Below are 115,343 nucleotides of genomic sequence, written 5' to 3'. Positions count from 1 at the left end.
TGTTGGCGCAACTGCTTTGTCATGCGTTCTTCTTTTTGCTGTACGTTGTTTTGAATGTTTTCTTTTTGGATGTGCCATTTTTATATCAGTTTTAGTCGTTATCTATTAAATCTTTCAACTTACTCCACCGTGCATCATATTCTTGTTCGTTTTGTTCTGAATAAGATTCGTTGTCGTCAGTTGATAGATCCTCCTCCGATTCATCAGATCTTTTTGTCGTGTGTTTTCGTAATTGCGTTGTCATTGCTCTGTTGCATTTTCCAGGAGGATGCACATGCTTCATAGGAATAGCCAAAGCTATAAACTCATACAAAAACCATGCAACATTGATTTCTCCTTCGTCTTCAGGCACAATCACAACATCCGAACCTTCTTCAGAAAAAGTTTTGCCAAATTTGACCAATAACTTTTCACGTATTGAGACTGGCTGTTCCATGTCGTCTAAACATCGATCGCAGGGAACAATGGCAATCCCATTTATATCAAACATGAGTTCGTAGCCTGTACTGTTTTTTTTAGCGACAACAACAGCCAGAAGATTACCTTTCCGTACTTCAGCGCTATCTATCTTTGCGAAATAATCATTATTTAAATCGTATTTAAATGTATGACTACCAGCAGTAATTGCTTTTAAAGGAATCGAATATGCTTCAAATTTTCCCACAGTTCATGCAACAATAAAAACCGTGCAAAGGTATATAAAAATCTCTGTACTTTAATCATAGGATTGCGCTTTTTTCTTGAAAGTGTGCCGTTTTAACAGATGTCCTTTGTTATATAGTTGTTTCAAGGCTATTATTTTTGTCTTGTTGTGCGTCCAAATAAAACGTACTCACAAAGCAATAATAATTTTGTTTATAATATCTTGTCGTTTTGTAGAAAGAAGAAATGCCTGGATAACATGATGTAGCTATTAACCATACTTGCCTGAAATAAATTGGTAAAATAATTTTTTCATGATGTTGTACAATTCAGAACCTTTCCTTACCTTTGCAGCCACAATTCATTAAACATTTAACAAAACTTGATTTATTGATATGATTGTAGTTCCTGTAAAAGAAGGCGAGAACATTGAAAAAGCCTTGAAGAAGTTCAAAAGAAAATTTGAAAAAACCGGGGTGGTAAAAGAATTAAGAAGACGCCAAGCCTTCTCTAAGCCTTCTGTAGAGCGTCGTGAAGAATTGATTCATGCGGCTTATGTTCAAAAATTGCAGCAAAATCAGGAATAAAATCATCCTTCCTTTGCGTTTTTAGGTTATCTTTGTAGCAATTCCTTTGCTTCTATGATTAACCGTTTCTTGCAATATTTACGGTATGAGAAAGGATTTTCGTCTCATACCGAGATGTCGTATCGTACAGATTTAATCCAATTTGCCGGTTTCGTATCTCATGACGTTGAAGCCTTTGATCCGTCGACTGTAACTTCGGATGAGATACGCGCATGGATTGTTCTTCTTTTAGAAGAAGGAGATTCCCCCCGTTCTGTAAATCGAAAAGTCTCGACTCTTAAGTCCTTTTATCGATTTTTGAATCATTCATTATTGCTCAACCATAATCCAACTAAAAAGATTGTTTCTCTCAAAACAAAAAAGCCACTTCCCTTGTATTTTAAGGGAAAAGAGATTAATTTTGTCAGTAGCAATATGCTCGAGAAAACTTTTGAGGAAGCAAGAGATAAGTTGATCATTGAAATATTGTATCAAACGGGGGTTCGTTGTTCGGAGCTGATTGGCATTAAAGACTCTGATATTGATTTTGACCGGAAAACTTTACGCGTTCTTGGCAAGCGAAACAAAGAGCGTCTTATCCCATTTGGAGAGACACTGCGAAATGCTATCAGAAAATATATGACTCTTCGAGATGAAGCTATTGATCATCCTGCTGAAAGATTGATCACATTAAAAACTGGAGTTCCGGTTTATTCGAAGCTCATATATAATAAGGTACACAGTGCTTTTTCTGGAGTAAGCACATTGACGCAGCGCAGCCCACATGTGTTAAGGCATACATTTGCTACGACCTTGTTAAATAATGGAGCCGAGCTGAATGCTGTTAAAGAATTATTAGGCCATAGCCACCTGTCAGCTACTGAAATATATACGCACACTACGTTTGATCAAATACAAACCATTTATAAACAAGCCCATCCAAGGGCACAAAAAAGGAGGCACCCATGACTGTTAACATTCAATCCATTAAGTTTGAAGCTACACAAAAACTGCAAGAGCATATTACGAAAAAAGTAACAAAGCTCGAACATTTTTTTGATGATATAATTACATCTGATGTTATTTTGAAAGTGGTAAAGCCTGAAACAATAGCAAATAAAGAAGCATCAGTTCGTATTAATGTGCCAGGACAAGAACTTTTTGCCTCAAAGGTGTGTGATTCTTTTGAAGAAGCGGTTGATACTGCAGTCGAAGCACTTGAAAAACAAATCATGAAATACAAAGAAAAAATTAAACAGTAATTTCCCTGAAGATTAATTTGTTATATAGTGTATTTTTAAATAGTGATTAGTCTAAGATGAGAATAGGGAGCGTGTATTCGTAATTTTTTTTGTAGAAAAGAGAAATAAGATTTTGTACTTCCAAAAAAAAGGCATACATTTGCAAGCCGTTTTAGCAGTGAAAGTTAAAACGGCTTTTAATTGGTATTAACGAGGAATTTACATAGATATATGGCTTTGAATTTTTCAAAAAAACTATGTGAATCTGAATTGCGAAGATTAAAAATATAAAGGGCAGTTACCAGAGTGGCCAAATGGGGCAGACTGTAAATCTGCTGGCGATGCCTTCGGTGGTTCGAATCCATCACTGCCCACGTAAAAATTTATTGCGGGAATAGCTCAGTCGATAGAGCATCAGCCTTCCAAGCTGAGGGTCGCGGGTTTGAGTCCCGTTTCCCGCTCAAAGGCAAAGTAAGTTTGCCGTTTTTTGAAATAAATCAACCTTGTGATGTTAAGGTTGGTGTGAATGAGAAACAGCATTTTGCTGTTGTAGCTCAGCGGTAGAGCACTTCCTTGGTAAGGAAGAGGTCATGGGTTCAAGTCCCATCAACAGCTCAAAGAACGATGAGACCCACATCTATTTATTAATAAAATAATTTTCTGAGTTATGGCAAAAGAACATTTTAACAGGACGAAACCGCACGTTAATATCGGTACCATTGGACACGTTGACCACGGTAAAACGACGTTAACGGCTGCTATTACTACTGTATTAGCAAAAAGAGGACTTTCAGAAGTACGTTCGTTCGATTCTATCGATAACGCACCTGAAGAAAAAGAACGTGGTATTACCATCAATACTGCTCACGTAGAATATGAAACTGCAAATCGTCACTATGCGCACGTTGACTGTCCGGGCCACGCTGACTATGTAAAAAACATGGTTACGGGTGCTGCTCAAATGGATGGTGCAATCATTGTGGTAGCTGCAACAGATGGTCCTATGCCTCAAACGCGTGAACATATTCTTTTGGCTCGTCAGGTAAACGTTCCGAAACTAGTCGTTTTCATGAATAAATGCGACATGGTAGATGACCCAGAAATGCTTGACTTGGTAGAAATGGAAATGCGTGAATTGCTTTCATTCTATGAATTTGACGGTGATAATACTCCTGTTATTCGTGGTTCCGCATTAGGCGCTTTGAATGGCGTTGCACAATGGGAAGATAAAGTGATGGAATTGATGGATGCTGTAGATACATGGATTCCTCTGCCAGCTCGTGAAATTGATAAGCCATTCCTGATGCCGGTAGAAGATGTCTTCTCGATCACTGGTCGTGGTACTGTTGCTACAGGGCGTATTGAAACCGGAATTATTAAAACAAGCGAAGAAGTCCAAATCATAGGCTTAGGAGCTGAAGGGAAGAAATCAGTAGTTACTGGTGTTGAAATGTTCCGCAAAATTTTGGATGAAGGACAAGCTGGTGATAATGTAGGTTTATTGCTCCGAGGTATTGATAAAGATGAAATTAAACGTGGTATGGTAATTTGCCACCCGGGTAAAGTAAAACCGCATACACGCTTTAAAGCTCAAGTATATATCTTGAAAAAAGAAGAAGGTGGTCGCCATACTCCTTTCCACAATAAATATCGTCCTCAATTCTATATCCGTACGTTGGACGTTACTGGTGAAATTACTCTTCCTGAAGGAACTGAGATGGTAATGCCTGGTGATAACTTGACCATTACGGTTGAATTGATCTATCCGGTTGCATGCGACTTAGGTTTACGTTTCGCTATTCGTGAAGGTGGCCGTACAGTTGGTGCTGGACAGATTACTGAACTTCTTGACTAATTAAATCGATCTATTGATCTGATGTATTTATTATTTAGATTGTTAGATTTGATATAAAAATTATTTTGAAGATCCTGACATGAGAATTACTTGTCAGGATCTTCAATCCTAATCAAACAGTATTTCTATATAAACTGTTTATTTTTACGGGTCTAGCTCAGTTGGTAGAGCATCGGTCTCCAAAACCGAGTGTCGTGAGTTCGAATCTTACGACCCGTGCATTTAAAGAAAACTACTTGCTATGAACAAAGTAATTAATTACGTTAAGGAGTCTTACACTGAACTCGTTCATAAAGTAACATGGCCAACATACAAAGAACTTACTAACAGTGCTGTAGTTGTATTAGTTGCTTCCCTAATTATTGCATTGGTAGTATGGCTTATGGATTTAGGGTTCGAGAACATCATGAAGATTATTTACAAACAGATTATTTAAGGAGAACTTATGGCTGAGACTGCACATAAATGGTATGTTCTTCGTGCCATAAGCGGGAAGGAGCATAAAGTGAAAGAGTATATTGATGCAGAAATCAAGAATACAAATCTTGGACAATATGTATCTCAGGTACTCATTCCAACCGAAAAAGTTGTGCAAGTTCGCAACGGAAAACGTATTACCAAGGAGAAGAGCTATTTACCGGGTTATATTTTGGTAGAAGCAAATTTAATTGGTGATATTGCGCATCGATTGCGGCAAATGCCTAATGTTCTCGGGTTCCTCGGTGAACGCAATGATACGCCGACACCTTTACGATCTTCTGAGGTTAATCGTATTTTAGGGGCGATGGATGAATTACAAGAGGCAGGCGAAGAACTTGACCTGATTTATTCAGTTGGTGAGAACGTAAAAGTGATCATTGGACCCTTTACAGGCTTCAGCGGTGTAGTGGAAGAAGTAAATAATGAAAAGAAGAAGCTCAAAGTAATGGTGAAAATCTTTGGGCGAAAGACTCCTTTGGAATTAGGTTTCTTGCAGGTAGAAAAAGAGTGATTGTGGTTACGCATGATTCACTCTGGTATTAATTATTAAATTTCAAAACAATGGCAAAACAAGTTGCAGGACTTATTAAATTGCAGATAAAAGGTGGTGCCGCAAATCCATCACCCCCTGTTGGCCCGGCTTTAGGATCAAAAGGGATCAATATTATGGAGTTTTGTAAGCAATTTAATGCCAGAACTCAAGAAAAGGCAGGAAAGATTTTGCCTGTGGTCATCACCTATTATACTGATAAATCCTATGATTTTGTTGTAAAGACTCCACCGGTTGCTATTCAACTTCTGGAAGCAGCAAAACTTAAAGGAGGTTCAGCGGAACCCAACCGTAAAAAGGTTGCAGAAATAACATGGGAGCAAGTTCAGCAAATCGCTCAGGATAAAATGATCGATTTGAATTGCTTTACAGTTGAGTCTGCAATGAGTATGGTGGCGGGTACTGCACGTAGTATGGGGATTACCATTAAAGGACAACTACCCGGAAATAATTAAAAACTTTCGACATGAGTAAACTAACGAAAAATCAAAAGTTGGCAAATAGCAAAGTTGAAGCCGGGAAATCCTACTCTCTTAAGGAAGCATCTGCTTTGGTAAAGGAGGTTACTTTTACTAAATTTGATGCATCCGTTGACCTCGATGTGCGTTTAGGCGTAGATCCACGAAAAGCCAATCAAATGGTTCGTGGTGTCGTTTCGCTTCCACACGGAACGGGAAAACAAATTAGGGTTCTCGCATTATGTTCACCTGACGCAGAAGCTGACGCTCAAGCTGCAGGAGCAGACTTTGTTGGTTTGGACGAATATATTGAGAAAATCAAAGGCGGATGGACTGATATCGATGTAATTATTACCCAGCCGGCAATTATGGGAAAAATTGGCGCTTTAGGACGTGTATTAGGCCCTCGTGGTTTGATGCCAAATCCTAAAAGTGGCACAGTTACAAACGATATTGCTACAGCTGTGAAGGAAGTAAAACAAGGTAAGATCGATTTCAAGGTTGATAAAAACGGAATTGTTCATGCTTCTATCGGAAAAGTGTCGTTTGATGCTGATAAACTCGCTGATAATGCAAAAGAATTCATTCAAACGCTTATCAAACTGAAACCGGCAACGGCAAAAGGTACCTACTTGAAAAGCATTTATCTTTCAAGTACAATGAGTCTTGGTGTAAAAATTGACCCTAAATCGGTTGAAGAAAACTAAAAAAGTTGTATTATGAAAAAGGAAGATAAAAGCGTTATTATAGAGTCCATTAAATCAACATTGGAATTATATAGTCATTTCTATGTGACTGATAGCGAGGGATTAAATGCGGAAGAAACGAGTAAATTAAGAAAAGCATGCTATAACAAGCAAATTAAATTTTTGGTTGTAAAGAATAAATTGCTTATTAAAGCGCTCGAATCGACTGAAACTGATTTCTCTCCTTTGTTTAGTTCATTAAAAGGTTCGACTGCTTTATTATTGTCGAATACAGGTAATGAACCTGCAAAATTGATTAAGGAATTCAGCAAAACAAGTAAAGTTGAAAAGCCGGTATTGAAAGCCGCTTTTGTAGAACAAAGCTTTTATGTTGGTGCTAATCAATTGGATGCATTGATTAATGTTAAGAGTAAAGACGAACTTATTGCTGATGTTATTGCTTTGTTGCAATCCCCGGCCAAGAACGTTGTATCCGCACTTCAATCAGGAGGCTCCACTCTCCATGGCGTATTGAAAACGCTATCGGAACGATAAAATCAACTTATAAATAAATTGAAACTATTAAAAATAACTCATCATGGCAGATTTGAAAGCATTTGCAGAACAATTGGTTAACTTGACTGTTAAAGAAGTAAACGAATTGGCAGAAATTTTGAAAAACGAATATGGCATTGAACCAGCAGCTGCTGCTGTTGCTGTTGCAGCTCCTGCGGCAGCAGGTCCTGTCGTTGAAGAAAAAACATCATTTGATGTTATCTTGAAAGCTCCAGGCGCAAATAAATTAGCTATTGTAAAATTAGTTAAAGAACTGACAGGTCTTGGACTGAAGGAAGCTAAAGATTTAGTTGATGGTGCTCCGAATCCAGTTAAAGAAGGTGTAACGAAAGATGAAGCTGAAGCTTTGAAAAAGCAATTAACTGACGGCGGCGCTGAAGTTGAAATTAAATAGTATCTCATTGATAACTAACGATTTGGTTTAGAGTCTCATTCAGATGAGATTCTAAACCTTTTTGCGTATTAATGAATATTTGTAGTACACAAGTTGCTACAGTTTAGCAAGATAAGATTAAAAAAGCTTTCCCTTTGGCTGTATATAGATATTACAGTGATGTTATATCGTCTAAAGATAGATGAGATAAAGAGCTAAATAATCTATATTTTCTTGCTATCAGCTTTGCTCGGTAAACGTCTAAATGAGAATTGACTTTCAAGTTCAACCAAACTTTCCTTCCCAATGATTTCCAACAAACCAAACCAAAGAGTTAACTTTGCTTCATTTAAAAGTCCTTTAGATTATCCTGATTTTCTTGAAGTTCAATTGAAATCTTTCCAGGATTTCTTCCAGTTGGACGCTCCTCCCGAAAAACGGAAAAATGAAGGTCTTTTTAGTGTTTTTGCGGAAAATTTTCCTATTTCAGACACACGGAATAATTTCGTACTCGAATTTTTGGATTATTTTATTGATCCTCCTCGTTATACGATTCAAGAGTGTCTTGACAGAGGCCTTACTTACAGCGTTCCGCTGAAAGCAAAATTAAAATTATATTGTACCGACCCGGAACACGAAGATTTCGACACGGTTATTCAAGACGTTTATTTAGGGACAATCCCTTACATGACTGATAAAGGCACATTTGTCATTAATGGAGCTGAACGTGTAGTCGTTTCTCAATTACACCGTTCACCGGGTGTCTTTTTCGGGCAAAGTGTACACACTAACGGTACAAAACTCTATTCTGCACGGATTATTCCATTTAAGGGTGCTTGGATTGAGTTTGCTACTGACATCAATAACGTGATGTATGCGTATATTGATAGAAAAAAGAAATTGCCTGTAACCACCTTATTACGTGCTATCGGTTATGAGGGCGATAAAGATATTCTAGAGATTTTTGACCTGGCTGAAGAAATTAAGGTTAACAAAAGTAGCCTTAAGAAAGTAGTTGGGAGAAAACTGGCAGCACGAGTTCTTAAATCTTGGAATGAAGATTTCGTTGATGAAGATACTGGTGAAGTTGTATCCATCGAACGAAATGAAGTTATCATTGACCGGGAAACAATTTTAGAAAATAAGCATATTGATTCTATTATTGAATCTGGTGCCCAAACTATTTTGTTGCACCGTGAAGAACAGAATCAAAATGATTTCTCGATCATTTATAATACATTACAAAAAGACCCCAGCAACTCAGAAAGAGATGCTGTGTTGTATATTTATCGTCAGTTGAGAAGTGCAGAACCGGCTGATGATGCTTCTGCCCGTGAAGTTATCAATGGCTTATTTTTCTCTGAAAAACGTTATGATTTGGGAGAAGTGGGTCGTTATCGCATCAATCGGAAGTTGAACCTGAACACTGATATGGATGTAAGGGTTCTTACGAAAGAGGACATAATTGAAATTATTAAATATTTAATCGAGTTGATCAATTCAAAAGCAGAAGTGGATGATATTGATCACTTGAGTAACCGTCGGGTGCGTACAGTTGGTGAACAGTTGTATAATCAATTTGGAGTAGCTTTATCACGGATGGCACGCACTATTCGCGAGCGTATGAATGTTCGTGATAATGAAGTGTTTACTCCAACTGACCTGATTAATGCTAAAACTATTTCGTCGGTTATTAATACATTTTTTGGAACAAATGCGTTATCACAGTTTATGGATCAAACTAATCCATTAGCTGAAATAACGCATAAGCGAAGATTATCTGCGTTGGGGCCTGGTGGGCTTTCTCGGGAAAGAGCTGGCTTCGAAGTACGAGATGTACACTATACGCATTACGGACGTTTGTGTCCTATTGAAACACCTGAAGGACCAAATATCGGACTGATCTCTTCTTTGTGCGTTTATGCTAAAATTAATGAGTTGGGATTCATTGTGACACCGTATCGAAAAGTTGAAACTGGTAAGGTAGACATGGATCCAAATGATATTGTATATCTGACAGCTGAAGAAGAAGACGGAAAAATTATTGCGCAAGGGAATGCTCCGCTGAAAGAAGATGGTGCGTTTATTCGATCTAAAGTAAAAGCGCGTAAAGACGCAGACTATCCTGTCGTTTCTCCTGATGATGTGAATTTAATGGATGTGTCTCCAACACAAATTGCTTCTATTGCAGCTTCTTTAATTCCATTTTTGGAACATGATGATGCTAACCGTGCTTTGATGGGTTCGAACATGATGCGGCAGGCTGTTCCTTTATTACGTTGTGAATCTCCTATTGTAGGAACTGGTATAGAAGGTCAAATTATACAGGATTCCCGTTCGCAAGTAACGGCTGAAGGAGAAGGCATTGTTGAGTTTGTTGATGCTCAAAGAATTGTGATCCGATATGATCGTACTGAAGAGGAGGACTTCATTCATTTTGAGGACTCTGTGAAGGAATACCTGATCCCAAAGTTTCAACGTACTAATCAAGAGACAACCATTGACTTGCGTCCAATTATTTCCAAAGGTGAACGAGTTACTAAAGGTCAAATCCTGACCGAAGGTTATGCGACCGAGAAAGGTGAGCTGGCATTAGGGCGTAATTTAAAAGTGGCTTTTATGCCTTGGAAAGGATACAATTTTGAGGATGCTATCGTGCTCAACGAGCGTGTAGTAAGAGAAGATTACTTCACCTCTGTGCACGTATCTGAATATTCTTTGGAAGTCCGCGAGACAAAACGGGGGATGGAAGAATTAACAGCTGATATACCTAATGTTAGTGAAGACGCTACCCGAAATCTTGATGAGACCGGTATTATTCGTATAGGTGCACAAGTAGTGCCAGGAGATATTCTGATTGGTAAAATTACGCCAAAAGGAGAATCAGATCCATCTCCTGAAGAAAAGTTGCTACGTGCTATTTTCGGGGATAAGGCTGGTGATGTGAAAGATGCATCTCTGAAGGCTTCCCCATCTTTACGTGGTGTAGTCATTGGTAAGAGTTTGTTCTCCCGGGCTATGAAAAACCGTAAATCAGGTCTTGCAGAAAAAGCGGTTCTTCCGAAATTAGAAGAAGAATTCGAAAAAGAAGCCTTGCAGCTCAAGAATCGGTTAATTGAAAAATTAGTTGCATTAACACAAGGGAAAACTTCACAGGGAGTAAAAGATTTTTTGGGCAATGATTTAATTCCGAAAGGAAGTAAATTCACTCAGAAAGCAATGAACGAAATTGATTTTACTACTGTTCATGTAAGTCGTTGGACGACAGATAATCATCGGAATGAACTCATTCAATCGTTGATTGTTAACTATCTGAAGAAGTATAAAGAGCTTGATGCACAATTAAAAAGGAAGAAGTTTAATATTACGATCGGTGATGAACTGCCTGCAGGTATTGTACAATTAGCTAAGGTATATATAGCAAAGAAGCGGAAAGTCAGAGTAGGGGATAAGATGGCGGGTCGTCACGGAAATAAAGGGATTGTTTCCCGTATTGTTCGGGAAGAAGATATGCCTTTCTTGGAAGATGGAACTACGGTTGATATAGTATTGAATCCGCTTGGTGTACCTTCTCGTATGAACCTTGGTCAGATTTTTGAAACTGTACTGGGTTGGGCAGGGCAAAATTTGGGTGTGAAATTTGCAACTCCAATTTTTGACGGTGCTACTTTGGACAATCTGAATGAATGGACAATGAAAGCCGGATTGCCCAATTATGGTAAAACATATCTTTATGACGGTGGAACGGGAGAACGTTTTGACCAACCTGCAACTGTAGGGGTTATCTACATGTTGAAGCTTGGCCATATGGTTGAAGATAAAATGCATGCACGATCTATTGGTCCATATTCGCTTATTACACAACAACCATTGGGGGGTAAAGCTCAATTTGGTGGACAGCGTTTTGGAGAAATGGAAGTTTGGGCTTTGGAAGCTTTTGGAGCTGCTCATATTTTACAGGAGATATTGACTGTTAAGTCTGATGACGTTATGGGACGAGCTCGCTCGTATGAATCTATTGTGAAAGGTGAACCAATGCCCACACCAGCACTGCCTGAGTCTTTGAATGTGTTATTGCATGAATTGCAGGGATTGGGACTTAGTGTGAAATTGGAGTAATTCCGTCGTGGGTTGCACGGTTTAAATGACAAAAACCTTCATTCAACGAGATCTGAATTAAATCTTCAAACAAAAAAAGAGTGCTTGCAACAATTTTGAAAGTTGAGCGAGTAATTAAAATTCATATAATATGGCTTTTATCAGAGAAAACAAGATAAAGAGCAATTTCAGTAAAATATCCATCGGGTTGGCTTCTCCTGAAGAAATTTTGGAAATGTCACACGGTGAAGTGTTAAAACCTGAAACGATAAATTACCGTACATACAAACCTGAGCGCGATGGTTTGTTTTGTGAAAGAATTTTTGGCCCGGTACGCGATTATGAATGTCATTGTGGCAAATATAAACGGATTCGTTACAAAGGAATTGTTTGTGATCGATGTGGCGTTGAAGTAACCGAAAAGAAAGTTCGTCGTGAACGTATGGGGCATATTTCATTAGTAGTACCCATTGCTCATATTTGGTACTTCCGTTCATTGCCGAATAAAATAGGATATTTGTTGGGGATGTCAACAAAGAAGTTGGATTCCATTATCTACTACGAGAAATATGTAATTATCCAATCCGGTATTCTTGAAGGAAAAGAAAATATGGAGCAAGGCGAATTGTTGTCAGAAGAAGAGTATCTGGATATTTTGGATACCCTTCCTCGTGAAAATCAACTTTTGCCTGATACTGATCCAACAAAGTTTATTGCTAAAATGGGCGCAGAAGCTATCTATGATTTATTGAAAAACATAGATTTGGATGCCCTTTCTTATGAATTACGACACATTGGAAGCACCACTAACTCGCAACAAAAGAAGACAGAAGCTTTGAAGCGTCTGCAAGTAATTGAATCATTCAGAGCATCACGTCAACGAAATAAACCTGAATGGATGATTCTGAAAGTCCTTCCGGTTATTCCTCCGGAGTTACGTCCTTTGGTACCATTGGATGGGGGACGTTTTGCTACTTCCGATTTAAATGATTTGTATCGTCGCGTTATCATTCGTAATAATCGTTTAAAACGACTGATTGAGATTAAAGCCCCTGAGGTAATTCTTAGAAATGAGAAACGTATGTTACAGGAATCGGTTGATTCATTGTTTGATAATTCGAGAAAGGCAAGTGCCGTTAAAACTGATTCAAATCGTCCTTTGAAATCATTATCAGATAGTTTGAAAGGGAAACAAGGCCGTTTTCGTCAAAACTTATTAGGAAAACGTGTAGACTATTCTGCCCGTTCTGTTATTGTTGTTGGTCCAGAACTTAAAATGCATGAATGTGGCTTGCCCAAAGATATGGCAGCTGAATTATATAAGCCATTTGTTATTAGAAAATTAATTGAGCGTGGTATCGTTAAAACGGTTAAATCAGCTAAGAAGATTATAGACCGGAAGGAACCTGTTGTTTGGGATATTTTGGAATATGTTATGAAAGGACACCCAGTGTTGCTTAACCGTGCTCCGACATTGCACCGTCTGGGGATACAGGCTTTTCAACCCAAAATGATTGAAGGTAAGGCTATTCAATTGCACCCATTAGCATGTACAGCGTTCAATGCCGACTTTGATGGAGACCAGATGGCTGTGCATCTTCCACTTGGTAACGAAGCTATTGCTGAAGCTCAAATGTTAATGTTGGCTTCACATAATATTCTGAATCCTGCTAATGGAGCTCCAATTACTGTCCCTTCCCAAGACATGGTATTAGGTCTATATTATATAACCAAATCACGTCCTGGAGCTAAAGGAGAGAGTATGATTTTTTACAGTACGGAAGAAGTCGAAATTGCCTATAACGAAGGTCGGGTGGCTTTGCATGCACAGATTAAAGTGCGGGAGAAGGACCTGGATGAAAATGGGGAGTTGGTTGAAAAGTTGATTGATACAACTGTTGGTCGGGTTATTTTTAATAAAAGCGTACCCAAAGAAGTTGGTTTTATCAATGAAGTTCTATCAAAGAAATCACTTCGCGATATTATTGGAAACATTATCAAAACCTGTGGTGTTGCCGTGACAGCGAAATTTTTGGATGACATTAAGGATTTAGGTTACCAAATGGCTTTCAGAGGTGGCTTGTCATTCAATTTAGGCGATGTGATTATTCCTGCTGAAAAAGAAGTTTTGGTACAAGAAGGATATGACGAGGTGGAAGAGATCATGAATAATTATAACATGGGTTTTATCACTTATAATGAGCGTTATAATCAAATCATTGATACATGGACCCACGTCAATTCTAAATTGTCCAATATTTTGATGAAACAGTTATCTTCTGATAACCAAGGATTTAATTCTGTGTACATGATGTTGGATTCTGGGGCTCGTGGATCTAAAGAACAGATTCGACAGCTTTCAGGCATGCGTGGTTTGATGGCTAAGCCTCAAAAATCAGGTGCAGAAGGAGGTCAAATTATTGAAAATCCGATTTTGGCAAACTTTAAAGAAGGCCTTTCTGTATTGGAATATTTTATTTCAACTCATGGTGCCCGTAAGGGTTTGGCTGATACAGCTTTAAAAACTGCTGATGCTGGCTATTTGACACGTAGGTTGGTAGATGTTTCTCAGGATGTAATTATTACGGAAGAAGATTGTGGTACATTACGTGGTTTAACTGCAGTTGAATTAAAAAATAACGAAGAAGTTATTGCTTCTCTGTATGAAAGAATATTAGGACGCGTATCATTGCACGACATCCAACATCCGTTGACTGGTGAAATTATTGTCAGGTCTGGTGAAGAAATAACAGAAGATGAAGCGAGAATTATTCAGGATTCGCCTATCGAACGAGTAGAAATTCGATCCGTTTTGACGTGTGAATCAAAAAAAGGTGTTTGTGCAAAATGTTATGGACGTAATTTGGCGACTGGAAAAATGGTTCACAAAGGGGAAGCTGTGGGTGTCATTGCTGCCCAGTCGATTGGAGAACCTGGTACTCAGTTGACATTGCGTACATTCCACGTGGGTGGTATTGCATCAAATATTGCAGCAGAATCCAATATCAAATCACGTTACGATGGTATTGTGGAATTTGAAGAGCTACGGGTTGTTGATGCAGTGGATGAACAAAATAATCCATATCAGGTAATTGTAGGACGTCTTACCGAACTTAGAATTATTGATCCTCGAACTAAGATTGTTTTAACCAATCAACATATTCCGTATGGTTCAAAATTATATGCAAAACAAGGTGATTTGGTTTCTAAAGGGCAATTAATATGTGAATGGGACCCATTCAATGCTGTGATCATTTCAGAAATGGGTGGAAAGCTTGAATTCCAAGATATTATTGAAAATGTAACTTATAAAGTTGAATCTGACGAGGCTACAGGATTACGTGAAAAGGTAATTATTGAATCAAAAGATAAAAACAGAATTCCTACCGTTCACGTTGTCGGTGAAGATGGTTCTATGTTGCGCAACTATAGCTTGCCCGTGGGAGCACACTTAGTGCTCGATGAAGGAGATATGATCAAAGCAGGGCAATTACTTGTTAAAATTCCCCGTGCTGTTGGTAAGGCTGGGGATATCACAGGCGGTCTTCCTCGTGTTACTGAGCTATTTGAGGCTCGTAATCCATCGAATCCAGCTGTGGTCGCTGAAATTGATGGTGAAGTTTCGTTTGGTAAGATTAAACGAGGGAATCGAGAGATTGCTATTACTTCAAAAATGGGAGAAATTAAAAAATATCTTGTTCCACTTTCAAAACAAATCCTTGTACAGGAAAGTGACTATGTACGTGCTGGTACGCCACTTTCCGATGGTGCTATTACACCTGCTGATATCTTGGCAATTAAAGGTCCGACTGCTGTACAAGAATATATTGTTAATGAGGTGCAGGATGTATATCGCTTACAAGGTGTGAAAATTAATGATAAGCATTTTGAAGTAATCGTGCGTCAGATGATGCGCAAAGTTTTGGTAGAAGATCCAGGTGATACACGTTTTCTGGAACAACAAATGGTTGATAAAAATGAATTTTTTGAAGAAAACGATCGCTTGTGGGGTAAAAAGGTAGTTGTGGATCCTGGAGATTCTCAACTATTAAAGTCAGGTCAGATTGTTACTGCTCGTAAGCTGCGTGATGAAAATAGCTCTTTGAAACGTAAAGACTTCAAGCTAGTTGAAGCACGTGATGCAGTTCCTGCAACGTCAAGTCAGGTTCTTCAGGGAATTACCCGTGCTTCATTGCAAACGACAAGCTTTATGTCGGCAGCTTCCTTCCAGGAAACAACCAAAGTTTTAAATGAAGCGGCTATTTCAGGTAAAATTGATAAGCTGGAGGGCCTTAAAGAAAATGTTATTTGCGGCCATTTAATTCCTGCAGGAACAGGTCAGCGTGAATTTGATAAGCTGATCGTTGGATCAACTGATGAATTGGATCGAATTAATGAAGCACGAAAAGCATTGCTACCAGAAGAAGTATAAGTCCAATTATTTGACTAGTCCTAAAAAACCGTTACAGGTTTATTGAACAAAAATACTCTTTTTATCAAACCTTATCAAGGCTAGCCTTGATAAGGTTTTGCTTTTTATAATTTCTAATTTTTATTTCTTTTTGGCAGTGCATCTGTTCAGGTGTTTTCATGTAACACGACCAGTGTGGCCTTTGTGTATTGTAAATATGAACAGCATCTTCTACCAATAATTTCATTGTTTTGATATCTACCAGATAATCCTCCAGAAAAAACTCCTGTTTTAATATCCCATTTACCCTCTCAGCTATCGCATTGGCATAAGGGTCATAATGCTCAGTCATACTTGGTATAATCTTTTTCTTTTTAATGATTATCCGCAAAGCGACCTGTAGAAAAAGAGGCCAGAATTACGGTTGAGTTTGTAATAAAAAGTTCTCAATATATTTGTATAATTCATTGAAATACATTATATTTACAGCGTATTCAACAGTAAAAATACACGCTATGAATCTCTTGAATTTCATTCTAAATTTTCCCGATGAGGAATCCTGTATTGCGCATTTTAAGGCGCAACGGGATCAAATCGGTATTGTTTGTCCAAAATGCGGCAGCACAAAACATATTTGGCTTAAAAACAAGCTACGTTACGAGTGTACGCATTGTCATCATCGCCAGTCCATACGAAGGGGTACAGTATTAGAATTTTCTAAACTCCCTTTTCGTTACTGGTATGTTGCCATGCACCTTTTGACCAGTACCAAAAAATCTTTTTCGGCTTCCGAGTTGCAACGGCAACTGGGACATAAACGCTATCAACCCATTTGGGAAATGCACAAGAAATTGAGCGACATAATGGGTAAACGCGACAATGAATATCAGCTTTCGGGACAAATAGAACTTGACAATGCTTTTATTACCACTCTGATAAGTGATGACTGTAAGCAACAGAACTTAAAACGTGGTGCAGGCAGTCAGAATAAGTCTAAAGTCCTTGTAATGACAGAAAGCATTGTGGTTGAAAATCCAAAACCGGGTAAAAAGCCCAAAAAGATAAACCACATTAAAATGCAGGTAGTGCCTGATTTAAGAGCTGACACTGCCGTTGAAATTGTCAAAGAACAAATTGATTCAAAGGCGGAATTAACCACCGATGATTCAAAAACATTTTTTAAGCTACATCAAGCTGTGGAGTCTCAAAAGGCTCAGGTTATTGAACCAGAAGACCTTCAGAAGATACTTCCATGGGTTCATATCAGTATTGCAAACGTGAAACGTTTACTACTTGATATGCACCACCAGCTTAAAAAAGAGTATTTACAATATTATCTCAATGAGTTCTGCTATAAGTTCAACCGAAGATATTTCGGGGAAAAGATGTTCGATAGATTAGTGTTTGCCGCTGCAAATTACAATACCGATTTCAAATCCAGAATTTATAACAGGTCGCTTTGCGGATAATCATATTCTTTTTCAATACATTTTGATAATCGTTACTGCAATACTGTAATCCTCTATCCGAATGATGGATCAGTTTGTTTTTATATTTTTTTTGTTTAATGGCCATGTTTAATGCTCTCAAAGAACCTTCAGTGGACAAACTATTAGAAACATCATAACCCATGATCTTTTTGGAATATGCATCTGTAACTAATGCCAGATAACAGTTCCTGTCCCTGCCCCCGATATAAGTTATATCCGATACCCAAACCTGTTCGGGATGGGTCAGTTCTATATCTGCCACCAAATTCTTGTGCTTTCTAAAACGATGGTGGGAGTCTGTGGTTATACGATAATTTCTCTTTGGTTTAATCAACATCTGATTAGCCTTTAGTATAGATAGAAACTTGTCACGGCCAACATGTAATTCTATTAATGGTTCATAAAGAAGATAATATAACTTCCTGAATCCTATTCGGGGCATATTTTTCCGTATGGGACGAACCATTGTTAATACTTGCTCTGCCTTGTCCTGTTTCTTCTGTTTTGACCTACAATAACGATAATAAACCTGTCTACTTACCCCGAGCAATCCACAGGTGGAGGTTTTGCTCACTTTGTTTTCTTGGCTGAATCGGTCGACTGTTCGGGTAAAGAGTTTTTTCGGATAGAGATATTGTACTCTTTTTCTGCCATATCAACCATCATGTCAAAGAAAGCTGCTTTCATATCAGATTGCTCTGCCTGTTTTTCTAGAAATGCCTTTTGCTTTTCTAAAACCTTGATCTTTTGTTCTAATTCAAGGATCTTTTGATCTTTACTTTTTGGCATATTACTCGGCGTTTGATTTTCCCAATCAAAGGTACCATATTTTCTGAGCCAACCAACAACTGTGGATCTTCCCTGTATACCATATTTCTTCGTAGCTGATGTGACTGAGATATCTCCTCGTTCTATCTCTGAAATAATCGATAATTTAAAGGACATGCTATAATCCTTTTGAGTGTGCTTTACATACTGATTCTTAATTTCTTCCATTATTTTACGCTTTTTGTGTAACGCTATTTCAGGACGAGACAATTATTCATATTTAAAGGGTTGCCACATTCGTGAGGCAGCCTTTTTTTGTTTTTATCGCTGCTGCATGGAATGTGTTATTACATTGAAAATAGACAATAAAAAACTGCCGGGAATTTTATCCCGGCAGTTTCATGATTAACAAATATAAAAAATAAGAATTGGTAATTGGTTAAGATTGATTACATCATTCCTCCCATTCCTCCCATTCCTCCACCCATAGGAGGCATTGCAGGAGCAGGATTTTCTTCTTTCTTTTCTACAATGACACTTTCTGTAGTTAATAGCATGCCTGCAATAGAAGCTGCATTTTCGAGAGCAATACGGGTTACCTTAGCGGGATCGATAACGCCGGCGGCGTAAAGCGGTTCGAATTCATCAGTACGTGCATTATAGCCGTAGTCATCTTTGTGTTCTTTTACTTTTTGTACAATTACGGCGCCTTCCTTACCTGCATTCAGAACAATTTGTCTCAATGGCTCTTCAATAGCGCGTTTGATGATTTCAATACCAGTTGTTTCATCCGCGTTTTCACCTTTCATGCCTTCCAGCGCAGCGATTGCGCGGATATAAGCAACACCACCACCAGGAACGATTCCTTCTTCAATAGCAGCACGTGTAGCGCTTAATGCATCATCCACGCGATCTTTCTTTTCTTTCATTTCAACTTCTGAAGCCGCGCCGACATACAAGACAGCTACACCACCTGCCAATTTGGCCAGGCGTTCTTGTAATTTTTCACGATCATAGTCGCTTGTGGTAGTTTCAATTTGTGCTTTGATTTGTGCAACCCGAGCATTGATGGCTTCTTTTGTTCCAGCTCCATTGACAATGGTTGTATTGTCCTTGTTTATCGTAACTTTTTCGGCGGTTCCCAGCATATCAATCGTTGTACCGTCAAGTTTCATTCCTTTTTCTTCAGAGATAACTACGCCTCCGGTAAGAATAGCAATATCTTCCAGCATTTCTTTGCGGCGATCTCCAAATCCAGGAGCTTTGACAGCAGCCACTTTTAATGAGCCACGTAAACGGTTTACTACCAACGTGCCAAGAGCTTCCCCGTCGATATCTTCAGAGATGATCAGCAAAGGACGTCCGCTTTGTACGGTAGCTTCTAAGATCGGAAGAATTTCTTTGAGGATAGATATTTTTTTATCATAAATCAAAATGAAAGGTCTTTCTAATTCTGCTTCCATTTTTTCGGTGTTTGTTACAAAATAAGGAGAGATGTAACCACGGTCAAATTGCATCCCTTCTACAACTTCAATGGTTGTTTCGGTGCCTTTGGCTTCCTCAATGGTAATGACTCCTTCTTTCTTTACTTTTTTCATAGCGTCAGCAATCAGTTTCCCAATTGTTGCATCGTTGTTTGCCGAGATACGTGCTACTTGTTCTATCTTGTTAAAATCGTCATTTACCTCTTTTGCCTGAGACTTGATGTTGTCAACTACTTTTTCGACAGCTTTGTCGATACCGCGTTTCAAATCCATTGGATTTGCGCCTGCTGTAACATTTTTCAATCCTACAGAGATAATTGACTGCGCTAATACGGTAGCGGTTGTAGTTCCGTCGCCTGCGTCATCACCGGTTTTTGAAGCTACTTCTTTTACCAACTGAGCACCCATATTTTCAAATGGGTCTGTCAGTTCGATTTCTTTTGCAACTGTGACACCATCTTTTGTGATTTGAGGAGCTCCAAACTTTTTTTCAATAATGACATTTCTTCCCTTTGGCCCTAATGTTACTTTAACGGTATTGGCCAATTCATCTACGCCCTTTTTCAAAAGGTCGCGAGCTTCCATTTCGAACTTAATTTCTTTTGCCATAGTCTTAATTTATTTTATTAATTGATTATAAGCAATTTAAACTTGTTTCTGTTTATAATACTGCTAATACGTCTGATTGGCGCATAATGAGGTATTTTTCGTTATCAATTTCGATTTCGGTACCTGCGTATTTGCCATATAAAACTTCATCACCTACTTTTACTACCATTTCTTCATCTTTTGTACCTTTTCCTACAGCAACTACAGTACCTTTTAATGGTTTTTCTTTGGCTGAATCGGGAATAATAATGCCACTTGCTGTTTTTTCTTCGGCAGCTGCCGGCTGAATTAATACTCTGTCTGCTAATGGTTTGATATTCATAACATCAACTATTTAAAATGGTTAAACATAAAAATCACACGTTCCTTATTATACATTTTCCGTGCCATGGAAGTATGTTGTTGAGGTTGAAAATAATTATAATTATATCTAATGTGTTTGTTTATAGTGTTTTACTTTTATGGTTTGAATCTCTGTTATTAGAATCTTTTTGAATAGACACATTTTCTATAAAATCAAGTGCCAAAATTTCTCTTATATTGTCAATGATCCATTGCGTTGAATGACATTATGACAGATTCTCTCCTTATGCTGCACAAGAATCCAATTTTATAAAAGTCAAATAAGCGCATTGAAGGATTGGTGCTACTAAGTTGTTTTATGAGGAGGGGTTTGCAGAATCTAAAAAGATATCTTATCAGAAAACATAGCTTATAATGGGCTATGAATTCGTAAGTTAACAACAATTTGCTGTCTTTCTTTAAGAAAGGATATTTGCCTGTCTTTGACAGTGATAAAAGGGAGATAATACTTTCTTCGGTTTTTCGAATGAATGTTTCATTGTCTTCGATTCCGTCATGAATCAAAGGATTATTGATGTGAATATAAGGTTGAAGGTGTGTGCGTAATTCATGTCCGAAAAGGGTGTCTTCATGCCCATAAGTTGTTATTGATTCATCAAATCGTATATTATCGAAGACTGATTTCGGGATCAGAAAATTAAATGTTGTAAATGAATTGAATGTCGTTTTCTGTTTTTTTATTGCGTCTTTACCTTCTCTTGTTATTCCATATTTCCAACGTAAACTATGCAAAGCATCTTTTGGTGCTGAGGCATATGTACATCCTCCACATACTATTTGATTAGTATTTAGGTAAGGAATATAGTTTTGAATGAATTGTCCGGAACAGATAGAAGCATCGCAATCGATAAAAAGAAAATGATCATACGAAGCTGCGTCTCCTAAATGATTACGAATGGCCGCACGTCCTATATTGATGTTGTGACAGATAAATTTACAATTTGCTAACTGATTGATCTTTTCGTTTTCTGCATATTTGACAGATGAGCCGTCGTCCATAGCGATAATTTCAAACGTTAGGCCTGCTGCTAAAGCTAATTGTTGCAAAGAATTTACTAAGCTGAAACAATTGTAATTATAAACCGGAATTAGGATGGATAACATAACTTAAAGCTTAATGATCGCTTATCTATGCCTTAGGTATGCTTCAAACCTTGCGAACACATCTTTCACGTAGTTAATAGTTTGTGTGGCATTAATATATCCATTATGGCAAACAGGATCGTTATAATATTGAGGTTGATTCTTCAGTTTTAGGAATGTTTCTACATTACCTACCCAAATATGGGGGTTTTTCCCGAATTTTTTTGCTAATGCCATTGCGTCTAATACGTGGCCTGGCCCTGAATGGTAAGCTGCTAAAATGAATTTAATGCGTTCTAGTTGATTTGGAATAGAATGAAAGACCATGTTAAGCATTTTGATGTATTGAACAGCTGCTTCCACATTTTGAGCCGGATTGAAAATAGCCTGTCCATCAACTCCAAAACGAGCCGCAGTATTTGGCATCATTTGCATAAGCCCTTCCGCTCCGGCCCAAGAAATACAATTCGGGTCGAAACGGGATTCGCTATATGCCTGAGCAGCTAGTAATCGCCAATTCCATCCCAGTTGCTTTGCATAATGTTGAAAAATCCGATCATATGGGGAAATAGCACCTTTGGGAATGCGTATTCCTTTATTAGCAAAAAAGTTATTTTCTGATATGTATTTGTTGTATAAATTTTTATCTATTCCTGAGGCTGTCATTTCCTTATACCATGCGTTTATATGATGTATTAAAGTGGAGTCGGATGATAAAGTTACCCATGATGAACGTTGTGGAAAGCTTACCGTTAAATGGGTATCTAATCCCGAAATGCTATTTTGATTCAGTTCAGCAATTTTGTTTGAAGTCACAGTATATTGAATTTTCCCTTTAGCAACCATTTCAATTAATGAGTCTATACTGGTGGTATCTGGTACTTCTTTGATTTTAAATGTATTTCCCAATTCGTTGTCTAAGTCGTTCAGCCTTTCCGCATAACGTGATCCAGATATGACATAAACCGTTTTTCCTGCTAATTGTGTTACATCACTTAATGCGTTGATACCCATCTGCTGAACCAATACTTGCGTGGATGTTTCTCCTACATTTGTGGAAGCCAGCTGCTTAGAATACTGATATGCCAAATCGACAGGGACAGCAATGAGGTCGCCTTTATTCGCTTTTAACATAGAGATTGCTTCGTCAATGCTTTTAGCAACCACTACATTTAATTTGACACCAAGGGAGTCCGCTAAGTTCTGACATAAATCATAATTATAGCCCATCGGCTGATCCTTGTAAATAAAGTAAGTCGATGAACCGTAAAGCATAATGGCATTTAGTGTATCTCTTCTGATGATTTTTTCAAACGGGTCAGTTGGTTTGTGGTACGTATTTTTGCGTTGACATCCAATGACAAATAAAAGCATTGACATCAGAAGAAAATTAGAAAAATGACCTTTGTGCTGCTTAATAAATGATTTTATGTGCATGTTGTACAATCTTCGTTGGCATTCACGTACTCTCTCTGACTTGAGTCTTAAACGTGTTCAATGCAATGATCTTGAATTACAGGCATTTGGTTTAACCGTAAAAATAATTGTGCTGTGGCTACAACATCTTTTTCGCAATAAGTAGCAATACGTTTTATATTGTGTTCCCCGTAATAAACACTACTGACCTGGCTGCCGTCAATATCGTCTTTGGGTGTCGGAATATCAAATAAAGCGGTTAGAAGATTGAGCGATGTATAATGTTTAAAGTCTCCAAATTTCCACATTTCTAAAGTATCTAGTAATGGGACTTCCCATGGTTTCTTTGCACCTATATTAAGAATTTCAGGCAATGACAGATTGTTGATTAGCATCCTTCTGCAAATATATGGAATATCAAATTCTTTGATATTATGTCCGCATAAGTTGATTTCAGAAGCATTTCCAAAATGGGTAAGGGTAGCAGCAAATTCGATTAAAATATTTTTTTCATCATCGCCATAAAACGATTTGACTCTGAATTTTTCTTCTCCATTTTTATAATAAATAAATCCTACTGAAATGCAGATAATCTTACCAAATTCAGCAAAAATAGCAGCACTTTTCTCAAAGATAGCCTGAGTATGCATATCTTCTGGATATGTTTCAGGCATGCGTTGTTGCAAGGAGGTCGATTTCTTTTCCCATAATGGTACCAGCCTTTCTGGAAGGTCATGATAATCTTTTGCTTGAGAAACTGTTTCGATGTCCAGAAAAAGAATCTTATCTTTTGAAGTTGTTGCCATAATGAAAAGTGTCTAAACGTGAGAATCCAAGGTTGTGTTGTCTAAACTTACCAACTTACTTTGCAGGTTTTCTTGACAAAGGTAGAGTTTAAACTTAAAATCAACAAATGGCTGCTCATTCAAAAGATATTATCTACTTTTGCAGTTCAATTTTTATTCTTTTTCAAGGTGCATATTGGTGAGATTTCTGCACTTGCAGTAGCTTTTTGCTGGACTTTTAGTGCCCTGTTTTTTGAAATGGCAGGAAGCCGTCTCGGGTCGCTGTCTGTTAATGTCATTCGGCTTGTGATGGCGATTCTGCTTTTAGGTATTGCTACATGGATTACCCGTGGACTTTTCTTTCCTGTAGACGCTACACCATATCAATGGTTTTGGCTATCGTTGTCAGGCTTTATCGGATTTTTTTTGGGCGATCTTTGTCTTTTTTATTCCTACACATTAATTGGATCCCGAATGGCACAGTTAGTGATGACGCTTGCTCCACCGATCACTGCTTTTATCGGATTCGTGTTTTTGGGAGAGCGGTTATCGTTGCTGAAAACAGCCGGTATTTTCGTTACGGTTACAGGTATTTTTATGGCAATGCTGGGGAAAAAATCCGGGGAAAAGCTTAATTTTAATGTCCCTTTGAAAGGATTTTTATTTGCTTTGGGAGGTGCAATCGGTCAGGGATTAGGCTTGGTAATCAGTAAGAAAGGGATTGGTAATTATGATGCAATGGCTGCTACGCAGATTCGAGCACTGACAGGTGGTTTTGCTTTTATTATTTTAGTGACCGTTCTACGTCGTTGGGGGAATTTGCGGTTTGCATTTAAGGACCGCCGAGGTTTAAGCGCTGTATTTGTTGGTTCTTTTTTTGGCCCTTTTGTTGGTGTTGCTCTTTCGCTGTATGCTATCCAACACACCTCAGCTGGTGTTGCAGCAACATTAATTGGGCTAGTGCCAATTTTCATCATTGTTCCTTCTGCTATAATGTTTAAACAGCGCATTACTCTTTTTCAAGTTATAGGTGCATTTGTAAGTGTTGGTGGCTGTGTGTTGCTGTTTTTAGACTAAGCATCTTTTCGAATTTATGCAGGAATCCTTTACCATATTGTGTGATGTCCGATATTTCCCGGAACAGGCCTTTCGTTTGGCTACAGAATGGTCTAAGGCCTTCAACAAACCAATATCTTTGCTTTCGTTGGTTTCGGATGAGCAGGAACGGTCTGGGGTAGAATCTGTGCATCGGAAATGGAAACAAGAAAAGGAAGATGTCTTCCTGACATATTGTAAAACAGGGAGCTTACCTTTCTTATCCTTAATTTTGAATGAATTGGATGTTGCCATATTGATCATCCCTTTAGCTAAACAAACAAGGTTTTATCGTGTGATGCCTTTGTTGTCGGCTTGTCGTGATTTACGAATGCCTTATGTTTTTATCAAAGAGGGATTCTCTTTAATTGCTTGTAGGAGATGGCTGATTCCTGTTGGTTTTTTGCCCGAAGAAAAAGAGAAAGGAGTAATTGCTTCTTCATTTGGGCGTTTCTATCCTTCGTCTTTTGATATTTTATTGGCTAATGATTATGGTCCTCGTGCTGCTCGCAATGCAGAAGCTATTCAAACTCTTCTAACGAAGTTTTCCATTCCTTATCGTTTATCTAAAGGTCGGAAGGATAGTTTTGGCATTCAGCAAGAAGCTGTAATGCGTGCTTCGCAAGGTGAAGCAGATATAGTTGTACTAACTGCTTCACGGGAATATGGATTGGATGACTTATTATTTGGACCACCGGAACGTAAGATGATTGTCAATAGCCGAGTGCCTTTGCTGATACTGAATCCACGTGATGATTTGTATGTATTATGCGGGTAGGAGTAAGGTTTATTTTGTCAATTAGTTTATAGATGCCATATATTCCTCTCTTATTTGCTGAACTGGTTTCAATATAGTTTCGACCTTAGAGTCTTGTACCTGATCATCCATGTTGATGCAGCAAATGCCCGTAAGGAATGGGTTCTTAGAATCGGTTACTAATTTTCTGATTGTTTGCTCGATCATATCATTTGATTGACTATTGATGCTCACAGGGTCAAGCCTGATGTTCAAGAAGGTATTTGGCAGGGCTTCCCTTAAAAGTTTCACATCACCTCCCCATCCGACATCAAGAAAATCAAGATGTGGAATTTTTTTAAATAAATTAGCATACCTATGAGGATCAGGGCCGCAATAGTGAATGCCAAAAGGCCTTTGTCTTTTACTCCATTCGATATCAATAGGCAAGAGAAACTCTTCGTATTGGTCGTTGGCAATCATTGTGTGTGTGCATTCTGAGTGTAGAAAAACAGGCTTTTTGAATTTTCCAACCATCCTGTTTACCGATATTGATGACGTTCCTGTCTTTTTTTGGATGTCAACCACAAAGAGTTCGATAACAGAAGCCAGATTTGCAAAATAGGATTTGACATCATCTGGTTGCATAAAAAAATCGGTAAAAATCTCCTGCCCCCTCACATCCAAAGCTAAATTAAGAACACCTCCCCAATTAACATCTCCACTTAAATAGCCATGTTTCTTCTTTAATGCATCACATAGGTCTTGAAACTTTTTTAAAACTTTGCTATGCATTACATCACTTTGATCTATGGTCAAACTATCCTTGTTAAGTGGCATGACTGTCGGAGATGCATCTTCCGAATATTTCACTTTGCAACCTAACATTTCGGAGAGCATAAATCCTGCTGCGTTGTGTACAGCTCCTACTTCAGGGCGTAAGATATCATGGTCTTTCCCCATACCATAGTTCCCGAATTTCTCATAAAGGAGTTTTTCCATGGTTTGTTCACTTTCTACTCTTTTTGATGGATGGAAAAAGAAGTCTTCGTCGAAAGTAATTCCGGCATTTTTGTGCCACCATGAAGGATGATATACAATTTCAACAGGTAAAATTGTTTCAATAAATTCTGATTTTGTCATGTTAGGAGTTTCTTGTTAAGCTGTTGATATGCAATTTTTTGTAAAATAATAATTTGAGCTTGAATCGCGGAATTTTTTTCTTTATTTTCCATATAGATAGTTGAGAACAATTGCCAAGTGGTCGCCTGCATCAGATAAACAATTTTCTAACAAAGCTCGATATTTGTAATCGTAATAGAATGGATTTTTTACGTCAGAAACCGAATTGTAGACGATCTGTGCTGCTTCGTAAGTTTGCCATGCCCAGTCCAATACCATGGACTGTTGAAAAACAGGTAAAGCAAACTTCTGAGTTCTGAACAGATAATCGGCATATTCACGGTAGCTGAGTTGTTGCATATCGATCAGTCCACTATCCCAAAGAGAATGTAGATTTGTCTCTCGTCCCATCCATCTGATCTTAATCATATTGCCGCCTTTGTCTTCAGGATGTCCTATATGTAGCGGTTGATGCATGTCGCCCACCAGATGAATTAATAGTTTCAAATCCATAGCATTGTTTGGGTGTGATTTTAATTCTTTGATCAAACGTAAAACCTGGTAAACTACTTGGCCATCGTCTTTGGTAAGAGCTTGTTTGTCGAACTCTTCCCGTGTTAATCCGGAAGGAATATCTTTGTAATGCCACACGGCGGTATAAGCAAGGGTACTGTCTGATTTTATAAAGTCTCCCCAATTAGCTACCATAGCAATACTTGTATTATCCAGCACTTTATTGATGCGATTTTTAGCTTTTTGACTGATATTCATTTCGGCCAGTTTTCCGATAACCCGGTGCCCAGTCATGCCCCAAGCGAAAGTCATTTGAGGAATAATCAATCCTATGATACAAAGTAGCAATAGAGGTGTTTTCTTCTTATTCATAACAATAAAATTTTATATTTAAAACTTGCCTGTTGGGCTGCAAAAATAGCTATTTTTACAGTGGAATAAGATAGCCTTAATAAGGGATTAGTTAAAAAAGAATAATCGCTGTAATCTTTTTCCAGCGAATTCGTCATTTATTATGTACATGGATTTGAAACAGTTTGAAATAAAAATCCTACCGCTAAAAAATAAAATTTATCGTTTAGCAAAAGCACTGCTGGGCAATGCTACGAACGCAGAAGATGCAGTGCAGGATGTTTATTTGAAATTGTGGGCACAAAGGGAGCAAATTGAAAAAGCGGATAATATTCAGGCTTTTTGTCTGCAAGTAGCGAGAAATTATTGTCTGGATAGATTAAGAATATTGCGCAGGGTTGATTTTGATGAACTTACTGATATTAGTTTTTCTACAGATCGCTCTCCGTATGAACAGGTAGAGCAGCAAGATTTAGCTGAGAGAATAAAAAAGTTAATGGCATTTTTGCCTGAACAGCAGCGGACGGTAATTCATTTACGTGATGTTGATGATTTAGAATTTGAAGAAATAACCCGAATAACAGGGATGTCCGAGAATGCCATTAAAGTCAATCTGTCGAGAGCAAGACAAAAAATTAGAGAGTTATTAAACAAAGAAAATATATGAACAACGTAGAAACACTTTTGCAAAAATATTTTGATGCAGAAACTTCTTTGGAAGAAGAAGCGTTGTTGAGAAATTATTTTCTCTCAAATCATATTTCATCATCACTGGAAAAGTATCGTTATCTGTTTGTTAGTCTTAGCGATCAAAGAAATGAAGAAATACCTGATAGTGAGTTTGATAAACATGTGATAGCAGCACTATCACATAGGCATCGTCATTCATTCGCATATCATTTTATGTTGTGGAGCAGTGCTGCAGTTGTGGCTTTCTTTATTGCTACAGGAACAATTTATTATGTTCAACGTCAGAATAATTATATGATTGTTAATGGCCAGCGGATTAATGATCCGGAAAAGGCGTTGATGATGGCAGCGGCAAAGCTACATTTAGTAACAGGAAAATTTAATACAAGCCTTTATCAGGTCGAACAATTCGGCCGGTTAGGTAAACATTTGAGTATTGTTTCATTGTTTCAAAAACATGATACGCTGAACGAAGATGATACGATAACATTTAACCAAACGACTATAAGAAAGAATGAAAACTAAATTGATTTTTCTTTTGATATTTTTTGCTGCTATTTCTGCCAGTGGTCAAACTGTTGAAAAACTGATTGATAGGTATGCGAACAATAAAAATTGCGAATATGTTTCTATTCAAAAAGGATTGTTTAATCTTACACAGTGGCTTGGCGCAAATGATATTGATCAGGAAACAAAAGAAGTATTGTCCCGCATCAAGAGTATGAAAATTCTGACAATAAATTTAACTCCGCGGGCAGAAATGCGTAAAACTTTTCAGTTGACACTGGATAATATATTAAAACACGGTAACTTTGAGAAAATGATGGTAACGAAAAACAAAGAAGATCATTCCATCGTTTATGGATCGACGAGTGCCGATGATAATTCTGAACTTATTATTGAATCTCAAAATGAAGAGCAATTGAGTCTTATCCTTATGAAAGGAAATTTATCTCATGCTGATTTAGAGAAAATAGCGAAATAACAGACAGCGCTTTTACAACTTGATTTTTTTCATCTTTTTTTACCTGAAATTGATTACTTTTGCCGGTGTTTGTGAAAATACCGGCAAATCATTTTTTAAGCATCCTGTTATTCAAAAGTATGTCATATGAACATTGTGATTATTAAATATAATGCGGGAAATATTCGATCCGTACTGTTTGCATTAGAACGGCTTGGGTATAATGCAGAGGTAACCGATGATCCAGCGTTGATTCGCAAAGCTGATAAAGTTATTTTTCCGGGTGTTGGAGAGGCTTCTACTGCAATGAATTATTTGCAAAAGCATGATTTGGATCACGTCATTCGATCATTAAAACAACCTGTGCTAGGGATTTGCCTTGGTATGCAGTTGCTCTGTCGTTTCTCTGAAGAAAATCAAACTAACTGTTTAGGCATTATCGATCAACCAATTAAACGATTCCCTTCTTTGGGTATGAAGATTCCGCAGATTGGGTGGAATGATATCTATGGGTTGAAGGGGCCTATTTTTCAACAAGTTCCTGAGCATAGTTATGTGTATTTTGTACATGGCTTTTATGCTCCTTTAAGCGAATACACAATTGCTTCAGCAAATTATATGGTTTCGTATAGTGCTGCTTTGCAACAAGATAATTTTTTTGCTGTGCAGTTTCATCCAGAGAAATCCGGTGTAGTTGGAGAACAAATTCTGACTAATTTTTTGCAGCTATAATTCAATGATTAAATTCCTGCGTGCAGTCTGAGATTGCTTATTTGCTTATTCCAAAGTAAAGTAGCATCATTTATTTCGTCTGGAGTTGCAAAGTCAATAATAATCAATGCAGTTTGAGGAACTAATTCGTCCACAGCAAGCCTGAACTCAAAATAGGTGTGCTCAGCGTCGTCTTGCCATCTGAAACGAATTGAGGATCCATTATGCAATTGAATCATTTCTGCTGTTTGGCTGTAATCACCCCACGTGAAAGTAAAAATACGACCTTGGGTTTCTACTTTGTCAGCAAACCATTCCGACAATCCTGCAGCTGTACTTATATTATTCCATAAAACATTAATTGAAATGTTGGAAAATACGTATTCTAACTGAATCTTTTCTTTTTTCATAGCAACCTATATAAGAACACGCTACCATGGATACTTGACAGTAAGTTTATGGGTTACGTGGATTGTTTTGTACTATTGGATTGTAGAATAATTCTTTAGATAAAAAATTGATAGTATAGCGCATTGCTTCGTCAAACCAGGGATGAAAAAGCCAGTAGGTATGCGGTGTGTTTGGAATCTCGTGCACTTCGCTGTAAATTCCATATTGGTTGAGTTTGGCAATCAAAGCATTCCGTCCGGCATGCATACGAGCTAGGCTGCTGTTTATAAAAAGGAAAGGTGCGCTATGTGGGTTGACATGGGTGAGAGCTGAGGCTTGTAGATAGGGGGCCGGATTTATTTTCATCGAAACACCAAACCAGCGGGTAGCACATGATAATTTGCCTGGTTGATCTTTCCCTTCTTTTGATCCATGTCCTATGAATGTTAAGATTCCGTCCATGTCGACGACAGCATTGACGTGTACTGAACAACGTTTATATGCATTTGTTTCAAAAGTTGGGTAAGCCGTATTCAGACTGCCAACTAAAGCCGCTAATTGTCCACCGGCAGAAGATCCAAGAATAGCGACTTTATTTGGGTCAAAATGATATTGTTTCGCATAAGCCCTTATCCAACGTAGGGCTGTTTCAACGTCTTTGATGGCAGCAGGATATTTTGCTTCCGGAGACATTCGGTATTCTGCACAGACGGTGGCAAAACCATGTCTCGCTAATTCATAGGCGATAGGTCTATCCATTTGATAGGTTCCAGAACACCACCCACCTGCATGGATGATTAATACAACAGGCTGTTTTGTCCCATGAATGATTTTAGGTTGTGCTACATCAAGATGGAGATATCGTTCTCCATAATGAGTGTATGTTATATGATTATGAATTAGTAAATTCCTCGTATCTCCATCTTCAACTATTGAAATGAATGGATAGATTTTATGGTTTTGCTCCCATTCATGCGCTACCGTGTATGAACTGTCAATGGGAATAATCCCATTCTTTTGAGGCTTTTGAGCCAAAAGCAGGCTGAAAAAAAGTAGATTGCCAACAATAGCAAACATTATTTTTTTTGATAGCATCATTGTGGTCTCAAATTATAAGTATCAACATATTATTTGCAATGATACGCTTTTTTTTCAAATAATGGAACATATACTCCCTTTTGATTGCATTTTATCTTGCGGTGATTTTCTAAAAATAACTGAAAGCCAAAACTATCAATCGTTTTCTGGCTTGTAATGCCTATCTTTGTAAGAAATTTCATACTTTCTAAACAGCAATAATATGATAATTGAAGAAAACAAAATGGTTTCAGTTACTTACGATTTATTTGTCGGAGGTAATGACGAAGAACCGGAATTAATGGAACAAGCCACAGCTCAAAATCCTTTGACTTTCTGCTTTGGAATTGGGATGATGCTTCCCGAATTTGAAAACAATTTGCGGGGGCTCAAACAAAGTGACACTTTTCAGTTTAGCATTGACAGTAAAAATGCATATGGAGAGTATGACGACGAAAACGTTGTCGCTCTTCCTCGTTCTATATTTGAAGTTAATGGTGAATTAGATTCAGATACTATCTTTGAAGGTAACGTTGTTCCCTTAATGGATAGTGATGGGAACCGACTAAATGCTCAGATTGTTGAAATTGCTGATTCTACTATTACGGTTGATTTTAATCATCCTTTAGCTGGCGAAACATTGCACTTCAAAGGTTCTGTATTAGAAGTGCGCGAAGCTACTGACGAGGATTTGGCTGCTTTCCAAGGTGGTTGCAGTTGTGGTAGCGACGGTTGTAGCTGTGGTGTTGATGAAGAAGATGGCTGTGGCTGCGGTAGTGGTGGCTGTGGTTGCCATTCTTAAAAAAATAAATGCGAAAAGGGATGTGTATCAAATACCATCTCTTTTCATTTTTTATCCCTTGCTATGTCAAATACTTTTGGAAATATCTTTTGCCTGACTACATTTGGAGAATCGCATGGTATTGCCATTGGGGGTGTCATTGATGGTTGCCCTGCTGGTATTACTGTTGATACGTCGTTTGTACAACAGGAATTAAATCGTCGTCGCCCAGGACAATCGGCTATCGTTACTCCCCGGCAGGAAGCAGATGAAGTCGAGTTTCTATCAGGTATTTTTGAAGGTAAAACTACAGGGACTCCTATCGGTTTTATAATTCGTAATTCAGATCAACATTCTTCTGATTACGAGAATCTCAGAACGACGTATCGCCCATCTCATGCTGATTATACATATCAAACCAAATATGGTATTCGTGATTATCGTGGTGGTGGACGAAGTTCGGCTCGTGAAACAGCAGTACGTATTGTAGGCGGAGCCATTGCAAAATTAGCATTGCAATCTTTGAATGTGCAAATTACAGCATTTACCTCTCAGATAGGACATATTCGACTCACAGAACCTTATCAGGCGTATGATTTCTCATTAATCGAAACAAATCCAGTGCGTTGTCCTGATCCGAATGCTGCTGAACAAATGGAAAACTTGATTCGTGATGTTCGTAAAACAGGAGATACAATTGGTGGCATTATTACATGTGTTGCCCGTAATGTACCTACTGGGTGGGGAGAGCCTATTTATAACAAGTTGCATGCTGCATTGGGAAATGCTATGTTATCCATTAATGCAGTGAAAGGTTTTGACTATGGCAATGGATTTGAGGGCGTTAGTTTGCGTGGATCCGAATCGAATGATGAATTTGTGATGCGTGAAGGAGAGGTAGTTACCATGACGAATCATTCGGGAGGCATTCAAGGTGGTATTTCAAACGGGCAGGATATTTATTTTCGAACTGTTTTTAAGCCGGTGGCTACGTTATTACAGAATCAACATACTATCAATTCTTTAGGAGAAGAGACAATAATTAAAGCCCGCGGAAGGCATGATCCATGTGTCTTGCCCAGGGCAGTCCCTATTGTTGAGGCGATGACGGCCATGACGTTGTTTGATTTCTATTTATTGGCTAAAGCATCTTCCCCAATGTAATTTGCGTTATCTTCCCACAGTTCAGCTATAGCTGCTAGGGAAGAAAAAATAAAATCAGGAACTGGTTTTTGCCAACCTGGTTTTTCTTTTTTGATGAGAACGGTAGTCATTCCTAATCGATTGCCGAATTCAATATCTGAGCGAGAATCTCCAACCATCATGCTTTGAGAGAAATCAATTTCAGGGAAATGCTTTTTTGCTTCAAATGCCATTCCGCTATTAGGTTTCCGATTAGGATGATTATCGTCTAAATGGATACAGTAATAAATACCATCAATTTTTCCACCGGCGTCTTCAACTTGCTTTTGTAGATAAGCATGTACTTCTTGCACAGCTGATTCATGCATTTTGCCTTTGCTTACTCCACGTTGATTAGTGACAATAACGATACGTGAAAAGTGTTTTGACAATTTGACCAATGCCTCAAGCGCTCTGGGTAGAAACACAAATTCGTCCAATGCTTTTACATAATCATTGGGACGGTGCACATTAATGACACCGTCTCGGTCTAAAAAAAGGAAATGTTTGGTTTTCAACCGCGATATATTGGGGTTCATATGATTTTTTCGCAAATATACTGATAATAAATTGGTTAAAAATATTAATGCGTTTCATTTTTATCTCTGATTTTGTCCAACAACCGATTTAGCTCTTTTGCTTCTTCTTCAGTCAGGTTTTTCAATAACGAATCACTATGCTTCTCACAATCATCCATTTTATCAAGTAAATCCTTCCCTTTTTGTGTGATAGAAATTTCTTTTTGTCTTCTGTCGGAGTTGTTTTCAACCCGGTCTACCAGTTGTTGCGCATACAAGCGATCGATGATTCGACTCATATCTGATTTTTTATCCAACATTCTGTTCCGCAAAAAGTCAATTGAACGAGGTATTCCGCCATAGCCTCGCAGCAGCCTGAGCACATTGTACTGCTGTGAGGTTAGACTGTGTTTACGGAGATAACTCAAAAATTCAAAATGAATTTCATTGGTGGTATAAATCAAATTTATCATCCCTTTGTGGTATTCATTTCGAAAGTGTCCATCTATTTCATCTTCAATGCGCATGATACACACACAAAATTTTGGTTGTTATTATTTCTCAATCTTAAACAATTGAGGCGATTTCTTTAAATCCACGCCGTGGACGCCGTGGATAAAGAGCTTTGCTGCTATCAAAATATCCCAGGGCAATTGTCATTACAACGGTTTCTTCTGGTTGTAATTGAAATACCTGTTTGATTCCATCAAAATCTATTCCACTCATGGGATGTGAATCTACTCCAAACTCTTTGGCGGCTACCATAATGGACATAGCCAACAATCCGGCATTACTTTCTGCAAATTTCAGTTTGCGATCTTCGCTTGACCCGTATAAAAAAGCGGCTGCCTGTTTTGCGCCGGCAACTATTTCGGGGCTGCCTACCGTTTGAAGCATCTCTTCCCAAACTGGATTTGATTCATCCCACCCATTTTTGTTTCCAACAATAATCATATTTATAGCTGCTTCTGTTACTTTTGGCTGATTGTTTGATAGGGTTTTCAATGTTTCTTTGGCTTCTTTTGACTCTACAACTATGATGCGCCACGGTTGCAAATTGAATGCAGAAGGAGCAAGAACCGCCAGATTGATTATTTCTTCTAATGTGGTTTTTGATAGGGTTTTATTTGTATCAAAGTAATTGACTGAACGTCTGTTTTGCAATAAAGTCTTAGTTTCCATAAAAGTATTATTTGAATTTGTTTGATGCAAAGATACGTTTGAACATTATATGTTTCAACATATATGGGCTTAAATAATAGATTTATCAAAATTTTTCACATTAGTTGATATTTCGGCTCTTGTGCAATTGTTTAATTATTAATTATATATGATTTTTTCTCCGTTCGACATGAGGTTTAAAACAGTCCTGTGATATTTCCTTCATCATCAAAGTTTATGTTTTCGGCAGCTGGAATAGCAGGTAAACCGGGCATTCGCATGATGGTTCCTGCAATAGGAATGACAAAGCCAGCACCTGACGCAATTTCAATTTCTCTGATATTCAGAGTAAACCCTTCAGGCCGTCCACGTAAATCAGGATTATCAGATAGGGAATTTTGAGTTTTTGCCATACATACTGCCAAGTAATTCATCCCTAATTTATTGATCAGTTCAATATCTTTATGAGCCTTGAGCGAGTATTCAACTGCCTTAGCTCCATAAAGCTGGATAGCAATTGCCGAAATTTTTTGCTCAATAGTCCATTCCAGATTATAGAGAGGGTTAAAACACGAGGGGCAGTGGGTAACAGCCTCTAATACTTTTTCAGCCAGATCAATAGCTCCTTCTCCTCCTTTCTCCCATGCCTCATTGATAGCCATCTTCACATTAAGAGATGTACATTTTACCTTGACAACTTCAATTTCCTCATCACTATCCGTGGCAAAACGATTGAGTGCCACCACAGGATTGAAGCCAAACAGTTTCATGTTTTCAATATGTTTCTCAAGATTAGCCAAGCCCTGTTCGACTGCTTGAGGGTTAGGGATAGAAAAGCCGCTTTTGTTGATGCCTCCATGATATTTTAATGCACGGATTGTTGCAACTATCACAACGGCATTGGGTTTTAAATTGCCATATTGACTTTTGATATCAAAAAATTTTTCAGCTCCAAGGTCGGATGCAAAACCGGCTTCTGTGACCACAAGATCGCTTAAAGAAAGCCCCATTTTGGTAGCTATTAAGCTATTGGTTCCCTGAGCAATGTTGGCAAATGGTCCTCCATGGATAATAGCAGGTGTATTTTCAGTAGTTTGTACCAAATTTGGCTTGATGGCATCTTTGAGTAAAACAGCCATTGCACCTTCTGCTTTCAGATCACGGGCAAAAACAGGATCACCGTCAAATGTTTGTCCAATATAAATGTTTCCTAGCATTTTACGCAGATGATGCATGTCTTTGGCTAAGCAAAGAATAGCCATTACTTCGCTTGCAGCCGTGATGTTGAATCCTGTTTCGCGTGGAATTCCATTAGCGATTCCTCCAAGTCCGATAACTGTGTTGCGCAACGAGCGATCATTCATATCCATTACCCGTTTCCAGTTAATTGTACGTGGATCTATGTTAAGTCCTCTTTTTTTATTTTGTAAAGTGTTGTCAATGAGAGCGGCCAAAAGATTATTTGCTTTTTCGACAGCAGACAAATCTCCCGTAAAATGAAGATTGATATCTTCCATTGGAATGACTTGCGCAAATCCTCCTCCTGCAGCGCCGCCTTTCACACCAAATACAGGTCCCAACGACGGTTCTCTAAGCACTACTGTCGCTTGCTTTCCGATTTTATTTAGCCCCATTGCCAGACTGATGGATGTTGTTGTTTTTCCTTCTCCTGCGGGCGTTGGTGTAATTGCTGTTACCAGAATGAGTTTAGCGTTTCTGACCTTATTCTCATCAATAAGATGCAAAGGTAATTTAGCTTTGTATTTTCCATAAAACTCAAGATCATCTGCCTGTATATTAAGCTGTTTTGCAATCTCCTGAATAGGCTGCATTTTGGCTGCCCTGGCAATTTCAATATCACTTTTCATATCTGGAAATTTTGGATAGATATTAGATTACTACGTTTGTTATCAATGTATAAAAAAAGAAGCATCTACTTGTATTTGTAAATGCTCCCTGCAAAGATAAATCATTTTAGTTCCTGAGAAAAATTATACCGGGATGTAGCGAACAAAAGCCTCAATAGCTTCATATGCAGCAAGGCCTAATTGGTTATAAAGTTCTGCGGTGGCTTTGTTACGTGCTTCCGAACGTTGCCAAAAGAGGCGGTCGTCGTTGCCTAAGAAAGGAGCGCTTTCCATTTGAGACTGATGTTTCAATATGGCATTGCGCTTGTAGCGCAGTTCTTCAGGACTGATGGGAACTGCCATTTCGATATGGTCGATTTCCCATTCCATCCATGCCCCTCGATACATCCATACTCGGCAATCCTTGAACCACTCTTCATGTTTCAGATCATCAATAGCTGCTAAAACAGCGTCCAAACAAACTTTGTGCGTTCCGTGTGGATCCGCTAAATCTCCTGCTACGTAAATTTGATGAGGATGCAGATCATTCAGCAGCTGTTTTACGATGAGAACGTCTTTTTCTGAAATAGGATTCTTTTTAATAGATCCAGTCTCGTAAAAAGGTAAGTTGAGAAAATGGACATTTTTTGAGGCTACACCAACGTAACGACAAGCTGCTTTTGCTTCGCCTCGCCGGATCAATCCTTTCATGGCCAATACCTTTTGTGGATCGTCTTTGCTGTTTGATATACCGTTTACTACATAGCTTGCTAATGTTTCGTACGTTTTTTGCAAATGCTCATTTTGCGGGTCAAACATATCTTTAAAGCCTTTGACAAAAGCTAAAAATCTGACGACCTCTTCATCGTTAACAGCAATATTGCCTGAAGTCTGGTAAGCGACATGCACTTCATGATGCTGATCTACAAGCCGTTTTAATGTTCCACCCATTGAAATTACGTCATCGTCAGGGTGTGGGCTGAAAACCAGGACTTTTTTCGGAAATGGCAATGCTCGTTCTGGACGATGTGTGTCATCTGCGTTTGGTTTTCCACCGGGCCATCCGGTAATAGTATGTTGTAAATCATTGAATATTTTTATGTTAGCATTATATGCTGAGCCGAACATAGTCAATAACTCACTTAGTCCATGCTCGTTATAATCTTTATCAGTGAGCTTCAGAATGGGTTTATCCACTTTTTGGCATAGCCAGACAATAGCTCTCCGGATTAGTTTGTCATCCCAAGCACACGAAGAGACAAGCCAGGGTTTACTAATCCGGGTCAGATCACCTGCTGCATGGATATCAATAATATAGGAAGCATTTTGGTGCAATTGGAGAAAAGATGCAGGACAAGCGGGTGAGGCGAGCTCTTCAATAGCAGTTTTCAAAATTTCAGCTTTATCTTCTCCCCATGACAGCAAAAAGATTTGCTTAGCATTCAGAATATTTTCAATTCCGAGACTGATAGCGCTTACCGGGACTTGGTCTGTGATACCTAAATGGAGGGAAGCTTCTTTCCGCGAATCACTATTCAGCATAATAAGTCGCGTGTGTGAAGCTGGTTGTGACCCTGGCTCGTTGAATCCAATATTACCACCACGGCCGATACCCAATAGCTGTACATCAATTCCTCCCAATTTTTCTATATGTTCTTCGAACTCTTTGCAATGTCTCATCACATTGGTGCGATCAATGGTAGCATCTGGTGATAAAATATTTTGCGGGTCAATATCAATATGATCAAGCAGCATTTCTTTTATACGTGCCAGAAAGCTTGCCTTCATGGGATGTGCTAACGGATAATATTCGTATAAGTTAACTACTGCTACTCGTTTGAAACTTAATTGTTCTTCTTTGTGCATGCGGACAAGCTCAGCATAGAGCTCCATTGCAGCTCGTCCTCCTGTAAGTCCTAGAACAAAAAGCTTTCCTTCACTGTTTTTTTTGCGAATCTGCTGGGCTATGTCTAAAGCAACTTTATTAGAACCTTCCGTTGCAGTTTCAAAAATTTCAACGGGAACTTTCTCAAATCTGGTTAATGCAGCTAATTCAAAAGCATCACCGGGTTTATAAAATTTTTCAGGAATTCGATCTAACGTGATTTGTGAACTGAGGTCTTTTCGCATAGTAGAATATTTGAATCGATTAATATGAGTGCAAAATTAAAACAAATCCTCCGGTAATTGTAACTTTTACCGAAGGATTTACTCTTATTTTAGCGGATAAAATTAAATATTTTATCAAATGACTCCTTGTGCAATCATTGCTTTGGCAACTTTCATAAATCCGGCAATATTTGCCCCCTTCATGTAATTAATGTATCCATCCGGTTGACGTCCATATTCCACACATTGCTGATGGATACTTGCCATAATCTGATGCAATTTTGCATCTACTTCGTCGGCAGGCCAACCCAGGTGCATCGCATTTTGAGACATTTCCAATCCCGATGTTGCCACGCCACCTGCGTTAACAGCTTTCCCAGGTCCATAAAGAATCTTGTTTTCAACGAATAAATCAATGGCTTCAGGAGTACAGCCCATATTGGAGATTTCTCCGATACATTTTACGCCGTTCTTGATAAGCATTTTGGCATCGCTACCATCCAATTCGTTTTGTGTGGCACATGGCAATGCGATATCGGCTTTGACTTCCCAGGGACGCTTGCCTGCAATAAATACAGAACCCTTAAATTGCTTTGCATAAGGCTCCACAATATCTTCGCATGTTGCGCGAAGTTCAAGAAGATAGTCTATTTTTTCTCCAGAAATGCCTTGAGAATCGTATATGTATCCATCTGGGCCCGAAATGGTAATGACTTTTGCTCCTAGCTGGGTAGCCTTTAAAGCCGCCCCCCAGGCAACATTGCCAAACCCGGAAATAGCAATGGTTTTTCCTTCAATTGTGTCTCCACTGGTTTCGAGCATTTGCTTTACAAAATAAAGGCCTCCAAATCCTGTTGCTTCCGGACGCATCAATGATCCTCCGAATTCAAGCCCTTTACCTGTCAGAACACCGGTACAATTTCGCGTAAGTTTTTTGTACATACCATTCAGATATCCGATCTCTCTGGCCCCGACACCAATATCGCCAGCAGGGACATCCATGTCCGGCCCAATGTGCTTCCATAGTTCCAACATGAATGCTTGACTAAAGCGCATTACTTCTGCATCCGATTTGCCTCTTGGGTTGAAATCTGAACCACCTTTCGCTCCGCCCATCGGGAGGGTAGTTAATGCATTTTTGAAGATTTGTTCAAATCCCAGAAACTTTAAAATAGATAAGTTTACAGAAGGGTGGAAACGAAGCCCGCCTTTGTAAGGCCCGATCGCATTGTTGAATTGGATGCGATACCCAATGTTTACCTGCACGTCACCACGATCGTCAATCCAAGGTACCTTGAATGTGAAAATACGATCCGGTTCCACTAAACGTTCGGCAATTTTTGCCTTTTCAAACTCCGGGTGTTGGTTATACACCTCTTCAATGCTTAGCAATACTTCGCGTACCGCTTGTAAATATTCCGACTCGCCGGGATGTTTTGCCTCAAGCGAATTTAGCAGTTTTTCGATATCCATAAAATAAGATTTTTTCTGCAATGTTACGCTCTTTTACGTGCAAATCCAAACAAATTTGCAGGTTTTCGCAAGAAATTGGATTAAATATGCCAAATAAAAATTATATTGATTTAAATCATTGAGACTTTGTGCTGGAAGGGGGACAAGACACAAAGCAAGAATTTTCTAACAAAATGATTTTTCTTGCAACTTGAAAGCGGGGGGTGAAGTAAAAACGACAAAGCGAGATGCGAAGGTTATTTCGCTTTACAAAATGATTTGGAGCTTAAATAGTTTATGTAAGCAATAATAAGAGAGTTCCGGCGATTACACCAAGCAAACAAATGGCTTTGATGAGGATATTTTTCTCCCGAAACAAGATTGCTCCGAGCGAAAAAGAGACAACTACACCGGATCTGCGAACAACTGTTAACAACGAAATCATAGAATTGGGATCAGAAAGGGCAAAGAAATAGAGAAAATCAGCTAATGTTACAAAAAGGGAGATTCCGAGTATGGATTTTTTCCATTTGAAAGGGGTTGTTTCTTTTCGTTTGGGATACCAAAGCACAAGAAGAATAACGCCCATGATGATAACCTGATAAATAACATAGTAAGTCTGTACGGCAACACGATTGAAATGTTGCATCAGAAATTTATCATACAGTCCGCTGGCTGAGCCTAAAAGTGAAGCCAGGATGCTAAACCAAATCCATTTGTTATGCAGAAAATGAAAGTTTTCTTTTTTTCCTACCAGAGAAAAAAGATAGAAAGAAATCAATGTAATGGCAACACCAGCCCATTGAATCAAGGATAAATGTTCTGAGAAAAGTACGATTGCTCCCATTAGGGTCCAAAGTGGACGCGTGGCTTCAATGGGAGTTATTACCGTTATTGGTAAATGCTTAAAACTAAAATATCCGAATATCCAGGATGCCAGCACTAGCATCGATTTAAGAAAAATAAAAAAATGAGTTCTTCCGTCAATGGGAGGCACATAAAACAAAGTATGTTTCATCTCATTTGGATAGAAATGCGAAAGAATGGGTAGCGGAAGCAAAAGCAGGCTGGAAAACAATGTTGCAGCAAACAAAACAGGAATAACAGCGTTGTTTTGTAATGCCAGCTTTTTTGAAATATCATACAATCCTAATAATATCGCAGAAAATAATCCAAAGAGAAGCCACATATAAAGTCAGAAGTTATTTAAAAGAAAAACTGCCTTGTCGTTCCACAAGGCAGTTTGCATATGATTGAAACTATTATTTAGTGATTGCTTGCGCAACTGCAACTGCAACTGCAACTGTTGCTCCCACCATCGGGTTGTTGCCCATTCCAAGGAATCCCATCATTTCTACGTGAGCCGGTACAGATGAAGATCCTGCGAACTGAGCATCAGAGTGCATGCGTCCCATTGTGTCGGTCATACCGTAGGAAGCAGGCCCGGCAGCCATATTGTCCGGGTGCAGAGTACGTCCTGTTCCACCACCTGATGCAACCGAGAAATAGCGTTTGCCTTGTTCAACACATTCTTTTTTATAGGTGCCGGCGACTGGATGTTGAAAACGGGTAGGATTTGTAGAATTTCCTGTAATTGAAACATCTACACCTTCTTTGTGCATAATGGCAACCCCTTCGCGTACGTCATCTGCTCCGTAGCATTTTACAAAAGAACGAAGTCCTGTAGAATAAGATTTTTCCATTACTATGTTCAGAGCTCCTGTTGCATAATCAAACTGGGTTTGTACGTATGTAAACCCGTTAATACGGGAAATGATTTGAGCAGCATCTTTTCCTAATCCGTTCAAAATTACGCGTAAAGGTTGTTTCCGTACTTTGTTGGCCATTTCAGCAATTTTGATAGCTCCTTCGGCAGCAGCGAATGATTCGTGCCCAGCCAGAAAAGCAAAACATTGTGTTTCTTCGCGCAATAACATTGCTGCCAAATTACCATGACCGATACCTACCTTGCGGTCGTCAGCAACGGATCCTGGAATACAAAATGATTGCAGTCCAACTCCGATTACTTCAGCTACATCGGCAGCAGTGTTGCATCCTTGTTTGATAGCAAGGGCCGCTCCAACAACATAAGCCCATTTTGCATTTTCGAACGCAATGGGTTGAGTTTCTTCACAGATTTTATAAGGATCTATGCCTTTTGCATCGCAAATAGCTTTTGCTTCTTCGATGTCTTTTATTCCATATTTTGTCAGTGTTGCGTTGATTTGCGCAATACGACGTTCATAACTTTCAAATGATACCATAATTGGATGTTTTTTGCTTGTTCAACTGAACAAAGGTTGAATATTGTTGAAATTAATTTGTACTAAGAATATAAGCTGTTGTTTTACAGTATTATTCTTGACGAGGATCAATGTATTTAGCCGCTTCTTTGAAACGTCCATAAGAACCCTTTGCTTTTTCCAAAGCTTCGTTGGCATTGATTCCTTTTTTGACCATATCCATAAATTTGCCCATGTGTACAAATTCATATCCAATGATGGTGCCTTCTTCGTCCAATCCTAACCGTGTGCAATATCCTTCTGCCATTTCGAGATACCTTGCGCCTTTTGCCAATGTACCATACATTGTTCCGATCTGGCTTCTCAAACCTTTCCCCAAATCTTCAAGACCAGCTCCGATGGGCAGTCCGCCTTCGGAAAATGCTGATTGTGAACGACCATAGGCAATTTGCAAAAATAGTTCGCGCATGGCGGTATTGATAGCATCGCAAACGAGGTCGGTGTTGAGGGCTTCCAGAATGGTTTTTCCCGGCAGAATTTCAGATGCCATTGCAGCCGAGTGAGTCATCCCCGAACAACCGATGGTTTCTACCAAAGCTTCCTGAATTACACCGTCTTTTACGTTCAAGGTGAGTTTGCAAGCCCCTTGTTGTGGTGCACACCAACCTACTCCGTGAGTTAAACCTGAAATGTCTTTGATTTCTTTTGCTTTTACCCATTTCCCTTCTTGTGGAATGGGGGCTGGACCGTGGTTGGCTCCTTTTTTTACAACACACATGTGTTCAACTTCGTGCGAATAAATCATTTCTTTTTGTTTTAGATTGTTGAATATCAATTATTAATTAGGATTGTAAGCAGATTACAAAGATACAAAATTCATTTTATCCGGCAATTTTTCCCTGTTTTAAGATGTCAAAGTTTGCCAATAAAAAACAACTATCCGGTTGAGATAGTTGTTTTTGTAGAATTTATAGCCAAAAGTAGGGGCGTATTAGCGATGTTCCGGACGAAGCAAATCGTTTGCTGTTTTTACTGGACTGAATGTTGCCAAAGGAACATCTACGAAGATTGTGTTCCAATTGCTCATTGCGCCGTTCCACAATCCAGGTAATTCCAATGCTTTGAGCACTTTCCCGTTTTTGGTTTTTTGCGCGATGAACCCTGTCTTGGGATCAATAAAGGTTCTTAGATCAAATTTTTTCCCTTTATAATTTCGGACAGCACATACCAAGTCTACCGGATTGAAATGAGTTGCTTGCTGTAAGAGGGCTGCTTGCTCTGGTTTGGAAGTGTCTATTTGCGAGCTTTCAAGTATTTGTAGAGAGACGCTCCCATCGTGTTCTTTTGCAAAATAAGGGCCTCCTCCTGGTTCACCTTCGTTGGCTACCATGCCACAAACCCGAATAGGTCGGTTGAATGTGTTGTGTAAAAACTTGATTAATTCAGGTGTGTTGTCCTGTTGCAAAATCGGATGTTGAACATTAAGCTGCAACTTGCAGAATTGTTTCATTGCTTCCAATTTTTCCAATGTCAATCCATGAGGATGATCCAGTTCGTTCAGGTATGTGAAGATTTGTCGTTTGGTTTCTACCAGAATTCCTCCGAGTAATCGTTTGTAGGTTATCGTTGGCTTTCTGAGTTTGTCTGTTGTGACATTATCAATATTTTTGATGAAAATAATATCGGCATCAATGGCATTGAGATTTTCGATAAGTGCACCGTGACCTCCGGGACGGAAAACAAGCAATCCTGTTTCGTCGCGGAAAGGTTCGTTATTCATATCAGCGGCAATGGTATCTGTCAACGATTTTTGTTGAGAAAAAGAAATTTTATATTTCACATTCATCAATTCTTCATAGTACTTGATATGTCCCTCAAGATGATTTTTAAATAAGTTTTCGTGAGCTGACGAAATTGTAAAATGAAGTTGCACTTCGTGTCCTGAATTTGCTGCATAGTAAGCGCTTTCGACCAGATGCTCCTGTAGCGGAGTTCGTGTTTCGGCTGAATAATGATGAAACAACAAAAGAGCTTTAGGAAGATTCCCGTAATTCATTCCCTCGGCATTTAGTAACAGATTGATAATGGGCTTACATTGCTGTTGCTTGATTAATTCGGGAATAAAACTACCTGTATGTTGAAAACAAATGGCATTCAGATGTTCATAAAATGCAAAATCCTGGATATGTTGGAAAAACTGGACGACATGAGGTTGCGTCGGAACATGCTCTTTCCCGTTTAAAAAGGAATATAGTTCACTGAACATTCGGGTGGCTGCTCCTGAGGCAGGAACAAATTTGACTATTTGCTTATTTAAGTTTTGATATTCTTCCCAAGTTTTGATATATGGGTCTATGTCATGCCCTTCCACTTTCATGATTCCGTCGCCAATGGTGGCTGCTTTTGCAATATCCAGGGGTGGAAACCCGTTGGCAAAAGATTGTAATTGTTTTTCAACTTGCTCCGAAGTGATTCCTTTGATTTTCAGTTGTTGTAGGTCTGACTTTGTGAATGTGCTCATAATAAAACGATTATCGTGGTTGATTGTTTGTCTTGAACTCCATATGGTTGGGAGATGAAGCAATTTGCGTCAAAGACTTATTTAATTCAAAAAAACATAAGGAGCTCTTATTGTCCGTAAATAATTAAATATCTTTGCAAAGCAAAATAAAAGCATTGCTTACGAATGCGCTTGCAAGATACCTCTTTTTTCCAAAATGCCAAAATACAAAATGGACTTCTAATGTTTAATAGAAAATTAACCGTTTATACATCTGGTACCTTTGACATGTTTCATGTCAATCATTTACGGATGATTAATTATGCACGCGGACTGGCTGATATTTTAATTGTGGGTGTTAGTACTGATGAATTGGTAGCTTCTTATAAGGCGACACCGCCTGTCATTCCTTTCACGGAGCGCATGCAAATTATTGAAGCGCTTAAGGCTCCCGATATTGTTATTCCTCAGCATACACTGGATCACACCGAGATTGTGCATAAATTGAATATCGATGCATTTGTGGTTGGTGATGATTGGTTTGGAAAATACGATTATTTGAAAGAGCTTGGCGTGGAGGTCTTTTATTTTCCTTATGGGAATGGCGTGTCTTCATCTTCGTTGAAAAAAACGATTTATGATAGCTACGAACAGCACTTGCTGGTTGAACGTCAAAATAAACCAGAAGTAGTTAAACATGAGTAGATCTGCATTAATTATTGGTGGAACTAAAGGAATCGGGAAGTCGTTATCCGAAAGATTATTGCAAGAGAATTATCTTGTTGTAGCTACATACGCTTCTGATTGTCAGGCTGCAGATGCGGTTTGTTCTGCATTTGCAACATCATATCCTAATCATTTCTTTGTCTTGCAGGCTGATAGTAGTTCTCTGGATAGTATTGACGTGATTGCTTCTTTTCTGGAACAACATCGGTTGATGCCCGAAGTTGTTGTATTCAATGCCGGAATGACCGACCGATCTTCGTTTCTTGAAATAAAGATTGATAACTGGCAGAAAATCTTTATGGTAAATATTCATTTTCCAACTTTTTTATTGCAGAAAATTTTTCCTGTGATGAAACGGGGAGGAAATGTTATTTTTACCGGATCGTTAATGGGAATCCATCCACATTCTCTTTCATTGGGCTATGGGGTGACCAAAGCAGCAGTGCATGCATTAGTGAAAAATCTGGTCAAGTTTCTGGAAGAAAGAGAAATTCGGGTTAATGCCGTGGCACCTGGTTTTGTTGACACAGAATGGCAAAAAAATAAACCAGCAGACATAAGGCAAAATATCACACGAAAAATGACAGCCGGAAGATTTTGCGAACCAGATGAACTGATAGACGTTTATATGTTGTTGATTCAGAATCGCTACATGAATGGAGAAATCATAGTGTGCGATGGTGGCTATGGGTTTCGCTGAGGTGTATCTCTTTGTCAAAATTCCCTTTTTTGATGCGTTTGAAATTCCTTTTGAACGGAAAACTCTCCATTTCTGCATGAATAAACAATGGTGCTGTATGAATTTTTGCCTAAATTTGCCAACAAATTTTGCAACTTAAAAAAGTTGGTATAAATTCCTTTAATTGAATGGGAACCAGAACATCCATATCATTTGAATCCTCTTTAAAGTCTTTGGATACTGAAAATTGGCTTGATCGAAAATTTTATCGGCCTATCGGCTTTCAGGTCGCAATGTCTTTAAAATCTACATCGGTTACTCCTAACATGATTACCATTTTCTCTATTTTTGTGGGGGTAGCTGCGGGAATATTATTTTACCCGGTTAATTTTGGATGGAACCTGCTGGGAGTTGTTTTGCTGGTGTTGGCTAATATTTTGGATTGCGTAGATGGACAATTAGCGCGGATTACCGGCATCAAGTCAAAAATAGGACGGGTGTTGGATGGACTATGCGGGGAAATTTGGTTTTTGACTATTTATATAGTCTTGAGTTTACGACTGATGAATCAGTTCCATTGGGGCAGTTGGGTGTTTTTCATTGCTTTGGCCTCGGGGGCATCTCATTTTATGCAAGCTTCCATTTTGGATTACTATAAAACATTACATCTCTATATGCTTAAAGGTGGGGTAAACAGTGAGTTTGAGACATCTCAAACTATTCTTATGCGTACCCGATCTTTTTCATGGAAGGGAAAACCAGCTCACCGACTGATATATACCCTTTATTATGTGTATACTTTGAATCAGGAAAAGCGTACGCCGCATTTGCAATCTTATCTGACCTATTTGAGAACGAACAATCCAAATGGAATTCCGGAAAAAGAGATAGAACGATTCAGGGAGAAAAGTCTGAAAATGATGCCGCTTCTTGATCTTTTTACCTTTAATGCACGTAGCATAGTGCTGTTTTGCGCTGTGTTACTAAATGTTGGATGGTTATACTTCTTTTGTGAGATCGTTGTACTGAACCCGCTATTGCTGGTTGCTGTCAGTCGTTATGAAAGAATGATTATTGATTGATCTATAGTTTGAACAGCATGAAGAAACGACATCCCAATCTTGCTCGTAATTTGTTTTTTATTATTGGTCTTATCGCTTTGGCTGTGATGGCTTGGGCTATTGGATTTAATACCATCATTTTGCATATTCGGAAAACCGGTTGGTGGTTTTTCGCTATCATTGGCATGTGGTTGCCTATCTACCTCATCAATACTACAGCTTTTAATACCATTATACGGGATGACAAACCGGAAAACCGCAAAGTGCCCTTTTTGCATGTATTGAAAATTACATTGAGTGGATTCGCTTTGAAATCGGCGACTCCGTTGGGATTCTTCGGGGGAGATCCATATAAAGTTATGGAATTCAAATCATTACTAGGGGTTGAAAAAGCTACATCATCTGTGGTACTGTATACCATGACACATATTTCGGCGCATTGCATTTTTTGGTTGCTTTCTATTCTGGTTGCTGCTTTATTTTTGCCAATGCATATGATGGATAAGATTTTTCTCCTGGTCTTTTTTGTCATTTTTATTGTAATCCTTTTTTTTCTGTGGCGTGGGTATCGCAAGGGGATGGCATTGCAGTTCTTTCAATGGGTTTCCCGCGTCCCGTTTTTGAAAAAGTGGGGGGTACCTTTTCTGGAAAAGAATCAGCATCAGCTACAAGATATTGACAAACAAATTTCCTTTTTGTATGGTTCCCGACGTCGGGCATTTTTTAAAGCTTTGAGTCTGGAGTTATTAGCGCGCATTGGAAATTCATTGGAAGTATTTGTAATACTTTGCCCTTTGAGTTTATCTATTTCTGTGATTCAATCTGTTGTGATATATTCCTTTATGAGTTTGTTTTCCAATATTCTTTTCTTTTCTCCAATGCAGATCGGGACACGTGAAGGTGGGTTTATGTTGGCGTTCAAAGCGCTTGGATTTCATGCTGGTTTGGGTATATATGTGAGTCTGGTGATGCGTGTTCGTGAACTTATCTGGATTGGAATTGGTATCTTACTGATGAAGGTAAATCCACATAAGCCTTCTCGGCAGATGCCCCCGGAAACGTTGTAAGAAAATGATATTGGTTTAAGAGGTTGTGTATGAAGCGAACGGTAATTGATATAGATTATTTGGAGAAGGCATCTCCACTTTTTAATGGTAAATGGGGGCATGGTTTGGCTCGTTTTTTAATGCATTTTCTGGCTATTGATAAAGTAAACTGGGCCTATGGGAGATCTTGTGATCATTCAGGAGCTACATTTACGTCCGGATTATTGAAAGATTTTGGGGTAGATTACCGAGTAGGGAATGCAGAACGGCTGCAACAATTACCTCAGGGGGCATTTATCACCGTCTCTAACCATCCCTATGGTGCGCTAGATGGCATCATGATTATTGATTTGATAGCAAGTAGCCGTCCGGATTATAAAGTCATGGTTAATCAGATACTTACTCTGATTGAGGCTATGAATGATAACTTTATTTCCGTGAAACCGCGTATTGGGAATAATCCGCTGAATCCTTCCGCAAGCTTTAATGGGGTGAAAGAAACCTTGTTGCGGTTGAAAGAAGGACATCCTGTTGGATTTTTCCCTGCAGGAGGAGTTTCGTTTTTTAGTCTTAAAAAGTTTCATGCTATTGATCGTGAATGGCAGGAAAGCATTTTAAAACTGATTCAGAAAGCAGAGGTTCCTGTCGTACCTGTTCGTTTTTTTGATGGTAATTCTCCGTTTTTTTATTTCTTGGGTCTGATTAACTGGCGTGTCCGCACGTTACGCATGGCGCATGAAATGTTCAACAAGAAAAACAAACATCCGCGCATCGGGATAGGGGAGATTGTGGCTCCGGAACAATTGGCGCAGTTCGACGATATCCGTTCGATGGGGGCATTTTTACGCCAACAGGTGTATGGTATGCCAAAACCTGCTATTTATCTGGATAAAAATGCGTTTCTGAATCGTTCAACCGAATAGCTGAATATTCATTATCTGGAAGTTAAAGAAGAATAGCTTAGTTTGTTATTCGTCGATTTTCGAGACAAAGGAAGCAGGCACGGTAGTCAGGGCGGCTCCAAACTGATCGAGACGAATCATTACTTTATGTTTTCCCTTGATATCAACTAATTCTCCAATCACACCTGCCAAAGGCCCCTTGGTAATTTTTACGGTTTCGCCTGGCTCAAAGTTTTCCATACTAAATTCGACAAGCTCGTCTGCATATTCCACCATCATGCGGAAGCGTTCCATCTGGCTGTCCGGAATGGCGACAGGCTTGCCGTCCTTGCGGACAAACGCAATAGCGCCATATATTTTGGTTACTTTTGCAAAATCAGCAGTAGGTATATGCACGAATATATACCCGTGAATGACTGGAACAATAACTTCCTTAATACGATCGCTCCATCGACGTTTTACGGTCTGTAAAGCAAGATAATGTTCTATGTCCGCTTCTGTAAAACGTTCGCTCACTTTTTTTTCAGCTCTGGGTGCCGTATATACGGCATACCAGCGGGGTTCATCTATCTTTGTGGCCATAGGTGTTTTCTGCAGTTGCATGATATAACTCCAATTTTTTCGGGGAGTTATAGCTGTTTATTAAAATCAAACTTACTAACATCTGAAACGCGACCTGTATTGTTGAAGAGTAGCGCACGTTTGTTATTGTTATTCCTGAAAATAGACTCGTTTTACACGTCTTGACACATTGGTCAGTATTTCATATGAGATGGTTCCTATGGATGCGGCAACCTCAGCAAGAGGCAACTGATCTCCGAAGATAAGAGCCGAATCTCCTTCGTGGACATCCAATCCAGTGACGTCAATCATGGTAACATCCATACACACGGTACCCACCACCGGAGCTGTCTTTCCATTGATCCATACTTTGCCGACTCCATTGCCAAAGCGTCTGTCATACCCGTCGGCATATCCAATAGGAAGCACTGCAATGACACTATCACGTGTAAGGACTCCACGGCGACTATATCCTACTGTTTCTCCCGCTTTTACATGACGAACCTGTAGAACTGTTGTTTTCAGAGTACATACATTTTCGATTTCGGGAGAATTTATGGCGCTGATTCCATAATGCCCGATGCCAAGCCTTACCATATCGAATTGATATTCAGAAAAACGTTCGATACCCGCTGAGTTCAGGATGTGTTTCAGGACAGGATAACCACACGCCTGTTCGATTTGCTCTGCACATTTGGAGAAAACCGCTGCCTGTTGATGGGTGAAATCGTCAAAACGTGTTTCGTCAGCACCGGCCAAATGTGAAAATACTGATTGCACATGCACATGATCGTTGCTTGACAATAGGGACAACAGTTCGGAAAGATCTGTTTCTCCAAAGCCAAGGCGATGCATACCACTATCTATTTTTACATGGATAGGGTAGTGTGTGATTCCCTGGCGTGAAGCGCTTCGGATAAAAAGATTCAATAGGTTGAGGCTATAAATTTCCGGTTCCAGTTGGTATTCGAATAACAAGTTGAAACTATTGGCTTCGGGATTCATCACCATGATCGGGATGGTAATCCCTTCACGGCGTAGTTCTACCCCTTCATCTGCTACAGCTACAGCCAGATAGTTACAATGTTGTTGTTGTAGGGTACGCGCCACCTCCACAGCTCCACTGCCGTAGGCAAAAGCCTTCACCATGCTGACGATGCGTGTCTCCGGGCGTAGTTTCGACCGGAAATAGTTGAAATTGTGTACCAAAGCTCCTAAATTGACCTCAAGTATAGTTTGATGGGCTACACTTTCAAGTTGTTCGGAGAGAAATTCAAAATGAAACTTTCGTGAACCTTTCAGGAGGATCACTTCGTTTTTCCATTTCTTCCATGTTTCGGACTGGAGAAATTCTTCTGTTGTTTCATAAAAAGAGCTTGTGGTAGTGTCAAATCGGGAGGCGTGTTGTGAAATTTCGTCACCAATGCCAATGAACCGTTGTATATTACTATCTTTTACCAGTTGTGCAATGCGGGTGTATAAGATTTCACTTTTTTCGCCGCTTTGTAGAATATCCGACAAAATGAGTGTTCTGTCCATCTGTTTATCTTTGGCCTGCCGGCGTAAGAAGTCCAAGGCAATGCTCAACGAATTGATGTCGGCATTGTAGCTGTCATTGATCACGAGGCATCCATTGCGTCCTTCCTTTACTTCGAGGCGCATAGCAACCGGTTCCAGTTTGTTCATTCGTCCTGTCAATATGGCGGGTACAATTCTTTTTCCTCCCATTATTTCTTCGAGCAGAATCCATGTTGCCAGGCAGTGCATACTGTTTTCCACGGAAGCATCATCAATAAACGGGATTGTGTATTGATAAGCTTGATCGTTGTGTATACAGCGGATGGAGGTGCTTTTGCCTGCTTTCTCAATGTTTTGGATTTGCAGATCGGCTGATTCGCTGTATCCCCATGTGAAACGATGACAGGAGAGTCCTGATTCTTCAATGCATTGTTCCACCAGCTTCTGATCTTTACAGGAAATAAGCCATTCGCTATTAGTAAACAGTTGCAGTTTTTCCTGACATTTTTCAATCAGCGAATTGAAATTTTCCTGATGAGCTTGTCCGATATTAGTCAATATGCCTATGGTGGGACGAATGATATGTTCGAGACGTTCTATTTCGCCTTTTTGGGAAATGCCGGCTTCAAACAACGCCAATGTATGTTGTTCGTTGAGTTGCCATACCGACAATGGGACTCCGATCTGGGAGTTATAGCTTCTGGGGGAGCGCACCGTGTTGTAATCGATATGCAGGAGTTGCGACAGCCATTCCTTGACAATGGTTTTCCCGTTGCTTCCGGTAATGCCTACCACTGGCAATGCAAAATGGTTACGATGGAAAGCCGCCAATTGCTGCAAAGCTACCAGTGTGTCAGGAACAGTCAGAAAATTAGCCTCTTTTAGTGCCGAAAATTCCGGTAGAAAATCACTGACAACAAAATTACGCACGCCACGATGGTAGAGATCGCGGACATAACGGTGCCCGTCATTGCTGGACGAACGCAAGGCAAAGAAAAGAGTTTCGTCGGTGTAAACCAGTGAGCGGCTGTCAGTCAACAACCTTGTAATAAGTGTATCATGACGTACTAACGGTGTGCCGCCAAGGATTTGTGCAATATGAAAAAATGAGTAATCCATAACAATAAATAAAAAACAGTCTGATTCAACGGATAGCGCACGGACGAAGTCCAAACAAAGCCGTCCCGATACGCACCATCGTACTTCCTTCCTCGATGGCAAGCGTGTAATCGCCTGTCATGCCCATAGACAACGTATTGAAATTGTTTTCTTCTACGAAATACATTTGCCTGATTTCGTCAAACAAAGTTTTTAGCGAACGAAATTCCTGCCGTATCACCGATTGATCTTCCGTGTAGGTAGCCATACCCATTAATCCGATGATCCTGAGATATTGCAATGAGCGGAATTGTTCCGATTGAAAAAACTGCTGGGCTTCGTCGATAGAGAATCCAAATTTTGTCTCTTCACGGGCAATGTGTACCTGTATCAAACCGTTGACAGGGCGCTGCTGTTTGAAAGCTTCTTTCTCAATAGCATCCATCAGATGCGTGGAGTCAATGCTTTGAATGAGCGTGACAAGGGGCAGCACGGTTTTGATCTTATTGCTTTGCAGGTGGCCTATAAAGTGCCATTCGATATCTTTCGGGAGTTCAGCCTGTTTTTGAACCAGTTCCTGTACGCGACTTTCCCCGAATGTTCTTATACCCGCTTCGTAGGCTTCAAGAATAGCGCTTTCAGGGTGGAATTTAGAGATTCCAACGAGCATAACATCTACCGGAATAGTGGCTTGCAGAGCGTGATAATTTTCAGCAATAGACATATTGACTATTCATTAAAAAGGTTATTCCTGCTCAATACTCGTTGCTGCATCCGGTTGAGGTACATAAGGATAAACATCCATGATAGGCGTTTCGGCAATAGAGACCACTTCCCAGTCGGAGAGGGTGGCACTTAGTTTTTCTATCAACAGGGCCAGGGCATCTTTCAGGTTTTCGGCCTGAACCATCATTGTCGATGCTGTCTTTTTTTCAACCCCCTTTTCTTCGTCCAGCGAGATGAAATTGACCTTGCTCCGGTACCATTTGTCGCCACTCGGATTGTCAAAGAGCTCAGCGATGCGTGCTCTGCGGATATTGCTCACCGTGAATTCTCCGCTAACGAATGGAGTTATCTCTTTAATGATTCGTGCTTCGGCTTCGGTAAACGAGAGCGCATCTACCAAATAGGGTTCCGTCACTTTTTTGGGGAGACCATCTTCTCCTGTCTTTTCGTATCTTACTTTACATTCAAACCAGTTGTGCATGAGATAGCTATTTTTTTCAATGAATTAATTTACATTAAACCTGGGCAGTAGAATTTTTGACCACCTTCAATAAACCTTGCTACAAAGGTATATTTTTATTGAGACATTTTCAATGGACAGTTGACAATGAAAGAAAATCTGCAGATGGCAACTGCAAAGTAGGCAGTAGATTAAAGCTTTCTTTTTCACATTGTGTAAAAAACATATATCTTTGCAGGTAGATACAAAACTTGCTTTATCATGTATTGCCATGCGATTAAATAATCATATTATAAGCTTTCTGAAACAGATATTCGGAGAAAAGGCTCCGGACGCAAGGCTTTTTTTGTTTGGATCGCGTACGCAGGATCAAGCCCTGGGAGGCGACATTGATCTGATGATATTGACTTCAAAACCAATTGATAAGAAAATATTTAGAGACATCCGTATTGCTTTTTATAAGCAGTATGGATGGCAAAAAATTGATTTTGTGAATTTTACTCATAACGATGCATCTGTATTCCGCCAATTGATAGAACCTAATGCTATTGAATTATGAAGCCAGCTCAGGAAGATTTATTGATCGAATTACTCCAAACAGAATGGCAATTTTTGAATACGTCGATTGAAACGTTACTGCTTTCTGTAGAAAAATGTAAAGCGATCGGATTAAAACCGGCTTTTTCATTTGAAGAACAGGAATCGTTTGACTCCCTGACTTCCAAGTTTAACAGGACATCGGATCTGTTTACCCAAAAGATACTGCGAACGAGCTGGATGCTATTGCATGAATCATTCGTTCCTTTTATCGACATGATGAATATGTGTGAAAAAATGCACCTTATCCATTCTGCCGACCAGATGATAACCATCCGGGATATGCGTAACCAGATTGCTCATGAATATCTTCCCAAAGGGCTTCATGATCTTGTGCCGGAAGTGATTGAAATGACGGAAAAATTGGTTGAGAATATAGAGGCCAGCAAATTATTCTTCACCGAAAGGCGTTGGATTGACACCTGTGAATGGTCGAACCATTGAGTAGCAGAATAAAAAAGTAGCAGAAGCTAAGGGGGTAAGGAGAGAAGCTTGAGTGGCTACAGACCCAGGGCAAAGTGGTTTGCCGTGTTTCGTGCTTCACGTTTATAGAGTACAAAAAACTCCACCCGATACTCGCAATATCATGTGGGTGGAGTTTCATCAGAAGGGCATTGAAGCCTGGTTCAGGGCATTAAAGTTGCAGCGCACTGATGTATTGACTGGTGGAGGTAGCTTTGCCATCCAACCGCATCGTAAAGGCCCAGCAATGCACTTCGATGCCCGTCCACACAACCGGAAGCTGAATATCAACGGCACCCTCCGACCGTTTGGAAACCTCTTCAGCCATATGCCATATTTTCGAATCAGGGTTGGTGAAAACAAACTTTACCTGATCTGCCGGATCAATCCCCAGAAATGGAGTTGTGTCCCATGTGGCATTCACTTTAGTATCCCCCGTGGTTGTCACGGTAATCTTTTCCAACTTGGGTAATGATCCCCTTGCAATAACCAGATTTTCGTAATTGACCGAAAAATCGGGATAATCACCACTGACGGCATTGTTCACAGCACCCCATCCGGCTTTACGCAACTCTTCCTTTGTTTTGCAAGCCACATAGGTTTGTTTGAACATCAGTTTCATCAGGCTCAGCTCTGTATTCACAAAACTGAACCGATTTCTTTGCCTCATCTGATTTTCTGTTTTGGGATCACTTGGTGCTCGATATTCACGCATAGTTGTGTTACCCTTTTTGTCGACAGCACCCACGGTGTTGCCGAACTTTCCTGAGATTTCGCCATAGGCGAAAGAATTAACTTTCGACATAATTTAAATTGTTAAATGTTTATATTGCCGTTTTCGCGGCGTTATTTTATTTTGTTTATCGACCCCAACCCGATCCCTGTCGATGTTTTGTTAAGGTTGGGCAAAGGGAGCCTTGAAGGTAGGTTGAAGCTACATTGATGACTCATCGGCGATTCGTCGAAGAAGTGTCGAAGAATATCGAACAAACATCGAACCTACATTAATGGTCAGTCGAGGCCTCCTGCTCTTTTTATCGAAACATGGTCGGATGAATGCCTCTTTTTATCGAACCTATGTCGAACCTGTAGGGGTGATTTACCGAACCTTCTTCGATGGCTGTTGGGGTGGCTGTCGGGCTGTGTTGCTTCTTCCCTTTGGCTTCAGGGCGGCGCGCGGGCATGGGAATGATCATTATGGTGTGCATATTCACATTGTACAACCCGGCGTGTTGGCTCTGGCAGCGGTTGTCCTCTGGGAGGCGGATGCCTGTCTGCGATATAAAATAAGCGATTAAGATGTGTCATGTATTATATGGTGTTTGTATAATTAACAAAATATTCAAACTTTGTTTTGTGAAATAATAAATACAAATTCCGTGCCATGTAATTAATATTATAAAATAAATATGGCCTTTTAAGCTAATTGTTATGTAAATGACGAGGTAGTGGGCTTAATAATGTTTTTAAATGTTGATATTAGGTGTAATATTCAATATCGTTACTATTGTTAATTCGTTGATATTAAGTTAAATATAGAATAAGGTCAAAATTCATATTGATATCCGCTTTTTGTTGTTTACATCAGGAATCTGTGTCATTAAATCTGATTGTGTGTCAGGACGGATGTTGTTTTTTGGGAGAAAATGGAATGTAACCCTGACACAATGGCATTGGTATTTTGTCAGGTTTTGTATGACATGATGGCAGGAAAAAGACAAACAGTGAGCCAAAAGATAACTGCGGTTGAAAATGTAAGGTGTAAAGGTTAATGAGAGCAACAAACAACAAAGTTCACTCGTTGGTCAGCTTTTATAAAACCACTCAGTCAGGACAGAAGAACAGAACAAACGAAGAAGAAAACAGGATCAGAAAGGGTTATAACCGAACTCATCCTGACTTTTTATTTTTCAATTCCAGCCTCCCGAAAAAAATGAGGCTTAGTGTTGCAAAATGAATAAAGATTATCTCATTTTACAACCCAACTCTTCAAATTGAGAGCCTCCCTGTTTCCTCTTGGTTTTTGAATGTCATTGTAGCAATTATACCTGGTCTCTATTGTATCGTCGCCCTTTGTTGAATATTTTTAGCATATCATCTATCAGACCTCTTTCTAAATCCCTCTCCGGAGTAGAGGGACTTTTGCTGATTTTCAATTATATCTTTGAGTATTTTTATAACGCACATCCTGTTCTCAAATTTCCCTTTCTTTGGGAGGGGGCATCCACAGGCCGGGAGAGGCCAATAAGCTGGAATACGATAAAAGTATCATTGCCGATAAAGGTTAAGGCATATACATCAGCCGGGATCCGAGAGTCTTTTTTTAGCTTACCGGATGATTGTTTTATCTACTACGAATCCCGGATGTATCCTAATTGTTTCCATTTTAGTTGAATCATTCATTCACCTTTTCCAGGCTCCAATGAACCCGTTTGCTTTAGGTTGTTGATATTTAAACCCTTATTTTTGAAACATCTGGCCCTTAGTAGCAATAGATCATATAAAGATCAGGCAAACCTTATTCCCTTATTATGAAACATGCCAGTAAACTATTCATATCCGAGGAGAGGTTAATAGTGGAATGTGAGTCCTTTACGCCTTTTTAAAAACGAATTCTTATCGTATCTAATAAGGGAATAAGGGCAATTACCAGGGGGGTGGTGGTTTTCCTACTAAGGGTTAGACTACGTCCAAAATAAGGTTTCGAAATAGTTACCTGATCCGGATTGTCATACGTGGGATTCGAGTTGCATATGACAACTTTTAAAAACATAAACGTATGAAACAGAACATTGTCCCTAAAATAGCCGTTTATCTCTGAAAGTATTATTGTATCTTTGTTCCGCAGCATATTGTGTTGGTTTTTTTTTGTACGACATAAAATTGTTGCAAGTCAGTGGCTTTGTCAAAACATTATTCTGCTTTTTATTGCATATCAGCAAGTTTTTCTACTTGTGAAAGTTGAATCATTAAATTCTCTGTGTTTATCTTTTATAAAGCTTCATCTGTTTTGTCTGGTTATTATTCATTGAACTTTCGCATGTCATACAATGCCTGTCAATAAGTAATTATTACAATATAATGATTGATTATTAAGAATATATAACAAACTACCTTGCATGGGGCTTCTGCCCCTTCAATCCCGACCTGCTTTTTGTCTTGAAACAAAAAGTAGGCAAAAAATTAACTTCGTTGAAAGCACTATGTTCGGCAGAACCAAAATGGGATTTTGTCTCTGCCCTCGCTGAAACGTGCTTTTCAAGACTATGTCCGCTTCGCTCAAAAAACTGACGTTCGTCGACTCAAATCGTCCAAACTCACTCCTTCGTCGCTCAAACAGGACGATTTTTAGCTGCCGCCTCACTTGCTTTTTGGCTCACCGGACAAGGTCGTTCCCTATGTATCAAAGAAAGATCGTATCGTTAGTACGATATAGAGCTTGCGAAAGTTGAATTATTCACCTTTTGGAGGTGTTTGAGTTTATGGTAATCTGCGTTATATCATAAAAAATATTGAATATGAAATTATTGCGTTAAATGTTATTTGTTCCTTTCGTCCTTATGCCTAAGTCCTCTCCAACCTCTATTCTCCTTTGGAGACTTTCTCCAGAGGGAAAGAAAAAGGGAAAATAGTTTTTGAGGGAGAAGTACAACAGGTGTTGGTAAAGAGTATATAACATACTTACAATACACAGTATAAAAACAGGGTAAACGTGCGCAAATTGAGGTTGCAATTTATTCTACTGCCGGATAGGAGGGTATCTCTGTTTTTCTTGCATATCTGTATTTTTTAAATATTAGATTGATTTGATTATCTGTTTGTTATCTCTTGTGTTGACGTGAAATATTTATTTTGTGTGCAATAATATTACGAATGAATGATAAATAAGTAAAATGCAAAGCGATTTAAAGAGAGATGATGCTCGACTAAACCAAAATTTCTGTAATTTTGCAGTCAAAATAAGTTGACTGCTTAAGGTATGTTTGAAACGATGCACATCATAGCTGCTTTTTTAATCAGCGCTGTTCTGGTGTATATATCCATTCCGGTTATCGTGAAGATATCGGCTATGAAGAAGCTCGTTGATAAACCGAATGAGCGAAAGGTGAATGATGTCCCCATCCCCAATCTGGGAGGAGTGGCCCTGTTTTTAGGTATTACCATCGGTACCCTGTTGTCTATTGATAAAATAGAGGTGGCTGATTTCAGGTATATTTTTGCCTCCATGACACTCTTGTTTTTTCTGGGGATCAAAGATGATATCCTGGTTTTGTCTGCTACCACCAAGTTTGTTACCCAGTTTTTTGCTACAGGAATTCTGATTGTTTTGGGAGGTATCCGCCTCACCAGTTTGCATGGTATTTTCGGGATTGAAGAGATTGGCTATGTGGAAAGTGTGGTGCTGAGTTTTCTTGTGATTATTGGCATCATCAATGCGATGAACCTGATTGATGGCATTGACGGACTGGCAGGAGGATTGAGCCTGATGATCACCTCCATTTTCGGCGTATTCTTTATCGGTTACGGGCAGACTGCTTATGCTATTTTGGCTTTTGCCGCTGCCGGTAGTGTGATGCCTTTTCTCTATTTCAATCTGTTCGGGAAAACGAATAAAATTTTTATGGGCGATACGGGGTCGTTGATTCTTGGATTGCTCATCTCGGTGATGGTGATCCGGTATAACGAATTCGCCATTGGTACGGGACATGGCGCTGCTTCACCGGCTATCTCATTGTCTATTCTGATGTTTCCTGTTCTGGATGTTTTCCGGGTGATGCTGGTGAGGATAAGGCATCGCAAATCTCCCTTCAAACCAGATAAAAACCATATCCATCATAAATGTTTGGATTTAAAATTTTCTCATCTTGCCTCAAGCCTAATCCTTATTTTGTTTAACTTTGCAGTGGTAGTGCTGATTTTTTTATTACGAGCGCTTAATATCCATATTTTGTTGGCCTTGTTGTTGGTTTTGTATCTCCTGTTCTACTTTGTGTTAGTGTTGTTACAGAACAGAAAAACGAAAGAAGCACCCTTGCCACTTCATAGAGAGGGTTAAAATGTTGGTATACGTTTTTCGGATGTTTTGCGTTATACGTATAGGAACATGTCTGATATAGAATGAAAAGTGAACCATTGTCATTTAGGTGTGGGTTTTGAGGAATGATAATGGCTTACTGTTGGTTCGTTGCTCCAGTTGGGAGTGACGAGCTTTGTTGTGGAAAAAAGATAAATTCAGTTGGCAGTTGACAAGGAAAATCTGCAGTTAAAGAAGATACGAAGGTAAGGAAGTTATAACCTCAGTCCTTCAATCTGCCCGAGAGGTAGTAGCCATCTGTCCGGAGCCAGAAATTACAGAAGATGAATCGTTTTGCATTTGATTTTTTGCCCGATGCGGTTAACCCAGTTTGAAATCAATACGATCGTAACCCTTGCTCAAAGACATTTTTCTGAAAGCGTCAGGGTTTATTTGTTTGGTTCGCGTGTGGATGATCAACTCAAAGGAGGAGATATCGACCTGATGATTCAACATCCTGACGAATCGCAACTGACAATAAGAAAAAAAATCCTTTATTTGGTTGATCTGAAACGTATATTGGGCGATCGTAAAATCGATGTTGTTTTTGATAATGGGTTAACACGATCTAAACAGTCATTCTATAAATCTATACAACAGCACTCCCTTCTGCTATCCGAATCATGATTCTTTACGAGAAAGATGACAAACTGAAAGAAGCCTACCGAGTAAGTAAGCTGCATTTGGAGCGTATGATGTCTGCTTATTCCAAAATTGCACCCTGCTTCCCCCTTACTATTGAAAGGTACGATACTATGGAGCCGGACTTGCTGGCTTATTTCGACCAGTTTGTGTATCGCTTCTCGAAATTACAGGATAGCATGGGTGGAAAACTTTTTAAGGCTATTCTTGAAAACCTGGGAGAGGAGACGCGTAATGTTCCATTTATCGATCTGTTGAATAAACTGGAGGCATTAACTATCCTCGATAATGCAACTGATTGGTTGATTTTGCGGGATATCCGAAATATAATAGCGCATGAATATCCGTTTCATCAACAGGAAGTGATAGAGGGATTAAATCAAATTCATGTGAACTATAGCACGTTGCTTCATATCTGGTCAACAGTTGAATCATATTTATTCAAAAAGTTTAGCTATGTAATGAAGGAAATGGATTCAATGGATAGTTGACAATTGACAGTGAAAATCTGTAAGTTGCAGGAAGAGGAGAAGAGGAAAACCTCAAAGTAGTTTAGTAGCAATCCAATAACTGAATGACAGAGTAACAGAATAACTGATAAAGCAACAGGAAGTGAAAGAAGATACAGGAAGATGAGAAGTTAAAGAAGTCGGAAGCAACAAGCATTTAATTATCACATTTTCTATCATCCCGTGAATGTGGCATATGATTTTTTATTTATTTATAAAAATATGAAAGGTGTAATTTTTACAGGTAAGCTGTTGTCAACACGGTTTATTATTTTGGTGGCAGGCATTTTGTTCGCTTGCGCCATGCAGGCTCAATCGCTGAGTATGTTGAAGAATGTGGATGTTAGCAGCCTTAGCGATCAACAGATCAGCGCTATTCAACAGAAGATGCAATCGGAAGGGGTTTCGATGAATCAACTGGATCAATATGCTGCTTCCCAGGGTATTTCCCAAAATCAGGTTGATCAGTTCAAGGCCAGGGTTGTGAAATACAACAGCACCCGATATGGAGTGAAAATTCGTAAACCTAATCCAGCGGATACGGCTTCTTTATTTTTAAATCGTGCGGCAGATACCGATTCTGTACGACCTCTTCAGATATTCGGCGCTTCTATTTTTAAAAATGTCAACCTGAGTTTTGAACCCAATCTACGGCTGGCAACTCCCCTGGATTATGTTCTAGGTCCCGATGACCAGTTGTTGATTGATATCTACGGGGTGTCGGAGGTGAACTATAAGTTAAGCATCAGCCCTGACGGTACCATTATGATCCCCAATGTAGGTATTGTTAATGTGAACGGACTAACCATCGCTGAAGCACGAAAATTGATTAAAGCACGGCTAGCAACGGTGTATAAAGGAATTACCACTGGCAATACCTTTGTAAATATCACATTAGGGGATATCCGTAGCATCACGGTTTTTGTCACCGGCGAAGTGACTTATCCCGGTTCTTATACTGTGCCATCGCTCGCTACGGTTTATAATGCATTGTATCAGTCGGGTGGACCGAAAGCGAGTGGTTCGTTCCGCGATATTCAACTGATCCGGGATAATAAAGTGATTGCCACTATCGACCTGTATGACTTTCTGGTGTATGGGAAGCAAAATAACCTGCGGTTGCAGGATCAGGACGTCATTAAAGTATTACCCTATAAAAACCGTGTGACACTGACAGGAGAAGTGAAGCATCCTGCTATATTCGAGATGCGGAAAGGGGAAACCTTACAGGAGCTGATTGATTTTGCAGGAGGGTTTACGGAAAATGCTTACAGGCAAACGATTACTGTATATCGCAATACCCTGAAAGAGAAAGAGGTGATTGATGTGGATCATGCAAATTTTGCTACGTTTCTGACCCAACCGGGCGATCAATATACTGTAGGCAAGTTGTTAAACCGTTTTGAAAACCGTGTGCAGATATCGGGAGCTGTCTATCGTCCAGGCGTATATGCCCTCACTCCGGGTATGCGGGTGAAAGACCTCATTCTGAAAGCCGATGGTTTACGGGAAGATGCCTTTGTGAATAGCGCCGTTATTTTCCGGAAGAATGCATTACAGCTTCCGGAGATGACATCGTTCACCCCAAAGGCGGCGATGAACGACTCGGATAATGTGTTGTTGCAACGGGATGACAGTGTTTATATTGCTTCGGTACTGACCATGAAGGAGCGCGATTCTGTGGATGTTTCGGGTGAAGTGATTACCCCGGGCACCTATGCCTATGCCCCCGGGATGACGCTGAAAGACCTGATCCTCCTGTCTAATGGATTTAAACCCATGGCCAATCTGGCAGAGATCGTGGTGTATCGACGTGTAACCGATGTGAAGACGCTGAATGCTAATGTGATTAAAGCCCTTTCCTTTAAAGTGAAGATGGATCATGCGCTGGATTATGGAGCGGCGGCCACATTCCTGCTTAAGCGGGATGACCATGTGGTGGTGCATGCCATTTTCGGTGCGGAGGATATGCGACAGGTGAAAGTGGAAGGTGAAGTTGAAGCCCCGGGTAATTACATCCTGCTTTCGAAAAACCAACGCATCTCCGACCTTGTGCGGCAGGCGGGAGGGCTTACTACTTATGCCTATGCAGCAGGGGCGATGTTGATTCGTAACCCGGCGGCTGTAAAAGACGGCACACGGAAATGGCTGGAACAGGTGACGCAAAAAACCATCGAAAAACAACAACGGGAGATCAGGGATTCCCTGAATCCCAATCCGCCTAAGGATCTACTTCAGGAACCGAGCCGGGTTTCGATTGATTTAACTAAGATATTGACGCATCCTGGCTCATCAGAGGATCTTGTATTGGAGGAGGGGGATGTGTTGTCTATTCCCAGACGCCCGGAAACAGTGATTGTCTCGGGTGAAGTGTTGATGCCCTCCATGATCCGTTATGAGAAAGGGAAATCGTTGCAATATTACATCAAACATGCCGGTGGATTTTCTGATAATGCATTTGATCGGAAGACCTATGTGATTTATTCCAACGGTTCTGTGGATGCTACTTCCAGCTTTCTGGGAATCAAGGCTTATCCATCTATTACCCCCGGTGCACATATTGTTGTGCCAACAAAACCGATGAAAAAGGGTATGTCTTTAGGAGAACTACTAACGCTTTCAACATCGCTTTCTACCTTAGCTGTGGTGCTAGTAACGTTATTTAAAAAGTGAGAAGCCTGGGTTTTAATTCTGTCTGAAAGAAGTTAAAGAAGATGCATTCAATTGATAATGAGAATCAGAAGCTAAAGAAGAGCCATCAGCGTTGTCAACAGATTCCTATCTTTTGAAACTTAATCTGCTGTTTGTTGTTTCTCTTTATATCTTATTCTGTCCTCAAGCCGGACAGGCTTTTCCTTTTTTGCTGCAGCAAAAAAAAGGAAACAAAAAATGCCGCCGCTCTGCCTGTTGTAGCTAAAAAATCATTCCGCTACACTAAAACAAAAAAACTCGCTTTGCTCAAACCGTTTTTGTTTTAACGCTTCGCTTCATGATTTTTCTTAACGCACAACAGCCAATGCGGATAAAACCTACACATTGGCAGTAAAGTAGACGAAATTAAATGACAGAATAACTGATAAAACAGCACGAAGTTAGAGAAGATACAGGAGGTTAGGGAAGTTAGAACCCTCAATCCTTCAGTCCCTCGGTCCTTCAATCTAAGGAGGCATAGTCCCAAAGTCGTAATAACTGATTCAATTTTATTAACTTACTGGTGTTTTGTTGTTCAGGAATAAAAGATAAAAATGGAAAAATTGCAACAAGAATTACTGCAAAGAGCCAAATTTATTTTGCTTTCTGTCGATCCTAATGGAAAAATAATTTTGTTTGGATCGCATGCCCGTGGTGATGCCCGCATTGATTCGGACTGGGATTTGCTTATTTTATTGGATAAACAGCATATAGAATCTTCCGATTTTGACCGTATTGCATATCCAATTTATGAAACCGGATGGATAGCCGGAGAACAATTCAGTCCGAAAATGTACACCTTTCAAGAATGGAAACTACGAAGTTTTACTCCTTTTTATAAAAACGTAGAAAAAGACGGAATTGAATTATGAGTTTAAGTCGCGAAGAAAGGGATGCTATTATCTATTACCGAATTCAAAAAGCCAAAGAAACATTGAAAGAGGCATCTGGAATTGCTAAATTAGGATATTGGAATGCTGTTGTGAATCGGTTATATTATGCTTGTTATTATATGACAAGCGCCTTGTTGTTGTATCATGGCTATTCGGCTCAGACGCATTCCGGAGTCATTCGCCTTTTTGGTTTGAATTTTGTAGCTACAGGTATTGTACCTAAAGAACAATCTAAATTTTATTCCAAGCTTTTTGAATTGCGACAAGCAGGCGATTATGATGATCTTTACAGATTGACTTCAGATGAAGTAAGTCCATTAATTGAATTAGCTTATCAATATGTTGAAGTGCTCGAGGCTTTAATTGTTCCTACGGTAATTAGAAATTAAATGACTGAATAACTGATTCAATTGGCAATGGACAGTTGACAATTGACAATGAAGATCAGAAGATGTCAAACGAAAAGTAGTTTAGTAGTTGGTAGAAAGTAGATAGTAGAAATCTGAGAATCTGATGGTAAGAAGATATAGAAGATCTAACCCTACCCCCTGCGGGTACTTCCCTTCATCAGAAGGGCAGAACAATCTGCCAGAGCAAGCTGAGGCTACCATGGTTACCAAAACATGATGTTCAAGTGCTGTCCCCAAAGTGAATAACGGAATAACGGAATGACTGATAAAACAACAGGAAGTTAGAGAAGCTACAACCTTCAATCCTTCGATCCTTCAATCCTTTCGGGGACGAGCGGAGCGGGTGGGGTTGGAGGACTCAAATAACTGAATGACAGAGTAACATAATGATTGAATAGAATGAAGTTAAAGAAGAACCATCAGCGTTGTCAACAGATTCCTGTCTTTTGATACTTAACCTGCTGTTTGTTGTTTCTCTTTATATCTTATTCTGTCCTCAAGCCGGACAGGCTTTTCCTTTTTTGCTGCAGCAAAAAAAAGGAAACAAAAAATGCCGCCGCTCTGCCTGTTGTAGCTAAAAAATCATTCCGCTACACTAAAACAAAAAAAACTCGCTTTGCTCAAACAGTTTTTGTTTTAACGCTTCGCTTCATGATTTTTCTTAACGCACAACAGCCAATGCGGATAAAACCTACACATTGGCAGTAAAGTAGACGAAATTAAATGACAGCATAACTGATAAAACAGCACGAAGTTAAAGAAGATACAGGAAGTTAGGGAAGTTAGAACTCTCAATCCTTCGATCCCTCGATCCTTCAATCTTTTCCGGGACGAGCGGAGCGGGTGGGGTTGGAAATCAAATAATTGAATGACAGAGTAACATAATGATTGAATAGAATGAAGCTAAAGAAGAGCCATCAGCGTTGTCAACAGATTCCTGTCTTTTGATACTTAACCTGCTGTTTGTTGTTTCTCTTTATATCTTATTCTGTCCTCAAGCCGGACAGGCTTTTCCTTTTTTGCTGCAGCAAAAAAAAGGAAACAAAAAATGCCGCCGCTCTGCCTGTTGTAGTTAAAAAATCATTCCGCTACACTAAAACAAAAAAACTCGCTTTGCTCAAACAGTTTTTGTTTTAACGCTTCGCTTCATGATTTTTCTTAACGCACAACAGCCAATGCGGATAAAACCTACACATTGGCAGTAAAGTAGACGAAATTAAATGACTGAATAACTGATAAAACAGCACGAAGTTAAAGAAGATACAGGAAGTTAGGGAAGTTAGAATCCTCAATCCCTCGATCCTTCAATCTTTTCGGGGATGAGCGAAGCGGGTTGGGTTGGATGACTCAAATAACCGAATAACCGAATAACTGATTCAATCTCTTATGACAATTGACAATGAAAATCAAAATACAGTGGTTAGCGGTTATTCAGATAGCAATAAGAATGTAGTGTAGTGTGTATATGATTAGTTACGGTGGTGCTTTTCTGTAATTATTCCAAATTTGTGATGGCATATTTCTGGTGTAATGCGTATTTTGTGATGGTATATTTCTGTAAAACCATTATCTTTGCTGTAAATTAGAATCTGTATGTCACAACGTAATAACTTGTATTTTTCGCGCGATATTGACCTCCATTTAAAAACATGGAAAGAGGATATACATCATAAGCCTTTGTTGTTACGCGGTGCTCGACAAGTTGGGAAATCATCTGCCGTGCGGCATTTAGGTGAAACATTCGAGTATTTTTTGGAAGTAAATTTTGAACGAAATCCTGATATTAAGCAGTTGTTTAGTGTCTCACTAAACCCCAAAGTCTAAGGTCTAAAAAGTCTAAAGAAAATAGCAAAAGGCAACAGATTTACATTAGATATTAGATTCACCTTAAACTTTAGACGTTTTACCTGTCATTAGGTACTTTATAGAGTTTGTGAAAGTTGAATTAACTAATCAATTAATTAAACATGACCAAAGAAACAGCTATCAAGTTATTTAATGATCAAAAAATTCGTACGTATTGGGATGAAGAAGGAGAAAAGTGGTATTTTTCAATAGTTGACGTTGTTGGAATTCTAACAGATCAACCCCACTTTCAAGGATCCCGAAATTATTGGAAAGTATTGAAAAGCCGACTTCTTAAAGAGGGGAATGAAACGGTTACAAATTGTAACCGGTTGAAATTGTTAGCTGAAGATGGGAAGATGCGATTCACAGATGTGGCTGATACAGAGCAATTATTTCGTCTTATTCAATCTATTCCATCCCCGAAAGCGGAACCTTTTAAGCTTTGGTTGGCACAAGTTGCCCGTGAACGAATAGATGAAATTGAAGATCCTGAAATTGGAATTGATAGATTAATGGAAACCTATTTACGCAAGGGTTATTCTACTGCCTGGATTAATCAAAGACTCAAGAGTATTGAAATACGTAAAGATCTGACCGACGAATGGGATAACAGAGGAGTACAAAAAGGACAAGAATATGCCATTCTTACTGATGAGATTTCAAAAGCATGGAGTGGGTTTACTACCAAACAATATAAAGCCTTTAAGAATCTGAAGAAGGAAAATTTACGGGATCACATGACTAATTTAGAGTTGGTTTTGAATATGCTTGCTGAAGCAACAACCACAGAGATATCAAAAGAGAAGAATCCTGAAACCTTTGAAGACAGTCGTAAAATTGCCAAGCAAGGAGGAATGATAGCTGGCAATACACGTAAAGAAATTGAAGCAAAAACAGGGAAGAAAATAGTTTCAAGATTGAATGCAAAGCAGTTAGAATTTCGAAAGAAAAAAGAACTTGAATAATCAACAAGTGCTGATTTGAAGATATGGTAATTTGAAAATGAATTACCTAATTTACCTATTCAGTTTTACTATTTATTCAACTTTCGCAAGCTCCAATTAACCCGATTGCTTTAGGTTGTTGAGATTTAAACCTTATTTTGTAAGTAGCTGAACCTTAGTAGCAATAGATCATATGAAGATCAGGCAACCCTTATTCCCTTATTACATGAAACAAGCAGTAAATTTTCACATCCAAAATATGATAATGTTAGGATGTGAATCCTTTACACCCTCCTCCAAACAAATTATTATCGTATGGAATAAGGAAATAAGGTTAATTCCCAGTGTGGTTATTGGTTTTCCTACTAAGGGTTAAGCTACATCCAAAATAAGGTTCTGAAATGGTTACCTGATCCAAATTATCAGATATGGAATTCAAATTTCATACGGCAACTTTTAAAAACATAAACAAGGAGACTAAACATTGTTCCTATTGCTTTTTCACTTGAAGTAAAAAAGCTATTTTTCTCTGAAAGTATTATTGTATCTTTGTGTCGCAACATATTTTTTGGATTTTGTTTGACAACATAAAGTTACTGATATTCAGTGATTTTACCAAATGTATATGCTGCTTTTTTCTTATATATCAGCAAGTTATTTTACTTGCGAAAGTTGAACTATTTACCGTTTTGTTTGCAGTTGAAATGGCTTGGCTTATTTCCGTATTGCTGATCGGTTTATATCATTAAATCTAACGAGCATAGTTCACATACACGCATTATATTACGGGATTACGGGGCGGAGGTATCGAAGATCGATAGGCAAAGGCAAAAAAAGCAGCAGTCTAAAGACAAACGACAAACTGCGGTTGAAAGTTTAAGGTGTAACGTTTATAGGGAAATAACAACAGCGGGCGATCTGAATAATTGAATGACTGAATTACTGAATAACTGATTCAATTGACAATGGACAGTTGACAATTGACAATGAAGATCAGAAGATGTCAAACGAAAAGTAGTTTAGTAGTTGGTAGAAAGTAGATAGTAGAAATCTGAGAATCTGATGGTAAGAAGATATAGAAGATCTAACCCTACCCCCTGCGGGTACTTCCCTTCATCAGAAGGGCAGAGTAATCTGCCAGAGCAAGCTAATGCTACCATGGTTGCCGGAAGATAATGCTCAAGTGCTGTCCCCTTTGGTTAAAGGGGACGAGCGGAGCGGGTGGGGTTGGAAAGTGAACGGAATAGCAGAGTAACATAATGATTGAATAGAATGAAGCTAAAGAAGAGCCATCAGCGTTGTCAACAGATTCCTATCTTTTGATACTTAACCTGCTGTTTGTTGTTTCTCTTTATATCTTATTCTGTCCTCAAGCCGGACAGGCTTTTCCTTTTTTGCTGCAGCAAAAAAAAGGAAACAAAAAATGCCGCCGCTCTGCCTGTTGTAGCTAAAAAATCATTCTGCTACGCTAAAACAAAAAAACTCGCTTTGCTCAAACCGTTTTTGTTTTAACGTTTCGCTTCATGATTTTTCTTAACGCACAACAGCCAATGCGAAAACCTACACATTGGCAGTAAAGTAGACGAAATTAAATAACTGAATAACTGATAAAACAACAAGAGGTTAGAGAAGCTATGGCTATCAATTTGTCATCTACTAAAACTACTGATAGCTATCATATAATTTATATACATATTTATCCATCAGTATATGGGGCCGGAAAAAACAAATGACGAAATATCGTTACAAGAAATTCTTTTTCATCTGGGAGAGATTAAAAAGCTTATTTTACAAAAAAAGAAATGGGTGGTTGGAATGGGTTTGGCAGGGGCAGTAATTGGCCTTATTGCTTCTTTCCTGATTAAACCGACATACACGGCTACCCTTTCTTTTGCTATACAGGATGATCAATCCAGTAGCATGTCAAATATTTCGAGTTTGGCCAGCCAATTTGGTTTTTCATTAGGTGGAGGAACCAGTGGCGCTTTCGGAGGAGATAACTTGTATGCACTTTTTATGTCACACCGGCTTATTGAGAATACCTTGTTACAGCCGGTTCAGATTGATGGAAAGGCAACCAATCTGTTAAACCTCTATATAGACACCTATCATTTGCGGGAAGGATGGGCAAAAAGCAAAAATCCAACGATGCGTAATATGCAGTTCCCGGTGAATCAGCAGCAAAGTACCTTTACCCGTGCACAGGATAGTATTTTAGAGGCGATATATACTACCATTATCAAAAAGCCGATGTTGACGGCTCAAAGCCGAGATAAGAAATTAAGCATTGGGGATATTACCTTCGTTTCCCAAAATGAATTGTTATCGCAGTTGTTTGTAGAGAATCTGATTCAAGTTACTACAAATTTTTACGTAGCCACAAAAACCAAAGTAGCCCGACAGAATTATGAAACATTACTCCATCAGGCGGATTCGGTCGAGGCTGTGTATGATAACGCTGTTGCTTCAAGAGCAGCCTTGGCGGATAATGCTCCTAATATGGTAAAACAGATAGGTGGTGTAAGCCTGATTAGAAAGTCAACCGATATGCAAATTGCTGCAGCCACCTTAATAGAGATGAAGAAGAATCTGGAAGTACTGAAATTAAGCATTGATCAGGATACGCCTTTGGTGCAGGTGATCGATTCGCCTACTTTACCTTTGCAGAAACATAAATTAGGGAAAGCGAAAGGGATTGTTTTGGGAGGATTGATTGGTGGCTTTGTGATTGTAATGTTTCTTGTGCTTGTCTATTTTTATCGAAAGCTAAAAGAGAACCTATTATATCCTGACCATCATTCAAAAGCATAATTTTGCTTGGGCATACCGTAATTTATCTATATCAATCATACGCCTCTTATAATATTATGGAATTCATAAATTGTTGATATTGATTTATATATCGTTTAAAATTGTTTATACATGAAAGTCGTCATTTTAGCCGGAGGGTTGGGAACCCGTTTGAGTGAAGAGACCGATTTGAAGCCAAAACCTATGGTGGAAATCGGAGGCAAGCCTATTCTGTGGCATATCATGAAAATTTATTCAGCATATGGCTTTAATGAGTTTATTGTTTGTTGTGGCTATAAAGGATATATCATTAAGGAGTATTTTGCCAATTATTTTTTGCATCAGGCGGATGTTACCATCGATCTTGGTAATAACGATATTCAAATTCATGATTCCCATGCAGAACCGTGGAAAATCACATTAGTTGATACAGGATTGAATACCATGACCGGGGGACGTATTCAGCGGGTGGAAAAATATATTGGTAATGAAACCTTCATGTTGACGTATGGGGATGGCGTAAGCAATGTAGATCTTCATCAATTGGTAGATTTTCACAAACAAAATGGCAAATTGGTAACACTTACCGCTGTACAGCCTTCGGGTAAATTCGGGGCAGTAGAACTTAATGCAGAAAATATGATTACCGCTTTTCAGGAAAAACCCAGAGGCGATGGCGCATGGATTAATGGTGGTTTTTTTGTACTAGAACCTCAGATTTTCCAATACATTACGGAAGGAGATCAAACCATTTGGGAACGCACTCCTTTGGAAACCATTGCCCGAGATAACCAACTGGCAGGATACCGGCATACCGGTTTTTGGAGACCTATGGATACATTACGGGATAAAATAGAGTTGGAGGCAATGTGGAATTCCGAACATTGCGAATGGAAAATTTGGTGAGTGTATTTACGAATTTTACCAATTTCACGAATTAAGACGAATTACACGAATTATGTTTGGAGATTTTTATAAAGGGAAACGGGTATTGATTACCGGACATACAGGGTTTAAAGGTTCATGGCTTTCCTTGTTGCTTCATAAGCTGGGTGCATCTGTATCTGGTTATGCCCTTGAACCGCCTACTTTTCCCAGTTTATATGAAGAAGCACATATTGATGAACTTGTTACTTCTTTTATTGGGGACATACGCGATTATAATAGATTATTGTTAACCTTGCAGCAGGTAAAGCCCGAGATTGTGATCCACATGGCTGCCCAGCCATTGGTAAGGGAATCTTATAAGAATCCGATGGAAACCTACGAAGTGAACGTGATGGGGACAGTGCATTTGTTGGAAGCCATCCGGCACACCACCAGAATAAAAGCAGTTGTCAATGTTACAACTGACAAATGTTATGACAATAAGGAATGGCTTTGGGGATATCGTGAAAATGAACCCTTAGGGGGATATGATCCCTATTCGAACAGTAAGGCCTGCTCTGAATTAGTGACATCGGCTTTTCGCAATTCTTTTTTCAACTCTCAGACCTATGCTGAACATGGTGTGGCTATTGCCTCGGCCCGTGCCGGAAATGTGATTGGAGGAGGCGACTGGGCAGAAGACCGGTTGATTCCCGATTTTATCCGGGCTATTACACAAGGTGAAGAGGTGAAGATACGAAGCCCGTATGCAATTCGACCCTGGCAACATGTATTGGAGCCTCTGGCAGGATACCTGATGCTGGCGGAACGTCTTTATCAAGATGGAGCGCCATTTGCCGAAGCATGGAATTTTGGGCCTGATGATAAAGATGCAAAAAATGTCGAATGGATCGTAAAACGTATTTGTGCCTTGTGGGGCAATGATGCTTCGTATGCTATTGATAATCATCCACAGCCCCATGAAGCTACCTATTTGAAACTGGATTGCTCGAAAGCTAAAGCCAGATTAGGCTGGGAACCTCTTTGGAATATTGAAACCACCCTAAAATCGATTGTCGATTGGAATAAAGCCTTTTTGTCCAATGAAGATGTGAGAATAATTACTGAGAAACAAATAGAACAATATATAGATTTGAAAATTTGAAGATGAGATAATTCAATGCTTGTTGTTCATAGTTCTTTTAACGACCACAATTTCCTTCATTTCTTGATGTTTATTGTTTTGTTAATTTAACATTAAGATTTCAGGGCTACGCCCCTTGTAATGTAATTTGCTATTTCGTGCTACTAAGATTTCAGGACTACGTCCCTTTAGATTGAAGGACTGAAGAAAGAATTGAGTAAAAGGAATCTGTTATGGGAATTTTGGATCGAAAGATTGAAGGTTATAACATCCTTAACTTCAGAACTTCTCTTCTTCAAATTTTTATTGCCAACTGTCAATCGCATTCAATTGCTTTATTTTCGATTGTTTATTATTCAGTTTTTCAGTCAAAATCTCAAATAGCAATAAAGATAAAACAGAATCACTACGTGTAACATTGTATAAAAACAGAATCATATGCAAGCAATCAAAAGAATTATTCCAAGAAAGGAATTTAAGCAATATAATATACCTGACAGTTTCGGGGTACAAGCCGAAATGATTATATTGCCCACAAATATAGGTGAAACAGGGACTGAAACGTCATCATACGACCTTATGAAAATACAGGAACAAAGTGGTATGACACAAATGTTGAACGAACCGGAGGAGGATATTTGGAATGAATTATAAAGGAAAGATTTTTAAAGTGCCGTTTCCATACACTGATTTATCTTCTAGCAAGAAAAGGCCGGTTTTGGCGCTTAGTGAACCCAATGAATATGGAGATATCCGTTTTGCTTTTATCACAACAAAAAATTACCCAAGTAGAAATCAGATCATCTTAAAACAAACTGATTTTAAATCTATTCCTCTTCCCGTTGCTTCTTATCTTCAATTGGATAAAATTGTTCTTCTCAGTAAAGATATTATTCTAAAAGAGTTGGCAGAACTGAATGCTTCGGCAATGTTTAAGTTACTGCGCCGAATAGTAATCAATGAAACCGAAATATACCACCATACCCGTTTTCAGCCGATGGAATTTATTCCGGGTAAATCGAAGGTTAATTATGCCGGTCGCGTATTCGATGAACAGGAAGTGACGAATGCTGTCGATGCGTCATTGGATTTCTGGCTCACCGAAGGACGGTTTTCTGAAGCTTTTGCTGAAAAGATTGCTGAATTTTTAGGTGTTGAACATGTTTTGCTCACCAATTCAGGCTCTTCCGCCAATCTTCTTGCATTCTCCGCGCTGACTTCCGAAAAACTGGGGGACAGACGACTTAAACCCGGGGATGAAGTGATATCTGTTGCTGCAGGATTTCCGGCTACAATTACCCCTATCATTCAAAATGGTTTGATTCCTGTTTTTGTTGATGTGGATATTCCTACTTACAATATCGACGTAAAAATGATTGAAAAAGCGATATCTCCTAAGACACGTTGTATTTTTCTTGCTCATACCTTGGGGAATCCTTTCCATCTGGATGTTATTATGGACTTAGCGGAAAAATATCATTTGTGGGTAATTGAAGATAATTGCGATGCTTTCGGTAGCAGATACAAAGGAAAATATACAGGTACTTTCGGCCATATTTCAACAATATCTTTTTATCCTGCTCATCATATCACGACAGGGGAAGGTGGCGCTATATGTACCAATGATCCCCAGTTAGCCAGATTAATACGCGCTTTTCGTGATTGGGGTCGTGACTGCTACTGTACCGGAGGAGAGAACAATACCTGTGGCAAGCGATTTACCCAGCAATTTGGAAAGCTTCCTGTAGGTTATGATCATAAGTATGTTTATTCGGAAATAGGTTATAATTTGAAAATGACCGATATTCAGGCGGCTATTGGAAGCGCACAAATGGATAAATTACCGGCATTCTGTGAAAGCAGAAAGGCTAATTTTCACGAATGGACACGAATTTTCACGAAATACTCCGATTATTTTCTTTTACCTGAAGCTACAGAAAATGCTGATCCGGCCTGGTTTGCCTTTATTGTTACGTTAAAAGACAATGTGCCTTTTACCCGCGATGAATTAACCCGTTATTTGAATAGTAACTTAATCGAAACCCGAAATTTATTTGCAGGAAACATTACCAAACAGCCCGGTTATGTAAACAAAAACTGGCGCATTGCGGATCATTTGGACAAGACGGATTATATCATGAATAATACATTCTTTTTAGGAACTTATCCGGGGTTGACAAAGGAGATGTTTGATTATGCAGAGGAAATCCTTGAATCTTTTTTAAAAGGGTACGCAGAGTAGCGCAGAGTTATTCACAGAGTCTCTCAGAGTTTTAAATCACCGTGTAACTCTGTGTTCCCTCCGTGAAACTCTGTGTAATATTAAAAGAAAGTATGGAGATTAATGAAATAACAAGGTTAATTCTTGAAGCAGCCTATAAAGTCCATTCTGAACTTGGGCCTGGTTTGTTAGAATCTTCCTATCAAGCATGTTTGGCTTACGAAATTCGTAAAAGGGGACTTCATGTTGAAACAGAGGTTGCATTACCTTTGGTTTATGAAGAAATCAAATTAGAGTGCGGATACCGAATAGATATGTTGGTTGAGAATAAAGTTATTATTGAGTTGAAAGTTGTTGAAGCACTAAATGATGTTCATCTTGCCCAGATTCTGACTTACCTTAAATTTTCTCATATAAATACTGGTTTACTGATCAATTTCAATGTAAAAAGTCTGAAAGCGGGTATTCGTCGGGTTGTCCGATAATTGATTCCGAGAAACTCTGTGTTTCCTCTGTAAAACTCAATGTAACAAAAAAACAATATGTTATCAAAGAAGTATAAATCCCAAGTTAAATCAATCATTAATCCCTTTAGCGGGATATATACGCTGGAATTTGAATCTCTAGATCGTCTTTATAAGTATTCCCCGGGACAGTTCCTACACCTTGCCATTGACGAAGCGTACGATGGCACCGGACAATGGCCGGAATCCCGTTGTTTTTCCATGCAGAGTAATCCCGATGAAGCGACTATTAAAATAACCTATGCGGTTAAAGGCAGGTTTACTCAACTCATGGAATCTACCCTGAAAGAGGGTTCATTTGTGTGGCTAAAACTTCCCTACGGCGAGCTGTTTACCCAACCCCATAATAAAACAAATACCGTATTTATTGCAGGAGGAACCGGTATCACTCCTTTTTTATCACTTTTTACGCATCAATCTTTTAATGAGTATATTAATCCGAAGATTTATCTGGGATTTCGTTTGAAAGCTTTTAATATTTACGAGGGTGAATTGGCCCGTTCGTGCAATTCGTCTCAATTCGTGAAGTCGTATTACGAAGATAAAGACGGGGTTCTTAATATACAAAGCATTGCAGATGAAAATAGCTTAGAATCAAACTATTTTGTCTCCGGTCCACCTCCCATGATTAAAGCGTTCAAACAAACATTAATTTCCAAAGGAGTTTCGGCTGGGAATGTGCTGACCGATGACTGGGAATAACAAATAAAACGGCTATGAAAAATACTATTATTCAGGAAGACATTGAACAAATTTGTCAAGAAAACCTAGATTGGACAAAATTATCGAATAAAAATATTCTTATTTCTGGTGCAAATGGCATGCTCCCCTCATATTGGATTGAAGTCTTTTTATTTCTTATCAAGCAAAAAATAATATTCAATACCCATATTTTTGCAATTGTAAGGAATGAAGAAAAGGCAAATATTCGATTCGAGGATTATTTGAAAGAGAGTTTTTTTAGTCTTATAGTTCAAGATATTTGTGACCCGATTAATATAACAAATAAAATTGACATCATAATTCATGCTGCAAGCCAAGCGAGCCCCAAATACTATGGAATAGATCCTGTAGGAACAATAAATCCTAATGTCATAGGAACAACTAATCTTTTAAAACTAGCAAAAGAACAACAAACAGAAATGTTCATTTTTTTTAGCTCTGCTGAGGTTTATGGAAATAAAAACACAAGTAATGCAATTGACGAAACAGACTTTGGTTATCTTGATCCAATGAATGTTAGGTCATGTTATGCTGAAAGCAAAAGATTGGGAGAAACCATATGTGTTTCGTGGTATAAACAATTTAATGTCCCAGTAAAAATAATTAGACCATTTCACACTTATGGACCAGGGATGAGTCCCAATGATGGTAGAGTTTTTGCAGACTTTGTGTTTAATATTCTCAACAATCAAGACATTATAATGAAAAGCGATGGATGTGCTCAAAGAGCGTATTGCTATATAAAAGATGCTGTTTTAGGTTATTTCTATGTTTTGTTAAATGGGTCTATTGGTGAAGCTTATAATGTGGGTAATCCCTCAGAAGAGTATAGTGTTAAAGATCTAGCAAAAATTTTAATTGATCTCTTCCCCGAAAAATCACTTTCGTTAAAGATGGATAAACAATTTACATCTCCAGGATACATACCATCTAATATTAATCGGATTCTTCCTAATATAAATAAAATTAAAAATATTGGTTGGGCTCCAAAAGTTGATATAAAAACAGGGTTTTATAGAACAATTGTAAGTTATAATGAAAATTAAAGAACGAATTGATGATCATCCTCAAAAAACTGAGGACTTTGCCAAGAGTATTCGCAAATTAACTCTGCAAATGGTTTTTAATGCAAAGGCATCTCATATTGGTGGGGCTTTATCCATGGTTGATATTTTAGCTGTATTATACAATGAAATACTCTCGTTAGACCCATCAAATCCTTCTAATCCTGCGAGGGATCGTTTTTTATTATCTAAAGGTCATGCTTGCACCAGTTTATACGCAACTTTAGCCTTAAAGCAATTTTTTCCTATTGAAGATTTGAATACATACAGTAAAAATGATAGTATTTATTTGTCTCATACAAGTCACTATGTTTCTGGCATTGAGATTTCAGCAGGAAGTTTAGGACATGCATTACCTGTTAGTTGTGGACTTGCGCTTGCGGCAAAAAGGAAACATGAATTGTGGCAAGTATATTGTTTAATTAGTGATGGTGAACTAGACGAAGGATCTAATTGGGAGTCTATTTTGTTTGCTCCTCAACATAAGCTTGATAATTTAAATGTAATAGTGGATTACAACAAAATTCAAAGCTTGGGTAATACGAATGACGTTATTGCATTAGAACCGTTACAATTAAAATTTAAGGCTTTTAATTGGGATGTTATTGAAATTGATGGGCATAACCATGCTGAAATTTTTAATGCTTTTACAAGAGAAAAAATAGAAGGGGTACCCAGAGTTATAATAGCCAATACTATTAAAGGGAAAGGTATTTCCTTTATGGAGAATAATCTATTATGGCACTATAAATCACCATCAGAAGAACAATATAATGAAGCAATAAAAGAACTGGAGATACGATGAGAACAGCATTTATTAATCAATTAATAGAAGAAGCTACGCATAACGAAAAAATATTTTTGTTAGTGGGTGATTTGGGCTTTAGTGTAATTGAACCTTTTGCAGAAAGGTTTCCTGAAAGGTATCTGAATGTTGGTATAGCAGAACAAAATATGGCTGGAATTGCCGCTGGGCTTGCAATGGAAGGATATTGTGTATTCATATATTCGATTGGAAATTTCCCTACTTTGCGCTGTATGGAACAAATAAGATACGATATTTGTTATCATAATCTTAATGTTAAAATTGTGGCTGTGGGAGGTGGATATGCTTATGGCCCTTTAGGGACTTCCCATCATGCCACTGAAGAAATAGGAATGTTACGCACAATTCCTAATTTGGTTGTATGCGCTCCAGGAGATCCCTTTGAAGCAAAAGCCATTACAACATTTTGTTGTAATTACCAAGGTCCATGCTATATAAGAATTGGTAAAGCAGGAGAGCCATTAGTGCATAAAGGCCCAATAGAACATCTTCAATTAGGCGAAATTCTAAAGATACAAGAAGGAGAAAATAAAGTTGCGGTTCTATCTACGGGTGCTATGTTGAAGTACGTAGTCGATTTTGTTAAAGATAATAATATAAAAGCATCTGTTTATAGTTTCCCTTTTGCAAAACCCATTGATATAGAAGTATTAGCTGCAATATGTAAAACCCATCAAAAAATTATTACGATAGAAGAGCATCAAAAAGCAGCCGGTTTTGGTTCCGTTGTTTTAGAGAGTATTAATGATTTAATAGAGGCAGGTAGTTTATCAACCTTTCCTTTTATAAAGAGAATTGGAATTCAAGATTGTTTTGCTTCAGTAGCTGGATCACAAGGCTATTTACGGCAACAAGCCGGGCTTGAGTTGCATATAGAAGATTTTAAGTGTATTAATTGTTAGTAAGCTTTATATTTTGTGGAAGGGCTAAGAAAAATAAAATACTTTATATCATCCAAAATTGGCATTGATAAAGCTATCGGATTTACAATAGGCGGTAATTTAATTCAGGCTGCGGGAAGCATTGTTTCGCTTTCTCTTATAGCTTTATTTTTAACAAAAGAGGAACAAGGTTTTTATTATACTTTTGGTAGCATTCTAGCTATTCAGGTATTTTTCCAACTGGGATTTGATACTATTATTACTCAATATGCTGCTCATGAAACAGCACATATTTCGACATTCAATATATCGCAAAATGAAACAGAACAAAAAGCCCAATCCAGGCTCTCCAGTTTATTGCATTTTTGTATTCGATGGTTTTCAACTTTAAGTATCGGCTTATTTGTGGTCTTAATGATCGCCGGTTATCTATTTTTTAGCAAATATAGCCATAACTCAAATGTTGAATGGAAGTACCCATGGATCATTTTGGTTTTTAATACATGTCTGGCATTTATTGTAATTCCTATTTTTTCCTTTATTCAAGGATTAGGAAAAGTAAAAGAGATGGCTAAATTAAGATTGATCCAGCAGTCTGTTAATCTAATTGTTTTATGGATATTGTTGTATTTTGGAGGGCATTTGTATTCCGCACCTGTAGCCGGAACTGTATCTTTATTGATAGCTTTGGTCCTATTAGCTTTTTCTGAATTTAGAATTACACTATTACGTATTTGGAAACTGTTAGGAAGATGGCACATCAATTATAAACAAGAAATTTTTCCGTATCAATGGAAAATTGCCGTTAGTTGGATCAGTGGGTATTTTATTTTCCAGTTATTTAATCCGGTTTTGTTTGCAACTTCGGGAGCTATCGTTGCAGGACAAATGGGGATGACTATGGCAGTTTTTAATGGGCTATCAGGACTTACTATGAGCTGGATTACAACTAAAGTGCCAACATTTTCCAAATTGTTTGCAAAGCGTGACTTTAAGTTTGCAGATAATTTATTTAACAAAACATTTAAACAGGTTTTATCGCTTAATTTTTTAGGCGTACTGGCATTGATCAGTATTATAGTATTGCTTCGTTATTTTAAGTTTTCTATTGGGAGCCGTTTTTTGCCCGTGCATTTGGTTGTTATTCTTGGAATTGGCATTTTTGTCAATCAAATGGTGTTTTCGTGGGCTACTTATTTACGTTGCCACAAGAAAGAACCTTATTTGATTACTTCCGTTGTTACCGGCATATTGGCGGCAGCTTCAACCCTTATCTTAGGTAGAAAATTTGGTGTTAATGGTTTGGTAATTGGTTATGTGACAATTATTTGTTTGATGAAAATATGGGAATATAGAATATTTATTCACAGTAAAAAAATATGGCATGGATAACGAAGTACTACTGACAATTGCTATTCCAACTTATAATAGAAAAGAATTTCTCATTAATAATGTAACTCATCTTTTGCCACAATTGAATGAAAAAGTAAAATTATTGATTATTGATAATCATTCTGATGAAATAATGCAAGATGTACTATATGAAACAATTCCTGATATAAAAAAAATAAATATAGAATTTATTCGCAATAGAATAAACATAGGAGGAGATGCAAATATCGTAAGGTGTTTTGAATATTGCACTAGTCCTTATTTATGGATTTTAGGAGATGATGATATTCCTATTTTAGATGCTGTAAATAAGATATTTAATCATATTATTTTATATCCAGAAGTGATGTTTTTTAATTTTTCTTCAGAAATATATTTTAGAAACAAGTCTTTTAGATCAAAAGGTCTTACTGGTTTTGTTGATGGCATTGATGATTATTCTAATCTACTTTTTATTTCTTGTAATGTGTACAAAGTTCCTGAGGTTATAATTAATTTGAGATTTGCTTATCATTATATATATTCATGCGCATCTCAAATAGTTATTATATTACAATCATTAGATGAGAGAAGTGAAACATATTTTTCAGCAGAGCAAATTGTAAATTGGGGAAAACCCTCACCAGATCGGCAATGGTCTCATGTTCTTCAGTCACTTGGTTATTATTCAATAATTGAATTACCATCAATAGTCAAACACGGATTAAGCAAAAAACTTGCATTAAAAATGAAAATGTACAGTCCATCTGTAAAACAAATGTTTCGTTTGATTGCAACACTGTCTGATGGTCCTTCATATAACACTTTGACATCAATATATCTTTTTGATCAGATTATGTTCCGAAGATTTTATTTTCATCCTTTTTATATTCGAATTTTAAGATATCCATTTCGTTTTCTACTCTTATTTCCTTTTGCGATTCTTTATTTTTATCGATATGTTACTTATTTTTTCACAAGAAGAGAATATAGATGTATTAAAGATGTGTATTTAGATGATTAATATTACTATGAAAATTCTTTGGATTAACAGCGTTCCTTCTTTGAAGTCATCTTGACTTTTTCTGTTTAGTAATTTTCTTAAGTAATATCACGATAAAAGCGACAAGGTTAAAGCTTTGCCAACTGGAACAAGTAACATCAAATCTGTTTAATAGAGATCTGAAACTATCCATCCATGCATTGGTTCTTTCTATGCAATAGCGTTGCTGATAGAGCAATTCATCGAAAAATATATCATCCGTATGTGCTGCGATATGCCATTTAATAGCGATGTTGGGTATTATTTCATGGGAAGAACAGAATTATCTGAACTCCGCAGAGTCAAAACCTGCATTGGCATTAAGCAAAAGGCCATCAACTCTTATATCGGAGTTATTCAGCGAATCAATAATGTCGGTAAAACGTTCTTTAATTTGATGTAAATCATTGTGATTCCCTTCTATTGGGTCTGATATGGCCAATGGGATCCCTTGTCTGTCTGTAAGATAAAGAGCATTGATAGTCTTCCTTTTCTTCCGACCCTGATAAGCAACCTGTTCTTCTCCACGTAATGCGGGGGTATGGCTGCCATCCAAATCAACACTGGACATGTCCAATGAGGCTCTGTATTTATTCAATAAACCACACCAGATTTGTTGTAACACTCCTGATTTACACCATGTGCGAAAATAACCGAAAACAGTCTTATAATGCAATACGACATTAGAAAATAAATTTTTAACTGGCAGTATATGCCATTGACAACCTGTTTTTAATTTGTACAATATGCAGTTAACAATCTCGGCCATATCACATTTAGTTTTGAACCCTCTCTTGGGTACAGGGATGAATGGCACTATTTCTTTATTTATTGTATCTTTGTCGGGTACTAAGTACATGGAGAAGAGTGGTGTTTTATGGTTTTGCTTTTCATAAAACGGTTCTTCCTTTTTTTAGTATTTAAAGCTTGTAAAAGTCAAGACGAATTCATAATATATTTATCAATGTCGTTTAATTAAGAATACCCATCTTAGAGTCTGACAGGAAATGAATTACCTCAAAGAAAAAGTTGTTTGTATTTTGTAGTGTGAGAATTTCTTCGTATTTTTAAACCATATATTAATGGGGGTAACCCAAGTACTAATCAAAAAGCGGATTACCGTGGAAATGTATCTAAAAACATAGTGTATGAACTTGATAACGAAGAGTTTAGGGGACGCTCACGAGGTGTCCTTAAAAAAGTATTTACACGAGATAGAGTACTGACATTCAAAAATTTAATTGTATTGATCATAACATTTAAGTCATCCATACAACGAGAATTAGACGGTTTTTTCAAAGCGGTTAATCAATCGGATTTTAATATTCGAGCCGTAACAAAAGGTGCTTTTTCGACAGCTCGTTCCAAATTGGATCCATGGGCTTTTGAACGACTGAATGAAGTTGCTGTGAATACTTTTTATGATGAAGCGCCCTATTATTTATGGGAAGAGCATCGGGTGTTAGCTGTCGATGGAACGCGTTTGGTGCTGCCGAATCACCCAAGTGTGGTAGAGGAATTTGGGGTGCATGAATTTGGTCCCAAAGCAGATAGCCCACGTTCATTGGCTTTGGGATCGGTGCTGTATGATGTTTTGAACAAGGTTACTATTGAAGGGCAATTAGCACCTTATTCAAGCAGCGAAAACAGTTTATTAATGAAGCATTTATCCAAAGTCAAAAAAGGAGATTTATTGCTACTTGATCGGGGCTATCCAAGTTTCTGGTTGTTGTTTTTACTTCAGGCCGAGGGGATTGAATTTTGTGTTCGCTTGAAAGAGGATTGGTGGTTAAAGGTAAAAGATTTTACCGAAAGTGAAGAAAAAGAAAGGATCGTAACTTTTACCTTGCCAAAAAAAGACAGAAAGAAGTTGGCTGAATATCCCCACATGCAAGATACAACGATCACCTGCCGTTTAGTAAAAATAGGTTTGCCGGATGGAAGCAAAGAGATATTGTGTACCTCTTTGATAGATGCAGAAAAATATAAATACGAAGATTTTGATGAATTGTATCATCTTCGCTGGGGAGTAGAAGAAGCATATAAGTTGCTAAAAAGCAGAATAGAATTAGAAGATTTCTCAGGTAAAACAGCCATAGCGGTAAGGCAAGATTTTCATGCAAAAATCTTTTTAATGAGTCTTTGTGCTATTTACGCGCATCCCATTGACGAAAAAGTAAGAGAAGAATACAAGGCTGATGAACAAAGAAAATACAATCAACAGATTAATCAAACAAATGCTTTATCAATGACTCAAAATATTCTGATACCACTACTGCTTAAACAACAATTTGAAAAAGCAATGCAGGCATTCGATTCAGTGGTTGAAAAAACCAGAGAAGTCATCCGTCCGGGACGTAGTAACGAACGAAAGAAAAAGCCCAAAAAACTTTACTCCATGAATTACAAAAGATTATAGCTTCACCTTAATTAAACGACATTGATATATTTATTGCAAACGAGCCATTAAAGGGAAATAGAATAGTCGAAGTCACTGAATATAAGACAAAAAAAGACTGGGCTAAATTTGCAAAACGAATTGTAGGTGAGATGTATCCCATGCAAAAAAGATAAAACTGGTAATGGACAACTTCAAAACGTACGATGCTTCTGTATTCTATGAGGAGTTTGAATCGGAAGAGGCAAAAAGGATATGGGATCGATTTGAGTTTGTTTTTATACCCAAACATGGCAGAGATAGAATTACATGTACTAAACGGACAATGTTGAATCGTCATATTGCTACAATTGAGAAAGTAAAAAATGAAGTTGAAGCATGGCAAGAATATCGAAATAATAAAAATGCTAAAATCAATTGGCAATTTACAAATAAAGATGCGTGGGTGAAACTAAAAAGACTTTATCCGTCATTTATAAACTAGCATAACAATAGTTAATAATTCTATGAAAATTCTTTGGTTAAGTGGAAATCCTTCTTTGTACTCCCAACATCGGGTAGGTTATAATAATGGAGGGTGGATTGGTGCTTTAGAGTCAATTGTTACTCAACGAAGTGATATTGAATTGGCTATTGCTTTCTTTTATAATGATGATTGCTTCAGGGTTAAAATCAATAATACAACATATTACCCAATAAATTTATATGACTCTAAGTTAAAAAAAATTAAACATCATCTATTGTATGAGTTCTATGATAATATTGAAACTAAGTGGATCCAAAAAATACTTGTTGATTTTAATCCAGATATTATTCATGTCTGGGGTACTGAAATAAGTTTTGGATTAATTGGAAAATACACTGATATTCCAGTTGTAATTCATTTACAAGGAATCCTTAATCCTTATCTGAATACTTTCTTCGGTTCCGGTTCTAGATATAGTTTTATTAATCAAAATGGCAGTGGAATTACAAAAATAATAAAAAATATACAAATATTGCGATGGTGGAAACATAATTCAAAACGAGAAATTGATATTCTTCAAAACTGCAAATTCATTATTGGTCGAACACTCTGGGATAAGAGTGTCTCGAAATTGTTAGCACCTGATTCTTTTTATTTCTATTGCAGTGAAGTCCTTAGGCAACCTTTTTATAATACAAGTGATTGGCAACCTCATGTTCATAAAAAAATTATTATTTCTTCTGTTTTATCTGAAGCATCCTATAAAGGTTTGGATTTAGTACTTAAAAGTGCTAATATATTGATGAAATATACGAAACTTGAATTTGAATGGAATATTTTTGGTGTAAATGACTGTTTTTTTGCTGAGAAACAAACGGGGTTAAAAGCAAAAAATATTCATGTGATTTTGAAAGGAATTGTCACTGCTGAAGCACTAATTTCTGAATTATATGATTCAGATCTTTTTGTACATACATCTTATATTGAGAATAGCCCTAATAGTATTTGTGAGGCTCAAATGATTGGTATCCCCATAATAGCAACAAATGTTGGTGGTGTTTCTAGTCTAATTGAGGATAATTTGTCCGGTATTTTGGTCCCCGCAAACGATCCTTATTATATGGCTACACAGATAATAAGAATTGCGTGCGATCATGAATTATCAATGAAAATGGGTGCTAACGAACGAAAAATAGCAAAAAGCAGGCATAATCCAGCTTCTATTCTAAAAGATTTAATTGTGGTATACGATTCTGTGTTAAACTTAAAATAATGTTCTACTACGATGGATGTTGATATTGTTATAGTTGTGGGTCCAAATCATTGTGTGATCGTAAAAAAGGTAATTTACTACATTAATTTATATATTAAACACGATAAAATATATGTAATAACAAAATCGCACCAAATGCATCATTTTTCACATAAATTTTGCTCTATCAATAATGTTATTGTTCTTGATGAAGATAAATTAGTTCCAGGTCTTACTTTTGGAGAAATAAAAAAAATGATCGAAAATCATTTGAACCCTCCTTATAATATTGGTTGGTATTTTCAACAGTTTATGAAATTAGGCTTTGCATTAACACCTTACCCCAAAGAAAATTATTTAGTCTGGGATGCTGATACGATTCCAGTGAATTTTATTAGATTTAAGGATGAATCAAGTCTTTTTTTTACTAAAACATCTGAGTATCATAAACCATACTTTGACACTATTTATCATATTCTTGGTTTGGAGAAAACAAATGATTATTCTTTTATTGCAGAGCATATGATCTTTAATGTGCCAATTGTAAAGAGTATGATTTCTGATATAGAGAGATTCAATGTATTAGGGGAAGTTTGGTATGAGAAAATAATCAATGCAGTTGATAAAGATCAGCCTAATGGGTTTTCTGAGTTTGAGACTTACGGAACATATGTGCTTAATTATTATCCGCTTATTTATAAGATTCAGTCCTTAAAGACGTATCGTCATGCAGGACTTGTGTATCATCGTTTAATCACATTTAAAAAGATCAATATTTTATCAAATTTAGGGTATCATACCCTTTCATTTGAAGAGCATGATTCGCCTTCTTTCCCAAAATCTATTATATGGTTATGCTTGCGTGTTTATACTAGATTGTTAAATAAAATATATAAGTTGTTGTTTGTTTAGATTTGTTTGATGACTTATTCTATATATGAACTAAATATATCAGTAGTGCATTTGTAATTTAAAACTGGAAAAGTTGTCCATTTCGGATAAAATCCGTATATTTATTTGGTTACCCATCTGATAAATACATGAACAACTTTATAACAAAGTACGAGAAAATTCCGAGATAGTAAAGCAATTTGAGCCAAAAAGAAATTTTCTGAATCAAATTCGTTGTCCACGCTTATGCGACATGAAATCAATTTCAATGGATTTGACGGCAGAATATTTAGGTATTAATTCTGAAAATAAGCTATTTAGAATTATTCCTGAATCACTGGGAGATTGAACGTAGTATTTATAATAGTCGTAGACGAATGCTGTTTTTTGTAAAAAGAACGTATCCGCAAAGCAATAGCGAAAAAGTTGACTGGCTCAGAAATCTGTTTTATCATTGATAACATACCTTTGGAAATTTGTAAGTCAAGTTGATCTTCACGAACTACGGTTTGTAAAGAAGATATCTTAACAAGCTCTTTTATATGTTGAGAAAAACGATAAAATGTATTGAGACTCTGTTTTCACAGCTTTGCGATCAATTTATGAACGGTGACAATTACGCTAAATCCTTTGATGGTTATAAAAACGGAATACTGTCGAATATCACCGTTTTGACTATTATTTAAATGATAACATTAGTGTTCACTAAAAAATCGAAAAATATCTTTGAAAATATTGAAAATTAGATAGTTGCAGCGATTTCTGGGTGCGACGATTTCAATTTATCTTTGTATTGATATTCACAGGATACACGAGTGAAAAGCATTATCCGAAGCCCTTACGAAGGATTGTCTTCTATGACGAAGAACAAGACCGAGGGTTCACCTTCCTAACCAATGCTTTAAGTCTTGATGCTTTGCAAGTTGTACTTCTTTACAAGAACAGATGGCAGATTGAGTTGTTTTTCAAATGGCTGAAGCAGCATCTCAATATCCAAAAGTTTTGGGGCGTAACTGAAAATGCTGTCCGAATCCAGATATACTCAGCAATTACCGCTTACTGCCTTGTGGCAATAATGCATCATGGCTTGAAGCGGGAATGCTCCATCTACGAAATGCTTCAGATTCTCGACATGTCACTAACGGACAAAACCAATATAAATGATTTGCTCAACAAATCTAACTTCAACAATTTCAATGAACGATGCGGTTCAAGTGAACCAAGTTTATTTGCTTTTTAATATTTATACAGTGCTGTTTTTTTAGTGGACACTAGTGAAGTGATAAACAAATTATTAAATCGTAATATGAATCTAATCAAGTCCCTCGTGATCTAAATGCACTAGGGTACTACTAATGTATATATGGATCATTGATATTTATGTTCGTCGCTCAACAATTGGGGGACAATGACGAGACATAAATAGATATAATTTGGAACTACTAAATTACAATAATGGATGATCATTTATTTTCTGTTCAATGAACATTAGATATTATTTATATGTCTAAAACAAGTGATTTCTTACATTCGAGATATCTGCAAATATTCTCTCTTTCATGTATTTTAATAGAAACTTGTGGCATCAGGTTTTTTCAAGGGTTGGGCTCTTTGTTGCTTTGTTTAGTAATTGTATTTAATTTAAGATATGTAAAAAAAATAAGAATATATGGTTTGTTGTTATTTGCAGGCTTAATAATAATTTTTTCTATACTTCAATATTCTAAAAATGGTTCTGTAGAATCAACATTAAATACTGTATTAATCATGGTAGCTTCTTATATGTTCTCATTATCATATATAGGGCAACCTCAGCAGATGTTAATCGATTTATACGTTACACTGCGCTTGTTTATAATACATGCTTTTATTTCGATCTTTGTGTTTATAATTTTACATCCATTAATTCGCCCCTTCTTATTAAATGGAATGCCTTATGTAACTATATATTATCTATTTTATTATTTTATTCCCAATGATGGGTTTCCTAGGATTACTGGCTTATTCTGGGAGCCTGGTACATTGCAATTTCTTGCAAATGTATTTTTATTTATTAGTATTTACAATGGGAAAAAATTAAAGCACTTAATGTGGATCGTAGTTGTAGTGGTTTTTACTATATCATCAACTGGCTTTGTATTGCTGATGATTAATGCTTTGTTTTTTATGAATATAAATAGAAAAATGGCTAGAATGAATTATAGTATTGTTTTTATAAGTATTATAGTGATGTTTTTTATGCCAGTTCTATCCAATGCGATTTATTCTAAATTGACAACTAATTTATCTGGTTTGATACGGTTTTCTAATACATATGTAGAATTTAAATTACTTATGCTACATCCTTTAGTTGGGGTGGATTTTAATGTACATTCACTTATAGATAACATAGAATTTAATAATATTGAAGAAGCCTTTTGGGGTGCTAATTCTCCGTTTTTGCCATACAAATATGGCTCAATACCTGGAGGTTTAACTAATGGTTTTTTAGGGCTATTACTTAATTGGGGATTATTTATTGGAATTTATATATACTATTTATTTTATAAATCTAAATTTTTTCCTTCATCGAAGTATGCTTCTTATTTCTTGCTTTTGGTTATTGTTGCAAACATGAGCGAAGGATTGACAGATACCGCATTCTTTTATATTTTTGTAATTTCTACTTTAGTATTTGGCAAAAGAAATATTAAAATATATAATAAGAAACCTTTAGTTGATGATAATTATTGTGTAAAATGACAATACGTAAAACAAACCTAATATGGAGAATGTTTTAGTTTCAATAATAACCATAGTGTATAATGGTGAAATGTTTATTGAAAAAACAATTAACAGTGTACTTGAACAAACTTATAAGAATATAGAATATATAATTATAGATGGAGGTTCTACTGATTCAACAGTTGAAATCATTAAAAAATATCAAGATAGATTGGCCTATTGGGTATCGGAAAAAGATAATGGAATTTCAGATGCATTTAATAAAGGTATTCGATTAGCTAAAGGTAAAGTTATTGGGTTGGTCAATTCAGACGATTGGTATGAGACTGATGCTATTGAAAAAATCATAAATAATTACGTAAATTCCAATACCATTATTTGCGGAAATGTCAAATTGTGGAATAATTCAACTCATTATAAAATAAAAAGTAGCACTCTTGATAATATTAAATTACAAATGACTATTTGGCATCCAGGTATGTTTTGTCCAAAAGAAATTTATCATAAAATAGGGTTATATGATGAAAATATAAGAGTACTTATGGATTATGACTTCATTTTAAGATGTTATTTATCAGGTGTGAATTTTAAAATGTCTAATGTGTTAATTTCAAATATGCGTTTCGGAGGCATAAGTAATCATTTAATTTCAGAATCCCTACATGAGGCTTTTATTATAAAGAATAATTATTTTGGAAAGAAATTTATGCATAAAATAGAATATCTACTGTGTAATGTATATTATCATTTTGTTGTATATGTTAAAATGTTGATTTATGGGATTGGACGCGAAAATTGATATTGTATTAGCCTCATTTAATGGAGAACAATATATAAGAGAACAATTATATTCTATTTTTAACCAAACATACACCAATTGGCAAATTATTATTAGAGATGATGGATCAACCGACAATACGATTAAAATTATAAATGAGTTTATTAAGCAGAATCCCTATAAAATTTTACTTCTTAAAGACAAGAAGGGTCATTTAGGATCAACATTCTCATTTTCTGCACTTCTTGAAAGTTCTACTAGTGATTATATTATGTTTTGTGATCAAGACGATGTTTGGTTGCCTGATAAGATCTATATTACCTATAAAGAAATGAGAACAATGGAGATACAATATCCTACTGTTCCATTGTTAGTTTATACAGATTTAAAAGAGGTAGATCAAAATTTACACTTAATCTCTGAGTCATTTGTAAATACACATCGCTTATTTTCAATACGATCACCAAATTATTATGAAATGTTAGCGCTAAGTGTAGTTGCCGGTTGTACTATGATGGTAAATAAAATAGCTAAAGAATACATACTACCAATGCCCTTGTTTCTGACGCATGATCATTGGATAGCAACAAATATAGCCTATTACGGGAAATGTCAATTTGTCAATAGTGCAACTATCTTATATCGTCAGCATAGTAATAATAGTATCGGCTCTAAGCATGTTGATGCTAAGTATATGCTGAAGAGATTTTTAAAGATTGTGTATTTGATGCCATTTCTTAAAAAAGAATTAAATGCCTATAGATTTAAGATAAATGTATTTGTATATATGTATTACAAAATAAAACTAAATATGTTGAGATTGTTTAATTGTATTGCGAATTATTAATGCTGTATTTATAGTAAAATGGCAACTATTTTATTTTCGGATAATCATTTGTGGGCGTTATATCATTTTAGGGGAGGGGTAATTAAAAATTTATTGAATCAAGGATATAAGGTTGTCGTTGTGGCTCCAGAGACTAATGATCTTGAAGATAATTCTATCCAGGGAGTGGAATTTATTCCCATCAAATTAAATAGAACTACTACTAGTATTTATGTAAATATTCAATATTTTATATCCCTGTGTAAAATATACCATAGAATTAAGCCAGACGTGATTTTTCATTACACGATAAAACCTATTTTATTTGGTAATCTAGCAGCAAAATTAAATCACATATTTTCTGTTTCGATATTTGCAGGGTTGAGTAACATCCTTACTGAAGACTCGCTTATTAATAAAATAATGAGGCTAGTGCTAAAATATGCACTTCGTTTTTCTGTTAAAACAGTTTTTTTAAATGAAGATGATAGACGCTTTTTAATTTCAAAACAAGTTGTTCCAGAGAAGAAATCTGTTCTATATGAAAGTGGAGAAGGCCTAGATACAGATTTTTATAAACCAAATTCAGACAAAAATCAAAATAATCATCTTGTCTTTTTAATGATTTCACGTCTTTTATATCAAAAGGGTTATTCAGAGTATGTGGAGGCGGCAAGAATGGTTAAGATTAAATTCCCTTCTGCAGAATTTATTTTATGTGGTGAAATAGATAATGGCCATCCATCTGCGGTACCCAAAGATGTAGTTATGAATGACCATAATTGCGGAGTAATTATTTATGAAGGTCGTATTACTAATGTTCTTGAAAAAATGCAGTCAAGTGATTGTTTTGTTTTGCCATCATATTATAATGAAGGTATGAATAGATCGCTTATGGAAGCTTTGTCAATAGGTGTTCCTATTATTACTACAGATAATAAAGGTTGTAGAGAAATGGTTATTGATGGTGAAACTGGTTTTTTGGTAAAACAAAAGTGCGTTGGCTCTTTGGTCGATGCAATGATGAAAATTTGTAAAATGTCTCAATCTGAGAGAGAGGAGATGGGGATTAAGGGCCGTCAACTTGCGATTAACGTTTATGATGAAAAGCATGTGTTTGTTTGCTATAATACAATTATTGATTTTATATTATGTACAAAATAGATATGACACAAAAATGTTGTTGTCTATGTGAAGATAAAAAAATATGAAAATAGCCATTCTGGGGACAAGAGGAATACCAAATAATTATGGGGGCTTTGAACAATTTGCTGATATATTATCGCAAGGTCTGGTACAAAAAGGGCATGAAGTCACTGTATATTGTTCTGGATCCCATTTATATAAAAGCCACCTGTATAATGGAGTACAACTAATACATAAATATGATCCTGAAAATAGAATTGGAACCATAGGTCAATTTATTTATGATTTTTTATGCATATTAGATGCGCGTAAAAGAGATTTTGATTTTGTATATATGCTTGGATATGGAAGTAGCTCTATTTGGCAAGGAATATTCTGCAAAAGCAAGCCCTTTGTTATAACAAATATGGATGGACTAGAGTGGAAACGCAATAAATATTCTAAGAAAGTGAAATTGTTTCTTAGATTTGCAGAAAAGCTTGCTGTAAGAAATAGTAGTTATTTAATTGCTGATTCTAAAGGGATACAAACATATTTAAAAAATACATATAATGTTAAATCTACCTATCTACCCTACGGTAGTTTTATTTTTATAGATGCAAATCAAGATGAGATAAAAACTTTTGATGTCCAAGTTTATGAATATGATATGTTAGTTGCACGTTTTGAACCGGAAAATAATATTGAAATGATATTACAAGCTTATGTGCAATCTATAACTCATAGACAACTTCTTCTTGTGGGTAATTACAAACATAATAAATTTGGGCTACGCATGTTTAACCAATATAATAATGTAGATAAACGTATCCGTTTTATTGGAGCTATTTACGATCAAAGAACCCTGAATAACTTGAGATATTTCTCCAATCTCTATTTTCACGGTCACTCCGTAGGTGGAACTAACCCTTCATTACTCGAAGCGATGGGGTCATCAGCCCTCATCTGTTATCATGATAATGAATTTAACAGAGCGATTGTTAATGAAGATGGATTTGCTTTTTCTGATTCCAAAACTTTAACAAATATCATTAATAATACCATGAAAACTCAGCTTCAGCATTATATTGAACATAATCTACACAAAATAGCTAATATTTATAGTTGGAAGAATATCATTGATCAATATGAATATTTTTTTAAAGGAATAAAAGATCAATCTTAAGTCCAGATCCTAGAGTAAATTGATAATATTAATAATTGAGATGTGCAGATGCGTTGGTTCGCTTATAAGATTTGATACTTGTTTAGTTTAATCAATGTGAGTATGAATGAGTGTAGCCTTCCAAGATATTATCTACAAAATCATAATGATATCTCATTGTTTGGCCTTTATTATATGACAATGAAGATCGGTCTCGGCAAAGTGGTATTACTTTTCTGTTTTTCTGAACCAATCCAATATACCGTTTTGCTTTAGTGTAAGATTACAGCCCCAGTTGTTGCCCGTCAGCGCTCCTCTATCAAATGCAGCCGCAGCAGACACGGAAAATCCTTTGAGTTGGTGAGGGGTATAATTGACTTCGAGCATGCCGGAAAAGCCCTGTTGTGGATTGATAAAAGGAGTGCTCATTGTGCCAAATCCTTCCCGGTAGGTAGCCAGTAGCCGGTCAGACCAATCATTGGATAAATAGCCCATGAGGCCGATATGGTAGGCCCGTACGCGGTTATCCTCGAATGTCAAATTTCCGTCTTGGTTGTAAATAGGGGATGTAACTATAGGTGAGCCTATCGCCCGTCCATAGTTGGACCAACCGATATAAAAACTGTGATTATAATAATTATCATCGCCATAGGTCCAATATTTTAGATTGGTTTTGTAATTATAATCTGCCGGACGAAACATAATCGGTCCGCTTTGGTTGGTAGATTGGTAATATTCCACTACTACTCCACTAATCAACTTCTTCCCGACAGCATCATATTCTATTCCCCACAGGCCATCCAGCCCGTTTAGCTTCCAAAGTCCGGAAGAATCTTCGAAATAATTGTCCAGATAGGCATGAAGCTGGCCCTTATTCCCCATATCGTAGGTTAACCTGCCCTGCCAATCGCCTACATAATTGCCATAAAACCATGCCTGATCTACACCAGGCGCTGATTTATCTCCCTTAAATGGGATCATTACCATGAGGAAGTGTTTCAGATCCGCAGCATTATGAAAATTTGAAACTATTTGTCCATTGGCATAGGTAATCTGATTCCCCCCAAACTCCACATCTACCTCCCCCAAAGCGGTAAAGCTCCAGGGAGACTTTCCCTTAAACTGTAACGCCACCATTTTACGATGTAAAAAACCATTCACCGAGACAAATTCGTTTTGGGTATGGGCAGGTTGTAGTTGGTATCCGTTGTCCACCAACCAGCCATAGGAGATCTCCGCTTTGGCTTTTAACCAGGGCATACGATGAAACACAGTGATGAAATCGGGGATAACAAATGCCACTTCCGGCAAAGGACGAGCGTTGCCAGACCACAAGGTACCTCCTCCACAGCTACTCAGCAGCCGGTTTTGAAGTCCGTCATTCCGGATCTGGCTGCCGATATGGAGCGCTACATGGTGGTATTGCAAGTTGACGTAGAATTGTTCCGGGAAAAGGATGGCTGAGGTGTGGGTGGTTTTTACCAGATCGACTCCGTATTGATAGGAGAAACGCTTCACCGTATCGCTTTTTTGAAAGATACCGGCGCGAAGATATGCGCTGTTGGGTTGCATATCGGGAATGCCGTCTTTGTTGGTGATCAGCCAGAAGGGAGCATACCCGCCGGATCCCACGTTGGTGGAAAACTCAGTGTTATAGGTTATATGTTGTGTCTGGGCTGTTGTGTTGCAGAAGGCTGCAAAAACAATTAATGCGGGGATAAGGCGATGTATCTTCATACTGAATAGGGGTCAATTAGGTTGCCTGTGACTTTGAATACGTGAAGGCTTTGCTTTATAGCGTAATATGAAAATGTGTTATTCGGGTACCGAATACCGGTACAAAGATACGTTTTTTCAGGTAAACTAGCTGAAAGGTTATGGGAAGATTGGATAGAGCCAAGAATCAAGAACCAAGAGCAAGAATCAAGAATCAAGAATTTTTAAATGTCTAAAGAGAATTACGGTTGAAAGTTTAAGGTGAAGTCATCTTGACTTTTTCTGTTTAGTAATTTTCTTAAGTAGTATCACGATAAAAGCGATAAGGTTAAAGCTTTGCCAACTGGAGCAAGTAACATCAAATCTGTTCAATAGAGATCTGAAACTATCCATCCATGCATTGGTTCTTTCTATGCAATAGCGTTGCTGATAGAGCAATTCATCGAAGAATATATCATCCGTATGTGCTGCGTTACGCCAGTTAATAGCGATGTTGGGTATTATTTCATGGGAAGAACAGAATTCTCTGAACTCCGCAGAGTCAAAACCTGCATCGGCATTAAGAAAAAGACCATCAACTCTTATATCGGAGTTATTCAGCGAATCAATAATGTCGGTAAAACGTTCTTTAATTTGATGTAAATCATTGTGATTCCCTTCTATCGGGTCTGATATGGCCAATGGGATACCTTGTCTGTCTGTAAGATAAAGAGCATTGGTAGTCTTCCTTTTCTTCCGACCCTGATAAGCAACCTGTTCTCCTCCACGTAATGCGGGGGTATGGCTGCCATCCAAATCAACACTGGACATGTCCAATGAGGCTCTGTATTTATTCAATAAACCAAACCAGATTTGTTGTAACACTCCTGATTTACACCATGTACGAAAATAACCGAAAACAGTCTTATAATGCAATACGACATTAGAAAATAAACTTTTAACGGGCAACATATGCCATTGACAACCTGTTTTTAATTTGTACAATATGCAGTTAACAATCTCGGCGATATCACACTTTGTCCTGAACCCTCTCTTGGGTACAGGGATGAATGGCACTATTTCTTTATTTATTGTATCTTTGTCGAGTACTAAGTACATGGGGAAGAGTGGTGTTTTATAGTTTTGCTTTTCATAAAACGGCTCTTCCCTTTTTTTAGTATTTAAAGCTTGTAAAAGTCAAGACGAATTCGGTGTAAAGTTTATAGAGAAACAACAAACAGCAGTTGAAAGTTTAAGGGGTAAAGTTGAAAGTAAACAAGCTGTCCATGCCTGAATATCGTTGACATAAGGCTTTATCTGACAGTCGGGCAAATTTTCAGTAATTCGGTTATTCAGTTATTCACTTTTCAACCCCTCCGCTCCGCTCGTCCCCGGAAAGATTGAAGGATCGAGGGATTGAGGGTTCTAACTTCCCTAACTTCCTGTATCTTCTTTAACTTCGTGCTGTTTTATCAGTTATTCTGTTGCTCTGTCATTCAGTTATTTGAGTCCTCCAACCCCACCCGCTCCGCTCGTCCCCTTTAACCAAAGGGGACAACACTTGAGCACGATCTTTCGGCAACCATGGTAGCATTAGCTTGTTTGACAGATTAATTCTGCCCTTCTGATGAAGGGGAAATGACTGTCAGCACTATGATTCATATGATGACCTGATTCCATTGCATTGATATCACGATGCTCTGCATCTTCCTGACGATATCGTATCATCCGTTTGCTACAAATAGTAAGCGGTTCCACCGCAAGGTGATGTTGTTCGGTAACTTCTTTTCTTCCTGTAACTTCCCGTAATTTCTTAACTTCCAGATTGTCATCGTCCATTGGATTCCTTATTCTGCAAGTGAATCTACAAATTCTCCGCATCTCAAAATCTTCCTGCTATTGGTTTGATTGAATAGTAAATGCTCAAAATCTTTTTGCTTCTTTTTTAAATCAACCGTTTCCAGTAGTTTGGCTGTGGCTTGTTTGAACTCTTGCAAATTGTGCACTCCACAGCGCTTTGAAAGGAAATCTTAGTCTGGTTTGGTCTGCGCCAGTAAAAACATCAAGTCATAAAAATCACGTCCTTTAGAATGCTTACCCACGTCTCGTTCTTCTTTGCTCCATGCCGCGTCTCAAAACACAACAAATCTGACAATAAATGCCACTCATTACCAAATCTGCTATACTCTGTTCTTATCCAACAGGAAGGCTTAGACCAAAAATAACAAATATTTTGCGCCGTTTACTTGGCAGCCATAGTCCTCAATGTCGCCAAAGTCAACTCAAATTCAAGTTAAATTGTCCCGTTTATTACGTAACAAACGGGACAAATAATGCTAACTATAAAATCTAAATCTAACATCATACAATATTTTGGATGCGATAATATCCGAAAATAAGTAATAATTGCAGCCAATTTATTTTTTGGTATGTATACTCTGTATTGAACATACAACGTTTTTGTGATGAAAGCTTTAGTTCGTATACCATTTCTTTATTATCCATAGTTTATCTGATTTTTTGAAAATGCCTATATTCTGGCTGCAATTATATCCGAGAAGTGATTATATTTGCAACCAGAATATCTTAAATTAGCAAAATGAATACAGCTTCAAGTATAAAAGATTGGATAAATCAACTTCAGCAAAATGGCAAACTATATTTTTCTGTAGAGCAGGTTGCCGAAGCTTTTCCCGGGCTTCAGTCAACAGGTATTCGTAGTGCACTCTCCCGACTATCAGCAAAAAACAATATAGTATCGGTTTGGAAAGGATTTTATGTGATTGTTCCTGTTTCATATACATCCAAAGGTATACTACCTCCGGTTATGTATATCGATCACCTGATGAAACATGTTCAACGTCCTTATTATGTAGGCTTACTCAATGCCGCTGCTTTTTATGGAGCAGCATTGCAACAACCTCAAATATTTTCGGTAGTGATTCAACACCCTACTTTACGCGACAATAAAAAAAAGAATGTTCGCCTGCAGTTTGTTGCTCGACGTAACTTTCCCACAGACGATTTACTCGAAATGCGTAAAACACAAACTGGATATGTCCGTATTTCATCAGCATTACTTACTGCGGCAGATATCATTCAGTATGAAAAAGAAATTGGGGGACTTAACAGAGCATGTACTGTCTTGAATGATCTTACTGAGTCACTTGATTTCACAAAAACTCCGGATAGTTTTTTCGATATTGTGAGCACTGCAACAATTCAACGTTTGGGATACTTGTTGGAAAATGTAGTTGAATCGACAGATTTAGCCAATCAACTTTATGAAAAAGCGATTCAGGCGAACTGTAACTTTCAACTGGTTCCACTCAAAACTGGTAAAACTGCAGAACAAAAAAATCAGGATAAAAAATGGAAAATCATTATCAATACTGATATTGAAATTGACGGATAATGCATTCAAATAAAAACCACCTTACTGGAAAAAATATAACAAATTATGCTAACCCATGCAAAAAATCATGGAAGACAACATACAACAAAGATCAATGTGAACATGCATAAGTGATTGTCATTGCATAAATTATTCATTGAACTTTTGCATGTCATACAACACCTGTCAATAAGTAATTATTACAATATCATGATTGATTATCAAGAACATATAACAAACTACCTTGCAAGGGGCTTCCGCCCCTTCAACCCCGACCTGCTTTTTGTCTTGAAACAAAAAGTAGGCAAAAAATTAACTTCGTTGAAAGCACTATGTTCGGCAGAACCAAAATGGGATTTTGTCTCTGCCCTCGCTGAAACGTGCTTTTCAAGACTATGTCCGCTTCGCTCAAAAAACGGGCGTTCGTCGACTCAAATCGTCCAAACTCACTCCTTCGTCGCTCAAACAGGACGATTTTTAGCCGCCGCCTCACTTGCTTTTTGGCTCACCGGACAAGGTCGTTCCCCATGCACCAACGTAATCTCTTTTCATTAAACACCTTATAGAGCTTGCGAAAGTTGAATTATTAATACCGGCGGATCCCGAACTGCTTACGGTGTAAAATATACCCGGCATTCCCGTTGATGGCGAACATGAAGTTTTTTGTCCAAAGTTCTTTCTTATCCCTCTCTTGATATAGACGGCTTTGACACTGCTATTCAAAAGAGCCAAGAACCAAGAGTCAAGAACCAAGACAATCTGCTATGGAAATTTTAGATTAACCAGATTGCCGATTTCCCGGTTCTTCCTGTAACTTCCTACTGTTTTATCAGTTATTCTGTTATTCCGTCACTCAGTCATTCTGTTATTCAGTAATTTGATTGCTACTATCTACTGAATAGTTATCTTCTCATCTTCCTGTATCTTCTTTAACTTCCAGATTTTCATTGTCAACTGTCCATTGTCCATTGTCAATTGATGTCCATGCCTGAATATCGTTGACCGTTTTGTTACCTATTTTTTTCATCTATACTTTCAGAACAAAATGATGATAATGCAACTATTGTTGATAATGGGCAATAACTTTTAGCGAAGCGTCAAGAAAGTTATTCTCGTTATCAACAATTTGACTCCTTAGAGTCAGTGTTTACATGTTCAGTATAATTAGCCATACAAAAATATTCATTTTCGAACTGCTTTGGACTTTTTCGTTGTAACTTACTATGCGGTTTTTGGGTATTGTAAAGAAACACACTTCGGTCAACCTCTATCTGTAATTGTTCGAAAGAATTGATAACTCTATGAATTAGATAGTTGTTTTTAATAATGCCGTTAATGCGTTCAGCTTTTCCATTCTCCCAGGGATATTGACACATACTGTTTCTGATTTTGTATTTTTCAGTCAGTTTCAGGAAATCTTTATCATAATACTGCCCACCTCCGTCAGAATGAAAAATAAGCGCATGAATACATATATTCAAATCCATGCAGGATTTGATTGCTTTTTGTAAAGCAGGCAAAGTAGTTTGTTCGGTCTTTAATCGTTGTGAAATGGCATGACCCACAATTACTCTGGAGAAAGCGTCCATGATAAAGGTTATGTAATAAAACTTTCCGTTGAGATCAAAGTAAGTAATATCACTTTGCCAAACCTGATTGGGTTTATTAATAACCAATCCGATCAGCAGATTATCAAACCGGATTACACCCGAACTATCGGTGGTTTTTCGCAAGTTATGTGTGCGCTCCACCATTAAGCCGGATTCCTTACAAAGTATTTCAAAACGATCCCTGCCCATATCAATGGGAGCTATTTTGAAATACATATCGCGTAATCCCATCGTAGGATGATCCTCACGGACACGATATACTAACATTAGAATTTGTTCTTCAATAGAGCGTTCTTGCAGGTATCTGTCCATGCGCTGATGAAAAGCCTGTTTGCTTACTCCGATACTTTGATAGAGTTTGTTTAAGCTGTAAGCCATCACTTTCCGGTTTGCCCAGAAGTACTGGATGGTGTGGAAAAGAATTTTTTTTTAATATCCACTCCATAGGTTTCTTCTGCTAACTCTATCATCTTATCCTGAAAATCAATGAGTATTTGCTTTTGACCAATGATGCGTTCAAGTTCAGATATCCGTTTCTTGAGTTCAATAAGTTGACGGGTGTCACTCTGGGTTTCGACAATCATACGTTCTCCTTTGTCCTTTTTCATGCTGCCAAATTTATCTATCCAAAGATAGACATTTTTATAAGCAACCTGATACTGAGAACAAATCTCTGATACTTTGGTTTGTCCCGTTTCAATTTCCCGAACTTTTTGAATCTTGAAATTGTCACTGAATTTACGCCGACGACGTTCGGCTGTACTCATTTTTAATTGATCTGGTCGTGCCATGTTGTTTCACTTTTTAGTTGTTTTTGTTACTCTAAAGTGGTCAACTTATTTCAGGCATGGACAGAATCGGTTATTCTGTTATTTCCCGTATTTTATATTCCAGTTCATTTAACGATACTACATCCATTTCGGGTTTCATCTGCCAGCCTTTTTCTATTGGAGATACGATAAACACATGCCGTGGGGCTATGTCTGCAATTGCATGGTAGTTTCCCCTGGAGAGAACAGGGGCATAGCTTGATTTGCATTCTATGGCTAAAACAATTCCTTTGACAGTTACAACGAAGTCTATTTCAGCGCCATTACTGGTTCGATAAAAGTTAAATATCGCATCCGGAAATAACCCTTTCAGATTGGATAAGACAATTTGCTCCCAGATAGCGCCCAGTGATGGATGACCCGCAATCTCTTCAAAACTTCGCAAGTTAAGCAAAGCAGCCGTAATGCCTGTGTCAGCAACGTAGACTTTAGAAGCTTTTACCAAGCGTTTCCCTGTATTGGAGATGTAGGCAGGCACAACTTCCACCATAAAGGTACTTTCCAGTAAGTCGATATAATTTTTCACAGTTACCGACGAAACTCCCAGTGATTTGGCCAGGGTAGAGTAGTCTACCGTTTGCCCGTTGACGTGGGCCAGCATTTGCCAGAGACGTCTCATGGCAGATGGAGTAACCCCTCTCCAAAACAGCAAATCCCTTTCCAGAAAGGTAGAGATAAAGTTTTCGCGCCATTCAAACGATGCATCAGGATTTATGGCAAGAATGCTCCGGGGAAAGGCCCCCATTGAGAAATAGGTTTCAAAGTTGACGGTTCCGTGTAATTCTTTCCATAGGAAAGGAGTGAGTCGCTTATAACTTATTCTGCCGGCAAGTGATTCAGCGCTCTGTTGCAATAGATCCCGGGAAGCTGATCCAAGTAACAAAAACGAGCCGTTCGTTCCCCATTCATCCACAAGGCTTCGTATCAATGGGAATAGCATGGGTTGCCGTTGCACTTCGTCAATGCATATCAGTTTCCCTTTTTGGGTGGATAGAAACCATTCTGCATCATTCAGTTTTTGCAAATCAGATGGCCGTTCCATATCTAAATAGATGCTGTTGGGCTGGCTTGTGAGGATGTGCCTGACTAATGTGGATTTTCCACATTGCCTTGGCCCGATTAGCGCTACCACTGGATTGTTGTTTAGTGATGTAAGGATATTGTTCTCTATTTCCCTGGGAATATACATAGGTGAGGAATGTTTGTTTTATCATGCAAATATAAATATAAAATTTGAAATTGCATGGATGAAAATGTGAATAACAGGAAGGAAGTTTGCTACAAATAGTAAGCGGTTCCACCGCAAGGTGATGTTGTTCGGTAACTTCTTTTCTTCCTGTATCTTCTTTAACTTCCTGCTGTTTTGTTATTGATTCTTGGAGCTTCGCCCCAAACCCTACTTCCTTTCTTGTCTTGATACCAGAAAGGAAGCAAAGAACTTAACTTCGTTGAAAGCACTACGCTCGGCAGAGACAAAATATCATTTTGTCTCTACTCTCACTAAAACGTGCTTTTCAAGACTCTGCCCGCTTCGCTCAAAAAACGGGCGCTCGCAAACGGGAATCGTCCAAACTTGTTTCCTCCTTCGTCGGAAACTTCAAACAAGGACGATTCTTTCCGTTTCCTTGCTTGTTTTTTGGCTCACCGGCCAATGTCCTTCCAAATCTGTTTACGGCGCTTCTTCATGTTATTATTATGTTTGTTAGTTTACAGAAGAGAGGAAATGAAGTGTTGCGTAAAATAGACAAGAGTCCATTTACCATTTACTATTAACCGCTGTATTCTGATTTTCATTGTCAATTGTCAACTGTCAACTGTCCATTGATTTGGAGCTTTGCCCCAAACCCTACTTCCTTTCTTGTCTTGATACCAGAAAGGAAGCAAAGAACTTAACTTCGTTGAAAGCACTACGCTCGGCAGAGACAAAATATCATTTTGTCTCTACTCTCACTAAAACGTGCTTTTCAAGACTCTGCCCGCTTCGCTCAAAAAACGGGCGCTCGCAAACGGGAATCGTCCAAACTTGTTTCCTCCTTCGTCGGAAACTTCAAACAAGGACGATTCTTTCCGTTTCCTTGCTTGTTTTTTGGCTCACCGGCCAATGTCCTTCCAAATCTGTTTACGGTACATCTTTATGTTATTGTGTTATTTGTTTACAGGTTATTCAGTTTTGCGAAGATGTCAGAGCTAACGCTCCTTTTGTTCTGTTGCATACATTTTTCTACGAAGATGACAGGACTATGTCCCTGGAAATTGAAGGTTTGAAGAACATACGGTGCTTTTTCCTGTTATTGAGTTCGTTAGCTTATAGGACAAAGGGACTGAAGAGTTGAGTAAAATAGCCAATAGCCAAGAACCAGGAATCAAGAGCCAAGCAATCTGAGCTAATGTGGTGATGAGATCTGAATAAAAAATGGCAAGGCATGGACAGAAAGAACTACAAAGGAGAATTATGTGTATATTTGTCAATTATAATAGATAAATTTGTTGTTTATCCGAAAAATATCCATTATGATAGATGAAATATTAAAAGCCAGACCCTTTATTCCTCGTCCGATCTATACCGAACGGATAAAACCGTTTATTGATAAAGCAATTATAAAAGTGATCTCCGGACAGCGCAGAGTGGGGAAAAGTTATATCCTTTTTCAATTAATAGAGGATATTAAACAGGCAGATGCATTATCTAATATAATATATATCAATAAAGAGCTAAATCCATACGAACATATTACGGATGATGACATCCTGTATCATTTTGTAAAGGATCATTTGAAGGATGGCGTTAAAAACTATCTCTTTGTGGATGAGATACAAGAGATTGCACATTTTGAGAAAGCGTTGCGGAGTTTGCTTGCCGAAAATTGTTGTGATCTGTTTTGTAGCGGGAGCAATGCCAACATGCTTTCGGGGGAATTGGCCACTTTTTTAGCCGGAAGATATATTGAATTTACCGTTCATTCGTTGGGGTATGATGAGTTTTTGAATTTCTTCCAATTGGATAGTTCGACGGAAAATCTGAATAAATATCTTACGGTTGGCGGGATGCCGTTTTTGAAAGTGATAGGATTAGACGATACCTCCGCGTTTGAGTATTTGCGTAATGTGTACTCCACTATTTTGTTGAAAGATGTTGTGGCTCGTGAAGGAATCCGTAATATCACATTTTTGGAAAACTTGGTGGAGTTTCTTGCTGACAATGTTGGCAATCTGTTTTCGGCTAATAACATAGCAAAGTATTTGAAATTGCAACGTACTTCTGTTACCACACAAGCCGTGTTGAATTATTTGAAGCCGCTTGCTGCTGCATTTTTTGTTTATAAAGTGCCACGTTATGATATTGCAGGATTAAGAGTATTTGAAGTGGGAGAGAAATATTATTTTGAAGACATAGGCCTTCGAAATAGTATTCGTGGATTTAACAGAAGAAAAGATATCAATAAAGTGATGGAAAACGCTGTTTACCTTCACTTAATTCGTTTAGGATATAAAGTGTATGTAGGACGATTTGAATCAACGGAAGTCGATTTTGTGGCGGAAAAAGAAGGGAAATTCATTTATGTTCAGGTGGCATACATGCTTACTGATGAAAGCACGGTGAACCGGGAATTTGGAAATTTGTTAAAAATTGAGGATAACTATCGTAAATATGTGGTAACAATGGATGAATATAGTGCAGGAAGTAATTATAACGGCATTGAACAAATGCACTTAAAAGATTTTCTTTTGACCAAACTGTGAAGATTTTGGCATGGAAGGATTGAGTAAAAGAACCAAGAGTCAAGAGTCAGCAGATTTCTTGGCTTTTTTATTCTGTCCCTCAGTCCATCAATCCTTTGGCTCTTTGAAAATTCCGGGGATAGGATGTTAAAATCATTCTTTTGTTTCTAAAATGCACTATATTTGCAGCATAATAGAAACGAAATGACTTTTCTGGAATTCAAAGATAAAATGTTCGATTTAGCATGCTTCAGTATCTATCAGATATATGCATGGCAGCCTGATTTTGACCGCAATAATCTTACCCGGTGGTCTAAGAAGGGGTATATCATCCGATTAAGACAGGGATATTTTGCTTTTTCAGAATATAAGAACAAGCCGGATTATTCCCTTTATTTTGCCAACCGCATTTACCGACCCTCTTATATCAGCCTGCATACGGCATTGGCATTTTATGGAATGATTCCTGAGGCAGTAGTGCAAATCACGAGCGTAACGTCCCTAAAGACAACCTCATTTCATAATGACTTTGGAGAATACGCTTATCATAATGTCAAAGAAAACCTGATCTTTGGATACGAGTTAAAGCCAATGAAGGGAACTAACGCTATACCGTTTGCCACACCCGAAAAGGCATTGCTTGACTTACTGTACCTCTATCCGTTCTACAACAACAAACAGGAATTGAAAGAGTTACGCTTGGATGGGAGTTTCTTGCATGATAATTTAAATAAGGATTTACTGGCTGATTATTGCGTCCGGTTTCAAAGCAAGGCACTCGACCATCGGGCCAGGTTACTTTTTAAAACCTACCATTTATGATACCCATTGAACAGATAAGAAATTATTTCCCGGATCAACTCCGTAAAAATTCGATTTTCGACAAACATATATTAAAAGAGTATTTACAGTTGATGATGCTGGATTACCTTTCTTCTACACCCTATATCCGGAAGATAGTTTTTATCGGTGGAACAAATCTCCGTTTAGTAAAAGGAATAGACCGATTCTCCGAAGGCCTGGACTTTGATTGCACAGATCTTTCGCAAGATGAATTTATTGAAATGACAAACGAAATAATCCGGTTTTTAAAACGTTCCGGATTACGGGTAGAAACAAAAGACAAAGACAATCCCAGACTGACAGCTTTTAGGCGTAATATCTATTTCCCGGAGCTGTTGTTTGCTTTGGAATTAAGCGGACATAAGGAAGAACGTTTTTTTGTAAAGGTCGAAAGCCAGGGTCAGGGAGTCGCTTATCCACCAGTGATCACGAATATCAAAGGCTGCGGATTCTTTTTCCCTTTCCCGGTTCCCTCCGACGGAGTATTGTGCAGCATGAAGATAGCTGCCATGTTAGCCCGTTCTAAAGGACGTGATTTTTATGACGTGATGTTTTTACTGGCGCAAACCAAACCAGACTATAGTTTTCTTTCAAAACGTTGTGGGGTGCACAATTTGCAAGAGTTCAAACAAGCAACAGCCAAACTACTGGAAACGGTTGATTTAAAAAAGAAGCAAAAAGATTTTGAGCATTTGCTATTCAATAAAACCAATAGCGGGAAGATTTTGAGGTGTGGAGAATTTGTAGATTCACTTACAGAGTAAGGAATCCAATTGACAATGAAAATTTGAAGATAACTATTCAGTAGATAGTAGTGAGTAGATGGTAGTGTAGTAGGAAATCTGAATAACTGAATGACGGAGTAACAGAATAACCGATAAAACAGTAGGAAGTTAAGGAAGGTCAGAAGTTAAGGAAGTTGCATGAAGAAAAGAAGATAACAACCTCAAAGTAGTGTAGTAGCTGGTGGACGGTAGTATAGTAGGAATCTGAACAGTATGAAATTAAATAAGTTACGGAAGTTAGAACCCTCAATCACTCAATCCTTCGATCCTTCAATCTGCTTATATACTGTCCAGTATCGACTAACATAAGTAATACGTGTACTTAGATGGATGTCTCTGTAATTATAGTGAATTACAATACGAAAGAACTGGTTATGCCATGTATTCGTTCGATCGTGACATATACCTGCGATATAGCGTATGAGATTATTGTGGTAGATAATCACTCGGAGGATGATTCTTTAGAAGCTATAAGAACTGAATTTCCCCAGGTGAAGTTGATTGAAAACGATACGAATGTAGGGTTTGGTGCGGCAAATAATATGGGAATGAAGGTCGCAAGCGGGACTTATCTGTTGTTGCTGAATTCGGATACCCTGATCCAAAACAATGCCATCAAACTATTCTATGATTTTTATACGCATTATGCAGAGGGAAATATTGGTGCACTGGGAACTATTTTACGGGATAAAAATGACAATATTGTTCATTCTTCGGGAAGATATCCTTCCATGTGGAGAACGATTCATGACGTTTTGTCGGGTTATGTGGAACGAGGATATTTAATCCGGAAACGGGGGCAGGAGATGTACTGTTATGATGCTTCAACGCCATTTTACATGGTAGATTACATTACGGGTGCTGACCTGTTTGTAAAGGCATCGGTCATGGAGCAATTCAATGGTTTTGATCCTGCTTTTTTTATGTATTTTGAAGATGCTGATTTACAATACAGAATGGGCAAGCCAAGTGGCGGATACCAGAGAATTATTATGAAAGAGCCCAAAATAGTTCATTTAGAAGGCAGGAGCGATGAAAGACCGGATTTTTCAACTGCAAGGCGTATGCAGCATGAGACGAGTATGTTTTACTATTTTCGCAAGCATTCGAAATATTGGAACTACCTATTATTTCGTATTCTCTATTTTGTTATCAGAATACCGATTGTGTTTGATTCCCGGTTGCATACGAAGGAAAAACGAGTATATCTTCAATTTTTACAATCCCGGCTTAAGGTATGAGGTTGATTTGTTTTTGAGCGGAATAGAACGTTATGTCACATTTCGCTTTAGGAGCTACAAAAAAATCAATATGCGTTCGGTAAACAGACCGAAACATTGTAGCTTTGTATTTTATGAGTAAAACGGATTTATATTAAATTTCACCCCTTTTGACCATAGAGAACTGTGACTGAAAAACAACCTGCCATTGTATATTTTGGAAGCAACGCGTATCAAACCCATAAGCGCGGGGTCGAAAACGTCATTGAAATGCAATCGCAGTCGTATAGTTTTCAGCGCATCTATTATATCCATTGGGGAGAGAGCACAACCGCATACAAAGGTGGACGCCACTATATCTGCCTATCGCTTAAGAATGACTGGTTTTGGCCGGTGCGACTGAATGCAATCCTTTTCAAAATTAAACAAAAGCAGAAGCATCTGATTATTCATTCACATAATGCCCTGCTTTCGGCTTTTTTAATCTATAGAACCGGTATTTTATCGGTGCATGACGCTCTTTATTATTTGGATAAGAGCAAACATAAACGTGGGAGGTTGATTTTTTATCTGCTCGAAAAGCTGCTCTATTATCGGTGTGGCCGGGTTCATTTTGTTTCACGGTTTGCTATGGAGCAATCGTTGTTTGGCAGACGAACCAATTATAGTATTATCCCCAATACTTCCCATTATGAACCGATGAGTAACAATGGTCGGAGCTGGGCAGATGATATTGTAAAAAAGGATGATTTTATCCTGATTGTACGAAGTATAGAAGAGCGGGCGGGCATTGATCTGCTGATCAAGCTGGCAGAGTTTTCCCAAGTTGATGGGCGTACATTTGTCGTAGCCGGGAAAGGTCCTTTACTGGAATATTATCAGGAGCAAATTACCCAAAAAGGACTGCAAAATATCCGGATGTTAGGATATGTGGATGATCAGCTTTTGTTGGCGTTATATGCACAATGTGCTTTAGTGATGGTTACAGCAACCTACGGGGAAGGTTTTGGAATGCCTATTATAGAAGGGTATCTGTTCAATAAACCTGTGATTGCTTCGAATTGTTGTGCGATTCCCGAGATTATTATTTCAAACGATTTTTTGTTTGACAATCGGGTTGAAGCTATGGATTGTGCTATCCGGTTTGCCTTGACAAATCGGGACAACTATGATTTTAGGGGTTATTATGAACATCGGTTCTCTAACGAATTAATGATGGAAGCGTATAAATTGTTGTATAACAGAGCTTTGAAATGACGGTTTATTATATTACCATTTTTGTCCTGTTTCTCTTTGCCCTGTTGGATATCAATTATGAGTTATCGGACAGAACATGGCGGTGGATGAAATATGCGATGTTTTTGATGTTGGTGCTGCAGGTCGGACTTCGATGGGAGACCGGAACTGACTGGAATACCTATCTGGATCACTTCAATTCCATTACCGACTGGAGTTCCGTGTCGCCGTTGCAAAATGGGATGGAGATCGGGTATGATGTTTTTATTTATCTCATGAAGATGATCTCCACCAGTTATTCGCTTTTTTTACTGGTACATGCCATCATTTTCTATCTGCTTATTTTTAAAAGTTTTGAGCGTTATGCTCCTTATTTCTATATTTCCCTGTTGATGTTTTATACCCTTTCAATGGGGATGTTGGGCTCAAACCGCCAGCTTATTGCTCTTGCCATCTGTTTTTGTGCTTTGCGGTATGTTGTTGAAGCCAAACCCTGGATCTTCTTTTTGCTGGTTGCGGTTGCTGCCAGTTTTCATACTTCTGCCATTATGTTTGGCGTGTTTTATTTCATGAACCGTCAAATCCGTGTGTATTATATCGTATTGATTTTAGCGATTGCCTTTGTGATTGGGGAGAGTCAGGTTCCTTTGATGCTCTTTTCTAAAGCAGGAAGCTTATTGGGAGGGAATGCGGCAAGCCATATCAATCAATATCTGAACGATTTGAATGATAATGTGCGACAGAATCAATTATCTATTACAGGCTTGTTGAAAAGAATCGTGTTTGTTGCTTTCTTTCTTTACCAAAGAGAAAAACTCAAGGATGAATTGCCCTATTATACGCTATTATTGAACGGTTATATTCTGGGCCTGGTAATTTACTTTCTGTTTGCGAATACATTGTTGGTGATGATCAGCCGGGGAAGTTTTTATTTTAATATGATGGAACCCTTGTTGCTTTCGTCGCAACTTTTATTATTTAAAGGTAAAGAGAACAGAACTATTGTCGCGTGTGTCCTTTTGGTTTTTGCTGTGTTGTTTTTATACCAAAGCATTGCTTCGTTTCCTGATCTGTTTGATCCTTACAAAGGATTATTTCTCAATACAACCTATTTCAGAACGATGTATTAAAGGATGATAATATTGTTAACGCAATTATGAAGATCTATTTAGATAACATTATTTTTTCCATTCAAAAAGCGGGCGGCATTTCTATTCGCTGGAAAGAGTTGTTGTCGAGTATAAGCCGATCGGAATTGCAACAAGCTGTGTATTATATTCAGTATAAAAACAGTAGCGCCAATATTTACGATCAGGAAATAAAGAGGATGATGCCTTCAGATCATATGATCCAGAGGAAGCATTATTACTTTTCGAGGTTATTTTCATTACACCTACCTGAGCAAGAAGATAAATTTATTTTTTATTCGAGCTATTACAGGGTGTCATCGAATCGGAATGCGATCAATGTGCTCACTTTTCATGACTGCATTCAGGAGTTTTATATGAAGGGTTTGCAGAATAAGGTGGCCATTTTTATGAAAAGGCGTGCTGTTAAAAAAGCGGATCATATTATCTGCAATTCATATACTACAAAGCGCGATTTAATGGCTGTGTATAACTATCCTGAACAACAGATATCGGTTATTTACAGCGGTGTGAGTCCTTGCTTCTTCCCAATGGATTCTACTATTCGTCCCAACTCTTTATTGTTTGTCGGAAGCCGGGCAGCATATAAACGGTTTGATTTTGTGATAGCATTGTTGAAACATAACCCAGGTTGGAGATTAACGGTTGTGGGAGGAGGCGATTTTTCGAAGCGGGAATTGGCTTTAATGACCGAGGTAAGGAATAGGGTGGAACATTTGCAAGGGATCACCGAGAGTCGATTGAATGAATTGTATAATGCTGCAACGTGTCTGATACATCCATCCCAATACGAAGGGTTTGGAGTACCGGTGGTGGAAGCCATGCGTGCCGGATGTCCTGTGGTTGCTTTTGCGTGTCCCGCTGTAAAAGAGATTGCAGGAGAGGGAGCCTTGTTGTTTGATCGATATGATGTTCACGTATGTTCTCAGTTGATAGATTCATTGCAGAATGTAGAAATCAGAAAAAAGCTACAGAAAAAAGCTTTTATCGTTGCCCAAAAGTATTCGTGGGAGAAGGTAGGCTGTGAAACTGTTCAATTGTTGCAGAATATTTAAAATCAATTATTTGTGGAAAATAAGCTATGAATAGTTGCTTTTTTTGTCGGTCAATATGCAATAAGATTAAAAATTCTCCGTTATATATAAATTGTTTGTCTATCTTTAATGATTGAAAGATTCTTCCCGGGATTTTCGATTTTGATGAATATGGCAAAGTCGTAGATCAGTGTTTAACATAATAAAAAGCATAGATGCGGATTTCCATTATTACTGTAGCTTATAATAGTTCTGATACCATACGGGAAGCAATAGAATCAATATTAGCACAAACTTTTTCAGATATTGAATATATCATTATCGACGGTCAATCGCGGGATAATACAGTAGCAATTATTAAAGAATATGCCTGTCGATTGGGGAATCGAATGCGTTGGATCAGTGAACCGGATAGCGGTATATATGACGCACTGAATAAAGGCATCCGCATGGCAACGGGAGACATCGTGGGGTTTCTTCATTCGGATGACGTCTTTTCTTCAGTTAATGTATTATCCCGTATTCATCATGTTTTTGAAACGTACCACGCCGATGTGGTTTATGGGGATCTGGTATATGTAAAGCATTCAAACCTTACTAAAGCCATTCGTTATTGGGAAAGCAAGGAATTTACGGATGCATTACTTCAAAGAGGATGGATGCCACCTCATCCAACTGTCTTTGTGCGAAGGGAAGTTTATCAGCATAATGGGTTGTATGATCCCAAGCTACAGATATCTGCTGATTATGATTTTTTATTGCGTATCTTTAAGAATGAAAAATTACGGATGGTGTATTTATCCACTCTTATCGTAAAGATGAGAAGTGGTGGCATTAGTAATCGTAACCTACCGAATATAGTACAGAAGATGCGGGAAGACTACCAAAGTTTGCAACGAAATCAAATTTTTTGTCCCATGCTTGCTTTGTTTCTGAAAAATGTGACAAAACTTCGGCAATTTATTATCAGGAAAAATATTTGATGTCTGGAGAAAAATTGAGATTCGCGGATGAAGTTGTACAGCTTTAATACATAAATGGCAAGATAATTTTTCGGTTTCGGGGGTAGTTGGGGAAATGTAGCAAATACCACTCATGATGATTTCGGGCACGGGGGATAAGATTGGCCCATGTCCATATCATAAAGGTAAATGCTGGCAAATTCCAGGCCATGAGAGCAAAGCCTGTCCATTCGATGATTTCACCCAGCAGATTGGGCGACGAAACAAAATCAAATAACCACCCCTGGGGAATTTTATATTCGGTTTCGCCGGGTTTCCGTAAATGAATGAGTATATTGTCGGCTTTCCAATTGATGAAAATTCCTGTCAGGAAGAGTATTATGCCTATAAGGAAGTGAGGCGTTCCTAACCATGTCGCATTATAATGTTGTACCGGAGCCAATGACGCCAGATAATATCCGTTTAATCCTGCATTAATTATGTTGAAAAAGATTGCGCTTAGCATAATGATTACCGGCATTTTCCTTGGTGTTTTTCGGATGCGGAAAGGATAAATCAGGCTACGATTGATGTAATGGATAATCCAAAGAGCAAACAGTAACCAAACAAAGGGTTGCATAGAGTTAGATCCTGCCAAAAGGAAGTAAACCATCACGAATAAAGATGGAAATTCCATTACAACCCAAGCCAGTTTGTTGTTGACAGTCCAGCCCCACTTGTCTGTAGTGTGCCTTCCGAAAGGAGCCGTGACATAAAACAGGGTGATATGTACAATCACAGCCATGGCAATCCAAATAAAGGCGATGATCCGGAGTGTTTCTAATGTCATGATGTTCGTTTGATGATGCAAATATCTGATTTTTTGTCCTTTTTTGCAATAATAATCTGAGATACAATATCATTTTTCCCTTTTTGGTTTATTTTTGTAAGTCAAAATGGATGATTAAATGATCGAACACAAAAGAGATGTTTCATAAAGTGCTTTGAAAAAATGGTTTATGTTATTGTGAAACATGATATCGATCTGATCTTTTGAAAATAAATGCCAAACAGATGAATATTATTGATTTGTTGGAACAACTTGAAACAACTTTACACAAAGAATGGAAACAAGATGATTCTCCTGAGATGTCTGACGTGTCGCAGGAGAATGCATCGGATGAACCGAAAGCGAGAAAGAAATATTCATTCCGTTCGGTGATGTCATTGCTTTTCTCGTTTGTGATTGATGCCATTAAAATCCCATTCCTTTGGACAGCGCGTTTTTTGAAACAGGAATTAATTCACGCGATCAAAAAAGATTTGCAAAACATGGCTTTAATAGGGCTTCTGCTGATTATCCTGTTGATCTTCTTTGCCGTGCTCTGGTTTTCTGTATCGGTATTGATTGGAGTGTTTTTCTATGAAAAAGGGAATGCTCTGTTGCTTTCTGTTCTTTATGTCGTTATATTCCAATTATTCAGCATGATGGCGGTGGGTCTTTCCATTTATTTCATTGCCAAGAAAAGACATGCTGCTTCCATGATTCATAAAATCTCGCAGGCTGCCAGAAGGGCTTCCGCGAAGTAATCCTAACAATAAAAAATCGTATAGAACGTTGCGCATGAATTCAATATTATTAACCAGGCAAATGTGTATTGCATGAAGCCTAAAAAATGGAAAGGATAACGATTATGGTAATTTTTTATGTAGTTGTAGCAGCTATTGTTGTGTTTTTCTGGGGAGTGCGTATTGTACGGCCCACACATCGCGGTTTAATTGAACGGTTGGGAAAATACCACCGGTTTGCCAAACCGGGTTTTCATTGGATAATCCCAATTATTGAAAAAATGTATGCGGTGAACATTACGGAGCAAATGGTGAATGCCGATCCACAGGAAATTATTACGAACGATAATTTGAATGCCAGTGTGGATGCACAAGTCTATTTCAAGGTAAAAGAAGACGAAGAGAGCGTGAAAGGGTCACTTTATAATGTAAATAACTACAAGTGGCAGATTGTGAACCTTGCCCGGACAACGCTTCGTAACATTATTGGGACGCTGACCCTGAAGTCTGCCAACAGCGAACGGGGAAAGATCAATGCCGAGTTGCATCGGACTTTGTTGCTTGAAACACAGACATGGGGCATTCAAATTGTGCGCACGGAGTTGAAAGAGATAGATCCGCCGCGCGATGTACAGGAAACGATGAATAAAGTTGTAAAGGCTGAAAACGAAAAGATTGCTGCTATTGACTTTGCGTCTGCACGCGAAACGGCTGCCGATGGTGAAAAACGAGCTAAGATTAAAGAAGCCGAAGGTTACAAGCAATCACAAATCCTGCATGCCGAGGGTGAAGCCGAGGCTATTCGACTGGTCAACGAAGCTGCTGATAAATACTTTATAGGCAATGCTCAATTGCTGAAGAAACTGGATACGTTGCAGGCTTCACTGGAAAATAATGCAAAAATTGTTATTCCAACCGGCACAGAGCTGGTGAATATTATTGGAGAAATGGCTGGTATTGTGCCACTTGACCATAACAAGAAAAAACAAGCATAGAAGGAATCTTGCAATATGAAAAGAAGGAAGAACCACTCAAGTCATTGAAAGTGGTTCTTTTTTTATGCAAAAACTTGAAAATGAGAGAAGATGATAAAACAGCAAGAAGTTAGAGAAAATACGGGAAGAGGAGAAGTTAAAGAAGATACAGGAAGACGCATTCAATTGACAATGAGAATCAGCATACAGCAATTAATTTTCAACTTTACACCTTTCACCTTCAACCCGTTGTTTGTTGTTCAACCTTCGACTCTTGGTTCTTGGTGATTCCGATAAAAAATGCTGCTTTCGGTTGGCATCCGAAATTAAAAATTATATCTTTGAAAAAGTTTTGCATGCTTTTGCATGTGTATCTTGAAAAAAATGACCTTGGCGAACTCATTATATAATTAACAACTAACTCATCGGATGACTTTAAGTCATCCGATGAGTGCAATTAAAGATAAATTATAAACGAATGAAAGAGCTCATTACCAAAACTATTGATCTGCAACATGGCGATCCAGAGGTTAAGAGGCGAGAAATTCTGGATTATTTTGAAAAAACCTGGGCTATTGACGAAAAGCTGTACACTCAGTTGAAATCGGATGAGGTGTTTTATCATCGTGGCGACCCGCTTCGGCACGTACTTCTTTTTTATCTGGGGCATACTGCTGTATTTTATATCAATAAACTGATTTTGGCTAAGATTATTGATCAGCGAATTAACCGCGACTTTGAATCCATGTTTGCCATTGGAGTGGACGAGATGAGTTGGGACGATTTGAATGAAAAACATTATAACTGGCCTCCTGTGGAGGAAGTTCGCGCGTATAGGGAGAAAGCGAAAGAAGTGGTTTTGGAGGTAATCCGTAGCATGCCTGTGGCATTGCCCACCAATTGGGAAAATCCTTTGTGGATTATCCTGATGGGCATTGAACATGAACGTATTCACCTGGAAACATCATCAGTACTGATTCGTCAGTTGCCACTGGATGAAGTGGCGTCCGGCTTGTTTGGGAAAATTTGTCAGGAATGGGGTG

At 38.1% G+C, this 115,343-nt stretch carries 109 protein-coding genes, 4 tRNA genes and 1 pseudogene (2 of these 114 cut by a window edge); 76 read left to right on the top strand and 38 right to left on the bottom strand.

Annotated features, from left to right (window positions below; translation table 11 throughout):
* On the bottom strand, positions 1–78 hold the beginning of the coding sequence (rpmF, locus tag FHX64_RS07025; RefSeq protein WP_183413067.1) for a 50S ribosomal protein L32. It extends 108 nt beyond the left edge of the window; 78 of the gene's 186 nt are visible here — the first part of the coding sequence; the start codon lies at positions 76–78; its stop codon lies beyond the left edge, outside the window.
* Positions 79–91: 13 nt separating this feature from the next.
* Positions 92–664 carry a YceD family protein gene (locus FHX64_RS07020; RefSeq protein WP_183413066.1) on the bottom strand — a complete coding sequence of 191 codons (573 nt, stop codon included), beginning with the start codon at positions 662–664 and terminating at the stop codon, positions 92–94.
* Positions 665–1,037: 373 nt separating this feature from the next.
* Between FHX64_RS07020 and rpsU the strand changes: the two genes are divergently transcribed.
* From rpsU to rpoC, 16 genes are all read left to right on the top strand, one after another.
* Positions 1,038–1,229, top strand: a complete 192-nt coding sequence (rpsU, locus tag FHX64_RS07015; RefSeq protein WP_183413065.1) for a 30S ribosomal protein S21 — start codon at positions 1,038–1,040, stop codon at positions 1,227–1,229.
* 54 nt (positions 1,230–1,283) lie between these two features.
* The gene (locus tag FHX64_RS07010; RefSeq protein ID WP_183413064.1) at positions 1,284–2,177 is read left to right on the top strand and encodes a tyrosine-type recombinase/integrase; all 894 of its coding nucleotides are present in this window, start codon (positions 1,284–1,286) and stop codon (positions 2,175–2,177) included.
* On the top strand, positions 2,174–2,470 hold the full coding sequence (hpf, locus tag FHX64_RS07005) for a ribosome hibernation-promoting factor, HPF/YfiA family (protein ID WP_183413063.1): 297 nt from the start codon (positions 2,174–2,176) through the stop codon (positions 2,468–2,470). Before FHX64_RS07010 ends, hpf begins: the two co-directional genes overlap by 4 nt.
* A 271-nt stretch (positions 2,471–2,741) precedes the next feature.
* A tRNA-Tyr gene (locus FHX64_RS07000) sits at positions 2,742–2,823 on the top strand.
* A gap of 14 nt (positions 2,824–2,837) precedes the next feature.
* Positions 2,838–2,910, top strand: a tRNA-Gly gene (locus FHX64_RS06995).
* An 82-nt stretch (positions 2,911–2,992) separates the two neighbouring features.
* Positions 2,993–3,064: transfer RNA gene (locus tag FHX64_RS06990), tRNA-Thr, on the top strand.
* A gap of 52 nt (positions 3,065–3,116) precedes the next feature.
* The gene (gene tuf / locus FHX64_RS06985; RefSeq protein ID WP_183413062.1) at positions 3,117–4,304 is read left to right on the top strand and encodes an elongation factor Tu; all 1,188 of its coding nucleotides are present in this window, start codon (positions 3,117–3,119) and stop codon (positions 4,302–4,304) included.
* Between the two features lie 146 nt (positions 4,305–4,450).
* Positions 4,451–4,523: transfer RNA gene (locus FHX64_RS06980), tRNA-Trp, on the top strand.
* Positions 4,524–4,545: 22 nt separating this feature from the next.
* Positions 4,546–4,740, top strand: coding sequence for a preprotein translocase subunit SecE (gene secE, locus FHX64_RS06975; protein WP_183413061.1), 195 nt, complete (start codon positions 4,546–4,548; stop codon positions 4,738–4,740).
* Between the two features lie 9 nt (positions 4,741–4,749).
* Positions 4,750–5,295 carry a transcription termination/antitermination protein NusG gene (nusG, locus tag FHX64_RS06970; RefSeq protein ID WP_183413060.1) on the top strand — a complete coding sequence of 182 codons (546 nt, stop codon included), beginning with the start codon at positions 4,750–4,752 and terminating at the stop codon, positions 5,293–5,295.
* A 50-nt stretch (positions 5,296–5,345) separates the two neighbouring features.
* Positions 5,346–5,789: a 50S ribosomal protein L11 gene (gene rplK / locus FHX64_RS06965; protein WP_183413059.1), complete on the top strand. Its 444-nt coding sequence runs from the start codon at positions 5,346–5,348 to the stop codon at positions 5,787–5,789.
* 11 nt (positions 5,790–5,800) lie between these two features.
* Entirely contained in the window at positions 5,801–6,499 is a 699-nt protein-coding gene (gene rplA / locus FHX64_RS06960; protein ID WP_183413058.1) for a 50S ribosomal protein L1, read from the top strand.
* Between the two features lie 12 nt (positions 6,500–6,511).
* Positions 6,512–7,033, top strand: a complete 522-nt coding sequence (gene rplJ, locus FHX64_RS06955) for a 50S ribosomal protein L10 (RefSeq protein WP_183413057.1) — start codon at positions 6,512–6,514, stop codon at positions 7,031–7,033.
* A 43-nt stretch (positions 7,034–7,076) separates the two neighbouring features.
* Entirely contained in the window at positions 7,077–7,448 is a 372-nt protein-coding gene (rplL, locus tag FHX64_RS06950) for a 50S ribosomal protein L7/L12 (protein WP_183413056.1), read from the top strand.
* Between the two features lie 285 nt (positions 7,449–7,733).
* Positions 7,734–11,546: a DNA-directed RNA polymerase subunit beta gene (rpoB, locus tag FHX64_RS06945; protein WP_183413055.1), complete on the top strand. Its 3,813-nt coding sequence runs from the start codon at positions 7,734–7,736 to the stop codon at positions 11,544–11,546.
* 130 nt (positions 11,547–11,676) lie between these two features.
* The gene (gene rpoC / locus FHX64_RS06940) at positions 11,677–15,957 is read left to right on the top strand and encodes a DNA-directed RNA polymerase subunit beta' (protein WP_183413054.1); all 4,281 of its coding nucleotides are present in this window, start codon (positions 11,677–11,679) and stop codon (positions 15,955–15,957) included.
* 64 nt (positions 15,958–16,021) lie between these two features.
* Here the strand turns inward: rpoC and FHX64_RS06935 are convergent, their stop codons facing one another.
* Positions 16,022–16,327 (bottom strand): integrase core domain-containing protein, encoded by a 306-nt coding sequence (locus tag FHX64_RS06935; RefSeq protein ID WP_343053493.1) that lies wholly within the window; start codon positions 16,325–16,327, stop codon positions 16,022–16,024.
* A 124-nt stretch (positions 16,328–16,451) separates the two neighbouring features.
* Here FHX64_RS06935 and FHX64_RS06930 point away from each other — a divergent pair, with 124 nt between their 5' ends.
* Positions 16,452–17,405: an IS1595 family transposase gene (locus FHX64_RS06930; RefSeq protein ID WP_183411871.1), complete on the top strand. Its 954-nt coding sequence runs from the start codon at positions 16,452–16,454 to the stop codon at positions 17,403–17,405.
* Here FHX64_RS06930 and FHX64_RS06925 read toward each other — a convergent pair.
* The 7 genes from FHX64_RS06925 to FHX64_RS06895 all read right to left on the bottom strand — a co-directional run bounded on the left by FHX64_RS06925 (position 17,368) and on the right by FHX64_RS06895 (position 23,955).
* A complete protein-coding gene (locus FHX64_RS06925; RefSeq protein WP_183413053.1) occupies positions 17,368–18,000 on the bottom strand; it encodes an IS3 family transposase in 633 nt (210 codons plus the stop codon). The two genes, FHX64_RS06930 and FHX64_RS06925, sit on opposite strands and share 38 nt — an antisense overlap.
* Positions 17,997–18,422, bottom strand: a complete 426-nt coding sequence (locus FHX64_RS06920; RefSeq protein WP_221202156.1) for a hypothetical protein — start codon at positions 18,420–18,422, stop codon at positions 17,997–17,999. Before FHX64_RS06920 ends, FHX64_RS06925 begins: the two co-directional genes overlap by 4 nt.
* Positions 18,423–18,643: 221 nt before the next feature.
* Entirely contained in the window at positions 18,644–20,287 is a 1,644-nt protein-coding gene (gene groL / locus FHX64_RS06915) for a chaperonin GroEL (RefSeq protein WP_183413052.1), read from the bottom strand.
* Positions 20,288–20,339: 52 nt separating this feature from the next.
* Positions 20,340–20,609, bottom strand: coding sequence for a co-chaperone GroES (locus FHX64_RS06910; protein ID WP_183413051.1), 270 nt, complete (start codon positions 20,607–20,609; stop codon positions 20,340–20,342).
* 221 nt (positions 20,610–20,830) lie between these two features.
* Positions 20,831–21,754: a glycosyltransferase family 2 protein gene (locus FHX64_RS06905; RefSeq protein ID WP_183413050.1), complete on the bottom strand. Its 924-nt coding sequence runs from the start codon at positions 21,752–21,754 to the stop codon at positions 20,831–20,833.
* 21 nt (positions 21,755–21,775) lie between these two features.
* A complete protein-coding gene (locus FHX64_RS06900; protein ID WP_183413049.1) occupies positions 21,776–23,113 on the bottom strand; it encodes an MltF family protein in 1,338 nt (445 codons plus the stop codon).
* Between the two features lie 104 nt (positions 23,114–23,217).
* The gene (locus FHX64_RS06895; protein WP_183413048.1) at positions 23,218–23,955 is read right to left on the bottom strand and encodes a 3'-5' exonuclease; all 738 of its coding nucleotides are present in this window, start codon (positions 23,953–23,955) and stop codon (positions 23,218–23,220) included.
* 72 nt (positions 23,956–24,027) lie between these two features.
* On the opposite strand from FHX64_RS06895, the gene FHX64_RS06890 reads away from it, so the two are divergent.
* Both FHX64_RS06890 and FHX64_RS06885 read left to right on the top strand, forming a co-directional pair.
* A complete protein-coding gene (locus FHX64_RS06890) occupies positions 24,028–25,011 on the top strand; it encodes a DMT family transporter (protein ID WP_246392329.1) in 984 nt (327 codons plus the stop codon).
* A gap of 16 nt (positions 25,012–25,027) precedes the next feature.
* Complete coding sequence (locus tag FHX64_RS06885) at positions 25,028–25,807, top strand: universal stress protein (RefSeq protein ID WP_183413047.1); 780 nt, start codon at positions 25,028–25,030, stop codon at positions 25,805–25,807.
* Positions 25,808–25,828: 21 nt separating this feature from the next.
* On the opposite strand, the gene FHX64_RS06880 is transcribed toward FHX64_RS06885, so the two are convergent.
* Both FHX64_RS06880 and FHX64_RS06875 read right to left on the bottom strand, forming a co-directional pair.
* Positions 25,829–26,908 (bottom strand): hypothetical protein, encoded by a 1,080-nt coding sequence (locus FHX64_RS06880; protein ID WP_183413046.1) that lies wholly within the window; start codon positions 26,906–26,908, stop codon positions 25,829–25,831.
* Positions 26,909–26,989: 81 nt separating this feature from the next.
* On the bottom strand, positions 26,990–27,772 hold the full coding sequence (locus FHX64_RS06875; RefSeq protein ID WP_183413045.1) for a S1/P1 nuclease: 783 nt from the start codon (positions 27,770–27,772) through the stop codon (positions 26,990–26,992).
* A gap of 148 nt (positions 27,773–27,920) precedes the next feature.
* Here FHX64_RS06875 and FHX64_RS06870 point away from each other — a divergent pair, with 148 nt between their 5' ends.
* The 4 genes from FHX64_RS06870 (at position 27,921) to hisH (ending at position 30,137) form a co-directional block, all read left to right on the top strand.
* Complete coding sequence (locus tag FHX64_RS06870) at positions 27,921–28,418, top strand: RNA polymerase sigma factor (RefSeq protein ID WP_183413044.1); 498 nt, start codon at positions 27,921–27,923, stop codon at positions 28,416–28,418.
* Positions 28,415–28,966, top strand: a complete 552-nt coding sequence (locus FHX64_RS06865) for a hypothetical protein (RefSeq protein WP_183413043.1) — start codon at positions 28,415–28,417, stop codon at positions 28,964–28,966. Before FHX64_RS06870 ends, FHX64_RS06865 begins: the two co-directional genes overlap by 4 nt.
* Positions 28,956–29,426: a DUF4252 domain-containing protein gene (locus tag FHX64_RS06860; protein ID WP_183413042.1), complete on the top strand. Its 471-nt coding sequence runs from the start codon at positions 28,956–28,958 to the stop codon at positions 29,424–29,426. Before FHX64_RS06865 ends, FHX64_RS06860 begins: the two co-directional genes overlap by 11 nt.
* 126 nt (positions 29,427–29,552) lie before the next feature.
* The gene (hisH, locus tag FHX64_RS06855) at positions 29,553–30,137 is read left to right on the top strand and encodes an imidazole glycerol phosphate synthase subunit HisH (RefSeq protein WP_183413041.1); all 585 of its coding nucleotides are present in this window, start codon (positions 29,553–29,555) and stop codon (positions 30,135–30,137) included.
* Between the two features lie 8 nt (positions 30,138–30,145).
* Here hisH and FHX64_RS06850 read toward each other — a convergent pair whose 3' ends face one another.
* Both FHX64_RS06850 and FHX64_RS06845 read right to left on the bottom strand, forming a co-directional pair.
* Positions 30,146–30,526 (bottom strand): START-like domain-containing protein, encoded by a 381-nt coding sequence (locus tag FHX64_RS06850; protein WP_183413040.1) that lies wholly within the window; start codon positions 30,524–30,526, stop codon positions 30,146–30,148.
* 46 nt (positions 30,527–30,572) lie between these two features.
* Positions 30,573–31,604 (bottom strand): alpha/beta hydrolase, encoded by a 1,032-nt coding sequence (locus FHX64_RS06845; RefSeq protein ID WP_183413039.1) that lies wholly within the window; start codon positions 31,602–31,604, stop codon positions 30,573–30,575.
* Positions 31,605–31,806: 202 nt separating this feature from the next.
* Between FHX64_RS06845 and FHX64_RS06840 the strand changes: the two genes are divergently transcribed.
* The gene (locus FHX64_RS06840; protein WP_183413038.1) at positions 31,807–32,385 is read left to right on the top strand and encodes an FKBP-type peptidyl-prolyl cis-trans isomerase; all 579 of its coding nucleotides are present in this window, start codon (positions 31,807–31,809) and stop codon (positions 32,383–32,385) included.
* 63 nt (positions 32,386–32,448) lie between these two features.
* Complete coding sequence (gene aroC / locus FHX64_RS06835) at positions 32,449–33,528, top strand: chorismate synthase (protein WP_183413037.1); 1,080 nt, start codon at positions 32,449–32,451, stop codon at positions 33,526–33,528.
* On the opposite strand, the gene FHX64_RS06830 is transcribed toward aroC, so the two are convergent.
* From FHX64_RS06830 to FHX64_RS06785, 10 genes are all read right to left on the bottom strand, one after another.
* Positions 33,495–34,085 carry a D-glycero-alpha-D-manno-heptose-1,7-bisphosphate 7-phosphatase gene (locus FHX64_RS06830; protein ID WP_183413036.1) on the bottom strand — a complete coding sequence of 197 codons (591 nt, stop codon included), beginning with the start codon at positions 34,083–34,085 and terminating at the stop codon, positions 33,495–33,497. The two genes, aroC and FHX64_RS06830, sit on opposite strands and share 34 nt — an antisense overlap.
* 44 nt (positions 34,086–34,129) lie before the next feature.
* Positions 34,130–34,591: a MarR family winged helix-turn-helix transcriptional regulator gene (locus FHX64_RS06825; protein WP_183413035.1), complete on the bottom strand. Its 462-nt coding sequence runs from the start codon at positions 34,589–34,591 to the stop codon at positions 34,130–34,132.
* A 40-nt stretch (positions 34,592–34,631) separates the two neighbouring features.
* Positions 34,632–35,246: a nitroreductase family protein gene (locus FHX64_RS06820; protein WP_183413034.1), complete on the bottom strand. Its 615-nt coding sequence runs from the start codon at positions 35,244–35,246 to the stop codon at positions 34,632–34,634.
* Between the two features lie 176 nt (positions 35,247–35,422).
* Positions 35,423–37,093 (bottom strand): formate--tetrahydrofolate ligase, encoded by a 1,671-nt coding sequence (locus FHX64_RS06815; protein ID WP_183413033.1) that lies wholly within the window; start codon positions 37,091–37,093, stop codon positions 35,423–35,425.
* 123 nt (positions 37,094–37,216) lie between these two features.
* Entirely contained in the window at positions 37,217–39,202 is a 1,986-nt protein-coding gene (locus tag FHX64_RS06810; RefSeq protein ID WP_183413032.1) for a glucosamine-6-phosphate deaminase, read from the bottom strand.
* A gap of 114 nt (positions 39,203–39,316) precedes the next feature.
* The gene (gene gdhA / locus FHX64_RS06805; protein WP_183413031.1) at positions 39,317–40,654 is read right to left on the bottom strand and encodes an NADP-specific glutamate dehydrogenase; all 1,338 of its coding nucleotides are present in this window, start codon (positions 40,652–40,654) and stop codon (positions 39,317–39,319) included.
* Between the two features lie 274 nt (positions 40,655–40,928).
* Positions 40,929–41,822 carry an EamA family transporter gene (locus tag FHX64_RS06800; RefSeq protein ID WP_183413030.1) on the bottom strand — a complete coding sequence of 298 codons (894 nt, stop codon included), beginning with the start codon at positions 41,820–41,822 and terminating at the stop codon, positions 40,929–40,931.
* Positions 41,823–41,895: 73 nt separating this feature from the next.
* On the bottom strand, positions 41,896–42,897 hold the full coding sequence (locus FHX64_RS06795; RefSeq protein WP_183413029.1) for a GGGtGRT protein: 1,002 nt from the start codon (positions 42,895–42,897) through the stop codon (positions 41,896–41,898).
* A gap of 91 nt (positions 42,898–42,988) precedes the next feature.
* Complete coding sequence (locus FHX64_RS06790) at positions 42,989–43,681, bottom strand: iron-sulfur cluster assembly scaffold protein (RefSeq protein WP_183413028.1); 693 nt, start codon at positions 43,679–43,681, stop codon at positions 42,989–42,991.
* A 186-nt stretch (positions 43,682–43,867) separates the two neighbouring features.
* The gene (locus FHX64_RS06785; protein ID WP_183413027.1) at positions 43,868–45,397 is read right to left on the bottom strand and encodes a DUF4301 family protein; all 1,530 of its coding nucleotides are present in this window, start codon (positions 45,395–45,397) and stop codon (positions 43,868–43,870) included.
* A 222-nt stretch (positions 45,398–45,619) separates the two neighbouring features.
* Between FHX64_RS06785 and FHX64_RS06780 the strand changes: the two genes are divergently transcribed.
* The 5 genes from FHX64_RS06780 to FHX64_RS06760 all read left to right on the top strand — a co-directional run bounded on the left by FHX64_RS06780 (position 45,620) and on the right by FHX64_RS06760 (position 49,811).
* On the top strand, positions 45,620–46,081 hold the full coding sequence (locus tag FHX64_RS06780; protein ID WP_183413026.1) for an FAD synthase family protein: 462 nt from the start codon (positions 45,620–45,622) through the stop codon (positions 46,079–46,081).
* Positions 46,074–46,802 carry an SDR family NAD(P)-dependent oxidoreductase gene (locus FHX64_RS06775; RefSeq protein ID WP_183413025.1) on the top strand — a complete coding sequence of 243 codons (729 nt, stop codon included), beginning with the start codon at positions 46,074–46,076 and terminating at the stop codon, positions 46,800–46,802. Before FHX64_RS06780 ends, FHX64_RS06775 begins: the two co-directional genes overlap by 8 nt.
* Positions 46,803–46,969: 167 nt before the next feature.
* Positions 46,970–47,863, top strand: a complete 894-nt coding sequence (locus FHX64_RS06770; RefSeq protein ID WP_183413024.1) for a CDP-alcohol phosphatidyltransferase family protein — start codon at positions 46,970–46,972, stop codon at positions 47,861–47,863.
* A gap of 17 nt (positions 47,864–47,880) precedes the next feature.
* On the top strand, positions 47,881–48,909 hold the full coding sequence (locus tag FHX64_RS06765; protein WP_183413023.1) for a lysylphosphatidylglycerol synthase transmembrane domain-containing protein: 1,029 nt from the start codon (positions 47,881–47,883) through the stop codon (positions 48,907–48,909).
* A 29-nt stretch (positions 48,910–48,938) separates the two neighbouring features.
* Entirely contained in the window at positions 48,939–49,811 is an 873-nt protein-coding gene (locus tag FHX64_RS06760; RefSeq protein WP_183413022.1) for a lysophospholipid acyltransferase family protein, read from the top strand.
* Positions 49,812–49,856: 45 nt separating this feature from the next.
* Here the strand turns inward: FHX64_RS06760 and FHX64_RS06755 are convergent, their stop codons facing one another.
* The 4 genes from FHX64_RS06755 to FHX64_RS06740 all read right to left on the bottom strand — a co-directional run bounded on the left by FHX64_RS06755 (position 49,857) and on the right by FHX64_RS06740 (position 54,174).
* Complete coding sequence (locus tag FHX64_RS06755; protein WP_246392327.1) at positions 49,857–50,393, bottom strand: UpxY family transcription antiterminator; 537 nt, start codon at positions 50,391–50,393, stop codon at positions 49,857–49,859.
* 108 nt (positions 50,394–50,501) lie between these two features.
* On the bottom strand, positions 50,502–52,988 hold the full coding sequence (locus FHX64_RS06750) for a bifunctional UDP-N-acetylmuramoyl-tripeptide:D-alanyl-D-alanine ligase/alanine racemase (RefSeq protein WP_183413021.1): 2,487 nt from the start codon (positions 52,986–52,988) through the stop codon (positions 50,502–50,504).
* A gap of 25 nt (positions 52,989–53,013) precedes the next feature.
* Positions 53,014–53,691, bottom strand: coding sequence for a YggS family pyridoxal phosphate-dependent enzyme (locus FHX64_RS06745; RefSeq protein WP_183413020.1), 678 nt, complete (start codon positions 53,689–53,691; stop codon positions 53,014–53,016).
* A gap of 21 nt (positions 53,692–53,712) precedes the next feature.
* Entirely contained in the window at positions 53,713–54,174 is a 462-nt protein-coding gene (locus FHX64_RS06740) for a DUF4494 domain-containing protein (protein WP_183413019.1), read from the bottom strand.
* Positions 54,175–54,385: 211 nt separating this feature from the next.
* Between FHX64_RS06740 and FHX64_RS06735 the strand changes: the two genes are divergently transcribed.
* Both FHX64_RS06735 and FHX64_RS06730 read left to right on the top strand, forming a co-directional pair.
* A complete protein-coding gene (locus FHX64_RS06735) occupies positions 54,386–54,712 on the top strand; it encodes a nucleotidyltransferase domain-containing protein (protein WP_183413018.1) in 327 nt (108 codons plus the stop codon).
* Positions 54,709–55,194, top strand: a complete 486-nt coding sequence (locus FHX64_RS06730; RefSeq protein ID WP_183413017.1) for a hypothetical protein — start codon at positions 54,709–54,711, stop codon at positions 55,192–55,194. Before FHX64_RS06735 ends, FHX64_RS06730 begins: the two co-directional genes overlap by 4 nt.
* A gap of 190 nt (positions 55,195–55,384) precedes the next feature.
* On the opposite strand, the gene FHX64_RS06725 is transcribed toward FHX64_RS06730, so the two are convergent.
* Both FHX64_RS06725 and FHX64_RS06720 read right to left on the bottom strand, forming a co-directional pair.
* The gene (locus tag FHX64_RS06725; RefSeq protein WP_183413016.1) at positions 55,385–56,017 is read right to left on the bottom strand and encodes a DUF6266 family protein; all 633 of its coding nucleotides are present in this window, start codon (positions 56,015–56,017) and stop codon (positions 55,385–55,387) included.
* Positions 56,018–56,246: 229 nt separating this feature from the next.
* On the bottom strand, positions 56,247–56,396 hold the full coding sequence (locus FHX64_RS06720) for a hypothetical protein (RefSeq protein ID WP_183413015.1): 150 nt from the start codon (positions 56,394–56,396) through the stop codon (positions 56,247–56,249).
* A 2,807-nt stretch (positions 56,397–59,203) separates the two neighbouring features.
* Between FHX64_RS06720 and FHX64_RS06715 the strand changes: the two genes are divergently transcribed.
* From FHX64_RS06715 to FHX64_RS06620, 20 genes are all read left to right on the top strand, one after another.
* A complete protein-coding gene (locus tag FHX64_RS06715) occupies positions 59,204–60,268 on the top strand; it encodes an MraY family glycosyltransferase (RefSeq protein WP_183413014.1) in 1,065 nt (354 codons plus the stop codon).
* A gap of 312 nt (positions 60,269–60,580) precedes the next feature.
* A complete protein-coding gene (locus tag FHX64_RS06710; RefSeq protein ID WP_221202155.1) occupies positions 60,581–60,913 on the top strand; it encodes a nucleotidyltransferase domain-containing protein in 333 nt (110 codons plus the stop codon).
* Positions 60,910–61,419 (top strand): hypothetical protein, encoded by a 510-nt coding sequence (locus FHX64_RS06705; RefSeq protein WP_183413013.1) that lies wholly within the window; start codon positions 60,910–60,912, stop codon positions 61,417–61,419. Before FHX64_RS06710 ends, FHX64_RS06705 begins: the two co-directional genes overlap by 4 nt.
* A 240-nt stretch (positions 61,420–61,659) precedes the next feature.
* The gene (locus tag FHX64_RS06700; RefSeq protein ID WP_183413012.1) at positions 61,660–64,110 is read left to right on the top strand and encodes an SLBB domain-containing protein; all 2,451 of its coding nucleotides are present in this window, start codon (positions 61,660–61,662) and stop codon (positions 64,108–64,110) included.
* A gap of 572 nt (positions 64,111–64,682) precedes the next feature.
* Positions 64,683–65,000: a nucleotidyltransferase domain-containing protein gene (locus FHX64_RS06695; RefSeq protein WP_183413011.1), complete on the top strand. Its 318-nt coding sequence runs from the start codon at positions 64,683–64,685 to the stop codon at positions 64,998–65,000.
* Entirely contained in the window at positions 64,997–65,410 is a 414-nt protein-coding gene (locus tag FHX64_RS06690) for a HEPN domain-containing protein (RefSeq protein WP_183413010.1), read from the top strand. Before FHX64_RS06695 ends, FHX64_RS06690 begins: the two co-directional genes overlap by 4 nt.
* A 1,614-nt stretch (positions 65,411–67,024) precedes the next feature.
* The gene (locus FHX64_RS06685) at positions 67,025–67,255 is read left to right on the top strand and encodes a hypothetical protein (protein WP_183413009.1); all 231 of its coding nucleotides are present in this window, start codon (positions 67,025–67,027) and stop codon (positions 67,253–67,255) included.
* Positions 67,256–67,398: 143 nt separating this feature from the next.
* Positions 67,399–68,244, top strand: coding sequence for a BRO-N domain-containing protein (locus FHX64_RS06680; protein WP_183413008.1), 846 nt, complete (start codon positions 67,399–67,401; stop codon positions 68,242–68,244).
* A 1,689-nt stretch (positions 68,245–69,933) separates the two neighbouring features.
* Positions 69,934–71,034 carry a Wzz/FepE/Etk N-terminal domain-containing protein gene (locus FHX64_RS06675; protein ID WP_183413007.1) on the top strand — a complete coding sequence of 367 codons (1,101 nt, stop codon included), beginning with the start codon at positions 69,934–69,936 and terminating at the stop codon, positions 71,032–71,034.
* Between the two features lie 111 nt (positions 71,035–71,145).
* Positions 71,146–71,919 (top strand): glucose-1-phosphate cytidylyltransferase, encoded by a 774-nt coding sequence (gene rfbF, locus FHX64_RS06670; RefSeq protein WP_183413006.1) that lies wholly within the window; start codon positions 71,146–71,148, stop codon positions 71,917–71,919.
* Between the two features lie 52 nt (positions 71,920–71,971).
* Complete coding sequence (gene rfbG / locus FHX64_RS06665) at positions 71,972–73,045, top strand: CDP-glucose 4,6-dehydratase (RefSeq protein ID WP_183413005.1); 1,074 nt, start codon at positions 71,972–71,974, stop codon at positions 73,043–73,045.
* A 417-nt stretch (positions 73,046–73,462) separates the two neighbouring features.
* Positions 73,463–73,678, top strand: coding sequence for a hypothetical protein (locus tag FHX64_RS06660; RefSeq protein WP_183413004.1), 216 nt, complete (start codon positions 73,463–73,465; stop codon positions 73,676–73,678).
* Positions 73,668–75,266: a lipopolysaccharide biosynthesis protein RfbH gene (gene rfbH, locus FHX64_RS06655; protein WP_183413003.1), complete on the top strand. Its 1,599-nt coding sequence runs from the start codon at positions 73,668–73,670 to the stop codon at positions 75,264–75,266. The genes FHX64_RS06660 and rfbH overlap by 11 nt, the downstream gene beginning before the upstream one ends.
* Positions 75,267–75,358: 92 nt before the next feature.
* Positions 75,359–75,730, top strand: coding sequence for a GxxExxY protein (locus FHX64_RS06650; protein ID WP_183413002.1), 372 nt, complete (start codon positions 75,359–75,361; stop codon positions 75,728–75,730).
* Between the two features lie 57 nt (positions 75,731–75,787).
* On the top strand, positions 75,788–76,471 hold the full coding sequence (locus FHX64_RS06645) for an FAD-dependent oxidoreductase (protein WP_183413001.1): 684 nt from the start codon (positions 75,788–75,790) through the stop codon (positions 76,469–76,471).
* A 14-nt stretch (positions 76,472–76,485) separates the two neighbouring features.
* The gene (locus FHX64_RS06640) at positions 76,486–77,538 is read left to right on the top strand and encodes an NAD-dependent epimerase/dehydratase family protein (RefSeq protein ID WP_183413000.1); all 1,053 of its coding nucleotides are present in this window, start codon (positions 76,486–76,488) and stop codon (positions 77,536–77,538) included.
* The gene (locus tag FHX64_RS06635) at positions 77,528–78,361 is read left to right on the top strand and encodes a transketolase (protein WP_183412999.1); all 834 of its coding nucleotides are present in this window, start codon (positions 77,528–77,530) and stop codon (positions 78,359–78,361) included. Before FHX64_RS06640 ends, FHX64_RS06635 begins: the two co-directional genes overlap by 11 nt.
* Entirely contained in the window at positions 78,358–79,284 is a 927-nt protein-coding gene (locus FHX64_RS06630; protein WP_183412998.1) for a transketolase family protein, read from the top strand. The genes FHX64_RS06635 and FHX64_RS06630 overlap by 4 nt, the downstream gene beginning before the upstream one ends.
* Positions 79,285–79,299: 15 nt before the next feature.
* Complete coding sequence (locus FHX64_RS06625) at positions 79,300–80,655, top strand: lipopolysaccharide biosynthesis protein (protein WP_183412997.1); 1,356 nt, start codon at positions 79,300–79,302, stop codon at positions 80,653–80,655.
* Entirely contained in the window at positions 80,648–81,658 is a 1,011-nt protein-coding gene (locus FHX64_RS06620) for a glycosyltransferase family 2 protein (RefSeq protein ID WP_183412996.1), read from the top strand. The genes FHX64_RS06625 and FHX64_RS06620 overlap by 8 nt, the downstream gene beginning before the upstream one ends.
* 46 nt (positions 81,659–81,704) lie before the next feature.
* On the opposite strand, the pseudogene FHX64_RS06615 reads toward FHX64_RS06620, so the two are convergent.
* Positions 81,705–82,535 (bottom strand): annotated as a pseudogene (locus tag FHX64_RS06615) (transposase).
* 285 nt (positions 82,536–82,820) lie between these two features.
* Here FHX64_RS06615 and FHX64_RS06610 point away from each other — a divergent pair.
* From FHX64_RS06610 to FHX64_RS06565, 10 genes are all read left to right on the top strand, one after another.
* Complete coding sequence (locus FHX64_RS06610) at positions 82,821–84,095, top strand: IS4 family transposase (RefSeq protein WP_183411908.1); 1,275 nt, start codon at positions 82,821–82,823, stop codon at positions 84,093–84,095.
* Positions 84,096–84,258: 163 nt separating this feature from the next.
* The gene (locus FHX64_RS06605; protein WP_183412995.1) at positions 84,259–84,558 is read left to right on the top strand and encodes a hypothetical protein; all 300 of its coding nucleotides are present in this window, start codon (positions 84,259–84,261) and stop codon (positions 84,556–84,558) included.
* A gap of 22 nt (positions 84,559–84,580) precedes the next feature.
* The gene (locus FHX64_RS06600; RefSeq protein WP_183412994.1) at positions 84,581–85,813 is read left to right on the top strand and encodes a glycosyltransferase family 4 protein; all 1,233 of its coding nucleotides are present in this window, start codon (positions 84,581–84,583) and stop codon (positions 85,811–85,813) included.
* A 135-nt stretch (positions 85,814–85,948) separates the two neighbouring features.
* The gene (locus tag FHX64_RS06595; protein ID WP_183412993.1) at positions 85,949–86,704 is read left to right on the top strand and encodes a hypothetical protein; all 756 of its coding nucleotides are present in this window, start codon (positions 85,949–85,951) and stop codon (positions 86,702–86,704) included.
* 745 nt (positions 86,705–87,449) lie between these two features.
* The gene (locus tag FHX64_RS06590; RefSeq protein ID WP_183412992.1) at positions 87,450–87,923 is read left to right on the top strand and encodes a transposase; all 474 of its coding nucleotides are present in this window, start codon (positions 87,450–87,452) and stop codon (positions 87,921–87,923) included.
* A 263-nt stretch (positions 87,924–88,186) separates the two neighbouring features.
* Positions 88,187–89,425, top strand: a complete 1,239-nt coding sequence (locus FHX64_RS06585) for a hypothetical protein (RefSeq protein WP_183412991.1) — start codon at positions 88,187–88,189, stop codon at positions 89,423–89,425.
* Between the two features lie 22 nt (positions 89,426–89,447).
* A complete protein-coding gene (locus FHX64_RS06580) occupies positions 89,448–90,206 on the top strand; it encodes a glycosyltransferase family 2 protein (RefSeq protein ID WP_183412990.1) in 759 nt (252 codons plus the stop codon).
* The gene (locus tag FHX64_RS06575) at positions 90,184–91,032 is read left to right on the top strand and encodes a glycosyltransferase family 2 protein (protein WP_183412989.1); all 849 of its coding nucleotides are present in this window, start codon (positions 90,184–90,186) and stop codon (positions 91,030–91,032) included. The genes FHX64_RS06580 and FHX64_RS06575 overlap by 23 nt, the downstream gene beginning before the upstream one ends.
* An 18-nt stretch (positions 91,033–91,050) precedes the next feature.
* The gene (locus FHX64_RS06570) at positions 91,051–92,175 is read left to right on the top strand and encodes a glycosyltransferase family 4 protein (RefSeq protein ID WP_183412988.1); all 1,125 of its coding nucleotides are present in this window, start codon (positions 91,051–91,053) and stop codon (positions 92,173–92,175) included.
* A 43-nt stretch (positions 92,176–92,218) separates the two neighbouring features.
* Entirely contained in the window at positions 92,219–93,322 is a 1,104-nt protein-coding gene (locus FHX64_RS06565; protein ID WP_183412987.1) for a DUF1972 domain-containing protein, read from the top strand.
* A 207-nt stretch (positions 93,323–93,529) separates the two neighbouring features.
* Here the strand turns inward: FHX64_RS06565 and FHX64_RS06560 are convergent, their stop codons facing one another.
* From FHX64_RS06560 to FHX64_RS06550, 3 genes are all read right to left on the bottom strand, one after another.
* On the bottom strand, positions 93,530–95,038 hold the full coding sequence (locus tag FHX64_RS06560; RefSeq protein ID WP_183412986.1) for a capsule assembly Wzi family protein: 1,509 nt from the start codon (positions 95,036–95,038) through the stop codon (positions 93,530–93,532).
* Positions 95,039–95,284: 246 nt separating this feature from the next.
* Positions 95,285–96,115 (bottom strand): IS5 family transposase, encoded by an 831-nt coding sequence (locus FHX64_RS06555; protein WP_183411862.1) that lies wholly within the window; start codon positions 96,113–96,115, stop codon positions 95,285–95,287.
* Between the two features lie 474 nt (positions 96,116–96,589).
* On the bottom strand, positions 96,590–96,835 hold the full coding sequence (locus FHX64_RS06550; RefSeq protein ID WP_183412985.1) for a hypothetical protein: 246 nt from the start codon (positions 96,833–96,835) through the stop codon (positions 96,590–96,592).
* Positions 96,836–97,595: 760 nt separating this feature from the next.
* Between FHX64_RS06550 and FHX64_RS06545 the strand changes: the two genes are divergently transcribed.
* Positions 97,596–98,411: a type IV toxin-antitoxin system AbiEi family antitoxin domain-containing protein gene (locus tag FHX64_RS06545; protein WP_183412984.1), complete on the top strand. Its 816-nt coding sequence runs from the start codon at positions 97,596–97,598 to the stop codon at positions 98,409–98,411.
* 189 nt (positions 98,412–98,600) lie between these two features.
* Complete coding sequence (locus FHX64_RS06540; RefSeq protein ID WP_183412983.1) at positions 98,601–98,945, top strand: hypothetical protein; 345 nt, start codon at positions 98,601–98,603, stop codon at positions 98,943–98,945.
* Between the two features lie 563 nt (positions 98,946–99,508).
* Here FHX64_RS06540 and FHX64_RS06535 read toward each other — a convergent pair.
* The 3 genes from FHX64_RS06535 to FHX64_RS06525 all read right to left on the bottom strand — a co-directional run bounded on the left by FHX64_RS06535 (position 99,509) and on the right by FHX64_RS06525 (position 102,019).
* The gene (locus tag FHX64_RS06535; protein WP_183412982.1) at positions 99,509–100,378 is read right to left on the bottom strand and encodes an IS3 family transposase; all 870 of its coding nucleotides are present in this window, start codon (positions 100,376–100,378) and stop codon (positions 99,509–99,511) included.
* Positions 100,378–100,791 carry a transposase gene (locus tag FHX64_RS06530; protein ID WP_183412047.1) on the bottom strand — a complete coding sequence of 138 codons (414 nt, stop codon included), beginning with the start codon at positions 100,789–100,791 and terminating at the stop codon, positions 100,378–100,380. The genes FHX64_RS06535 and FHX64_RS06530 overlap by 1 nt, the downstream gene beginning before the upstream one ends.
* Positions 100,792–100,861: 70 nt before the next feature.
* Positions 100,862–102,019: an ATP-binding protein gene (locus FHX64_RS06525; RefSeq protein ID WP_183412981.1), complete on the bottom strand. Its 1,158-nt coding sequence runs from the start codon at positions 102,017–102,019 to the stop codon at positions 100,862–100,864.
* Between the two features lie 1,322 nt (positions 102,020–103,341).
* Here FHX64_RS06525 and FHX64_RS06520 point away from each other — a divergent pair.
* The 8 genes from FHX64_RS06520 to FHX64_RS06485 all read left to right on the top strand — a co-directional run bounded on the left by FHX64_RS06520 (position 103,342) and on the right by FHX64_RS06485 (position 111,799).
* The gene (locus FHX64_RS06520) at positions 103,342–104,571 is read left to right on the top strand and encodes an ATP-binding protein (RefSeq protein ID WP_183412980.1); all 1,230 of its coding nucleotides are present in this window, start codon (positions 103,342–103,344) and stop codon (positions 104,569–104,571) included.
* 183 nt (positions 104,572–104,754) lie between these two features.
* Entirely contained in the window at positions 104,755–105,372 is a 618-nt protein-coding gene (locus tag FHX64_RS06515) for a type IV toxin-antitoxin system AbiEi family antitoxin domain-containing protein (RefSeq protein WP_183412979.1), read from the top strand.
* Entirely contained in the window at positions 105,369–106,157 is a 789-nt protein-coding gene (locus FHX64_RS06510; RefSeq protein WP_183412978.1) for a nucleotidyl transferase AbiEii/AbiGii toxin family protein, read from the top strand. The genes FHX64_RS06515 and FHX64_RS06510 overlap by 4 nt, the downstream gene beginning before the upstream one ends.
* A gap of 347 nt (positions 106,158–106,504) precedes the next feature.
* On the top strand, positions 106,505–107,419 hold the full coding sequence (locus FHX64_RS06505) for a glycosyltransferase family 2 protein (protein WP_183412977.1): 915 nt from the start codon (positions 106,505–106,507) through the stop codon (positions 107,417–107,419).
* Between the two features lie 165 nt (positions 107,420–107,584).
* The gene (locus FHX64_RS14405) at positions 107,585–108,655 is read left to right on the top strand and encodes a glycosyltransferase (protein ID WP_183412976.1); all 1,071 of its coding nucleotides are present in this window, start codon (positions 107,585–107,587) and stop codon (positions 108,653–108,655) included.
* On the top strand, positions 108,652–109,764 hold the full coding sequence (locus FHX64_RS06495) for an EpsG family protein (protein ID WP_183412975.1): 1,113 nt from the start codon (positions 108,652–108,654) through the stop codon (positions 109,762–109,764). Before FHX64_RS14405 ends, FHX64_RS06495 begins: the two co-directional genes overlap by 4 nt.
* A 26-nt stretch (positions 109,765–109,790) precedes the next feature.
* On the top strand, positions 109,791–110,837 hold the full coding sequence (locus FHX64_RS06490; RefSeq protein WP_183412974.1) for a glycosyltransferase family 4 protein: 1,047 nt from the start codon (positions 109,791–109,793) through the stop codon (positions 110,835–110,837).
* Positions 110,838–111,031: 194 nt separating this feature from the next.
* Positions 111,032–111,799 (top strand): glycosyltransferase family 2 protein, encoded by a 768-nt coding sequence (locus FHX64_RS06485; protein ID WP_183412973.1) that lies wholly within the window; start codon positions 111,032–111,034, stop codon positions 111,797–111,799.
* Between the two features lie 43 nt (positions 111,800–111,842).
* Here the strand turns inward: FHX64_RS06485 and FHX64_RS06480 are convergent, their stop codons facing one another.
* The gene (locus FHX64_RS06480) at positions 111,843–112,607 is read right to left on the bottom strand and encodes a phosphatidylethanolamine N-methyltransferase family domain-containing protein (RefSeq protein WP_183412972.1); all 765 of its coding nucleotides are present in this window, start codon (positions 112,605–112,607) and stop codon (positions 111,843–111,845) included.
* Between the two features lie 224 nt (positions 112,608–112,831).
* On the opposite strand from FHX64_RS06480, the gene FHX64_RS06475 reads away from it, so the two are divergent.
* The 4 genes from FHX64_RS06475 to ovoA form a co-directional block, all read left to right on the top strand.
* Positions 112,832–113,347, top strand: coding sequence for a hypothetical protein (locus FHX64_RS06475; protein ID WP_183412971.1), 516 nt, complete (start codon positions 112,832–112,834; stop codon positions 113,345–113,347).
* A 104-nt stretch (positions 113,348–113,451) separates the two neighbouring features.
* Positions 113,452–114,321, top strand: a complete 870-nt coding sequence (locus tag FHX64_RS06470) for an SPFH domain-containing protein (protein WP_183412970.1) — start codon at positions 113,452–113,454, stop codon at positions 114,319–114,321.
* 90 nt (positions 114,322–114,411) lie between these two features.
* A complete protein-coding gene (locus FHX64_RS06465) occupies positions 114,412–114,588 on the top strand; it encodes a hypothetical protein (RefSeq protein ID WP_183412969.1) in 177 nt (58 codons plus the stop codon).
* A 190-nt stretch (positions 114,589–114,778) separates the two neighbouring features.
* A protein-coding gene (gene ovoA / locus FHX64_RS06460) for a 5-histidylcysteine sulfoxide synthase (RefSeq protein WP_183412968.1) crosses the window boundary here: on the top strand, positions 114,779–115,343 show its 5' portion. Its footprint extends 1,550 nt past the window's final position; only the first 565 of its 2,115 coding nucleotides appear in the window; its start codon is at positions 114,779–114,781; its stop codon lies beyond the right edge, outside the window.

Source organism: Microbacter margulisiae, from assembly GCF_014192515.1.
GTDB lineage: Bacteria > Bacteroidota > Bacteroidia > Bacteroidales > Paludibacteraceae > Microbacter > Microbacter margulisiae.
The sequence above is the reverse complement of the archived record's forward strand: the minus strand, read 5'-3'. Positions and strand labels throughout refer to the sequence as shown.

Bases quoted from the DNA above. Each gene is read 5' to 3' on its own strand.
- rpsU (WP_183413065.1), top strand. From the start codon at position 1,038: ATGATTGTAGTTCCTGTAAAAGAAGGCGAGAACATTGAAAAAGCCTTG.
- FHX64_RS07010 (WP_183413064.1), top strand. From the start codon at position 1,284: ATGATTAACCGTTTCTTGCAATATTTACGGTATGAGAAAGGATTTTCG.
- hpf (WP_183413063.1), top strand. From the start codon at position 2,174: ATGACTGTTAACATTCAATCCATTAAGTTTGAAGCTACACAAAAACTG.
- tuf (WP_183413062.1), top strand. From the start codon at position 3,117: ATGGCAAAAGAACATTTTAACAGGACGAAACCGCACGTTAATATCGGT.
- secE (WP_183413061.1), top strand. From the start codon at position 4,546: ATGAACAAAGTAATTAATTACGTTAAGGAGTCTTACACTGAACTCGTT.
- nusG (WP_183413060.1), top strand. From the start codon at position 4,750: ATGGCTGAGACTGCACATAAATGGTATGTTCTTCGTGCCATAAGCGGG.
- rplK (WP_183413059.1), top strand. From the start codon at position 5,346: ATGGCAAAACAAGTTGCAGGACTTATTAAATTGCAGATAAAAGGTGGT.
- rplA (WP_183413058.1), top strand. From the start codon at position 5,801: ATGAGTAAACTAACGAAAAATCAAAAGTTGGCAAATAGCAAAGTTGAA.
- rplJ (WP_183413057.1), top strand. From the start codon at position 6,512: ATGAAAAAGGAAGATAAAAGCGTTATTATAGAGTCCATTAAATCAACA.
- rplL (WP_183413056.1), top strand. From the start codon at position 7,077: ATGGCAGATTTGAAAGCATTTGCAGAACAATTGGTTAACTTGACTGTT.
- rpoB (WP_183413055.1), top strand. From the start codon at position 7,734: ATGATTTCCAACAAACCAAACCAAAGAGTTAACTTTGCTTCATTTAAA.
- rpoC (WP_183413054.1), top strand. From the start codon at position 11,677: ATGGCTTTTATCAGAGAAAACAAGATAAAGAGCAATTTCAGTAAAATA.
- FHX64_RS06930 (WP_183411871.1), top strand. From the start codon at position 16,452: ATGAATCTCTTGAATTTCATTCTAAATTTTCCCGATGAGGAATCCTGT.
- FHX64_RS06920 (WP_221202156.1), bottom strand. From the start codon at position 18,422: ATGGAAGAAATTAAGAATCAGTATGTAAAGCACACTCAAAAGGATTAT.
- groL (WP_183413052.1), bottom strand. From the start codon at position 20,287: ATGGCAAAAGAAATTAAGTTCGAAATGGAAGCTCGCGACCTTTTGAAA.
- FHX64_RS06910 (WP_183413051.1), bottom strand. From the start codon at position 20,609: ATGAATATCAAACCATTAGCAGACAGAGTATTAATTCAGCCGGCAGCT.
- FHX64_RS06905 (WP_183413050.1), bottom strand. From the start codon at position 21,754: ATGTTATCCATCCTAATTCCGGTTTATAATTACAATTGTTTCAGCTTA.
- FHX64_RS06900 (WP_183413049.1), bottom strand. From the start codon at position 23,113: ATGTCAATGCTTTTATTTGTCATTGGATGTCAACGCAAAAATACGTAC.
- FHX64_RS06895 (WP_183413048.1), bottom strand. From the start codon at position 23,955: ATGGCAACAACTTCAAAAGATAAGATTCTTTTTCTGGACATCGAAACA.
- FHX64_RS06885 (WP_183413047.1), top strand. From the start codon at position 25,028: ATGCAGGAATCCTTTACCATATTGTGTGATGTCCGATATTTCCCGGAA.
- FHX64_RS06880 (WP_183413046.1), bottom strand. From the start codon at position 26,908: ATGACAAAATCAGAATTTATTGAAACAATTTTACCTGTTGAAATTGTA.
- FHX64_RS06875 (WP_183413045.1), bottom strand. From the start codon at position 27,772: ATGAATAAGAAGAAAACACCTCTATTGCTACTTTGTATCATAGGATTG.
- FHX64_RS06870 (WP_183413044.1), top strand. From the start codon at position 27,921: ATGGATTTGAAACAGTTTGAAATAAAAATCCTACCGCTAAAAAATAAA.
- FHX64_RS06865 (WP_183413043.1), top strand. From the start codon at position 28,415: ATGAACAACGTAGAAACACTTTTGCAAAAATATTTTGATGCAGAAACT.
- FHX64_RS06860 (WP_183413042.1), top strand. From the start codon at position 28,956: ATGAAAACTAAATTGATTTTTCTTTTGATATTTTTTGCTGCTATTTCT.
- hisH (WP_183413041.1), top strand. From the start codon at position 29,553: ATGAACATTGTGATTATTAAATATAATGCGGGAAATATTCGATCCGTA.
- FHX64_RS06850 (WP_183413040.1), bottom strand. From the start codon at position 30,526: ATGAAAAAAGAAAAGATTCAGTTAGAATACGTATTTTCCAACATTTCA.
- FHX64_RS06845 (WP_183413039.1), bottom strand. From the start codon at position 31,604: ATGATGCTATCAAAAAAAATAATGTTTGCTATTGTTGGCAATCTACTT.
- FHX64_RS06840 (WP_183413038.1), top strand. From the start codon at position 31,807: ATGATAATTGAAGAAAACAAAATGGTTTCAGTTACTTACGATTTATTT.
- aroC (WP_183413037.1), top strand. From the start codon at position 32,449: ATGTCAAATACTTTTGGAAATATCTTTTGCCTGACTACATTTGGAGAA.
- FHX64_RS06830 (WP_183413036.1), bottom strand. From the start codon at position 34,085: ATGAACCCCAATATATCGCGGTTGAAAACCAAACATTTCCTTTTTTTA.
- FHX64_RS06825 (WP_183413035.1), bottom strand. From the start codon at position 34,591: ATGCGCATTGAAGATGAAATAGATGGACACTTTCGAAATGAATACCAC.
- FHX64_RS06820 (WP_183413034.1), bottom strand. From the start codon at position 35,246: ATGGAAACTAAGACTTTATTGCAAAACAGACGTTCAGTCAATTACTTT.
- FHX64_RS06815 (WP_183413033.1), bottom strand. From the start codon at position 37,093: ATGAAAAGTGATATTGAAATTGCCAGGGCAGCCAAAATGCAGCCTATT.
- FHX64_RS06810 (WP_183413032.1), bottom strand. From the start codon at position 39,202: ATGCGAAAAGACCTCAGTTCACAAATCACGTTAGATCGAATTCCTGAA.
- gdhA (WP_183413031.1), bottom strand. From the start codon at position 40,654: ATGGATATCGAAAAACTGCTAAATTCGCTTGAGGCAAAACATCCCGGC.
- FHX64_RS06800 (WP_183413030.1), bottom strand. From the start codon at position 41,822: ATGTGGCTTCTCTTTGGATTATTTTCTGCGATATTATTAGGATTGTAT.
- FHX64_RS06795 (WP_183413029.1), bottom strand. From the start codon at position 42,897: ATGGTATCATTTGAAAGTTATGAACGTCGTATTGCGCAAATCAACGCA.
- FHX64_RS06790 (WP_183413028.1), bottom strand. From the start codon at position 43,681: ATGATTTATTCGCACGAAGTTGAACACATGTGTGTTGTAAAAAAAGGA.
- FHX64_RS06785 (WP_183413027.1), bottom strand. From the start codon at position 45,397: ATGAGCACATTCACAAAGTCAGACCTACAACAACTGAAAATCAAAGGA.
- FHX64_RS06780 (WP_183413026.1), top strand. From the start codon at position 45,620: ATGTTTAATAGAAAATTAACCGTTTATACATCTGGTACCTTTGACATG.
- FHX64_RS06775 (WP_183413025.1), top strand. From the start codon at position 46,074: ATGAGTAGATCTGCATTAATTATTGGTGGAACTAAAGGAATCGGGAAG.
- FHX64_RS06770 (WP_183413024.1), top strand. From the start codon at position 46,970: ATGGGAACCAGAACATCCATATCATTTGAATCCTCTTTAAAGTCTTTG.
- FHX64_RS06765 (WP_183413023.1), top strand. From the start codon at position 47,881: ATGAAGAAACGACATCCCAATCTTGCTCGTAATTTGTTTTTTATTATT.
- FHX64_RS06760 (WP_183413022.1), top strand. From the start codon at position 48,939: ATGAAGCGAACGGTAATTGATATAGATTATTTGGAGAAGGCATCTCCA.
- FHX64_RS06755 (WP_246392327.1), bottom strand. From the start codon at position 50,393: ATGCAACTGCAGAAAACACCTATGGCCACAAAGATAGATGAACCCCGC.
- FHX64_RS06750 (WP_183413021.1), bottom strand. From the start codon at position 52,988: ATGGATTACTCATTTTTTCATATTGCACAAATCCTTGGCGGCACACCG.
- FHX64_RS06745 (WP_183413020.1), bottom strand. From the start codon at position 53,691: ATGTCTATTGCTGAAAATTATCACGCTCTGCAAGCCACTATTCCGGTA.
- FHX64_RS06740 (WP_183413019.1), bottom strand. From the start codon at position 54,174: ATGCACAACTGGTTTGAATGTAAAGTAAGATACGAAAAGACAGGAGAA.
- FHX64_RS06730 (WP_183413017.1), top strand. From the start codon at position 54,709: ATGAAGCCAGCTCAGGAAGATTTATTGATCGAATTACTCCAAACAGAA.
- FHX64_RS06725 (WP_183413016.1), bottom strand. From the start codon at position 56,017: ATGTCGAAAGTTAATTCTTTCGCCTATGGCGAAATCTCAGGAAAGTTC.
- FHX64_RS06720 (WP_183413015.1), bottom strand. From the start codon at position 56,396: ATGCCCGCGCGCCGCCCTGAAGCCAAAGGGAAGAAGCAACACAGCCCG.
- FHX64_RS06715 (WP_183413014.1), top strand. From the start codon at position 59,204: ATGCACATCATAGCTGCTTTTTTAATCAGCGCTGTTCTGGTGTATATA.
- FHX64_RS06705 (WP_183413013.1), top strand. From the start codon at position 60,910: ATGATTCTTTACGAGAAAGATGACAAACTGAAAGAAGCCTACCGAGTA.
- FHX64_RS06700 (WP_183413012.1), top strand. From the start codon at position 61,660: ATGAAAGGTGTAATTTTTACAGGTAAGCTGTTGTCAACACGGTTTATT.
- FHX64_RS06695 (WP_183413011.1), top strand. From the start codon at position 64,683: ATGGAAAAATTGCAACAAGAATTACTGCAAAGAGCCAAATTTATTTTG.
- FHX64_RS06690 (WP_183413010.1), top strand. From the start codon at position 64,997: ATGAGTTTAAGTCGCGAAGAAAGGGATGCTATTATCTATTACCGAATT.
- FHX64_RS06685 (WP_183413009.1), top strand. From the start codon at position 67,025: ATGTCACAACGTAATAACTTGTATTTTTCGCGCGATATTGACCTCCAT.
- FHX64_RS06680 (WP_183413008.1), top strand. From the start codon at position 67,399: ATGACCAAAGAAACAGCTATCAAGTTATTTAATGATCAAAAAATTCGT.
- FHX64_RS06675 (WP_183413007.1), top strand. From the start codon at position 69,934: ATGGGGCCGGAAAAAACAAATGACGAAATATCGTTACAAGAAATTCTT.
- rfbF (WP_183413006.1), top strand. From the start codon at position 71,146: ATGAAAGTCGTCATTTTAGCCGGAGGGTTGGGAACCCGTTTGAGTGAA.
- rfbG (WP_183413005.1), top strand. From the start codon at position 71,972: ATGTTTGGAGATTTTTATAAAGGGAAACGGGTATTGATTACCGGACAT.
- FHX64_RS06660 (WP_183413004.1), top strand. From the start codon at position 73,463: ATGCAAGCAATCAAAAGAATTATTCCAAGAAAGGAATTTAAGCAATAT.
- rfbH (WP_183413003.1), top strand. From the start codon at position 73,668: ATGAATTATAAAGGAAAGATTTTTAAAGTGCCGTTTCCATACACTGAT.
- FHX64_RS06650 (WP_183413002.1), top strand. From the start codon at position 75,359: ATGGAGATTAATGAAATAACAAGGTTAATTCTTGAAGCAGCCTATAAA.
- FHX64_RS06645 (WP_183413001.1), top strand. From the start codon at position 75,788: ATGTTATCAAAGAAGTATAAATCCCAAGTTAAATCAATCATTAATCCC.
- FHX64_RS06640 (WP_183413000.1), top strand. From the start codon at position 76,486: ATGAAAAATACTATTATTCAGGAAGACATTGAACAAATTTGTCAAGAA.
- FHX64_RS06635 (WP_183412999.1), top strand. From the start codon at position 77,528: ATGAAAATTAAAGAACGAATTGATGATCATCCTCAAAAAACTGAGGAC.
- FHX64_RS06630 (WP_183412998.1), top strand. From the start codon at position 78,358: ATGAGAACAGCATTTATTAATCAATTAATAGAAGAAGCTACGCATAAC.
- FHX64_RS06620 (WP_183412996.1), top strand. From the start codon at position 80,648: ATGGATAACGAAGTACTACTGACAATTGCTATTCCAACTTATAATAGA.
- FHX64_RS06605 (WP_183412995.1), top strand. From the start codon at position 84,259: ATGGACAACTTCAAAACGTACGATGCTTCTGTATTCTATGAGGAGTTT.
- FHX64_RS06600 (WP_183412994.1), top strand. From the start codon at position 84,581: ATGAAAATTCTTTGGTTAAGTGGAAATCCTTCTTTGTACTCCCAACAT.
- FHX64_RS06595 (WP_183412993.1), top strand. From the start codon at position 85,949: ATGCATCATTTTTCACATAAATTTTGCTCTATCAATAATGTTATTGTT.
- FHX64_RS06585 (WP_183412991.1), top strand. From the start codon at position 88,187: ATGTCTAAAACAAGTGATTTCTTACATTCGAGATATCTGCAAATATTC.
- FHX64_RS06580 (WP_183412990.1), top strand. From the start codon at position 89,448: ATGGAGAATGTTTTAGTTTCAATAATAACCATAGTGTATAATGGTGAA.
- FHX64_RS06575 (WP_183412989.1), top strand. From the start codon at position 90,184: ATGGGATTGGACGCGAAAATTGATATTGTATTAGCCTCATTTAATGGA.
- FHX64_RS06570 (WP_183412988.1), top strand. From the start codon at position 91,051: ATGGCAACTATTTTATTTTCGGATAATCATTTGTGGGCGTTATATCAT.
- FHX64_RS06565 (WP_183412987.1), top strand. From the start codon at position 92,219: ATGAAAATAGCCATTCTGGGGACAAGAGGAATACCAAATAATTATGGG.
- FHX64_RS06560 (WP_183412986.1), bottom strand. From the start codon at position 95,038: ATGAAGATACATCGCCTTATCCCCGCATTAATTGTTTTTGCAGCCTTC.
- FHX64_RS06555 (WP_183411862.1), bottom strand. From the start codon at position 96,115: ATGTACTTAGTACTCGACAAAGATACAATAAATAAAGAAATAGTGCCA.
- FHX64_RS06550 (WP_183412985.1), bottom strand. From the start codon at position 96,835: ATGGACGATGACAATCTGGAAGTTAAGAAATTACGGGAAGTTACAGGA.
- FHX64_RS06545 (WP_183412984.1), top strand. From the start codon at position 97,596: ATGAATACAGCTTCAAGTATAAAAGATTGGATAAATCAACTTCAGCAA.
- FHX64_RS06540 (WP_183412983.1), top strand. From the start codon at position 98,601: ATGATTGATTATCAAGAACATATAACAAACTACCTTGCAAGGGGCTTC.
- FHX64_RS06535 (WP_183412982.1), bottom strand. From the start codon at position 100,378: ATGGCTTACAGCTTAAACAAACTCTATCAAAGTATCGGAGTAAGCAAA.
- FHX64_RS06530 (WP_183412047.1), bottom strand. From the start codon at position 100,791: ATGGCACGACCAGATCAATTAAAAATGAGTACAGCCGAACGTCGTCGG.
- FHX64_RS06525 (WP_183412981.1), bottom strand. From the start codon at position 102,019: ATGTATATTCCCAGGGAAATAGAGAACAATATCCTTACATCACTAAAC.
- FHX64_RS06520 (WP_183412980.1), top strand. From the start codon at position 103,342: ATGATAGATGAAATATTAAAAGCCAGACCCTTTATTCCTCGTCCGATC.
- FHX64_RS06515 (WP_183412979.1), top strand. From the start codon at position 104,755: ATGACTTTTCTGGAATTCAAAGATAAAATGTTCGATTTAGCATGCTTC.
- FHX64_RS06510 (WP_183412978.1), top strand. From the start codon at position 105,369: ATGATACCCATTGAACAGATAAGAAATTATTTCCCGGATCAACTCCGT.
- FHX64_RS06505 (WP_183412977.1), top strand. From the start codon at position 106,505: ATGGATGTCTCTGTAATTATAGTGAATTACAATACGAAAGAACTGGTT.
- FHX64_RS06495 (WP_183412975.1), top strand. From the start codon at position 108,652: ATGACGGTTTATTATATTACCATTTTTGTCCTGTTTCTCTTTGCCCTG.
- FHX64_RS06490 (WP_183412974.1), top strand. From the start codon at position 109,791: ATGAAGATCTATTTAGATAACATTATTTTTTCCATTCAAAAAGCGGGC.
- FHX64_RS06485 (WP_183412973.1), top strand. From the start codon at position 111,032: ATGCGGATTTCCATTATTACTGTAGCTTATAATAGTTCTGATACCATA.
- FHX64_RS06480 (WP_183412972.1), bottom strand. From the start codon at position 112,607: ATGACATTAGAAACACTCCGGATCATCGCCTTTATTTGGATTGCCATG.
- FHX64_RS06475 (WP_183412971.1), top strand. From the start codon at position 112,832: ATGAATATTATTGATTTGTTGGAACAACTTGAAACAACTTTACACAAA.
- FHX64_RS06470 (WP_183412970.1), top strand. From the start codon at position 113,452: ATGGTAATTTTTTATGTAGTTGTAGCAGCTATTGTTGTGTTTTTCTGG.
- FHX64_RS06465 (WP_183412969.1), top strand. From the start codon at position 114,412: ATGATAAAACAGCAAGAAGTTAGAGAAAATACGGGAAGAGGAGAAGTT.